This window comes from Mycobacterium sp. OAE908, from assembly GCF_017872775.1.
Taxonomy (GTDB): domain Bacteria; phylum Actinomycetota; class Actinomycetes; order Mycobacteriales; family Mycobacteriaceae; genus Mycobacterium.
In genome coordinates this window covers 397,310-510,023 of record NZ_JAGGJL010000001.1, presented here as the reverse complement: position 1 = coordinate 510,023, position 112,714 = coordinate 397,310, and the positions used below count along the sequence as shown (strand labels likewise).

Annotated in this window: 113 protein-coding genes and 2 tRNA genes (2 of these 115 cut by a window edge); 60 read left to right on the top strand and 55 right to left on the bottom strand. The window is 65.5% G+C overall.

Features of this window, described 5'->3' with window-relative positions:
* The 3 genes in view from J3E61_RS02475 to J3E61_RS02465 are tightly spaced (each overlapping or abutting the next) and all read left to right on the top strand, a layout consistent with a single transcriptional unit that may run on beyond the window.
* A protein-coding gene (locus tag J3E61_RS02475; protein ID WP_210085397.1) for an NAD(P)/FAD-dependent oxidoreductase crosses the window boundary here: on the top strand, window positions 1-1,107 show its 3' portion. 372 nt of this gene lie to the left of the window's left edge; 1,107 of the gene's 1,479 nt are visible here — the last part of the coding sequence; the start codon falls outside the window, past its left edge; it ends in the stop codon at window positions 1,105-1,107.
* Entirely contained in the window at window positions 1,080-1,520 is a 441-nt protein-coding gene (locus J3E61_RS02470; RefSeq protein WP_210082483.1) for a VOC family protein, read from the top strand. The genes J3E61_RS02475 and J3E61_RS02470 overlap by 28 nt, the downstream gene beginning before the upstream one ends.
* Window positions 1,517-2,242, top strand: coding sequence for an SDR family oxidoreductase (locus J3E61_RS02465; protein ID WP_210082482.1), 726 nt, complete (start codon window positions 1,517-1,519; stop codon window positions 2,240-2,242). The genes J3E61_RS02470 and J3E61_RS02465 overlap by 4 nt, the downstream gene beginning before the upstream one ends.
* Here J3E61_RS02465 and J3E61_RS02460 read toward each other — a convergent pair.
* The gene (locus tag J3E61_RS02460) at window positions 2,239-2,778 is read right to left on the bottom strand and encodes a hypothetical protein (RefSeq protein ID WP_210082481.1); all 540 of its coding nucleotides are present in this window, start codon (window positions 2,776-2,778) and stop codon (window positions 2,239-2,241) included. The two genes, J3E61_RS02465 and J3E61_RS02460, sit on opposite strands and share 4 nt — an antisense overlap.
* Before the next feature lie 91 nt (window positions 2,779-2,869).
* Between J3E61_RS02460 and J3E61_RS02455 the strand changes: the two genes are divergently transcribed.
* Window positions 2,870-3,904 carry a 4Fe-4S binding protein gene (locus J3E61_RS02455; RefSeq protein ID WP_210082480.1) on the top strand — a complete coding sequence of 345 codons (1,035 nt, stop codon included), beginning with the start codon at window positions 2,870-2,872 and terminating at the stop codon, window positions 3,902-3,904.
* 162 nt (window positions 3,905-4,066) lie between these two features.
* Here the strand turns inward: J3E61_RS02455 and J3E61_RS02450 are convergent, their stop codons facing one another.
* The 3 genes from J3E61_RS02450 to J3E61_RS02440 all read right to left on the bottom strand — a co-directional run bounded on the left by J3E61_RS02450 (window position 4,067) and on the right by J3E61_RS02440 (window position 6,328).
* Window positions 4,067-4,645, bottom strand: a complete 579-nt coding sequence (locus tag J3E61_RS02450; RefSeq protein ID WP_210082479.1) for an aminoacyl-tRNA hydrolase — start codon at window positions 4,643-4,645, stop codon at window positions 4,067-4,069.
* A 6-nt stretch (window positions 4,646-4,651) separates the two neighbouring features.
* The gene (locus J3E61_RS02445) at window positions 4,652-5,320 is read right to left on the bottom strand and encodes a 50S ribosomal protein L25/general stress protein Ctc (RefSeq protein WP_192726942.1); all 669 of its coding nucleotides are present in this window, start codon (window positions 5,318-5,320) and stop codon (window positions 4,652-4,654) included.
* A gap of 138 nt (window positions 5,321-5,458) precedes the next feature.
* Window positions 5,459-6,328 carry an SDR family NAD(P)-dependent oxidoreductase gene (locus J3E61_RS02440; protein WP_210082478.1) on the bottom strand — a complete coding sequence of 290 codons (870 nt, stop codon included), beginning with the start codon at window positions 6,326-6,328 and terminating at the stop codon, window positions 5,459-5,461.
* Between the two features lie 748 nt (window positions 6,329-7,076).
* Between J3E61_RS02440 and J3E61_RS02435 the strand changes: the two genes are divergently transcribed.
* Window positions 7,077-9,173, top strand: a complete 2,097-nt coding sequence (locus tag J3E61_RS02435) for a glycosyltransferase (RefSeq protein WP_210082477.1) — start codon at window positions 7,077-7,079, stop codon at window positions 9,171-9,173.
* Here J3E61_RS02435 and J3E61_RS02430 read toward each other — a convergent pair.
* The 5 genes from J3E61_RS02430 to J3E61_RS02410 all read right to left on the bottom strand — a co-directional run bounded on the left by J3E61_RS02430 (window position 9,154) and on the right by J3E61_RS02410 (window position 12,766).
* Window positions 9,154-9,810 carry an LpqN/LpqT family lipoprotein gene (locus tag J3E61_RS02430; RefSeq protein ID WP_210082476.1) on the bottom strand — a complete coding sequence of 219 codons (657 nt, stop codon included), beginning with the start codon at window positions 9,808-9,810 and terminating at the stop codon, window positions 9,154-9,156. The two genes, J3E61_RS02435 and J3E61_RS02430, sit on opposite strands and share 20 nt — an antisense overlap.
* Window positions 9,807-10,160: an arsenate reductase (glutaredoxin) gene (arsC, locus tag J3E61_RS02425; protein ID WP_210082475.1), complete on the bottom strand. Its 354-nt coding sequence runs from the start codon at window positions 10,158-10,160 to the stop codon at window positions 9,807-9,809. The genes J3E61_RS02430 and arsC overlap by 4 nt, the downstream gene beginning before the upstream one ends.
* Entirely contained in the window at window positions 10,160-11,140 is a 981-nt protein-coding gene (locus J3E61_RS02420) for a ribose-phosphate diphosphokinase (RefSeq protein WP_192726938.1), read from the bottom strand. Before J3E61_RS02420 ends, arsC begins: the two co-directional genes overlap by 1 nt.
* A gap of 74 nt (window positions 11,141-11,214) precedes the next feature.
* A complete protein-coding gene (gene glmU / locus J3E61_RS02415; protein ID WP_192726937.1) occupies window positions 11,215-12,690 on the bottom strand; it encodes a bifunctional UDP-N-acetylglucosamine diphosphorylase/glucosamine-1-phosphate N-acetyltransferase GlmU in 1,476 nt (491 codons plus the stop codon).
* A 4-nt stretch (window positions 12,691-12,694) separates the two neighbouring features.
* A tRNA-Gln gene (locus tag J3E61_RS02410) sits at window positions 12,695-12,766 on the bottom strand.
* Between the two features lie 85 nt (window positions 12,767-12,851).
* Between J3E61_RS02410 and J3E61_RS02405 the strand changes: the two genes are divergently transcribed.
* From J3E61_RS02405 to J3E61_RS02395, 3 genes are read left to right on the top strand one after another with little or no spacing between them, the layout of a single operon-like run.
* Window positions 12,852-13,454 (top strand): TetR family transcriptional regulator, encoded by a 603-nt coding sequence (locus J3E61_RS02405; RefSeq protein WP_192727027.1) that lies wholly within the window; start codon window positions 12,852-12,854, stop codon window positions 13,452-13,454.
* A gap of 54 nt (window positions 13,455-13,508) precedes the next feature.
* A complete protein-coding gene (mfd, locus tag J3E61_RS02400; protein ID WP_210082474.1) occupies window positions 13,509-17,165 on the top strand; it encodes a transcription-repair coupling factor in 3,657 nt (1,218 codons plus the stop codon).
* Window positions 17,162-18,283, top strand: a complete 1,122-nt coding sequence (locus J3E61_RS02395) for a nucleoside triphosphate pyrophosphohydrolase (RefSeq protein WP_210082473.1) — start codon at window positions 17,162-17,164, stop codon at window positions 18,281-18,283. The genes mfd and J3E61_RS02395 overlap by 4 nt, the downstream gene beginning before the upstream one ends.
* A 63-nt stretch (window positions 18,284-18,346) precedes the next feature.
* Here J3E61_RS02395 and efeB read toward each other — a convergent pair whose 3' ends face one another.
* Genes efeB through J3E61_RS02380 form a run of 3 tightly spaced genes read right to left on the bottom strand, consistent with a single transcriptional unit; the run spans window position 18,347 to window position 21,688 of the window.
* On the bottom strand, window positions 18,347-19,639 hold the full coding sequence (efeB, locus tag J3E61_RS02390) for a deferrochelatase/peroxidase EfeB (RefSeq protein WP_210082472.1): 1,293 nt from the start codon (window positions 19,637-19,639) through the stop codon (window positions 18,347-18,349).
* Window positions 19,620-20,777: a peptidase M75 family protein gene (locus J3E61_RS02385; protein WP_210082471.1), complete on the bottom strand. Its 1,158-nt coding sequence runs from the start codon at window positions 20,775-20,777 to the stop codon at window positions 19,620-19,622. The genes efeB and J3E61_RS02385 overlap by 20 nt, the downstream gene beginning before the upstream one ends.
* Window positions 20,774-21,688, bottom strand: a complete 915-nt coding sequence (locus J3E61_RS02380; protein WP_210082470.1) for an FTR1 family protein — start codon at window positions 21,686-21,688, stop codon at window positions 20,774-20,776. Before J3E61_RS02380 ends, J3E61_RS02385 begins: the two co-directional genes overlap by 4 nt.
* Window positions 21,689-21,860: 172 nt before the next feature.
* Between J3E61_RS02380 and J3E61_RS02375 the strand changes: the two genes are divergently transcribed.
* From J3E61_RS02375 to J3E61_RS02355, 5 genes are all read left to right on the top strand, one after another.
* Window positions 21,861-22,589 carry a lytic murein transglycosylase gene (locus J3E61_RS02375; RefSeq protein ID WP_210082469.1) on the top strand — a complete coding sequence of 243 codons (729 nt, stop codon included), beginning with the start codon at window positions 21,861-21,863 and terminating at the stop codon, window positions 22,587-22,589.
* Window positions 22,590-22,665: 76 nt separating this feature from the next.
* Window positions 22,666-23,955 carry a phosphopyruvate hydratase gene (gene eno, locus J3E61_RS02370; RefSeq protein WP_192726930.1) on the top strand — a complete coding sequence of 430 codons (1,290 nt, stop codon included), beginning with the start codon at window positions 22,666-22,668 and terminating at the stop codon, window positions 23,953-23,955.
* Between the two features lie 3 nt (window positions 23,956-23,958).
* Window positions 23,959-24,585, top strand: coding sequence for a septum formation initiator family protein (locus tag J3E61_RS02365; RefSeq protein WP_210082468.1), 627 nt, complete (start codon window positions 23,959-23,961; stop codon window positions 24,583-24,585).
* Window positions 24,578-25,069 (top strand): DUF501 domain-containing protein, encoded by a 492-nt coding sequence (locus tag J3E61_RS02360; RefSeq protein ID WP_210082467.1) that lies wholly within the window; start codon window positions 24,578-24,580, stop codon window positions 25,067-25,069. Before J3E61_RS02365 ends, J3E61_RS02360 begins: the two co-directional genes overlap by 8 nt.
* A complete protein-coding gene (locus J3E61_RS02355) occupies window positions 25,060-26,004 on the top strand; it encodes a Ppx/GppA family phosphatase (protein ID WP_210082466.1) in 945 nt (314 codons plus the stop codon). Before J3E61_RS02360 ends, J3E61_RS02355 begins: the two co-directional genes overlap by 10 nt.
* A gap of 28 nt (window positions 26,005-26,032) precedes the next feature.
* On the opposite strand, the gene J3E61_RS02350 is transcribed toward J3E61_RS02355, so the two are convergent.
* Entirely contained in the window at window positions 26,033-26,773 is a 741-nt protein-coding gene (locus tag J3E61_RS02350; RefSeq protein ID WP_210082465.1) for a DUF899 domain-containing protein, read from the bottom strand.
* 107 nt (window positions 26,774-26,880) lie between these two features.
* Window positions 26,881-27,297: a DUF4383 domain-containing protein gene (locus J3E61_RS02345; protein ID WP_192726925.1), complete on the bottom strand. Its 417-nt coding sequence runs from the start codon at window positions 27,295-27,297 to the stop codon at window positions 26,881-26,883.
* Between the two features lie 322 nt (window positions 27,298-27,619).
* Here J3E61_RS02345 and J3E61_RS02340 point away from each other — a divergent pair, with 322 nt between their 5' ends.
* The 3 genes from J3E61_RS02340 to J3E61_RS02330 all read left to right on the top strand — a co-directional run bounded on the left by J3E61_RS02340 (window position 27,620) and on the right by J3E61_RS02330 (window position 28,283).
* Window positions 27,620-27,805: a hypothetical protein gene (locus tag J3E61_RS02340; RefSeq protein ID WP_210082464.1), complete on the top strand. Its 186-nt coding sequence runs from the start codon at window positions 27,620-27,622 to the stop codon at window positions 27,803-27,805.
* Window positions 27,806-27,837: 32 nt separating this feature from the next.
* Complete coding sequence (locus J3E61_RS02335; protein WP_210082463.1) at window positions 27,838-28,002, top strand: hypothetical protein; 165 nt, start codon at window positions 27,838-27,840, stop codon at window positions 28,000-28,002.
* A gap of 71 nt (window positions 28,003-28,073) precedes the next feature.
* The gene (locus J3E61_RS02330; protein WP_210082462.1) at window positions 28,074-28,283 is read left to right on the top strand and encodes a hypothetical protein; all 210 of its coding nucleotides are present in this window, start codon (window positions 28,074-28,076) and stop codon (window positions 28,281-28,283) included.
* A gap of 13 nt (window positions 28,284-28,296) precedes the next feature.
* Here the strand turns inward: J3E61_RS02330 and J3E61_RS02325 are convergent, their stop codons facing one another.
* On the bottom strand, window positions 28,297-29,115 hold the full coding sequence (locus J3E61_RS02325; RefSeq protein ID WP_210082461.1) for an enoyl-CoA hydratase/isomerase family protein: 819 nt from the start codon (window positions 29,113-29,115) through the stop codon (window positions 28,297-28,299).
* Window positions 29,112-30,275, bottom strand: a complete 1,164-nt coding sequence (locus J3E61_RS02320; RefSeq protein WP_210082460.1) for a Rieske 2Fe-2S domain-containing protein — start codon at window positions 30,273-30,275, stop codon at window positions 29,112-29,114. Before J3E61_RS02320 ends, J3E61_RS02325 begins: the two co-directional genes overlap by 4 nt.
* Before the next feature lie 49 nt (window positions 30,276-30,324).
* Here J3E61_RS02320 and J3E61_RS02315 point away from each other — a divergent pair, with 49 nt between their 5' ends.
* A complete protein-coding gene (locus J3E61_RS02315) occupies window positions 30,325-31,113 on the top strand; it encodes a transcriptional regulator (RefSeq protein ID WP_210082459.1) in 789 nt (262 codons plus the stop codon).
* A 69-nt stretch (window positions 31,114-31,182) separates the two neighbouring features.
* Here J3E61_RS02315 and J3E61_RS02310 read toward each other — a convergent pair whose 3' ends face one another.
* Window positions 31,183-33,054 (bottom strand): propionyl-CoA synthetase, encoded by a 1,872-nt coding sequence (locus tag J3E61_RS02310; RefSeq protein WP_210082458.1) that lies wholly within the window; start codon window positions 33,052-33,054, stop codon window positions 31,183-31,185.
* Window positions 33,055-33,096: 42 nt separating this feature from the next.
* Here J3E61_RS02310 and J3E61_RS02305 point away from each other — a divergent pair, with 42 nt between their 5' ends.
* The 4 genes from J3E61_RS02305 to J3E61_RS02290 are packed head-to-tail and all read left to right on the top strand — an operon-like array spanning window position 33,097 to window position 36,850.
* Window positions 33,097-33,963, top strand: a complete 867-nt coding sequence (locus J3E61_RS02305) for an alpha/beta hydrolase (protein WP_210082457.1) — start codon at window positions 33,097-33,099, stop codon at window positions 33,961-33,963.
* Between the two features lie 48 nt (window positions 33,964-34,011).
* Window positions 34,012-34,794 carry an SDR family NAD(P)-dependent oxidoreductase gene (locus tag J3E61_RS02300; RefSeq protein ID WP_210085396.1) on the top strand — a complete coding sequence of 261 codons (783 nt, stop codon included), beginning with the start codon at window positions 34,012-34,014 and terminating at the stop codon, window positions 34,792-34,794.
* The gene (locus J3E61_RS02295; protein ID WP_192726918.1) at window positions 34,791-35,261 is read left to right on the top strand and encodes an SRPBCC family protein; all 471 of its coding nucleotides are present in this window, start codon (window positions 34,791-34,793) and stop codon (window positions 35,259-35,261) included. Before J3E61_RS02300 ends, J3E61_RS02295 begins: the two co-directional genes overlap by 4 nt.
* A complete protein-coding gene (locus J3E61_RS02290; protein WP_210082456.1) occupies window positions 35,258-36,850 on the top strand; it encodes an NAD(P)/FAD-dependent oxidoreductase in 1,593 nt (530 codons plus the stop codon). Before J3E61_RS02295 ends, J3E61_RS02290 begins: the two co-directional genes overlap by 4 nt.
* A gap of 3 nt (window positions 36,851-36,853) precedes the next feature.
* On the opposite strand, the gene J3E61_RS02285 is transcribed toward J3E61_RS02290, so the two are convergent.
* A complete protein-coding gene (locus J3E61_RS02285; RefSeq protein WP_210085395.1) occupies window positions 36,854-37,969 on the bottom strand; it encodes a 5'-methylthioadenosine/S-adenosylhomocysteine nucleosidase in 1,116 nt (371 codons plus the stop codon).
* 725 nt (window positions 37,970-38,694) lie between these two features.
* Here J3E61_RS02285 and J3E61_RS02280 point away from each other — a divergent pair.
* Window positions 38,695-38,976: a DUF732 domain-containing protein gene (locus J3E61_RS02280; RefSeq protein ID WP_210082455.1), complete on the top strand. Its 282-nt coding sequence runs from the start codon at window positions 38,695-38,697 to the stop codon at window positions 38,974-38,976.
* 9 nt (window positions 38,977-38,985) lie between these two features.
* Here the strand turns inward: J3E61_RS02280 and J3E61_RS02275 are convergent, their stop codons facing one another.
* From J3E61_RS02275 to kdpF, 6 genes are read right to left on the bottom strand one after another with little or no spacing between them, the layout of a single operon-like run.
* On the bottom strand, window positions 38,986-39,678 hold the full coding sequence (locus J3E61_RS02275) for a response regulator (protein WP_210082454.1): 693 nt from the start codon (window positions 39,676-39,678) through the stop codon (window positions 38,986-38,988).
* The gene (locus J3E61_RS02270; protein WP_210082453.1) at window positions 39,675-42,215 is read right to left on the bottom strand and encodes a sensor histidine kinase KdpD; all 2,541 of its coding nucleotides are present in this window, start codon (window positions 42,213-42,215) and stop codon (window positions 39,675-39,677) included. Before J3E61_RS02270 ends, J3E61_RS02275 begins: the two co-directional genes overlap by 4 nt.
* On the bottom strand, window positions 42,202-43,071 hold the full coding sequence (locus J3E61_RS02265) for a potassium-transporting ATPase subunit C (protein WP_210082452.1): 870 nt from the start codon (window positions 43,069-43,071) through the stop codon (window positions 42,202-42,204). The genes J3E61_RS02270 and J3E61_RS02265 overlap by 14 nt, the downstream gene beginning before the upstream one ends.
* Window positions 43,072-43,073: 2 nt before the next feature.
* On the bottom strand, window positions 43,074-45,224 hold the full coding sequence (kdpB, locus tag J3E61_RS02260; RefSeq protein ID WP_210082451.1) for a potassium-transporting ATPase subunit KdpB: 2,151 nt from the start codon (window positions 45,222-45,224) through the stop codon (window positions 43,074-43,076).
* A complete protein-coding gene (kdpA, locus tag J3E61_RS02255; protein ID WP_210085394.1) occupies window positions 45,224-46,894 on the bottom strand; it encodes a potassium-transporting ATPase subunit KdpA in 1,671 nt (556 codons plus the stop codon). Before kdpA ends, kdpB begins: the two co-directional genes overlap by 1 nt.
* Before the next feature lie 8 nt (window positions 46,895-46,902).
* Window positions 46,903-47,055 carry a K(+)-transporting ATPase subunit F gene (gene kdpF / locus J3E61_RS02250; protein ID WP_210085393.1) on the bottom strand — a complete coding sequence of 51 codons (153 nt, stop codon included), beginning with the start codon at window positions 47,053-47,055 and terminating at the stop codon, window positions 46,903-46,905.
* Window positions 47,056-47,809: 754 nt separating this feature from the next.
* Here kdpF and J3E61_RS02245 point away from each other — a divergent pair.
* Window positions 47,810-47,882, top strand: a tRNA-Leu gene (locus J3E61_RS02245).
* Window positions 47,883-48,067: 185 nt separating this feature from the next.
* Here J3E61_RS02245 and J3E61_RS02240 read toward each other — a convergent pair.
* Together J3E61_RS02240 and J3E61_RS02235 are read right to left on the bottom strand one after the other, a co-directional pair.
* Window positions 48,068-48,310, bottom strand: coding sequence for a DNA-binding protein (locus tag J3E61_RS02240; RefSeq protein WP_210082450.1), 243 nt, complete (start codon window positions 48,308-48,310; stop codon window positions 48,068-48,070).
* 67 nt (window positions 48,311-48,377) lie between these two features.
* Window positions 48,378-48,857 (bottom strand): hypothetical protein, encoded by a 480-nt coding sequence (locus J3E61_RS02235; RefSeq protein WP_210082449.1) that lies wholly within the window; start codon window positions 48,855-48,857, stop codon window positions 48,378-48,380.
* 274 nt (window positions 48,858-49,131) lie between these two features.
* Here J3E61_RS02235 and J3E61_RS02230 point away from each other — a divergent pair, with 274 nt between their 5' ends.
* The 3 genes from J3E61_RS02230 (at window position 49,132) to J3E61_RS02220 (ending at window position 52,249) form a co-directional block, all read left to right on the top strand.
* On the top strand, window positions 49,132-50,175 hold the full coding sequence (locus J3E61_RS02230; RefSeq protein ID WP_210082448.1) for a hypothetical protein: 1,044 nt from the start codon (window positions 49,132-49,134) through the stop codon (window positions 50,173-50,175).
* A gap of 192 nt (window positions 50,176-50,367) precedes the next feature.
* Window positions 50,368-51,621 (top strand): cytochrome P450, encoded by a 1,254-nt coding sequence (locus J3E61_RS02225; protein WP_210082447.1) that lies wholly within the window; start codon window positions 50,368-50,370, stop codon window positions 51,619-51,621.
* Entirely contained in the window at window positions 51,614-52,249 is a 636-nt protein-coding gene (locus J3E61_RS02220) for a TetR/AcrR family transcriptional regulator (RefSeq protein ID WP_210082446.1), read from the top strand. Before J3E61_RS02225 ends, J3E61_RS02220 begins: the two co-directional genes overlap by 8 nt.
* A gap of 2 nt (window positions 52,250-52,251) precedes the next feature.
* Here J3E61_RS02220 and J3E61_RS02215 read toward each other — a convergent pair whose 3' ends face one another.
* From J3E61_RS02215 to J3E61_RS02200, 4 genes are all read right to left on the bottom strand, one after another.
* Window positions 52,252-52,935: a hypothetical protein gene (locus tag J3E61_RS02215; RefSeq protein WP_210082445.1), complete on the bottom strand. Its 684-nt coding sequence runs from the start codon at window positions 52,933-52,935 to the stop codon at window positions 52,252-52,254.
* A gap of 99 nt (window positions 52,936-53,034) precedes the next feature.
* Window positions 53,035-53,850: a mycofactocin-coupled SDR family oxidoreductase gene (locus tag J3E61_RS02210; protein WP_192726905.1), complete on the bottom strand. Its 816-nt coding sequence runs from the start codon at window positions 53,848-53,850 to the stop codon at window positions 53,035-53,037.
* Between the two features lie 79 nt (window positions 53,851-53,929).
* Window positions 53,930-54,451, bottom strand: a complete 522-nt coding sequence (locus tag J3E61_RS02205; protein WP_192726904.1) for an HPP family protein — start codon at window positions 54,449-54,451, stop codon at window positions 53,930-53,932.
* A gap of 124 nt (window positions 54,452-54,575) precedes the next feature.
* Complete coding sequence (locus J3E61_RS02200) at window positions 54,576-54,929, bottom strand: hypothetical protein (RefSeq protein WP_210082444.1); 354 nt, start codon at window positions 54,927-54,929, stop codon at window positions 54,576-54,578.
* Window positions 54,930-55,124: 195 nt separating this feature from the next.
* Between J3E61_RS02200 and J3E61_RS02195 the strand changes: the two genes are divergently transcribed.
* Both J3E61_RS02195 and J3E61_RS02190 read left to right on the top strand, forming a co-directional pair.
* A complete protein-coding gene (locus J3E61_RS02195; RefSeq protein ID WP_210082443.1) occupies window positions 55,125-57,158 on the top strand; it encodes a DUF4185 domain-containing protein in 2,034 nt (677 codons plus the stop codon).
* Window positions 57,159-57,255: 97 nt separating this feature from the next.
* Window positions 57,256-58,209, top strand: a complete 954-nt coding sequence (locus tag J3E61_RS02190) for an esterase family protein (RefSeq protein ID WP_210085392.1) — start codon at window positions 57,256-57,258, stop codon at window positions 58,207-58,209.
* On the opposite strand, the gene J3E61_RS02185 is transcribed toward J3E61_RS02190, so the two are convergent.
* Window positions 58,206-58,946 (bottom strand): DUF427 domain-containing protein, encoded by a 741-nt coding sequence (locus tag J3E61_RS02185; protein WP_210085391.1) that lies wholly within the window; start codon window positions 58,944-58,946, stop codon window positions 58,206-58,208. The genes J3E61_RS02190 and J3E61_RS02185 overlap by 4 nt on opposite strands.
* Window positions 58,947-59,026: 80 nt before the next feature.
* Here J3E61_RS02185 and J3E61_RS02180 point away from each other — a divergent pair, with 80 nt between their 5' ends.
* The 6 genes from J3E61_RS02180 to J3E61_RS02155 all read left to right on the top strand — a co-directional run bounded on the left by J3E61_RS02180 (window position 59,027) and on the right by J3E61_RS02155 (window position 64,357).
* Window positions 59,027-59,215: a hypothetical protein gene (locus tag J3E61_RS02180; protein WP_192726901.1), complete on the top strand. Its 189-nt coding sequence runs from the start codon at window positions 59,027-59,029 to the stop codon at window positions 59,213-59,215.
* Between the two features lie 108 nt (window positions 59,216-59,323).
* Window positions 59,324-60,340 (top strand): peptidoglycan-binding protein, encoded by a 1,017-nt coding sequence (locus tag J3E61_RS02175; RefSeq protein ID WP_210082442.1) that lies wholly within the window; start codon window positions 59,324-59,326, stop codon window positions 60,338-60,340.
* 15 nt (window positions 60,341-60,355) lie between these two features.
* The gene (locus J3E61_RS02170; RefSeq protein ID WP_210082441.1) at window positions 60,356-60,769 is read left to right on the top strand and encodes a DUF1232 domain-containing protein; all 414 of its coding nucleotides are present in this window, start codon (window positions 60,356-60,358) and stop codon (window positions 60,767-60,769) included.
* A 444-nt stretch (window positions 60,770-61,213) separates the two neighbouring features.
* Window positions 61,214-62,269, top strand: a complete 1,056-nt coding sequence (locus J3E61_RS02165; RefSeq protein WP_210082440.1) for a hypothetical protein — start codon at window positions 61,214-61,216, stop codon at window positions 62,267-62,269.
* 107 nt (window positions 62,270-62,376) lie between these two features.
* The gene (locus J3E61_RS02160; protein ID WP_210082439.1) at window positions 62,377-63,426 is read left to right on the top strand and encodes an aminotransferase class I/II-fold pyridoxal phosphate-dependent enzyme; all 1,050 of its coding nucleotides are present in this window, start codon (window positions 62,377-62,379) and stop codon (window positions 63,424-63,426) included.
* Complete coding sequence (locus J3E61_RS02155; RefSeq protein WP_210082438.1) at window positions 63,407-64,357, top strand: DMT family transporter; 951 nt, start codon at window positions 63,407-63,409, stop codon at window positions 64,355-64,357. Before J3E61_RS02160 ends, J3E61_RS02155 begins: the two co-directional genes overlap by 20 nt.
* 20 nt (window positions 64,358-64,377) lie before the next feature.
* Here the strand turns inward: J3E61_RS02155 and J3E61_RS02150 are convergent, their stop codons facing one another.
* Complete coding sequence (locus J3E61_RS02150) at window positions 64,378-65,067, bottom strand: response regulator (RefSeq protein ID WP_210082437.1); 690 nt, start codon at window positions 65,065-65,067, stop codon at window positions 64,378-64,380.
* The gene (locus J3E61_RS02145) at window positions 65,064-66,617 is read right to left on the bottom strand and encodes a sensor histidine kinase (protein ID WP_210085390.1); all 1,554 of its coding nucleotides are present in this window, start codon (window positions 66,615-66,617) and stop codon (window positions 65,064-65,066) included. Before J3E61_RS02145 ends, J3E61_RS02150 begins: the two co-directional genes overlap by 4 nt.
* An 89-nt stretch (window positions 66,618-66,706) precedes the next feature.
* Here J3E61_RS02145 and J3E61_RS02140 point away from each other — a divergent pair, with 89 nt between their 5' ends.
* The 3 genes from J3E61_RS02140 to J3E61_RS02130 all read left to right on the top strand — a co-directional run bounded on the left by J3E61_RS02140 (window position 66,707) and on the right by J3E61_RS02130 (window position 69,284).
* The gene (locus J3E61_RS02140) at window positions 66,707-67,321 is read left to right on the top strand and encodes a DUF4352 domain-containing protein (RefSeq protein ID WP_210085389.1); all 615 of its coding nucleotides are present in this window, start codon (window positions 66,707-66,709) and stop codon (window positions 67,319-67,321) included.
* Between the two features lie 108 nt (window positions 67,322-67,429).
* Window positions 67,430-68,812, top strand: a complete 1,383-nt coding sequence (locus J3E61_RS02135; protein ID WP_192726894.1) for a cation:dicarboxylase symporter family transporter — start codon at window positions 67,430-67,432, stop codon at window positions 68,810-68,812.
* Between the two features lie 166 nt (window positions 68,813-68,978).
* Window positions 68,979-69,284 carry a hypothetical protein gene (locus J3E61_RS02130; protein WP_192726893.1) on the top strand — a complete coding sequence of 102 codons (306 nt, stop codon included), beginning with the start codon at window positions 68,979-68,981 and terminating at the stop codon, window positions 69,282-69,284.
* Window positions 69,285-69,341: 57 nt separating this feature from the next.
* On the opposite strand, the gene J3E61_RS02125 is transcribed toward J3E61_RS02130, so the two are convergent.
* The 4 genes from J3E61_RS02125 to J3E61_RS02110 form a co-directional block, all read right to left on the bottom strand.
* Window positions 69,342-69,638, bottom strand: coding sequence for a hypothetical protein (locus tag J3E61_RS02125; RefSeq protein WP_192727019.1), 297 nt, complete (start codon window positions 69,636-69,638; stop codon window positions 69,342-69,344).
* A gap of 108 nt (window positions 69,639-69,746) precedes the next feature.
* Window positions 69,747-70,937 (bottom strand): lipid-transfer protein, encoded by a 1,191-nt coding sequence (locus J3E61_RS02120; protein WP_210082436.1) that lies wholly within the window; start codon window positions 70,935-70,937, stop codon window positions 69,747-69,749.
* Between the two features lie 117 nt (window positions 70,938-71,054).
* On the bottom strand, window positions 71,055-71,396 hold the full coding sequence (locus J3E61_RS02115) for a DUF732 domain-containing protein (protein WP_192726891.1): 342 nt from the start codon (window positions 71,394-71,396) through the stop codon (window positions 71,055-71,057).
* A 101-nt stretch (window positions 71,397-71,497) separates the two neighbouring features.
* On the bottom strand, window positions 71,498-72,619 hold the full coding sequence (locus J3E61_RS02110) for an FHA domain-containing protein (protein WP_192726890.1): 1,122 nt from the start codon (window positions 72,617-72,619) through the stop codon (window positions 71,498-71,500).
* A gap of 89 nt (window positions 72,620-72,708) precedes the next feature.
* On the opposite strand from J3E61_RS02110, the gene J3E61_RS02105 reads away from it, so the two are divergent.
* Entirely contained in the window at window positions 72,709-73,761 is a 1,053-nt protein-coding gene (locus tag J3E61_RS02105; RefSeq protein WP_210082435.1) for a dihydrodipicolinate reductase, read from the top strand.
* An 82-nt stretch (window positions 73,762-73,843) separates the two neighbouring features.
* Here the strand turns inward: J3E61_RS02105 and J3E61_RS02100 are convergent, their stop codons facing one another.
* The 3 genes from J3E61_RS02100 to J3E61_RS02090 form a co-directional block, all read right to left on the bottom strand.
* On the bottom strand, window positions 73,844-74,890 hold the full coding sequence (locus J3E61_RS02100) for a cupin domain-containing protein (protein ID WP_210082434.1): 1,047 nt from the start codon (window positions 74,888-74,890) through the stop codon (window positions 73,844-73,846).
* Between the two features lie 91 nt (window positions 74,891-74,981).
* A complete protein-coding gene (locus tag J3E61_RS02095; protein ID WP_210082433.1) occupies window positions 74,982-75,725 on the bottom strand; it encodes an SDR family NAD(P)-dependent oxidoreductase in 744 nt (247 codons plus the stop codon).
* Window positions 75,722-76,765, bottom strand: a complete 1,044-nt coding sequence (locus J3E61_RS02090) for an alcohol dehydrogenase catalytic domain-containing protein (RefSeq protein ID WP_192726886.1) — start codon at window positions 76,763-76,765, stop codon at window positions 75,722-75,724. The genes J3E61_RS02095 and J3E61_RS02090 overlap by 4 nt, the downstream gene beginning before the upstream one ends.
* Before the next feature lie 22 nt (window positions 76,766-76,787).
* Between J3E61_RS02090 and J3E61_RS02085 the strand changes: the two genes are divergently transcribed.
* Entirely contained in the window at window positions 76,788-77,648 is an 861-nt protein-coding gene (locus tag J3E61_RS02085) for a class II glutamine amidotransferase (RefSeq protein ID WP_210082432.1), read from the top strand.
* Here J3E61_RS02085 and J3E61_RS02080 read toward each other — a convergent pair whose 3' ends face one another.
* Window positions 77,649-78,368, bottom strand: a complete 720-nt coding sequence (locus J3E61_RS02080) for an acid phosphatase (protein ID WP_210082431.1) — start codon at window positions 78,366-78,368, stop codon at window positions 77,649-77,651.
* A gap of 37 nt (window positions 78,369-78,405) precedes the next feature.
* Here J3E61_RS02080 and J3E61_RS02075 point away from each other — a divergent pair, with 37 nt between their 5' ends.
* Window positions 78,406-79,263 carry a patatin-like phospholipase family protein gene (locus J3E61_RS02075; RefSeq protein ID WP_210082430.1) on the top strand — a complete coding sequence of 286 codons (858 nt, stop codon included), beginning with the start codon at window positions 78,406-78,408 and terminating at the stop codon, window positions 79,261-79,263.
* Between the two features lies 1 nt (window position 79,264).
* Here the strand turns inward: J3E61_RS02075 and J3E61_RS02070 are convergent, their stop codons facing one another.
* The 3 genes from J3E61_RS02070 to J3E61_RS02060 form a co-directional block, all read right to left on the bottom strand.
* A complete protein-coding gene (locus J3E61_RS02070; RefSeq protein WP_210082429.1) occupies window positions 79,265-80,227 on the bottom strand; it encodes a patatin-like phospholipase family protein in 963 nt (320 codons plus the stop codon).
* 23 nt (window positions 80,228-80,250) lie between these two features.
* Window positions 80,251-80,685 (bottom strand): lipoprotein LpqV, encoded by a 435-nt coding sequence (locus J3E61_RS02065; RefSeq protein ID WP_210082428.1) that lies wholly within the window; start codon window positions 80,683-80,685, stop codon window positions 80,251-80,253.
* A gap of 63 nt (window positions 80,686-80,748) precedes the next feature.
* Window positions 80,749-82,593: a hypothetical protein gene (locus tag J3E61_RS02060; protein ID WP_210082427.1), complete on the bottom strand. Its 1,845-nt coding sequence runs from the start codon at window positions 82,591-82,593 to the stop codon at window positions 80,749-80,751.
* 951 nt (window positions 82,594-83,544) lie between these two features.
* Here J3E61_RS02060 and J3E61_RS02055 point away from each other — a divergent pair.
* Window positions 83,545-84,096: a cysteine dioxygenase family protein gene (locus J3E61_RS02055; protein WP_210082426.1), complete on the top strand. Its 552-nt coding sequence runs from the start codon at window positions 83,545-83,547 to the stop codon at window positions 84,094-84,096.
* On the top strand, window positions 84,096-84,467 hold the full coding sequence (locus J3E61_RS02050) for a sulfurtransferase (protein WP_210082425.1): 372 nt from the start codon (window positions 84,096-84,098) through the stop codon (window positions 84,465-84,467). Before J3E61_RS02055 ends, J3E61_RS02050 begins: the two co-directional genes overlap by 1 nt.
* Here the strand turns inward: J3E61_RS02050 and J3E61_RS02045 are convergent.
* From J3E61_RS02045 to J3E61_RS02035, 3 genes are read right to left on the bottom strand one after another with little or no spacing between them, the layout of a single operon-like run.
* Window positions 84,464-86,158: an alpha/beta-hydrolase family protein gene (locus J3E61_RS02045; protein ID WP_210082424.1), complete on the bottom strand. Its 1,695-nt coding sequence runs from the start codon at window positions 86,156-86,158 to the stop codon at window positions 84,464-84,466. The genes J3E61_RS02050 and J3E61_RS02045 overlap by 4 nt on opposite strands.
* Window positions 86,159-86,168: 10 nt before the next feature.
* Window positions 86,169-86,948: an enoyl-CoA hydratase gene (locus tag J3E61_RS02040; RefSeq protein WP_210082423.1), complete on the bottom strand. Its 780-nt coding sequence runs from the start codon at window positions 86,946-86,948 to the stop codon at window positions 86,169-86,171.
* Window positions 86,945-87,982, bottom strand: coding sequence for an enoyl-CoA hydratase/isomerase family protein (locus J3E61_RS02035; RefSeq protein WP_210082422.1), 1,038 nt, complete (start codon window positions 87,980-87,982; stop codon window positions 86,945-86,947). The genes J3E61_RS02040 and J3E61_RS02035 overlap by 4 nt, the downstream gene beginning before the upstream one ends.
* 159 nt (window positions 87,983-88,141) lie before the next feature.
* On the opposite strand from J3E61_RS02035, the gene J3E61_RS02030 reads away from it, so the two are divergent.
* The gene (locus J3E61_RS02030) at window positions 88,142-88,990 is read left to right on the top strand and encodes a Bax inhibitor-1/YccA family protein (protein WP_210082421.1); all 849 of its coding nucleotides are present in this window, start codon (window positions 88,142-88,144) and stop codon (window positions 88,988-88,990) included.
* 148 nt (window positions 88,991-89,138) lie between these two features.
* Here J3E61_RS02030 and J3E61_RS02025 read toward each other — a convergent pair whose 3' ends face one another.
* Window positions 89,139-90,356, bottom strand: a complete 1,218-nt coding sequence (locus J3E61_RS02025) for an acetyl-CoA C-acetyltransferase (protein ID WP_210082420.1) — start codon at window positions 90,354-90,356, stop codon at window positions 89,139-89,141.
* A 32-nt stretch (window positions 90,357-90,388) separates the two neighbouring features.
* Entirely contained in the window at window positions 90,389-91,354 is a 966-nt protein-coding gene (locus tag J3E61_RS02020) for an SGNH/GDSL hydrolase family protein (RefSeq protein ID WP_192726872.1), read from the bottom strand.
* Between the two features lie 197 nt (window positions 91,355-91,551).
* On the opposite strand from J3E61_RS02020, the gene J3E61_RS02015 reads away from it, so the two are divergent.
* The 5 genes from J3E61_RS02015 (at window position 91,552) to J3E61_RS01995 (ending at window position 96,531) form a co-directional block, all read left to right on the top strand.
* Window positions 91,552-92,613, top strand: coding sequence for an alpha/beta hydrolase (locus tag J3E61_RS02015; protein ID WP_210082419.1), 1,062 nt, complete (start codon window positions 91,552-91,554; stop codon window positions 92,611-92,613).
* 54 nt (window positions 92,614-92,667) lie between these two features.
* Entirely contained in the window at window positions 92,668-94,062 is a 1,395-nt protein-coding gene (locus J3E61_RS02010; protein ID WP_192726871.1) for a cystathionine beta-synthase, read from the top strand.
* Between the two features lie 120 nt (window positions 94,063-94,182).
* Complete coding sequence (locus tag J3E61_RS02005) at window positions 94,183-94,845, top strand: RDD family protein (protein ID WP_210082418.1); 663 nt, start codon at window positions 94,183-94,185, stop codon at window positions 94,843-94,845.
* A gap of 14 nt (window positions 94,846-94,859) precedes the next feature.
* The gene (locus J3E61_RS02000; RefSeq protein WP_210082417.1) at window positions 94,860-95,411 is read left to right on the top strand and encodes an RDD family protein; all 552 of its coding nucleotides are present in this window, start codon (window positions 94,860-94,862) and stop codon (window positions 95,409-95,411) included.
* 13 nt (window positions 95,412-95,424) lie between these two features.
* The gene (locus tag J3E61_RS01995) at window positions 95,425-96,531 is read left to right on the top strand and encodes a hypothetical protein (RefSeq protein WP_210082416.1); all 1,107 of its coding nucleotides are present in this window, start codon (window positions 95,425-95,427) and stop codon (window positions 96,529-96,531) included.
* A gap of 6 nt (window positions 96,532-96,537) precedes the next feature.
* Here J3E61_RS01995 and J3E61_RS01990 read toward each other — a convergent pair whose 3' ends face one another.
* On the bottom strand, window positions 96,538-97,704 hold the full coding sequence (locus tag J3E61_RS01990; RefSeq protein WP_192726867.1) for an acyl-CoA dehydrogenase family protein: 1,167 nt from the start codon (window positions 97,702-97,704) through the stop codon (window positions 96,538-96,540).
* Window positions 97,705-97,758: 54 nt separating this feature from the next.
* Between J3E61_RS01990 and J3E61_RS01985 the strand changes: the two genes are divergently transcribed.
* Window positions 97,759-98,913 carry a cystathionine gamma-synthase gene (locus J3E61_RS01985; protein ID WP_210082415.1) on the top strand — a complete coding sequence of 385 codons (1,155 nt, stop codon included), beginning with the start codon at window positions 97,759-97,761 and terminating at the stop codon, window positions 98,911-98,913.
* On the opposite strand, the gene J3E61_RS01980 is transcribed toward J3E61_RS01985, so the two are convergent.
* The 3 genes from J3E61_RS01980 to J3E61_RS01970 all read right to left on the bottom strand — a co-directional run bounded on the left by J3E61_RS01980 (window position 98,902) and on the right by J3E61_RS01970 (window position 100,764).
* Window positions 98,902-99,567 carry a GPP34 family phosphoprotein gene (locus J3E61_RS01980; RefSeq protein ID WP_210082414.1) on the bottom strand — a complete coding sequence of 222 codons (666 nt, stop codon included), beginning with the start codon at window positions 99,565-99,567 and terminating at the stop codon, window positions 98,902-98,904. The genes J3E61_RS01985 and J3E61_RS01980 overlap by 12 nt on opposite strands.
* Before the next feature lie 39 nt (window positions 99,568-99,606).
* The gene (gene greA, locus J3E61_RS01975; RefSeq protein ID WP_067800314.1) at window positions 99,607-100,101 is read right to left on the bottom strand and encodes a transcription elongation factor GreA; all 495 of its coding nucleotides are present in this window, start codon (window positions 100,099-100,101) and stop codon (window positions 99,607-99,609) included.
* A 240-nt stretch (window positions 100,102-100,341) separates the two neighbouring features.
* On the bottom strand, window positions 100,342-100,764 hold the full coding sequence (locus J3E61_RS01970) for a DUF4307 domain-containing protein (protein ID WP_192727017.1): 423 nt from the start codon (window positions 100,762-100,764) through the stop codon (window positions 100,342-100,344).
* A gap of 109 nt (window positions 100,765-100,873) precedes the next feature.
* Between J3E61_RS01970 and mca the strand changes: the two genes are divergently transcribed.
* The 4 genes from mca to J3E61_RS01950 are packed head-to-tail and all read left to right on the top strand — an operon-like array spanning window position 100,874 to window position 104,321.
* Window positions 100,874-101,746 carry a mycothiol conjugate amidase Mca gene (mca, locus tag J3E61_RS01965; protein ID WP_192727016.1) on the top strand — a complete coding sequence of 291 codons (873 nt, stop codon included), beginning with the start codon at window positions 100,874-100,876 and terminating at the stop codon, window positions 101,744-101,746.
* Window positions 101,743-101,970: a hypothetical protein gene (locus J3E61_RS01960; protein ID WP_210082413.1), complete on the top strand. Its 228-nt coding sequence runs from the start codon at window positions 101,743-101,745 to the stop codon at window positions 101,968-101,970. Before mca ends, J3E61_RS01960 begins: the two co-directional genes overlap by 4 nt.
* Window positions 101,954-103,939 carry a thioredoxin domain-containing protein gene (locus tag J3E61_RS01955; protein WP_210082412.1) on the top strand — a complete coding sequence of 662 codons (1,986 nt, stop codon included), beginning with the start codon at window positions 101,954-101,956 and terminating at the stop codon, window positions 103,937-103,939. The genes J3E61_RS01960 and J3E61_RS01955 overlap by 17 nt, the downstream gene beginning before the upstream one ends.
* A 10-nt stretch (window positions 103,940-103,949) precedes the next feature.
* Window positions 103,950-104,321: a nuclear transport factor 2 family protein gene (locus tag J3E61_RS01950; protein ID WP_192726862.1), complete on the top strand. Its 372-nt coding sequence runs from the start codon at window positions 103,950-103,952 to the stop codon at window positions 104,319-104,321.
* Window positions 104,322-104,373: 52 nt separating this feature from the next.
* Here the strand turns inward: J3E61_RS01950 and J3E61_RS01945 are convergent, their stop codons facing one another.
* Window positions 104,374-105,111, bottom strand: a complete 738-nt coding sequence (locus J3E61_RS01945) for a hemolysin III family protein (RefSeq protein ID WP_192726861.1) — start codon at window positions 105,109-105,111, stop codon at window positions 104,374-104,376.
* Window positions 105,112-105,166: 55 nt separating this feature from the next.
* Between J3E61_RS01945 and J3E61_RS01940 the strand changes: the two genes are divergently transcribed.
* From J3E61_RS01940 to J3E61_RS01925, 4 genes are all read left to right on the top strand, one after another.
* On the top strand, window positions 105,167-105,958 hold the full coding sequence (locus J3E61_RS01940; RefSeq protein WP_210082411.1) for an isoprenyl transferase: 792 nt from the start codon (window positions 105,167-105,169) through the stop codon (window positions 105,956-105,958).
* A gap of 15 nt (window positions 105,959-105,973) precedes the next feature.
* Window positions 105,974-107,326: a hypothetical protein gene (locus J3E61_RS01935; protein ID WP_210082410.1), complete on the top strand. Its 1,353-nt coding sequence runs from the start codon at window positions 105,974-105,976 to the stop codon at window positions 107,324-107,326.
* Between the two features lie 69 nt (window positions 107,327-107,395).
* Window positions 107,396-107,803 carry a hypothetical protein gene (locus tag J3E61_RS01930; RefSeq protein WP_210082409.1) on the top strand — a complete coding sequence of 136 codons (408 nt, stop codon included), beginning with the start codon at window positions 107,396-107,398 and terminating at the stop codon, window positions 107,801-107,803.
* A 90-nt stretch (window positions 107,804-107,893) separates the two neighbouring features.
* Window positions 107,894-108,292 (top strand): hypothetical protein, encoded by a 399-nt coding sequence (locus J3E61_RS01925; RefSeq protein ID WP_210082408.1) that lies wholly within the window; start codon window positions 107,894-107,896, stop codon window positions 108,290-108,292.
* A gap of 49 nt (window positions 108,293-108,341) precedes the next feature.
* Here J3E61_RS01925 and J3E61_RS01920 read toward each other — a convergent pair whose 3' ends face one another.
* Window positions 108,342-109,280, bottom strand: coding sequence for a type I pantothenate kinase (locus tag J3E61_RS01920; protein ID WP_210082407.1), 939 nt, complete (start codon window positions 109,278-109,280; stop codon window positions 108,342-108,344).
* Window positions 109,281-109,310: 30 nt separating this feature from the next.
* On the opposite strand from J3E61_RS01920, the gene J3E61_RS01915 reads away from it, so the two are divergent.
* The 3 genes in view from J3E61_RS01915 to J3E61_RS01905 are tightly spaced (at most 58 nt apart) and all read left to right on the top strand, a layout consistent with a single transcriptional unit that may run on beyond the window.
* Window positions 109,311-110,510, top strand: a complete 1,200-nt coding sequence (locus tag J3E61_RS01915) for a DUF885 domain-containing protein (protein ID WP_210082406.1) — start codon at window positions 109,311-109,313, stop codon at window positions 110,508-110,510.
* Window positions 110,511-110,515: 5 nt separating this feature from the next.
* Window positions 110,516-111,982, top strand: a complete 1,467-nt coding sequence (locus J3E61_RS01910) for a glycine hydroxymethyltransferase (protein WP_210082405.1) — start codon at window positions 110,516-110,518, stop codon at window positions 111,980-111,982.
* Between the two features lie 58 nt (window positions 111,983-112,040).
* On the top strand, window positions 112,041-112,714 hold the 5' portion of the coding sequence (locus J3E61_RS01905) for an acyl-ACP desaturase (protein ID WP_210082404.1). The gene runs 148 nt beyond the window's last position; 674 of the gene's 822 nt are visible here — the first part of the coding sequence; its start codon is at window positions 112,041-112,043; its stop codon lies beyond the right edge, outside the window.

Sequence of the window (112,714 nt, the reverse complement as noted above, 5' to 3'; positions counted from 1 at the left end):
CATCACTTCGACGCGGTCGTCACCGCCGTCGGCATGCTCGACCAGCCCAACATCCCGGATATCCGCGGCGCCAATCAGTTTCGCGGACGCGCCTTCCATTCGTCGAACTGGGATCACTCGAAATCGACGGCGGGGGAGCGGGTCGCGTCGATAGGCACCGGAGCCAGCGCGATCCAGTACGTTCCCGAGATTGCGCCGACGGCCGCGCATCTCACCGTCTTCCAGCGCACTCCCATCTGGGTGAGCCCCCGCTACGACGAACCGTTCACCCCGGAACAGCAGGAACTCTTCGAGCGCGATCCCGTCGAAGCCCTCAAGGTCCGCGACGCGGCGTTCGACGCCTACGAGTCCGCGAATTTCGGTGTCGACTCGGACATGACCAAGGAACTCACCGAGATGGCCCGTGCCTACCTGACACGCAAGGTTGCAGATCCTCAACTGCGGGCCAAGCTGCAGCCGACCTATCCGGTCGGCTGCAAACGGCCGTTGCAATCCCGCGCCTGGTTCCCGACCTTCGCATTACCCAACGTGCATCTCGAGACGTCGCCGATCGTCGAGTTCACCGACCGGGGCCTGCGCACCGCCGATGGCACAGAGCACGACGTCGACACCGTCATCTACGGCACCGGTTTTCACGCCGCCGACTACCTCCGCAGCCTCGACGTCTACGGCACTGACGGCCGCCGCCTGCACGACGACTGGCGCGATGGCCCGGAGGCGTATCTCGGCACCGTCGTCCCCGGCTATCCGAACCTGTTCACGCTGTACGGCCCCAACACCAACGGCGTGACCTCGATCATCTACATCCTCGAGGCCCAGGCGGAGTTCGTTCGCCGCACCCTCGACGACATGGTCCACCACCGCATACCCGCCATCGACATCAAACAAGACGTTCACGACGCCTACAACGCCGACATCCAGCAGGCGATGCAGGGCACCGTCTGGCTGGCCAACTGCAACAACTATTACCGTCATCCGAACGGCAAGGTCGTCACACAATTCCCTTACAGTGGAATGCAATTCGTGGCGATGCTCGGCCGGGTCGGACTTGATGCATTCAATCGGATGGAGGCGACCGCGTGCCGGGAATCCACCACACTGCGATAGTCACCGCCGACGTCGAACGCTCGAAACGGTTCTGGTGCGACGGGCTGGGCTTCACGGAACTGTTCGACCACACCTTCACCGGCGATTGGCCCACGCTGTTCAACGCCCGCACCGATCGGCTGCGGTCGGTCTTCCTCGGCGACCCCGCCACGCCCGACACCGGGATCGTCGAGCTGGTCCAATTCGACGACGCGCCAACCGGACCGGCGCCCCCAGACGAGCCGACGTTCGGCTTCTTTCTGCTCTCACTCCAGCGTGACGTGGAAGCCACCCTGGCCGGGCTAGCCGCACTCGGCTTCGAGGACGACGTGCGCCGCATCGATATGCCCGCCCCCGGCGGCACAATCGTTGCGATGGCGGTGATCACCGCGCCCGACGGCGTGCGCGTCGAACTGATCGGACCACCGAAGTGATCGCCGTCGTCACCGGGGGAGCGTCCGGCATCGGCAGCGCGGTCGCCGGCCGACTGCGATCCGCGAAAGCCGACGTGATCGTGTGGGACCTCGAGGGCGGCGATATCGATTGCGACATCAGCGATCCCGAGGCAGTGTCGGCTGCCGTCGACCAGACCGTCGCCGAGCACGGCACGCCCGACCGGCTCGTCGCCTGCGCCGGCATCGGGGCATCGGGACTGCTGCTCGACCAGAGTCCCGCCGACTGGCGGCGTGTCATCGACACCAATCTGACCGGCACGTGGTTGACAATGCGTGCGGTGGCCAAGGTCATGGCCGAGGCAGGCAGCGGAGGCTCGATCGTCGCTGTCTCCAGCATCAGCGGCACTCTCGCCGACCGCGACATGGGCGCCTATTGCGTGTCGAAGGCGGGCATCGACATGTTGGTGCGGGTTGCGGCGACGGAGTGGGGCGCGCACGGTATTCGCGTCAATGCCGTCGGCCCCGGCGTCACCCGCACGCCGATGCTTGCCAAGCCCGAACAACTGCCGGGCTGGGTGGAGGGCTTGACGGAGCGCACTGCGCTCAGCCGACTCGGCGAGGCCGATGACGTCGCCGAAGCCATCGTCGCTGTGCTCGAAATGTCCTGGGTGACAGGGCAGATCGTGTTCGCTGACGGCGGTCTTGCGTTGCACAGCCCAATCGACGCATACGGCCAGACACAACGGCTGAGGCGGGGCTAGGCCGCGACGATCGTCTGGCCCGTCTGGTCGTACACGCGCCACCACGTCATCTCGTGGGCCGCCGGCGAGATCTCGCCGCGCGCCAGTAGGTCGTCGGCCTCCAGTAGCGCACATGCGAGGGTGTCCAGCTTGTGCAGCAGCGCAGTCGACATCGGATCGTGGTGGCCCGCCATCACCGTCACGCCCATTTCCCTGACCTGTCTGCGCGCATCGCCCGCTTTGGCCGTGGCGAGCACGCCCGACCCGAGGTAGACCGCGGTCGACGCGACCAATGCGGTCATCGGCCCCGTCAGGTGGCTCAGCCAGATTTCGCACAAGATCCAAACCAGCGCGCCCCACACGGGCCAGCCCCGAGCCACCCGAACCCGCCTGCGATCGGACTCGCTGATCCCAGGCGGGAACACCACGAGCCGGTATCGGGTCACCCCGAAGCGGTCGGGGCGAACTTCGATTGACCCCCAAACACGGTCGCCGTCAAGCAACCGTGACCACCCCCGTCGTAGCAGGCCGCAGTGGCCCCTACGGATGCCGCTCATGTCTCCGGTGTACCCCCGTCGGAGCTCCGAATGTCCGATCCGGACATTTTCTTTACACCTGAGACCCTGAGTAGTGTGTACTATACCCAGCATGGCTCTCGAGAAGATCCCGGCCCGCCTCGCCGACCACCCGACGGTTCGCAAAGTGCGGGCCCGCACAGGGAAGAAGCCTGGGGTCATCGACGCGGACTGGCTGCGGCAGGTATGTCTCGACGCCGGCGTCGACGACGTCGCCTTCGCGAGCGTCGAGAACCCGGACCTCGCCGGTGAGCGCGAGCACGTCGATGCGGCACTGCCGGGCGTGCAGAGCTACATCTCGCTTGTGGTGAAGATGAACCGCGACAACATCCGGTCGACCGCGCGCAGTGTGGCCAATCAGGAGTTCCACCGCAGCGGCGAAATCATGAACGAGGCTGCGCACCGGATCACGCGGGCGCTTCAGGACGCCGGCTACCGCGCGATCAACCCGTCGATGTCGTTCCCGATGGAGATGGACAAATACCCCGGCCGCATCTGGGTGGTTGCACACAAGCCGGTCGCGGTCGCCTCAGGTCTGGGGGTGATGGGCATCCACCGCAATGTGATCCATCCGAAGTTCGGTAACTTCATCCTGCTCGGCACCATTCTGGTCGCCGCACCGGTCAGCAGTTACGGTGAGCCGCTTGACTATTCGCCGTGCCTGGAGTGCAAGCTGTGTGTGGCCGCCTGCCCCGTCGGTGCCATCAAGAAAAACGGCGACTTCGACTTCGTCGCGTGCTCGGTACACAACTATCGCGAGTTCATGGGTGGGTTCACCGACTGGGTGCAGACCGTCGCCGACAGTTCCGATGCCGACGATTTTCGTTCGCGCGTCAGCGATTCCGAGAATGCGTCGATGTGGCAGAGCCTGTCCTTCAAGGCCAACTACAAGGCGGCGTATTGCCTCGCAGTGTGTCCCGCGGGTGAGGACGTGATCGAGCCCTATCTCGACGACCGCAAGGGCTTCATGGATCTGGTGCTCAAGCCGCTGCAGGAGAAGAAGGAAACGCTCTACGTGCTGCCCAACTCGGCGGCCAAGGAGCACGCCGAACGCCGGTACCCGCACAAGCAGGTGAAGGTCGTCGACAGTGGAATCCGGGGCCGCTGAACCCTCTGACCGCCGGCGTTGTGCCCGCCTCTGAGCGACACCCCCGGACCTGTGGTTTTGCATGGTGTTGTCGCTCCGCGCCGCGCTAGCGCTAAGCCGTTGACCTGCGAAATCACCGTTGTCGCTCAGAGGCGGGCAACTCGGTTACCCGCCCGCTCGCCTCTACCCCCAGGCGTGGACGGTGTTCTGCGCCGGCTCAAGCCCTTGGGCCACAAGTAGTTCGGTGGCGTCGGCCGCCTGCTCACAGATCGTTGGAACCTCGCGCCATTCGGCGTTGGTGAAGTTTCCCAACACGAACGCCGCGCCTTCCATCCGTCCTGGCGGGCGGCCGATGCCTATGCGGACACGCTGAAAGTCGTTGGTGCCCAACGATGAGCCGACTGAGCGCAGGCCGTTGTGCCCGGCGACGCCGCCGCCGAACTTGAGCCGAATGCGACCGAAGTCGATGTCGAGCTCGTCGTGGATCACCACGATGTCGGCTGGCGGCACGGAGTAGAACTTGGCCAGCGGCCCGACCTGGCGCCCGGACTCGTTCATGTAGCACCGCGGCTTGGCCAGCACGACCGACCGGCCACCGAGGCGGCCCGTGGCCACCTCGGCCCCCGATTTCTTGTGCACCTTGAATCCCGAACCGACGCGGTCGGAAAGGATGTCGGCGACAAGAAAACCGATGTTGTGCCGGGTCGTTGCGTATTGCGGGCCCGGGTTGCCGAGGCCGACCACGAGAAGTGTGTCGGCCATGCCCAACTACTCCGACTCTTCGGCGGGCGCCTCTTCGGTCGCCTCGTCTTCGCCCTCGGCCGGTGCCTCGCCCGCGGCTTCGGCTGCCTCGCCGGCACCTTCGCCTTCCATCTCCTCAGCGGTCGGCGCGGCGACGACGTTCACGACGAGCGTCTCCGGATCCGAGATCAGGCTGACACCCGACGGCAGGGTGATGGCGCCCGCGGTGAACTGGGTGCCGAGCTCGGCGCCCTCGATCGACACGGTGAGGTGATCGGGGATCGACTGGACGTCTGCTTCGACCGTGATGGTGTTGGCGTCCTGGGTGACAAGCGCCCCGGAGACCGGCTCACCCTCGACAAGAACGTTGACCTCAACGGTCACCTTCTCGCCGCGGCGCACGACAAGCAGGTCGACGTGCTGGATGCTGCGACGGATCGGGTGGATCTCGAGCGCCTTGGTCAGCGCCAACTGCTCCTTGCCCTCGATATCGAGGGTGAGCACGGCGTTGGTGCCGGAGTGGCGCAGCACGGCCGAGAAGTCGTGAGCGTTGAGTTCAAGGTGCTGCGGGTCGCTGCCGTGGCCGTAGAGGACGGCGGGGACCTTGCCAAGGCGGCGGGCGCGACGTGACGCGCCCTTGCCGGTCTCGGTGCGCACGGCGGCGCTCAGCTTGTTCGCGGGGGACGTCTTAGCCATTTCGGTGTTGCTCCTGTGTCGTGTGCTCAGCACAGCAAGGGCGCACCGCTTGAAAGAGGCTCGCGTCGATAACGGTGGCCGGGCCACCCTCGCCGTGATTGCCAACGAGGTTAGCGCGGGAGGCGGCTCACACCCAAATCAGAATGGGAATTTGACGTCCGTGAGCTGCTCAGACAGTTCCCAAAGCGCGGTCGCCTTCTTGGCGTCGCGGGCCAGCGGGCTGCGCAGTGGTGTCGGCCCAGTGGCGCCCCAAAACGCCAAGCGGGGACCTATGTACGTGTTGCCGGGCAGATCCTGTGACGCCGCGTACAACGTCTGGCGGGCGCCGAACTCGGCGGTCGTGGCCATCAGCGAGTTGCCGGCCTGAAACACCCTGCCGAAAACACCCGTCGAGTGCGACTGAAGTTCGGTCGCCGAATATCCGGGGTGCGCAACGATGGCCTTCACCCGTGACCCCGCGGCATCGAGACGACGTTGCAGTTCCTTGGTGAACAGCAGGTTGGCCAGCTTCGACTGCCCGTAGGCCGGCCACGCCAAATAGGGTCGCGACTTCCAGTTCAGGTCGTTGAGGTTGATCCGGCCGATCAGGTGCATCATCGACGCGACCGTCACCACCCGGTCGCTGATCTTGGGCAGCAGCAGATTGGTCAGCGCGAAGTGGCCCAGATGGTTGGTGCCGATCTGGCTTTCGAAGCCGTCGACAGTCTGCGCGTATGGCACCGCCATAATGCCCGCGTTATTGACCAGAACGTCGAAATTGTCGACGCCGTCAGCAAATGTCCGCACCGACGACAGATCCTGCAGGTCGAGCTTGCGAACCTCGACATCACCGGTCATCGTGGCGGCGGCTTCGTCGCCCTTGGCGGTGTTGCGAACGGCCAGAATGGTCTTGGCACCGACGCGGGCGAGCTCTCGGGCGGTGACCAGGCCCAGGCCACTGTTGGCCCCCGTGACGATCACGGTGCGTCCGGAGAACGAAGGCAGATCCGCAGCGGTCCAGTCAGTCATGGCGCTCACCCTAATGCGGGTCATTGAATTTCCCGCAGTCGGTCATCGGAGGTCGAAAACGAACCTCGCCGGAAATGTCCATGGCAAATTTTGCTAACACAACCAAACGCTTGTGCCCACCGTCTAAAGTCCACCATTGGGGATCACCGTAAATGGGCGATATATGGGGGAACGTCTTGTCGACTATGGGCATTGCTGCGAGCCCAGTGTTTGTTGACGCGACCGGGCGCAGAGTCAAGACCGCCCGGGTTGCCGTCAGAGCATTGACTGCGCTGCTCCTGATTTTGGTCGCCGCGACCGTGCTGTCACTTGTCGGCGGCGTTCCGTTGCCGGGTCTGACGCGACCGGCGCCGCCGCCCGCCGGGGAAAGTCTGCGCCCGCAACGAGGGACGGCGGGCGAAGGCTTCACTACCGCACCGGTACCGCGTTCGGACGTTTCGCAACCCCCGCAAGCGGCCGTCGACCCCGGCAACCGATCACCGGTGACCGTCGGGCGCGACGCCGCGACCGCGGTCCCGTCCGCTGCGCCGAAACCAGCGACACCTCGGCCGGCTGAGCAAGCCCGAACCGAATCTTCGGGTCCGGCGACGCCCGCTACCGCTACGGTTTCGCCTACTCCTACTTCGACGCCGCACAAGCCCTCCGTCCGGCCCACGCCTGCGAACCGGCCAGTGCAACCTCCTGGCCAATCCGGCAATCACGGCACCAAGGACCAGCACGGGCCACCGGCGGGTCGTGGACCACAGCGGTGAGCCGACCCACACCAAAATCGCACTGGCTTCTGCTGACGGCGATTCTCATCGGCGTCGTGATGATGCTGGGAGTGGCTGCGGTAACCGGCGGTCATCGCGGGGAGCAGCCCAAGCACTACATGACCGATGGCACCGCTGACCACGTTCCCGACGCGGTGATCCAGGGCGGACCGATTCTCAACGGTGAGGCGATTGACCGGCGCGGCGTGCGACTGCCGCCCAAGACAATCGCGCTGACGTTCGACGACGGCCCGGACGCCGAAACCGGCCGGATACTCGGGGTGCTCGAGCGGTTCAGAGTCCCTGCAACATTCTTCGTGATCGGGTCGAGAATTCCGGGCCGTACCGATGTGCTTCAACGCATGGTGCGCGACGGCGACGAAATCGGTGTGCACACGTTCACGCATTCCGACCTCGGTGCCATCCCGCGCTGGCAGCGACGGCTCGAACTGGATCAAACGCAGTACGCCATCGCGGCGGCGACCGGGTATATGACCCATCTCATGCGGCCCCCGTTCTCCTCCGAGATCGCCGACATCAACTATCCGATTTGGCATTCGGTATCGGGTATCGGCCCTTACCTGGTCGTGCTGACCGATCGGGATACCAAGGACTGGGCGCGTCCCGGGGTGGACAAGATCGTGGCCTCAGCGACGCCGCAAGGCAACAACGGAGCCGTGCTGATGTTTCACGACGGCGGTGGTGACCGTTCGGAAACCGTTGCAGCGCTGGAGAAGCTGATTCCTGCGCTGCAGGCACGCGGTTTCCAATTCACCACGATAACTCGGGCAACGGGCGATCAATCGCCATGGATTCCGGCGACCGCGGGACAGCGCGTGCGCGGCACAGTCACACTCGCTGTCGTCCAGCTCTCGTTGTGGTTCGCATTCGTGCTGAAGCTGTTCTTCATAACTGCCGGGGTGTTGGCGCTTCTCCGCATCGCCATTCTCATCGTCTATGCCCGAGGGCACGCCAAGCGCACCAAAACCACCGTGCAACAGCTGGATTCATGGCCTGGCGTCACAATCGTGGTGCCGGCTTTCAATGAACGTCTCGGCATCGAAGCGTGCGTGCGATCGCTGACCAGCTTGGACTACCCAACTTACGAAGTGATCGTGGTAGACGACGGCTCGACCGACGACACGAGTGACATCGTGCGCTCGCTGAACCTGGACCGCGTCACGTTGATTCGCAAAGAAAACGGGGGCAAGCCCTCAGCACTCAACGCCGGCATCGCAGCGGCGCGATACGAAACGCTCGTCCTCGTTGACGGTGACACGGTGTTCGAGCCGGATACGCTGCGCGAGCTGGTAAAACCGTTTGCAGATCCCGAAGTCGGTGCGGTGTCGGGAAATACGAAGGTGGCCAACCGCGACGGCCTACTCGGGTCATGGCAGCACCTGGAATACGTGATGGGCTTCAACCTCGACCGCCGCATGTTCGATGTCCTGCAATGCATGCCGACCGTGCCGGGCGCTATCGGCGCGTTCCGCCGCTCCGCGATCGAAGCAGTCGGTGGAGTCAGCGACGAAACGCTGGCCGAGGACACCGATCTCACGATGGCGTTGTGCCGCGATGGCTGGCGCGTCGTGTATGCGCCCACTGCGGTGGCGTGGACCGAAGCCCCCGCCACCCTCACGCAACTTTGGCGACAGCGCTACCGCTGGTGCTACGGGACTCTGCAGTCGATGTGGAAGCACCGGCACGCCGTCGTCGAAGGAGGTCGGCCCGGCAAGCTCGGCCGCCGTGGGCTGCCCTATCTGCTGCTCTTTCAGGTCCTGCTGCCGCTTACCGCTCCCGTGGTGGACGTCGCCGCAGGCTTCTCGTTCTTCACCGAGGACGTCGTAATCATCTGGGCCACTTGGTTCGGCTTTCTTTTGGCCCAACTGGCATGTGCGGCATATGCATTCCGCTTGGATCGCGAATCGCTACGACCGCTGTGGACCATGCCGCTGCAACAGATCGTCTACCGGCAGATGATGTACCTCGTGGTGATCCAGTCCGTCGCATCGGCGTTCTACGGGGTGCGGCTGCGTTGGCACGCCATGCGCCGTCTCGGCACCCTGACCGCTCCTACTTCGGTGGCACCTTGACGTCGAAGCCCCCGATCACGGCCTCGATGTCCGGGGCCTCCTCGGCGGCCTTCTCCGCGTAACCGGTCACCGTGAACTGAACGAGGTAGCGCTGATTGGCAGGCGGTGCGGTCGTCGGGATCACGATGCGGTTGTAACTGTGCATCCGACGGTCGTTGAGGTCGTAGCTGCCCTCGATCATCGCCGACGGGAAGCCGTGCCAGTTCGCTGTAGATGCGTTGAGCTGCTTGAAGTTCTGCGACAGCTGCGCGTCGGCGTAGCCGTGCTTGATCGCCTCGTTGACGTCGAAGTCGCCAGTCAGCTTGAACACGATCAGCATCGCGGTGGGATAGGTGTCGCCCTTGGCGATCATCTGCGTGCCCGGTGCGAAGTTCGGATTGTTGTACTGCGTCCAACCTTTCGGCTGCGGCATGGTCACGATCAGATCAGTGAGCTTCTGCGGCGCGACCGGATCTCCTTTGACGCCGTTTTCCTCGAGGAACTGCGCGATGGGCACCGGCGCGGCAGCGGCGGTCGTCGAGGTCGTCGTGGTGGCCGATGTCGACCAGACTGATTGATAGTCAGGGGTTTTCGCGCCGCAACCCGTTGCGGTGAGGACGACAACCGCGACAGCAGTCGCGCAACGCGACAACCTCACAAAATCTCGCGAACCGCGTCGATCGGTCGGGCCAGTCGAGTGCCTTTTGCGGTGACGACGAAGGGCCGCTCGATCAGGATCGGATGCTCGGCCATCGCATCGAGCAATTCGTCATCCGACGCGTCGGCCAACCCGAGTTCGTCATACAGCGCTTCACGTTTGCGTACCGCGGTGCGCACGTCGATGCCGGCGTCGTTGATCATCTTGACCAGCTCGGCCCGCGACGGCGGCGTCTTCAGGTACTGGACGACTTCCGGCTCGATGCCGTTGTCCCGCAACAGTTCCAAGGTCTTACGCGATGTCGAGCACTTCGGGTTGTGGTAGATGACGTTTCGCGAGCTTTCCGCCACTACGCCGACCCGTCGAAAAGGCCTGTGACTGAACCGTTTTCGAACACCGCGCGGATAGTGCTGGCCAGCAGCGGTGCGATCGACAACACGGTCAGCTGCGGGAACTGCTTGTCTTCGCCGATCGGGAGCGTGTTGGTGACGATCACCTCGCGGGCGCCGCACTCGGCCAGGCGCTGGGCCGCCGGGTCGGACAGCACGCCGTGCGTCGCGGCGATGATGACGTCGCCCGCTCCGTCGTCCTTCAGCAGCTTGACCGCGCCTGCGATCGTGCCGCCGGTGTCGATCATGTCGTCGGTCAGGATGCAGGTCTTGCCCTTGACGTCGCCGACGACGCGGTTGGACTTCACCTGGTTGGGCACCAGCGGGTCACGCGTCTTGTGGATGAAGGCCAGCGGCACGCCGCCAAGCGCGTCGGCCCACTTCTCGGCGACCCGGACACGGCCGGAGTCGGGGGAGACGACGACCATGTCGTGGTCGGCGTAGTTCTCGGCGATGTGGCCGCACAGCAGGTTCTGCGCACGCATGTGGTCGACGGGCCCGTCGAAGAACCCCTGAATCTGGTCGGTGTGCAGATCGACGGTGAGGATCCGGTTGGCGCCGGCGGTCTTGAGCAGGTCGGCGACCAGGCGCGCCGAGATCGGTTCGCGTCCGCGGTGCTTCTTGTCCTGGCGGGCATACGGATAGAACGGCAGGATCGCGGTGATCCGCTTGGCGCTGCCGCGCTTGAGCGCATCGATCATGATCAGCTGTTCCATCAGCCACTGGTTCAGCGGCGCAGGATGGCTCTGCAGCACGAACGCGTCGCAGCCGCGAACAGACTCGTCGAAGCGGACGAAGATCTCGCCGTTGGCGAAGTCCCGCGCGGTCTGCGCGGTGACCGGGGTGTCAAGCTCCTTGGCCACCTGCTCGGCCAGCTCGGGGTGCGCGCGACCCGAGAAGAGCATCAGATTCTTGCGATTGTCGGTCCACTCGGTGCCCACGGTGCCCTCATTGCTTGGGGATCGTTACCGCCTAATCGTACGGGTAGCCAGATTGCGAACAATCGGCAACCGGCTCACGGCTTTGCGGCGTCGTCCTCGTCGGTTTGTTCGCCGGCAGCCCGTCGCGCGGCCTCCGCGGCTTTCGAGCCGGGCCGCTTCTTCGACACCCAGCCCTCGATATTGCGCTGCGGGCCCGCCGAGATGGCCAGCGCACCGGGCGGCACGTCCTCGCGCACCACCGTGCCCGCTCCGGTGTAGGCGCCGTCGCCGACATTCACCGGCGCGACGAACATCGTGTCCGAACCGGTCCGCACATGCGATCCGATCGTCGTGCGGCTCTTGTTCTCGCCGTCATAGTTGACGAACACGCTCGACGCACCGATATTGCTGTGCTCGCCGATGTCGGCGTCGCCGACATACGTCAGGTGCGGCACCTTGGTGCCGGTGCCGATGGTCGCGTTCTTGGTTTCGACGAACGCGCCGAGCTTGCCCTCGGCGCCCAGCACGGTGCCGGGCCGCAGATACGCGAAGGGTCCGACGGCCGCGCCGTCGCCGATCTGCGACTGACCGCCGTGGGTACGCATCACGACCGCCTTCTCACCGACAGTGACGTCGGTCAACGTGGTGTCGGGGCCGATCTGGCAGCGACCACCGATGCGCGTCGCGCCGAGCAACTGCGTGCCCGGATGGATCACCGTGTCGCGACCGATGGTCACGTCGACGTCGATCCACGTCGTTGCGGGATCAATGATCGTCACACCCGCCCGCTGGTGCGCGGCGACGATGCGCCGGTTGAGTTCGGCTCCGAGCTCCGCCAGCTGCACCCGGTCGTTGACGCCGGCGACCAGCGCGGAGTCGTCGACGTGTTTGGCCCGCACGACGAGCCCATCCGAGCGGACGATCGAGATGACGTCGGTCAGGTACAGCTCCTGTTGAGCGTTCAGCGGCTTGAGCCTGCCAAGAGCTGAGCGCAACGCGGCGGCGTCGAACGCGTAGACGCCGGCATTGATCTCCTGGATGGTCAGCTCCGACGGGCCTGCGTCTTTCTGCTCGACGATGGCGATCACTTCGCCGTCTGCGGTGCGAACCACACGCCCGTAACCGGTCGGATCCGCCACCGTCGTGGTCAGCACCGTCACGGCGGCGTTCTCGGCGGTATGGGCGGCGATCAGTCCGGCCAGCGTCTCGGCGTCCAGCAGCGGCACGTCGCCGTAGGTCACGACGACGACGCCGGCGAAGTCGTCGGGCAGCGCCGCCATCGCGCGTTGCGCGGCGTGCCCGGTGCCCAGCTGCTCTTCCTGAACGACTACCTGGATCGGCCTGCCCAGCTCGTCGGCCACCTCAGCCACGGCGGGCGCTATCCGGTCGCGGTCGTGGCCGAGTACGACCACGAGCTGCCCATGCGACGCCTTGGCCACCGAATGCAGCGCGTGCGCGAGCATGCTGCGGCCGCCCAGCGTGTGCAAGACCTTCGGGATGTCCGAGCGCATGCGGGTACCTGCCCCGGCCGCCAAAACCAGGACAGCGGCCTCACCGTGCACATTGGACATAAAGCTCCGTCGCCAGGACTCGAACCTGAACTATCTGAACCAAAATCAGAGGTGCTGCCGATTACACCACGACGGACTGATCAACTCGTGATGCTAGTCGAACGCACTAGCCTGAAGACGTGGCAGCGCCCGACAAGGAAGTGCGAGCACCCCGCGCCAGGATGACCGGCGCCGAGCGACGGCATCAGCTGATCGACGTCGCGCGAACGCTGTTCGCCGAGCGCGGGTATGAGGGCACCTCGATCGAGGAGATCGCACAGCGCGCCAACGTCTCCAAACCCGTCGTCTACGAACACTTCGGCGGAAAGGAGGGGCTCTACGCCGTCGTCGTCGACCGCGAGATGTCGGCACTGCTCGACGGCATCACGAATTCGTTGACCCGGATGACCAACAACCGCTCCCGGCTGCGGATCGAGCGGGTGGCTCTGGCGCTGCTGACGTACATCGAGGAGCGCACCGACGGCTTTCGCATCCTGATTCGCGACTCGCCTGCCGCCATCACGTCGGGCACCTATTCGACCCTGCTCAACGACGCCGTCAACCAGGTGTCGTCGATCCTGGCAGGCGACTTCTCCCGTCGCGGCCTGGATCCGGACATGGCGCCGCTGTACGCCCAGGCGCTGGTGGGTTCCGTTTCGATGACGGCCCAGTGGTGGCTGGACGTGCGCGAGCCGAAGAAAGAAGTCGTGGCCGCGCATCTGGTCAACCTGTGCTGGAACGGCCTGGCCCATCTCGAGGACGATCCGCTGCTGCTCGACGAGTAGCGGTTTTGCCCGCTCCGGCAAGCACTTCGGCGCTTGCCTAGGATGGACTTCATCATGACCGCATCGGGGCACAACCATGTCCAAACCCCGATCGCGGGGCTGATTGACCTGGCGCTGCGCGACCCTTCCCTACAGGATGTCGCCCGCCGCGCCGCCGACAGACCCAGCGATCTCACCCTCATCGGCCCGGCCAGCGCCCGGGTGTACGCGGCGTGCGCGCTTGCGCAATCCGGCCCGCTGCTCGTCGTCACCGCCACCGGCCGGGAAGCCGACGACCTGACCGCCGAACTGCGTGGCGTCTTCGGTGACGCCGTCGCGCTGTTTCCGTCCTGGGAGACGCTGCCCCACGAGCGGCTCTCACCAGGCGTCGACACCGTCGGCGCGCGGCTGATGCTGCTGCGCCGGTTGAGTCATCCCGACGACTCGCGGCTCGGGCCGCCCTTGCGTGTCGTAGTGACGACCACGCGGTCGCTGCTGCAGCCGATGGCCCCCGACATCGCCGACATCGAACCGGTGACGCTGACGCTGGGCGCGGAGGCCGACTTCGATGCGGTGATCGCGCGGCTGGTCGAGCTGGCCTACGAGCGCGTCGACATGGTCGGTAAGCGCGGTGAGTTCGCGGTGCGTGGTGGCATCCTCGACATCTTCCCGCCCACCGCAGAGCACCCGGTGCGCGTCGAGTTCTGGGGCGACGAGGTGTCCGAGATGCGGATGTTCTCCGTCGCCGACCAGCGCTCCATCCCCGAGATCGCGGTCGACTTCGTGGTCGCGGTGCCATGCCGCGAGCTGCTGCTCACCGACGATGTGCGCGACCGCGCCGCCAAGTTCTCGGCCGAGCACCCGCCGCAGGAGAACAGCGTGCCGGGCAGCGTGCCCGACATGCTGGCCAAGTTGGCCGAGGGCATCCCGGTCGACGGCATGGAGGCGCTGCTGCCGCTGCTGCGGCCGACGGAGTTGGCGACGCTGTCCGCGCACCTGCCCGAGGGCACGCCACTGTTGATCTGCGATCCCGAGAAGGTCCGCACCCGCGCGGCAGACCTGATCAAGACGGGCCGCGAGTTCCTCGAGGCATCGTGGTCGACGGCCGCGGTCGGCGGTGACGTGCCGATCGACATCGAGGCGCTCGGCGCGTCGGGCTTCGTCGAGTTGGACGACGCCCGCGCCGCCGCGCGCGAGGGCGGGCACCCATGGTGGACGCTGTCGCAGCTGTCCGACGAGGCGGCACTGGAACTCAACATCCGGCCCGCGCCATCGGCGCGCGGTCAGCAGCACAACATCGATGAGATCTTCGCGATGCTGCGTGCCCACGTCGCCACCGGTGGTTATGCCGCCGTCGTCACCCCCGGCACCGGCACCGCGCACCGCGTCATCGAGCAGCTGAGCGAATCCGATACTCCCGCAACCTTTTTGGAGGGCGGTGCCGCGCCGAAGGAAGGCGTCGTAGGAGTCCTCAAGGGCCCGCTGCACGACGGTGTGGTGATCGCGGGCGCCAACCTGGTGGTGATCACCGAGACCGACCTGACGGGCAACCGCGCGACCGCCACCGAGGGCAAGCGGCTGGCGGCCAAGCGGCGCAACGTCGTCGACCCGCTGGCGCTGACGGCGGGCGATCTCGTCGTGCACGACCAGCACGGCATCGGCCGGTTCGTCGAGATGACCGAGCGGGTGGTCGGCGGGGCGCGCCGCGAATACCTGGTGCTCGAATACGCGTCGGCCAAACGCGGCGGTGGCTCCGACCGGCTGTATGTGCCGATGGATTCTTTGGATCAGCTGTCGCGCTATGTCGGCGGCGAAGCGCCGACGCTGTCTCGGCTCGGCGGCAGCGACTGGGCCAACACCAAGACCAAGGCGCGACGGGCGGTGCGCGAGATCGCCGCCGAACTGGTGTCGCTGTACGCCAAGCGGCAGGCGTCACCGGGCCACGCGTTCGCCCCGGACACGCCGTGGCAGGCGGAGATGGAGGACGCGTTCGGTTTCACCGAGACCGTCGACCAGTTGACCGCGATCACCGAGGTCAAGAGCGATATGGAGAAGCCCGTTCCGATGGACCGGGTGATCTGCGGCGACGTCGGCTACGGCAAGACCGAGATCGCGGTGCGGGCGGCGTTCAAGGCGGTGCAGGACGGCAAGCAGGTGGCCGTGCTGGTGCCGACGACGCTGCTGGCCGATCAGCATCTGCAGACGTTCTCCGAGCGGATGGCCGGCTTCCCGGTCACCGTGAAGGGGCTGTCGCGGTTCACCTCGCCTGCCGACTCGAAAGCGGTGCTCGAAGGCATGAAGGACGGGTCGGTCGACATCGTGATCGGCACGCATCGGCTGATTCAGACCGGCGTCACGTGGAAGGACCTGGGACTGGTCGTGGTCGACGAGGAGCAGCGGTTCGGCGTCGAGCACAAGGAGCACATCAAGTCGATGCGCACCCACGTCGACGTGCTGACCATGAGCGCAACGCCGATTCCGCGGACGCTGGAGATGAGCCTGGCGGGCATCCGCGAGATGTCGACGATTCTCACCCCGCCCGAGGAGCGCTACCCGGTGCTGACCTACGTCGGACCGCATGACGACAAACAGATCGCCGCGGCGCTGCGGCGCGAGATGTTGCGCGACGGGCAGGCGTTCTACATCCACAACCGGGTGCGATCGATCGACCAGGCGGCCGCGCGGGTGCGGGCCCTGGTGCCGGAAGCCCGCGTCGCGGTCGCGCACGGGCAGATGCCCGAGGAGCAGTTGGAGCGCACCGTAGAAGGGTTCTGGAATCGCGAGTTCGACATTCTGGTGTGCACGACGATTGTCGAGACGGGCCTTGACATTTCGAACGCCAACACATTGATCGTGGACCGCGCGGACACGTTCGGGCTCTCGCAATTGCATCAGCTGCGGGGCAGGGTCGGCCGCAGCCGTGAGCGCGGCTACGCGTACTTCCTGTATCCGCCCGAGGTGCCGCTGACCGAGACCGCATACGACCGCCTCGCGACGATCGCGCAGAACAACGAGCTCGGCGCGGGCATGGCCGTCGCGATGAAGGACCTCGAAATCCGCGGCGCGGGAAACGTTCTCGGCGTCGAGCAGTCGGGACACGTCGCCGGTGTCGGCTTCGACCTCTATGTGCGACTGGTCGGGGAGGCGGTCGAGGCGTACCGCGCGGCCGCCGACGGGAAAACCGTTCTGGCGCCTGAGGAACCGAAGGATGTCCGGATCGATCTTCCGGTCGATGCGCACCTGCCGCCGGACTACATCGGCAGCGATCGATTGCGGTTGGAGGCCTATCGTCGGCTGGCGGCGGCCGCCGATGACGCAGGGGTGGACGCCGTGATCGACGAGTTGGTCGACCGGTACGGGCCGCTGCCTGAGGCGGCGCAGAGATTGGTTGCTGTGGCGCGGCTGCGGTTGCTGTTCCGTGAATACGGGATCACCGAACTCAGCGCGATATCCGAGTCGACGCTTCGGCTGTCGCCCCTTCAGCTGGCCGACTCGCAGCAACTGCGACTCAAGCGGCTGTACCCGGGCGCGAACTACCGGGCGACGACGTCGACCGTGCAGGTGCCGATCCCACGCGCGGGTTCCGGTGTTGGGGCACCGCGGATTCGTGATCTTGAACTGGTTGCCATGGTGGCCGGTTTGGTGTTGGCCCTCGATGGAAAAGCCCAGGAAGGTGTTGATATAACGAAGTTCGGAGGTACGGCGATGAGTGACAAGCGACAGGCGACATGACCGTCGTCCTGGTCGACCCTCGTCGTCCTTCGCTAGTCCCGGTCGAGGCAATTGACCTGCTGAGCGGTGACGTCCAGTACACCGAAGAGATGCCCGTCAAGGTGCCGTGGTCGCTACCCGCGGCGCGGCCGGCGTACGACGGCGAAGATGCGCCGGTGTTGCTGTCGTCGGATCCGGAGCACCCGGCAGTGGTGGCGCGCCTGGCCGCCGGGGACAAGTTGATCGCGGCGCCGGAAGCTGCGCCGGGGGAGCGGCTGGTCGACGCGGTGGCCATGATGGACAAGCTGCGCACCTCCGGGCCGTGGGAGAGCGAGCAAACACATGACTCGCTGCGTCGGTATCTGCTCGAGGAGACCTACGAGGTGTTCGACGCGGTGCGCGGCGGCAATGCCGACGAGCTGCGTGAGGAGCTCGGGGACGTGTTGCTCCAGGTGCTCTTCCATGCGCGCATCGCGGAGGATGCCCCGCAGCACCCGTTCACCATCGATGACGTAGCGGATTCGCTGGTGCGAAAGCTCGGCAATCGGGTGCCTGCGGTGCTCGCCGGTGAGTCGATTTCGCTGGATGAACAGCTTGCGCAATGGGAAGAGCGCAAGAAGCTGGAGAAGACTCGCAACTCGTCGATGGATGACGTGCCGACCGGGCAGCCCGCATTGGCGTTGGCGCAGAAGGTACTCGAGCGAGTGGCGGCAGCGGGACTGCCCGCTGATCTGATTCCGGACACCATCACGTCGGTGACGGTGTCGGTGGATTCGGACGCTGAGAATGTTTTGCGCTCAGAGGTTTTGGAGTTCATGGACACCGTGCGCCGCGTCGAGCACGCGATCGCCGCCGACCGCCGTGGTGAGGATGTGCCGGAGGAACTCGACGTCTCGACGCTCGGGGACATCTCCGAGGAGGAGTGGCGGGATTACTGGCCCGTCGTTGCCGACGACACCGAGCCGGCGCCGGATCGCATTCCGGAGCCGACGCCCGCCGATGTACCCGAGCCTGCCCCGGTCGAAGTGCCCGAGCCTGCGCCGGTAGATGTGCCGGAGCCTGCGCCCCAAGACGTCCCGGAGGATGTCGAGGATGTCGAGGACGTCGAGGACGTCGAGGCGGCGAAGTTCACCGCCTGAGCACCGCAACATACTTCACTTTCTGCCCAGCTCTGAGCGACAGTGTCGCTGGCGGCGACCCGCTCAGCTGAACAGCGTCGAACCCCAGTACGCCGACGTGTCACCCTCCCGCAACCCCGGCGGACACGCGAAAACCGCTGTCCCGGTGTGGAAGATGTACTCGTTCAGCGCATCATTCGACATCTGGGACAGCACCGGAATGAAGTGCGTCGCGGGGCTCCGCACGAACGCGATGAAGAACAAGCCTGCATCGAGGTGACCGAACCCATCGGAGCCGTCAGTGAAGTTGTAGCCCCGGCGCAGCATCTTGATCCCGCCGACATGCTCGGGGGCCACCAGCCGGATATGCGCATCGACATCGACGAGCGGATTCCCTTCGGCGTCCTTGATGTTGAAGTCCACCGGCGCGAACTCGTCGCTGTATCCGTTGGGCGCCCCGGTGCCCTTCTGTCTGCCGATCACCCGCTCCTGCTCCTTGAGCGAGGTGCGGTCCCATGCCTCGATCCGATTGCGGATGCGCCGCGTCACCAGATACGTGCCGCCCGCCAGCCAATCCGGACCGTCGCCCTTAGCCACCCAGACGTGGTTGTCCAGTACTTCGTGGTCCTCGGCCTTGATGTTGTTGGTTCCGTCCTTGAACCCCAGCATGTTTCGCGGCGTAACCTGTTCGCGCGTCGTCGACGACGTCCTGCCGAACCCAAGCTGCGAGTACTTCACCGCGACGGTGCCGAACCCCACCCGCGCCAGGTTGCGCACAGCATGCACCGCAACCTGCGGGTCATGCGCACACGCCTGGATGCAGATGTCGCCGCCGCACTTGGCGGGATCCAGGATCTCGTTGGTGAACTTCGGCAAGTCGGCCAATGCCGCCGGCCGCTGTGCGGCGATCCCGAACCTGTCCTTGCCGTCCTTCTCGAAGAACGACGGGCCGAACCCGATCGTCAGCGTCAGCCCGGATGCGGGCAGGCCCAGCGCTTCACCCGTATCGTCCGGCGGCGCATAAGGATTGCCGCCAACAGCGCCGTCGTGCACCGCGTCCTCGCCGCGCGTCATCCGCTCGGCCATCTCGGTCCACTGCTTCAGCAGCGCGATGACATCGTCGCGACTGTCCGTCGTCACATCGAACGCGCAGAAGTGCATCCGGTCCTGCTGCGGCGTGACGATGCCGGCCTGGCGCTCACCGCGGAACGGGATCGGCTTCTCGAGTCCGCCGAATTCCGCGCTGGCGGCCGACGCCCGGCCCGCGAGCGCACCCGCTCCCGCCGCACCCATCACCGCGGCTGTCACCCCTGCGGCGCCGAACAACTTTCGTCGGGATAGTCCCGAACGCTCCGGGCTATCGGGGAGCGATGACACCCTGCACCTGGCTTACTTCCTTGGACAACGCGTCGATGGCCCGCGAGAGCTCCTGGCGCTGCGGCTCGGTCACCTTGTCGTAGAACACGAAACCGTCACCCTGGCGGTACTTTTCGAGAAGGCCTTCGACTTCGGCGAACCGCTGGTCGACCTTCTTGCCGAGTTCGGCGTCCCGCTCGTCGAGGATCGGCCGCACCGACGCCACCGCGGTCTGCGAACCCTCGACATTGGCCTTGAAGTCCCACAGGTCGGTGTGGCTGAAGATGTCCTCCTCGCCGGTGATCTTGCTGGCGGAGATCTCGTCGAGCAGACCCTGTGCGCCACCGGCGATCTGGGTCGAGTCGACCTTGTACTCCGGCGCCTTCACTCCGGCATCGAGCTCCTTGACGTCGGCGATCAGCTGGTCGGCCATCGCCTTGCTGTCGGGCTGCAGGCCCGTCACCCACAGGTCCTTCTCCAACCGGTGAAAGCCCGTCCACTTCTGACCGGGCTCCAAGTCCGCCTCGCGAAGGTCGATGCGCGGGTCGAGATCGTTGGGGAACGACTCGGCCACCGGCTCGATACGCTCGTAATAGGTTCGGGCGACCGGATATTGGGCCTTGGCCGCGTTGACGTCACCCTTCTTGACCGCATCGACGAACACCTGGGTCGCCGCGATCAGCGCGTCGGTCTGGCTGTTCACGTAGCGCTTGTAGCTTTCAGACGCCTCTTTGAACTTGCCCGCTTCGTCGACCGTGACCTTGTCGCCGGTGACCTTGAAGTCACCGCGGATCCCGTCGCCGACCATGCCCGGCTTGCATGCGGTCTGGTAAGTGCCGGGCTCGCCTAGTTGCACGATCAGCTTGCGCTGCAACCCCGGGGAGATGTTCTCCACCTCGCCCATCACCCGCTCGCCCTCGCCGTAGACGTAGAACTCGGTGACCTTGTTGCCGTTGTTGGTGATGACGAACGTGTTGGCACCGGTCGCGCCCTCATTGCCCGACAGTTCGCACGCGGTGTCCGACGCGTTGACCGTGATCTCCGCAGGCGCACTCTTACCGGGCTCGGCAGGAGCCGCCTGCTCCTTGGCCTGGCAGCTGGTCAGCGCCAGACCCGCCAGCGCAGCCGCGGCAACGGCAAGGGTCGTATGAAGCTTCACGTGGTGGACCTTTCGGGTTCGGGTAGAGGTTGATCAGACGGATCGGGTTTGGCCGGCGCCTTCGTCGGGCGCAGGAAGATCGACAGCACGATGGCGAGGTAGGCCAGCCACGCGACGAGCTGCAAAACCGTCGGCGTTGGCGTGACGTTGAAGACGCCCTGGATGATTTCGCCGTACCAGGACGACCAGTTGAACCAGGCGGTGACGTCAAATGCCTTGTCCGCCAGGCCGGGAAGCCAGCCGACCGTCTGCAGGGCGCCGATGCCGTACGACAGGATTCCCGCGGCGACGAGAATCAGGAACACGCCCGTGTAGGAGAAAAACTTGGCGAGGTTGATGCGCACAGCGCCGGCATACATCCCGTACGCGATCGCGGCGGCCACCACGACGCCGATCACGAGGCCGATCAGCGGCCACGACGTCTGCGCCTCGGCGTAGCCGACCATGAACAGCGCGGTCTCGACGCCTTCTCGGCCGACCGCAAAAAACGCCAACGCCAGCACGGCCAGCGGCCCGGTCTCGAGCGCGCGCTCCATGTCGCTGCGCAGCTCCCCGGAGATCGATGCCGCCGCCCGCTTCATCCACAACACCATCGTCGTGACGATGGCGACGGCCACCAGCGAGGCGATTCCGGCGATCGCCTCGGCCGCCAACCCGGAGATGGTGTTCTCGCCGAACTGGATCACCAGGAACACTGCGACGGTCATCGCGATAGCTGCACCGACGCCCAGCCAGACCCACTTGAGCGCGTCGCGGCGGTCGGACTTGACCAGAAACGCGACAAGAATGCTGACGACGATCGCGGCTTCCAGACCCTCGCGCAGGCCGATCAAACCGCTGCCGAACAGCTGAGATGTGATGTTGGGCGCGGCGGCCTGAATACTGACATGGAAGTCCGTACCAGCAGTCATCGACTCGTCCTCGCTACGCCATTTCCACTACTTTGCTTTGGCTGTCCAAAGCAAGGTGTGGCTCACCTTATCAGGGTGCGACTTGGCAGAGTACAGGTCCGATGACGGTTGTCGATCTGCTCCGAACGCGTGGGACGATGGGCAACGACCACAGTGGGTTTGAGGGAGTCCGGTGTCGCCAGTGCGTTGGCTGCGGGCTGTCGCGGTGATAGGCGCGACAGCGCTGCTGATGGCTTCCAGCTGCTCGTGGCAGATGGGCACCCCGATACCCGACGGCGTGCCGCCACCTCCCGGTGATCCCGTGCCCAAGATCGACACGCACGCTAAGGGCCGGCCCGCCGACCAGCTGCACGATTGGGCGCTCCAGCGAGCACCCGCACTCGGCATACCGGTCACCGCGCTCGAGGCCTACGCGTATGCCGCCCGCGTCGCCGAGGTGGAAAACCCCGACTGTCATATCGCGTGGACGACGCTGGCAGGCATCGGGCAGGTGGAGAGCCATCACGGCACCTACCGCGGGGCCGTCATCGCGCCCGACGGCGACGTCACCCCGCCGATCCGCGGCGTGCGCCTGGACGGCACCAACGGCAACCTGGAGATCATCGACAACGACGGCGGCGACGACGGCGACCCGGAATTCGCCCGCGCGATGGGGCCGATGCAGTTCATCCCCGAGACGTGGAAGCTCTACGGCGTAGACGCCAACAACGACGGCATCATCAGCCCGGACAACATCGACGACGCCGCGCTGTCGGCGGCCGGCTATCTGTGCTGGCGTGGCAAAGACCTGGCCAAGCCCCGCGGCTGGATGGACGCCCTGCACGCCTACAACCATTCCGACCAGTACGCCCGTACCGTGCGGGACTGGGCGACGGCCTACGCAAACGGACACCCCCTCTAACCACGCCATCGCGCAGCGCACGCTCTAGGCTCAATGCCGAGTCCAGGCAGTGTCAGTTCAGAACAAGGAGACGCAAGTGCCCATCATCGAGCAGGTCGGAGCCCGCGAGATTCTCGACTCCCGCGGCAACCCGACGGTCGAGGTCGAAGTGGCCCTGCTGGACGGCACGTTCGCCCGTGCCGCGGTGCCCTCGGGCGCGTCGACTGGCGAGCACGAGGCGGTGGAACTGCGCGACGGCGGCAGCCGCTACGGCGGAAAGGGCGTCGAGAAGGCGGTCAACGCCGTGCTCGACGAGATCGCGCCCGCGGTGATCGGGCTGAGCGCCGATGATCAGCGACTGGTCGACCAGGCGCTCGTCGACCTCGACGGCACGCCGGACAAGTCGCGACTCGGCGCCAACGCGATGCTCGGGGTGTCGCTGGCGGTGTCCAAGGCCGCCGCGGAGTCTGCCGGGCTGCCGCTGTTCCGCTACATCGGCGGGCCCAACGCGCACATCCTTCCGGTGCCGATGCTGAACATCCTCAACGGCGGCGCCCACGCAGACACCGGCGTCGACGTCCAGGAGTTCATGGTCGCGCCGATCGGTGCGGCCAGCTTCAAGGAGTCGCTGCGCTGGGGCGCCGAGGTGTACCACTCGCTGAAGTCGGTGCTGAAGAAGCAAGGGCTGGCCACCGGTCTCGGCGACGAGGGCGGTTTCGCGCCAGACGTCGCAGGCACGAAGGCCGCGCTGGACCTGATCCTCAGCGCCATCGAGGCGACAGGCCTCAAGCCCGGTTCGGAGGTTGCGTTGGCGCTAGACGTCGCCGCCACCGAATTCTTCACCGCCGGAACGGGTTACAGCTTCGAGAAGGAGACCCGCACCGCCGAGCAGATGTCGGACTTCTACGCCGGGCTGATCGACTCCTATCCGCTGGTGTCGATCGAGGACCCGCTGTCCGAGGACGACTGGGACGGCTGGGTGGCGCTGACGACCGCCATCGGCGACCGCGTCCAGCTCGTCGGCGACGACCTGTTCGTCACCAACCCGGAGCGTCTCGAGGACGGCATCGAAAGGGGCGCCGCCAACGCGCTTTTGGTGAAGGTCAACCAGATCGGCACGCTCACCGAGACGCTGGACGCGGTGGCGCTGGCGCACTCCAGCGGCTACCGCACGATGATGAGCCACCGCAGCGGCGAGACGGAAGACACCACGATCGCCGATCTGGCTGTCGCGGTCGGCAGCGGTCAGATCAAGACCGGTGCCCCGGCCCGCAGCGAGCGCGTCGCCAAGTACAACCAGCTGCTGCGCATCGAGGAAACCCTCGGCGACGCGGCCCGCTATGCGGGCGACCTCGCGTTCCCGCGCTTCTCGGTGGAGGCCAAATAACCCGTGCCCGAGGCGAAACGGCCCGACCCCAAGCGACGGTCCCCTGCGGGCCGTCCGAAGGGGACGGCGCCTGCCCGCCGAAAGCCGCGTGTTTCGGAAGCGCGGTCGACCGAGCCGAAGTCGACACCAGAGGCCGAACCCAAGGTCGCGGAGACCATCCGCGAATCGATCGTTGCCTCGGCGGAGCAGCAGTCCGAGCAGCGGTTCGGCTCGGCGGCCCGTCGTGCCGCGATTCTCGCCGCGGTCGTCTGCGTGCTGACGCTGACCATTGCGGGTCCGGTGCGCACCTACTTCGCGCAGCGCACAGAGATGAAGCAGCTGAAGGCGACCGAAGCCCAATTGCGCTCGCAGATCGCCGATCTCGAGGAGCAGAAGGTCAAGCTTGCCGATCCGGTGTTCATCGCGGCGCAGGCACGCGAGCGGCTCGGGTTCGTGATGCCCGGTGACATTCCCTACCAGGTGCAGTTGCCGGCGAACGCCGCCGCGCCGGGCACACCCGGCAACGAGCCCGAGGCGAAGCACAGCGATCAGCCCTGGTACACCGCGCTGTGGCATACCATCGCCGATGCGCCGCACGGCGTTTCACCTGCGCCGGCACCTGTTCCCGATGCACCGCCTCCCGGTGGTTGACGCAGCGGATCTCGAGGCCGTCGCGCGGCAACTGGGCCGCGAGCCCCGCGGTGTGCTCGAGATCGCCTACCGCTGTCCGAACGGCGAACCCGGTGTCGTCAAGACCGCACCGAGACTGCCTGACGGAACGCCGTTTCCGACGCTGTACTACCTGACGCATCCGGTGTTGACGGCCGCGGCCAGCCGGCTGGAGTCCGAGGGTCTGATGCGCGAGATGACCGAACGGCTGCAACAGGATCCGGAACTGGCCGCCGCGTACCGCAGGGCGCACGAGTCGTATCTGGCTGAGCGTGATGCGATCGAGCCGCTTGGCACCACGTTCTCCGGCGGTGGCATGCCGGAGCGGGTTAAGTGCTTGCATGTGGTGATCGCGCATTCGCTTGCCAAGGGCCCGGGTGTGAATCCGTTTGGCGACCAAGCGCTTGCGGTGTTGGCCGAAGAGCCTGCGATGGCGGGGATTTTGGAGAAGGGTCGGTGGACGTGAGCCGAGTAGCGGCCGTCGATTGCGGTACCAATTCGATCCGGCTGTTGATCGCCGACCAGGTCGACGGCCGGTTGCGCGACGTGCATCGCGAGATGCGAATCGTCCGGTTGGGCCAAGGCGTCGACGCCACAGGGCAATTCGCGCCCGAGGCGCTTGCGCGAACCAAAGTGGCGCTTGGCGACTACGCCGAGTTGATGCGCGGTTTCGAGGTGGGCAAGGTGCGGATGGTGGCGACGTCGGCCGCCCGTGATGTCGCCAACCGGGACGAGTTCTTCGCGATGACAGCCGAGATTCTCGGCGCGGTGGTGCCAGGCGCGGTCGCCGAGGTGATCACCGGCACCGAGGAGGCAGCGCTGTCGTTCCACGGTGCTGTCGACGAATTGGACTCTGCTTCAGCACCTTTCGTGGTCGTCGACCTCGGTGGTGGGTCCACGGAGGTGGTGCTGGGCTCACGAGACGTCGATGCGAGTTTCTCCGCCGACATCGGGTGTGTGCGCCTGACCGAGCGGTGCCTGCACTCCGATCCCCCGACGGCAACGGAGATCGCCGCCGCGCGGGAAGTGGTCCGCGAGGGGCTGGGCCAGGCGCTGCGGGTGGTTCCCGTCGAGGGTGCCCGCACCTGGGTCGGGGTGGCCGGCACCATGACGACGCTGTCGGCGCTGGCGCAGAAGATGACGACGTACGACTCCGACGCGATCCATCTGTCCAGGGTGGGTTTCGCTGACCTTTTGCCGGTGTGCGAGGAGTTGATCGCGATGACCCGTGCCCAACGCGCCGCGTTGGGGCCGATGCACGAGGGCCGCGTCGACGTGATCGGCGGCGGCGCAATCATTGTCGAGGAACTCGCCGACGCGTTGGGCAGTCGCGCTGGCATCGACGAGCTCGTGGTCAGCGAGCACGACATCCTCGACGGCATCGCGCTCTCGATCACCTAGCGCCAGCGCCTCGGACCCTGAAACAGGGTCATGCGTTGCGTGGTCGTGGATCGGCCGGGTCCCGGTCGTCGTCGTCCGGGTCGTTCCACCACTGGGACTGCGGGGTTTCGCTGTATTCGTCGTGCCAGTTCCACCACGCGTAGGGCGCGGACTGCGGGTAACCCTCGGGCGAATCCTCCCAATTCTCCTGGCGGCCAAGCGCAGTCATGTCCAGGTAGCTCCACGTCGTGCCCAATGCCTCGTCACCGCGGTTGTTGATGAAATACGTGCGGTACACGTGCTCGCCGTCGCGGATGAATGCATTGGTGCCGTGCCACTGGTCCACGCCGAAGTCGACATCGAAGTCGTCGGAGAACGTGTACCACGGCATGTGCCAGCCCATCCGCGCCTTGACGCGATCAATGTCCGCCTGCGGGGCGCGCGAGGCAAACACCAGGGTGGTGTCACGTGCGTTGAGGTGACCGACATGGCCAACGTTGTCGGCGATCAACGAGCAGCCGCGGCAGGCATGGTCAGGCCAGCCGTCCACGCCGGGCTCGAAGAACGCACGGTAAACAATCAGTTGGCGACGGCCCTGGAACAAGTCGAGAAGGCTGGCCTTGCCCTTTGGCCCCTCGAATTGGTAGTCCTTTTCCACTGCGACCCATGGCATGCGCCGACGCGCGGCGGCCAACGCGTCGCGGGCCCGAGTGACCTCTTTCTCTTGCGCTAGCAGCTGCTGGCGGGCGGCCTGCCACTCCTGCAGAGATACGACCGGTGGTGTCTTCATTGCGATGCTCCTTGCGATGTTCGTTGTCCCCAGTACGTCAGATGCGTTGCGGGGCCGTAATTCATCGCGGCGGAGAGCAGAATTCCGCCAGGGATATCGGAGCTGTTCTAACCCTTTCGCTGACCTCGGCCCCGACGCTTCGTGGGATCGCGCTGGCCGGCGAGGGTCAGGCCGAGGAGCATCATCACGAAACCGAGGCCGAAGTGCAGCCAGTTGTCGGCGCCGTTGATCGGAAGTAGGCGGCTGCCCATGAGCCATCCGTGCAGCCAGAGCGCCAGGTAGACCAGACCTCCGCCGAGGAAGTACGCGCGCGACGCGGCATACGTGCGGGCCAGCGCGAAACCGACGAAACCCGACACCAAATGCAGGACGTTGTGCAAGCCGGAGATCGCGAACACCCCGAAGAGTTTGCCGTCTGGCGTGACCCCGGGGATGAAACCGAGCACGCCGATGACGACGAACCCTGCCGCGACGAGCAGCGCCGCACCCTGCACCGCCATGTACTTGGGGGTCGTCGTGGTCATCGCTGCCTCTCCTGCGTTTATTTACGCAGCAGAAATACCCCGGGCGATGCCGGATTAACCCGGAATTCGGGGTTAGCTACCGCCTGATGTTGCAGTTCGGCGGATTACCACAGTGGTGGCCGCCTTCGCATGCGTTGCAATGACAGTTGCAACCCGAGCCCGCTTTGGCCTCTGATGCTCGCATCGTCGATCAACTCCTCTGTTGCTCTGACCAACCTGAGAGGGTGGGAGCAGAGTTCGTCACCACGTACGCATATCAACATATGCCGCGATCACAATGGTTCGCATCGCTTTGAAAAGAACAGGAAGCCGAGCCGACGCCGTGCCTCCCGATGCGCCGGTCGAGCGGACCACCTACATCGCCGTCGACGACGCAGACGCGGCCGCGGACGCCGGCCCGGCCGGCGGGCTCTGTTCCCGGGTGTTCGGCTGGGAATTCGATGACGTCGGATTCGTGACGATGATCCGGCGTCCCGCCCCGGCTCCGCCGACGCCATCGGCTGGGTGATCTCGCCGTCGCGTGGTGATGATCACTGGCAGGTGACTTTCACGGTCGCATCACGTGACGACTCCGCGGCAGTGGCGGAAAAGCTTGGTGCTGTAGTCCTTTCGTCCGACGAAACGGAGTGGACAAAGACCGCGCTGATCTGCGATCCGCAGGGCGCCGAGCTGACGTTGAGCCAATTCACGCCGCCAGAAAACTAGTGCCGCCCTCTGCCAGTTTGGCACCGGCTGCCCTAGTTGACGGTCCGGTTAATGGACGTCAAACTTCGGGTGTGATCGAGTTGAGTGAACAGACGATCATCGACCAGATTGTCGTGCGCCTTAAGAGTCGCTATCCCGCGATCCCTCAGTCAACCGTGGAACGCGTTGTCCGCGACGTGCACGCCAGATTCGATGACAAACCGTTGCGCGACTATGTCCCGTTGTTGGTCGAGCGCCATGCGAGGAATGAACTGGACCGCATGCACGCCACCGTAGGTTAGTGGGCAATGCGCCCTAGCCCGAGCGGGCAAGCCCCGGGGTGACCGGGGTGCTCCCCGTCCGACGGTCCGGGTGGTCGCGTTCGTTGAATTGCCGTAGCCCTTCGAATGTTTCGGACGCGGAGATCGACCGGCCGAAGCATTCCGCTTCGATGCGCAGTCCGTCGTCGAGTGGTCGTCCCAGGCCGGTCCGCGCCGCTTCCAGGTCGGTGCGCAGTGCGGGCTGGGGGAGCGTCGCGATCCTCTGCGCCAACTCGATCGCCCGCTGCAGGCACGTCCCCTTCGGGACGACTTCGTTGACGAGGCCGATGCGTTCGGCTTCGCGGGCGTCGATCACCCGCCCGGTCACGATCAGTTCGATCGCGCGCCGGTATCCGAGGATGCGGGTAAGTCGTTGTGTGCCACCGTCGGCCAGCCCGATGTTCCAGCGTCGGCACGTGACCCCGAAGGTGGCGTGCTCGTCGGCGATCGCCATGTCGGTCCAGCACGCCCACTCGAGGCCGCCGGCATAGGCGACGCCGTTGACGGCCGCGATGGTGGGCTTGTAGATGTCGGTCCATCGCGAGGGGCCGAGCACGCCGTCGTCGGGAGCATGGTCGATGTCCAGTTCCCCGCCGAAAGCCGCCTTCAGGTCGCCGCCCGCGCAGAACGCCTTGTCGCCCGCGCCGGTGAGGACGCCGACTAGCGCGGCGTCGTCGTCGCGGAACCGGGCCCAGGCCTCGACTAGCTCCGAATGTGTCTGCGGCCCAATGGCGTTCATGCGCTCGGGTCGGTTGATGGTGATGACCGTGACCGGCCCGCGCTGCTGGTAGGTCAGGTGCTCGTAGTCGGTCATCGAATGGATGCCAGTCGTTCGTCGAGGTTGCAGTGGAAGCGCCCGATGGCGCTCTCGTGCGTACCGAACTCGACGAAGTCGTTGGCGCCTGCGTACAGGCCCTTCTGCACGCCCTCCGACATCTCGTTGTCCTCGATCCCGCCTTCGTTCAGCAGATCGCGGGCGCCTGCGGCGGCATCGGGGTCGGTGGACAGGCGTTCGGTGACCTCGGGTGTGACCATGGCGTAGATCGTGACGTTGGTGTGGTCGATGTCGATCGGGTCGATGGTTATCACCAGCACTTGGTTGGGAAACGTCGCGACCATGACGTTCGGGAACAGGTGGTACACGTACGTCACTCGGTGTCCGACGTTCCACGTGGCTTCGGGGCGATCGCGCAGCCGCTCAATGTTCTGATATGGGAACGTGATTCGGGTGTTTGGCCCGAACGCCTCGATGACGTTGAGGTCGTCGTATTGGATCGGGTAGAAGGTGTTCTTGTGGGTCGTGCGGATGTGGTAGCCCTCGAGGAACTGCTCGACGAGAACTTTCCAGTTCATCTGGCGTAACGCCGGCCGCACGGTGAAAAGCCGTTCCGCGGGCAGCAGCTTGTCGCGCCACGGACTGCCATTGATCAGCGCCGCCATCGCAGCGTCGGCCCCCGGCGCAGGTGACTCGAGCGGTCCGATCACGATCAGGCCGTCCACCTCACTGCTGTCGACCTCGACCAGTCCGCGGACGGACATGTCGAGATCGGGGAACGCGTCGGAATGCGGGACGTGCGAGAGCGAACCGTCGAGCTTGTACGTCCAGCCGTGATAGCGGCACACCAACGCGTGCGCGCAGCCCGGACTCTCGACCAGGGCCATACCGCGGTGCCGGCACGAATTGCGGAACACCCGTGCCTTGCCGTCGCGGCCGCGCACCGCGAACAGCGGAATACCGAACGTGGTCCGTTCGGCGTGGTCGCCGGGATTGCGAATCGCCGCCGACGGCAGGAACACGCTCGGATACGAGCGCATGGTCTTCAGCTCGTCGGCGAATCTTTCTGGACTCAAATAGTTTTCGACCGGCTCCCGCCAGGCGTCGCCTTCATCGGTCGTACCGGCGTCGATGTGCGCCAGGATGCGGTGAACGATCTCCACATCGTCGGCGACCGACGTCGTTGTCGGAGTGCTCATAGTGTGGAAGTATCACACTATGAACGTCACGCGTCAACAATATCGTGAGATGAGCGCGCGCCGCCAGGTCGCCGACCTGATCGGGGACCAGTCACTCAGCGCACGATCAGTCCTTGCGACGGCGCTGCTCGGCGCCCCGCAGCCCCACCTCACGGTCGGCGAACTGGTCGCGATGGCGTCGCTCTTCGGTATCAGCGACGGCGCCGCCCGCACGTGCTTGTGGCGCATGGTCTCCAACGGCGAACTCACCAGCGATGACGGCACCTACGCGCTCGCGGGCGGTCTGCTCGAGCGGCGTCAACGTGTAGACGAAGCGTCGCGCGCCGCGACAACTCCGCCGTGGGACGGCACCTGGGAGCTGGCGGTCGTGTCTTTGGAGCGACGGTCGGCCGCCGATCGCCTGGCGTTGCGCAAGGCGGCAACGGCTCTGCACCTCGCCGAGCTACGGGAGGGCGTCTGGATTCGGCCCGACAACCTCGACCCGGACCGGCTGCCAACGCTGCGCACTGTGCTCGACCGCCAATGTGTGCATTTCCACAACGCCGCGACGGACATCCCCGCCGAGACGGTGAGATCTCTGTTCAGTCTTGATGATTGGGCTGCAGACGCTGACAGGTTCACCGTCGCTCTGCAGGACGAACTCGACATCGATGCGGTCGGCGCCGAGGATTTTGCGTATTGGTTCGCACTGTCGGTCGCCGTCGTCCGCCATCTTCAACTCGACCCGCTGCTGCCCGCCGAAGTCATCGGAAACGACTGGCCGGGACACGAGTTGCGCCAGGCCTACCGTCGTTTCAACGAGGTGTTCCAGAAGCGGCTGAACACGGCTTTCCACTGACACCATTTGTCCCCGTGCTGTCATCAATTGATGACAGCGTTCAGACGGACATAGCCCCTGGGAACCGGGTCAGCGCTGCAGAATCGGTTTCAGCGCGTCGAGCACCGCAGGGTCTTCGATGGTCGACGGCAGGGGCTCATCCTTGCCATGGGCAATGCCACGCATCGTCTTGCGCAGGATCTTGCCCGATCGCGTCTTGGGCAGCGCAGCCACGACGTCAACGAGTTTGAAGCACGCCACCGCGCCGATCTCGTCGCGCACCAACTGAACCAACTCGGCTGCCAGGCCCTTGTCCGACGCACCGGCCTTGAGAACGACGAAACCACGCGGCACCTGCCCCTTGATCTGGTCGTGAACGCCGATCACCGCGCATTCCGCAACCGCGGGGTGGCCGGCCAGCACGGCCTCGATGGATCCCGTCGAAAGCCGGTGTCCTGCAACGTTGATCACGTCATCAATGCGTCCCATGACGAAGAGATAGCCGTCCTCGTCGAGGTATCCGCCATCCCCGGTCAGGTAGAAGCCCGGATGTTCGCACAGATACGACGCTTCGTAGCGGTCGTCGTCGCCCCACAGTGTTGGCAGCGTGCCCGGCGGCAGGGGCAACCTGACGCAGATCGCGCCCTCTTCACCGGGGTCGCATTCCGAGCCGTCGATCCGCAGGATCCGCACGTCGTATCCGGGCATCGGTACGGTTGGCGAACCCGGCTTGATGGGCATCGGTTCGACACCCATCGGGTTTGCCGCGATGGCCCAACCTGTTTCGGTCTGCCACCAGTGATCGACGACGGGAATGCCGAGGATGTCCGACGCCCAACCGTAGGTGGCAGGGTCGAGTCGTTCACCCGCCTGGAACAAATACTTCAGCGACGACAGGTCGTACTTGTTCAGGTGCAAGCCTTCGGGGTCTTCTTTCTTGATCGCGCGGATCGCTGTCGGCGCGGTGAACAATGCCTTGACACCGTGCTCGGCGGCGACTCGCCAGAACGCACCCGCATCCGGTGTACCGACCGGCTTGCCCTCGTACAGCACGGTCGTCGCCCCGAGCAGCAATGGCGCGTACACGATGTAGGAGTGGCCGACCACCCAGCCGACATCGCTTGCCGCCCAATAGACGTCGCCGGGATGCGTGTCATAGATGTTGCGCATGCTCCACAGCAGCGCCACGGCATGGCCGCCGTTGTCGCGGACGATACCCTTCGGCTTCCCTGTGGTGCCCGAGGTGTACAGCACGTACAGCGGGTCGGTGGCCGCGACCGGCACCGCGTCGACGGGTTGCGCGTCGCTCATCAGCTCGCGCCAGTCGTGATCACGGCCCGTCACAGGCTCGCATGGTCGCTGTTCGCGCTGTAGGACCACGCACGCGGGTGGGGCATGCTCGGCCATCTCGAGCGCGGCGTCGAGCATCGGCTTGTAGTCGACGGTCCGCGTCGGCTCGACTCCGCACGACGCGGTCACGATGACGGCCGGTTTCGCGTCGTCGATGCGGGTCGCGAGTTCGTGCGCGGCGAACCCGCCGAACACCACCGAATGCACCGCGCCCAGCCGCGCGCACGCGAGCATCGCGATCGCCGCCTCGGGCACCATCGGCATGTAGATGACGACGCGGTCGCCTTTGTTCACGCCCAATCCGCGTAGCGCCCCCGCGAAGCGGGCGGTCTCGTCGAGCAGCTCGCGGTAGGTGTAAGTGCGCTGCGACCCGGTCACCGGGGAGTCGTAGATGAGCGCCGGCTGATCGGCGCGGCCGCCGTCGACGTGACGGTCCAGCGCGTTGGCGCAGGTGTTCATCTCGCCATCGGGGAACCAGCGGTAGAACGGCGGGTTCGAGTCGTCGAGAACGCGCGTCGGCTCGCGCGTCCACGTCACCGCCCGCGCGGCGTCGGCCCAGAAGGCCTCGGGGTCGGCGATGCTGGCGTTGAACAGGTCTCGATAGCCACCCATACCGCGACCGTAGCGCGGGCAGGGGTACGTAGAGTGCGATTCATGCCTTCAGCGGAACCGCCACCGATCCCGGGCGTGCGCCGGTCATACGTCGAGGCCCGTGGTGTGCGCTTTCACGTGACCGAATCGGGTCCCGAGGACGGCCGCCCGGTCATCGCGTTGCACGGCTGGCCTCAGCATCACTGGGCCTACCACCCGCTGCTCGCCGACCCGCCGCCCGGCCTGCGGATCATCGCGCCTGACCTACCCGGCTTCGGGTGGTCCGGGCCCGCGCCGCACAAGTGGGCCAAGGAGGACGTCGCCAGCGATGTGCTGGCCCTGCTCGACGCGCTCGGGCTGGACAAGGTGCTGCTCGTGGGGCACGACTGGGGCGCGTACGTCGGCTATCTGATGGTCCTGCGCGATCCCGATCGCTTTGCCGGCTACCTCGCCGTGAACATGGGCTTTCCGTGGGTGACAGCGCGGCATTTCCTGCCGAACGTTTTGCCGCTGCTGCAGTACCAACCACTGATGGCCGCCTTCGGCGTGCCTTTGCAGCGCTACACAAATTTCCTCTACCTGGTCTTCAGGCTGTCGTCTGCGCTCGATCGTGAGACCGCGCGTGTGTACGTGGACCGTTTCCGCGATCCGGTGGTGGCGCGGGCAGGCCGAGACGCGTACCGGACGTTCCTGCTGCGCGAGGTGCCCAGGGGCGCAAGGCATCCCGAAAAGCGACGGGCTACGGTTCCGATTCGCGCGCTCCACGGGACGAAGGACTTCGTCATCGCCGAATCGTGGACGTCGCCGAAAAACGCCATCGCCGACGACTTCACGTTGGAGAAGATCGACGGGCCACACTTCATGCTCGAAAAGCAGGGCGACCTGGTGCGGGCGAGGCTGATCGCGCTGGCCGACGAAACGAAGGCCTGAGCGTTTGGCTTTGCCGGTGCCGGGTAGCCCGCGGGTATGGCAAACGCAATGGGCATCGCGTTGGTCACCGGTGCGTCGAGCGGTATCGGCTTCGAACTCGCGAAGCTGTTCGCCGACGACGGGTATGACCTCGTCATCGCCGCGGAGGACGACGCTATTCACGCCTGCGCCGACAAGCTCGCGACAGCGCAGATCGACGTCATTCCGGTCCAGGTCGATCTGCGCAAAGCCGACGACGTAGAACGCCTCTACCGCACCGCCACAGCGGACGGTCGGCGACTTGCCGCGGCGGCGCTCAACGCAGGTGTCGGCCGGGCCGGGCCGTTCGTCAAGGGCGATCTCGACACCGACCTGAGCATCATCGACCTCAACGTCCGCTCGACGGTCCATCTGGCCAAACGCGTGCTGTCGGACATGACCAAATCCGGAACGGGCAAGGTTTTGTTCACGTCGTCGATCGCATCGACTATGCCGGGCTCGCTGCAGACGGTCTACAACGCGTCCAAGTCGTTCATCCAGTCTTTCGCCGAGGCGCTGCAGGATGAACTCCGCGACACCGGCGTGACCGTCACCTCGCTGATGCCCGGCCCCACCGAGACGAACTTCTTCCGACGGGCGAACATGCTCGACACGCTCGTAGGGCGCATGCCGAAGGACGACTCCGCCAAAGTCGCCAAGCAAGGCTACGACGCGCTGATGAAGGGCGACCGCAAGGTGGTCGCCGAGTCGGCGCTGTCAAAGTCGATGGGCGTAGCCAACACGGTGCTTCCGGACTCGGTGAAAGCCGTTGCCAGCCGGATCATCTCGACACGGATAGGACATAACAAATGACAGGGCCCGCCGCAATCGACAGCTCGTTGACGGTCAAGCGCGACACCACCGCGACACGGCAGCAGGTGTGGGACATAGTCGCCGACGGTTGGACCTATTCACAGTGGGTGGTGGGTAACACCAGGATGCGAGCCGTCGAACCTCACTGGCCTGCACCGGGCAGCAAGATTCACCACACCATCGGGATCTGGCCCGTGGTTCTCAACGACGAGACGGAGGTCGAGTCCGCGACACCGCCGGAGGAACTGATCCTGCGTGCCAAGAGCCGGCCGTTCGGCGGTGCTCGAATAGTGTTGCGACTCTTCGACATCCCGACCGGCTGCCGCATCGAGATGGCCGAGGTGCCGGTCGGTGGACCGCTGAACCTGCTGCCGCGGCGACTGGGACTGGCCGCGGCGTACCCGAGAAATCGGGAGTGCCTGGCTCGGTTGGCCGCGTTGGCGGAACGGCGAAAAGAACCGGAGTGAATGCGCAGAGCGCCGACGCGGTGGTGATCGGGGCCGGCCACAACGGCCTGGTCGCCGCGGCGCTCCTGGCCGACGCCGGCTGGGACGTGCTGGTGCTGGAGGCTCAGCAAGAGCCCGGCGGTGCGGTGAAGAGCGCTGAGCTGTTCCCCGGCTACGTGAGCGATCTGTACAGCGCCTTTTATCCGCTGTCCGTGGCATCTCCGGCGCTCAGCGCGCTGAACCTCGAAGATCACGGCCTGCGATGGACTCATGCGCCCGCAGTCGTCGGACACGCCCGCTCGGCAGATGATGACGACGCGCCGGTGATCTACCGCGAGATCGACCGTACCGCTGACGATTTGGAGCGACGCTGCAGCGGCGACGGCGAACGGTGGCAGGCGCTGTTCGACCAGTGGCTCCGCATCAAGGACCCCATCCTGTCCACTCTGTTCTCACCGTTCCCGCCTGTGCGTGGGCCGTTGTCCCTGTTGCGGAAGCTCGGGACCGCCGATGCGCTGCGGCTGGCGCACCTGCTGCTGTTGCCGGCAGGCGTCATGGCCGAGCAGCTGTTCGAGGGTGAATCAGCACGACTCCTGTTGTTGGGCAACGCAATGCACGCCGACGTGCCAATCGATGCAGTAGGCAGCGGAGTGATGGGTTACCTGTTGATCATGATGGCGCAGGATGGCGGGTGGCCGGTACCCGTCGGCGGGGCGGGGGAGTTGGCCGCGGCACTGGTCCGCCGAGCCCAGTCGGCGGGCGCGCGCATCGAGTGTGGATGTGAGGTCGACGCGATCGACGTTCGCGGTGGACGGGCCGTCGCGGTGCATTCGAAAGATGGTGCCACGGTGCGCGTTCGGCGTGCTGTCATCGCCGACACATCGGCACCCCGGCTGTACGGCCAATTGCTTCCGGCGCACGCGGTGCCGGATGCGGTGGAGCGCAGCATGAAGCATTTCGTCTGGGATACCCCGGTTTTGAAGGTGAATTACGCGCTCGACAATGCGATACCTTGGCGGTCGAAGAGCCTGAACGACACGGGCACTGTACATCTCGGTGCGGACCACGACGGCCTGATCCGGTGGATGGCCGACCTGAACACCGCGACGCTGCCCGAGCGGCCGTTCATGTTGTTCGGCCAAATGACGACGGCGGACCCCAGTCGTTCGCCTGCCGGCACCGAAAGCGCATGGGCATATACGCATCTGCCGCGCGGCGTCGCCGACGACGAGTCGGCTCAGAGATTGGCGCTGGCTGTTGATCGCGTACTCGAGGAGCACGCCCCTGGCTTCCTCGATCGTGTCGTTGGCAAGAGCGTTCAGCGTCCATCGGATTTGCAGGCCAGCGACGCGAACCTGCACACCGGCGCGGTGAACGGCGGCACGTCGCAGCTGTTTCAGCAGTTGATCTTCCGGCCCGCTCCCGGTTTCGGTCGCGCCGAAACAACCGTCGAGAACGTCTACTTGGGCAGCGCGGGCGCCAGTCCGGGCGGCGGTGTGCACGGTGTCTGCGGACGCAACGCCGCGCGCGCTGCGCTGGCAGGCAGTGGTGTGCGCGGCTGGCCGCGTCGTCGGCTCACCCGTGCAGTGCTGTCGTTGGCGACGCGGTGATACTCACGCGCCGTCCCAGTTCTGCAGGAACGCTTCGGCGACGATCGCGGCGTTGTCTGCGGCGATCTGCTTGTAGACGGCGAACGTGAACGGGTAGCCCGGCAGGTTGAGCGGATCGCCCGGCCCGTCGGACATGCCGCGGATGCCGAGGAACGGGATGCCGTGCGCGTCGGCGACCTGTTGCGCCGCAGCGGTCTCCTGGTCGACGGCGTCCACGGCAGGCGTCGCGGGGCTCAGCAGTCCGGTCAGGTTGCTGACGAGCCCGAAGGCCAGGAACGGCACGATGGCCTGGAAGAAGTTGCCGGTGAACAGAAGTGAGAAGTCCGGCGCGGCGCAGGGCTGTGCACCGAAGATGTCGCCGACGAACGGAATCGACGGGAGAGCAGGGAACGCCGTCCCGTTGTTGTTGTCGTCGCTGGAGCCGTCACCGCCGACGACCAGATCCGGTTCGCGCTTGAGGTCGATCTGCGGGCCTGCGAACAGCCCGCAATAACAGTTCGGGTCGCCGATGCTGTCTCGACTCAGCAGGTCGACGTCCAACGCGTTGGCGGTGGCGAGCATGCCCGGATCGACAGCGTGCCAGGTTTGGCCGTCGTCGGAGGTCCATCGGGCCGGCACCGCCACGTCCCCGATCTCGGTGCGCCCCGAACCACCGGCGACGCCCGAGAAGACCACTGCGCCAATCGATATGCCGGATTCACCAGTAAAGTGGTCGAGCGCGATCTCGGTCGTCTGCGTGGCGTTGACCATGCCGATGCCGGTCATCGCGACGATCACCTTTTTGCCACCCAGCGTGCCGAGGTAGAAGTGATGCCCGTCGACGACCACCGAGGGGTTCGGATCGAGGGTGGTGCGGGCGAGAATAGCGTCGGTTTCCGCGGGAAAGGCCGAAAGAATCAGTGTGCGCTGTTCGGTCGTCTGACTCGTGTGCTGCGTGTCCACGGGCTTGTCGCTCAGCGACGGTGTGGTGAATGCCCGTTCGAACTCGCGGCGCGCGAACGCCAGCAGAGACCAGATCGACGGACCTTCGGCGGGCGCTCCTGGTGTGCTTTCTGCGGCGAACGGGCTCAGGATCGCGTTGACGACTCCGGACACCACAGCGGTCACTGCGCGGACCATGTTGGGCTGCACCGGTTTCGGTGTTGCCGACGTGCTGATCGTGGCGCGGCTTGATGCGACGGGCGACTGCGTCGGATCAGAGGGTCCGCTGGGGACGGCGGTGGTGTCCTCCTGCTTCGCGACGGCGGGCGCCGCATGCTTCACGTCCGAGGCCGCCGACACGGCCGTCGTCGGCTTCGGCTTCGGCTTGGCCGCCGGCGCGGCAGACCGTTTCTTTCGCAGTGGCTTCGTGGGCGGCGTCTCGTCGGTGTCCTTGTTTGGCGGATCGGCGGCTTCGGTCGCCTTGTCGCTGTGGTCGGCCTTCGTGTCGGTCGTGCTGGACGACGTGGATCCGACGGCGCCGTCAGTTTCGTCGGCCCACGCGAGGCCGCTCTGCCACCCGGTCATGACGGCAGCGCCGATGCCCAGGGCGACGGTCAAGCCGCCGACCCTACGCAGCCATGCCCCCACAGGCATGCGGAATGTATATCGCTTGGGTGCGGTCGGCGCGCCAGATTTGCGATAGCTGCTGAGATCGTTTGGTCGCGGTGTTAGCAGCAATTTCTACTTCAGGGTCGTGGTGTGCACCCGTTATGCGGAATTGCACAGCCATGGCGTCGAAATCGCGCCTAGCGTGCCGAAGCTCACTCTGCTCGAGCTCATCAGCTCAGAACATGCCCCGATCCGCGCTGATTAGCGGTAACGTTGGCACCTCCAACAGCAACAATGGGAAAGTTCACTCTGACATGTGGTCCATCCGGCTTGGAGCCCTGGCCGCCGGTGCGGCGATCTCACTGGCAGTTGCCTCACCCGCCGCGGCGGACGCGGGAAGCTTCCTCAAAGAGGTCCAGCCGTTCTATCAGAACTTCAGCGCCGAGCAGTTGCTGTCCGAGGGGTTCAGGGTCTGCTCCGCGCAGGACAGCGGCATGAACTCCCCGAAGGCCGTCCAGATGGTCCAGGACGACATCGGAGCATCGGTGACCGCGGCGGGCGACATCGTCGCGGCTGCGGTCGTCCATCTCTGCTGAGGCGGGCCGTTACTGCTGGAATCGGTAACCCATCCCCGCCTCGGTCAGCAGGTGCACGGGGTGTGACGGATCGTCTTCGAGTTTGCGTCGCAGCTGCGCCAAATACACCCGTAGATAGTGGGTTTCCTTGGCGTAAGCCGGACCCCAGACTTCCTTGAGTAGCTCCTCGCGGCCGACAAGCTTGCCGCGGTTGCGCACCAGCATCTCGAGCATGCCCCACTCGGTGGGAGTCAAATGGACTTCCGTGCCGTTCTTGGTCACCTTCTTCGCAGCGAGGTCGACGGTGAACGACGACGTTTCGATCACCGGCTCGTCGGTTTCCGACGCGGCAGTGCCCCGGCGCACCGCTGCCCGCAACCGCGCCAGAAATTCGTCCATCCCAAAGGGTTTGGTGACATAGTCGTCCGCGCCTGCGTCAAGCGCTTCGACCTTGTCCGACGAATCGGTGCGTGCCGACAGCACGATCACCGGTGCGGTGAGCCAGCCGCGTAGCCCGCCGAGCACCTCGATACCCGACATGTCGGGCAGCCCGAGATCCAGCACGATGACGTCGGGCCGGTGATCGGCCGCCGTGCTGAGAGCCTCGGCGCCGCTCGCGGCGGTGAACACCTCGTAGCCGCGCACCGAGAGGTTGATCCGCAACGCGCGCAGTATCTGCGGCTCGTCGTCGATGACCAGCACCCTGGTTTTCTGCGGGGTCATGGCTCGTCCTTCGGTGCGGCGAGGTCGATTTCGGCGGTGAGCCCGCCACCGGGCGTGTCCGTCGCCGAAATGGTGCCGCCCATTGCCTCGACGAAACCCCGGGCAACCGACAGGCCCAGGCCGACACCGATGCTGGTGTCGTGGTCGCCGAGCCGCTGGAACGGCGCGAACAACTGCTCCTCGCTGCCGCGCGGAATGCCAGGCCCCTCGTCGATGACAGCGATGAGCACGCGGTCGCCGACCTGCCCCGCCGTGACGCGGATCGGGCTGTCCGGGGCGTAGCGCAATGCGTTGTCGATCAGGTTGGCCAGCACGCGTTCGAGCAGACCGCTGTCGGCCATCACCACCGCGTCGTCGACGTCGACCTTGACGCGGTCCAGGCCTTGCCTGCGAAAACCGGTGACGCCCTTGCTGATTGCCAGCAGTGCGCGCTGCACGGTTTCTTCCAGGTACACCCGTTGCAGCTCTGGCCGCAGCACACCGGCGGCCAGGCGCGACGAGTCGAGCAGGTTGCCCACCAACGCGGTGAGCTGGTCGACGGACTCCTCGATGGTGGCGAGCAGTTCGGCGGTGTCCTCCGCTGAGAAGTCGATGTCGTCGCTGCGCAGGCTGGATACCGCGGCCTTGGCGGCGGCCAACGGTGTGCGCAGGTCGTGGCTGACGGCCGAGAGCAGTGAGCGGCGCAGTTCGTCGGCTTGCGCGATGGCCTCGGCCTTGCCTGCTTCTTCGGTCAACTCCCGCTGCTTGACCAGTCCCGCCGCCTGCTTGGCGACCGCGCTGAGCACCCGGCGATCGCGCGCGGCCAGCTTGCGGCCTGCCATCAACAACCAGAACTCGTCGTCGCCGACTTCGATGGCGCTGTCGGCGGTGTCGACGTCGACGCAGGGATCCTTGCCCACGCAGCCGACAATGCCTGTGCCTTCCCGCAGCAGGCTGACGGCGCGCTGGGAATAGGTTTCGCGGACCCGCTCGAGCAAGGTGTCGAGGTCTGCGCCGCGCAGCACCGAGCCGGCGAACAGTGCGAGTAGTTCGGCTTCCTGCGACGCATGTCGGGCTTCGCGCGACCGACTGGCCGCCCCGTCGACCAAGGCCGAGACGGCGATCGCGACGAGCAACAACACGACGATGGTCACTGCGCTGTCGGGTTCGGCGATCGTGAACGTGTAGCGAGGCTCGACCAGGAAGTAATTCAGCAGCAATCCAGAGAGCACCGCCGACAGCACAGCGGGTGCGACGCCGCCGAGCAGCGCGACCGTCAGCACGCCGATGAAGAAGATCGCGCTCTCGCCGCCGATCCCCAGGTACGGATCGAGCCCGTAGACGATCAATGCGCAGATCGCCGACGGAACCACGACGGCGGCAAGCCAGGACATCGCATGGTGTTGTCGCGGCGTCAGCCGTGCCAACACCGAGCTTCGGCCCGCATGTTCGTGCGTGACCATGTGCACGTCGATCTTGCCGGACTGCTGTACCACCGACGCGGCGATGCCCTCGTCGAAGATGCGGGCCCACCGTGAGCGCCGGGACGTACCGATCACCAACTGGGTGGCGTTCTCGTCGCGGGCGAAATCCAGTAGGGCGCTTGGCACGTCGTCACCGACAACGGTGTGCAGAGTCGCGCCCAGGCTCATCGCCAGCTCACGCACCTTGCCCATCTGCGGTGCCGAGACGCCGGAGAGTCCGTCGCCGCGGACGACGTGCACTACCAGCAGTTCTGCGCTGGATTTCGACGCGATACGGGATGCCCTACGCACCAAGGTTTCCGATTCCGGTCCACCCGTTACGGCGACAACGACCCGTTCGCGCGCCTCCCAGGTGTCAGTGATCTGGTTTTCTGCGCGATACTTCTCAAGTGCCGCGTCGACCTGGTCAGCGAGCCACAGCAGCGCCAATTCGCGTAGCGCCGTGAGGTTCCCGCGCCGAAAGTAATTCGAAAGCGCGGCATCGACGCGTTCGGGCGCATAGACATTGCCGTGGGCGAGCCTGCGCCGCAACGCTTCCGGGGTGATATCGACCAACTCGATCTGGTCGGCCGCGCGCACGACTTCGTCGGGCACCTTCTCCTGTTGTTCGATGCCGGTGATCTGGGTGACGACGTCGTTGAGGCTTTCCAGGTGCTGGACGTTGACCGTTGAGATGACGGTGATGCCGGCGTCGAGCAGCTCCTCGACGTCCTGCCAGCGCTTGGGGTTCTTGCTGCCGGGAGTGTTGGTGTGCGCGAGTTCGTCGACCAGTACCACTTGCGGTTGGCGTTTGAGCACCGCCTCGATATCGAGTTCACCGAAGCGCTTGCCCCGGTATTCGATGGATTTGGGCGGCACCATGTCGATGCCGTCGAGCAACTCGGCGGTCTTCTTGCGGCCGTGTGTCTCGACGATGGCGGCCACCAGATCGGTGCCGCGTTCCAGGCGGCGATGCGCCTCGCCGAGCATCGCGTACGTCTTGCCGACGCCGGGCGCTGCGCCGAGGTAGATGCGCAGCTCCCCGCGTTTGGTGGCGCACTGCGGGTTGCTCACATCAACATCATCCACCTGCATACTTCTGATCGAGTTCGATATTCAATGCCAGGACGTTGACGGTGGGTTCACCCATGAAGCCGAGCCAGCGGCCGTCGGTGTTGTCCGCAACGGCTTGCTTGACCTGGTCAGCGCTCAGGCCTCGGACGCGGGCCACCCGGTCGACCTGCAGGTCGGCGTAGGCGATCGAGATGTGCGGGTCGAGGCCGCTGCCGCTGGCGGTGACGGCGTCTGCAGGCACTCGCGGATCTGCGGAGGCTGCGCCGCGGATCGGCACGATCTGGCCGATGCTGTAGTCCTCACCGACCTTGGCGCATTCGACACGGACACCTTCATAGGTGTTGAGGAACGGTGTCTTCGTCGTGTCGCATGGCTCGTTGACACTCACCACCCTTGTCGGGTGCACGACATTGCCGACCGCGTCGCGGGGGCCGATCACCGACAGCACCGCGCCGACACCCTCGCCGGTGCAGAACGGGCGCGCACCGTCCACGCCTTCGCGCTCTCCGACGGCCTTGCTGCGCGTGCAGACCTGCGTGAGCAGGCTCGGCTTGTCCTTGTCGACGATGCTCTCCGGGCCGAGGTTGCTAGCGCCGGTGGCCAGCGGGTCGTACCCGCCGCCTGCGGCCGACGGGCGACTCTGGAAGTACTGCGGCAGCGCGTTGCCGTCCTTGTCGGTGAACGACTGCCCAATCAGGCTGCTGCCCAACGGTTTTCCATTGGGCTCGACGATCGACCCGTCGGCCTTGTCGTGCAGGCCGGGGATCTGCGCGACCAGCCAGATGAACACCGGGTAGGCGAGACCGACGATGACCGTGAGCACGAGTAGGGCGCGCAATGCGGCCCAGTGTTGACGAGCCAGATTCGAGAGCTTCATTTTCACATCCCTGGGAGGAATTGGATGACGAGGTCGATCAGCTTGATGCCGATGAACGGCGCGATGATGCCGCCGAGCCCATAGACATAGAGATTGCGGCTCAACAGCTTGGACGCGCTGCTGGGGGTGTAGCGAACACCCCTTAGCGACAACGGAATAAGCGCGACGATGACGAGCGCGTTGAAGATCACCGCTGACAGGATCGCGGACTGCGGGCTGTGCAGCCGCATGATGTTCAGCAGATCCAGGCCGGGGAACAGAGCGACGAACATCGCAGGAATGATCGCGAAGTACTTGGCGATGTCGTTGGCGATCGAGAACGTGGTCAATGCGCCGCGGGTGATGAGCAGTTGCTTGCCGATCTCGACGATCTCGATCAGCTTGGTCGGGTCGGAGTCGAGGTCGACCATGTTGCCGGCCTCTTTGGCCGCCGACGTGCCGGTGTTCATCGCGACGCCGACGTCGGCTTGTGCCAGCGCGGGTGCGTCGTTGGTGCCGTCGCCGGTCATCGCGACCAGCTTTCCGCCCGCTTGCTCCTGCTTGATCAGGGCCATCTTGTCCTCGGGCGTGGCCTCGGCGAGGAAGTCGTCGACACCGGCCTCGTCGGCAATGGCCTTGGCGGTCAACGGGTTATCGCCGGTGATCATCACGGTGCGGATGCCCATGCGGCGCATCTCGTCGAAGCGTTCGCGCATGCCCTGCTTGACGACGTCCTTGAGGTGGATGACGCCCAAAATTGAGGACGTGCCGACTCCGTCTTCTTGAATGACCTGCCCGACGACCAGGGGAGTACCGCCCGCGGCGGAGATGCCGTCGACGATGTCGCCGAGTTCTGTTGTCACGACGCCGCCTTGGCTACGGACCCATTCGGCGACCGCGGCCGCCGCACCCTTGCGCAGCGAGTGGCCGGGCTCGAGGTCGACGCCGGACATCCGGGTCTGCGCGCTGAACTCGACCCAATGCGCCTTGTCGAGTTCGCCTGGCGTGCGGGCACGCAGCCCGTATTCCTGTTTGGCGAACACGACGATCGAGCGGCCTTCGGGCGTTTCGTCGGCGAGGCTGGACAGTTGCGCGGCGTCGGCGAGCGATTCCGGTGACACACCCGTGACCGGGACGAAGGCGGAGGCCTGGCGGTTGCCAAGCGTGATGGTGCCGGTCTTGTCGAGCAGCAGCGTGTTGACGTCGCCTGCAGCCTCGACGGCGCGACCCGACATCGCCAGCACGTTGCGCTGCACCAGGCGGTCCATGCCCGCGATGCCGATGGCCGACAGCAGCGCGCCGATGGTGGTCGGTATCAGGCAGACCAGCAGTGAGACCATCACGATGCCGCTGACGCCGTTGCCGTTGAGCGACAACGAATCCGGGACGCCGGGGTTGTTGGCTTTGGCGAAGATCGCCAGCGGTTGCAGGGTGGCTACGGCGAACACGAAGATGATCGTCAACGACGAGAGCAGAATGTTCAGCGCGATCTCGTTGGGCGTCTTCTGCCGGTTGGCGCCTTCGACGAGCGCGATCATCCGGTCGATGAAGCTCTCGCCAGGCTTCTGCGTGATCTTGACGACGATGCGGTCGGACAGCACGGTGGTGCCGCCGGTGACAGCCGAACGGTCACCGCCCGACTCGCGGATGACGGGCGCCGATTCACCGGTGATGGCCGATTCGTCCACCGAGGCAATGCCTTCCACGACGTCGCCGTCACCGGGAATGGTCTGGCCGGCTTCGACGACGACGACATCGCCCTGCTGTAGCAGGGGAGCGCCTACCTCTTCCTCCCGGCCCGGCGCACCGGGTGACCAACCGACGAGGCGGCGGGCCACAGTCGCGGTCTTGGTCTTGCGCAGCGTCTCAGCTTGGGCTTTGCCGCGGCCCTCGGCGACGGCCTCGGCGAGGTTGGCGAAAACGACGGTCAGCCACAGCCATATCACGGTCAGCCAGGCGAACCAGGACGGATCAATGACCGCGAGGATCGTGCTCCAGACGGCGCCGATCTCGACGATGAACATGACGGGATTACGCCACAGCGTGCGCGGGTCGAGCTTGCGCAGCGCGTCGGGCAGCGACTTCCACAGCATCTTCGGGTCCAGCAGACCACCCTGGATTCGCTTGGGGCTGACGGTTTTCGGCTCAGCAGATTCGAGTGTGGCGACGGACATCAGTGAATTCCTTCGGCGAGGGGGCCGAGCGCAAGCATCGGCAGGAAGGTGAGGGCGACCACGATCAGCGTCACACCGGCGACCATGCCGACGAACTGCGGACGGTGCGTCGGCAGCGTCCCGATGGACTCAGGCGCCTTGCCCTGCTTGGCCAGCGAGCTGGCCAATGCGAGCACGAAGATCATCGGCAGGAAGCGGCCGAACACCATCGCCAGGCCGAGTGCCGTGTTGTACCACTCGGTGTTGACGGTGATGCCTGCGAACGCCGAACCGTTGTTGTTAGCAGCAGAGGTGAACGCGTAGAGCACCTCTGCGAGGCCGTGTGGTCCTGAGTTGAGCATGCCGGCTCGTTGGCCGGGCATGGCCATCACGATGGCGGTGCCGGTCAGCACGATCAGCGGGGTGATCAGGAAATACGTTGCGGCGAGCTTGATCTCACGCGGAGTGATCTTCTTGCCGAGGTATTCCGGGGTGCGGCCGACCATAAGCCCGGCGACGAACACGGTGATGATGGCCAGGATCAGCATGCCGTAGAGGCCGGAGCCGACACCGCCGGGCGCGACCTCGCCTAGTTGCATGTTGAACAAGGTGACCATGCCCCCCAGGCTGGTGTAGGAGTCGTGGAACGAGTTGACCGCGCCGGTGGACGTCAGCGTCGTCGCATCGGCGAAGACGGCCGAATCGGCAACGCCGAAGCGCTGTTCCACGCCTTCCATCGCCGAGCCGATTGCGGTGGGGACGGTGCCGTGGTGTTGCAGCTGGAACAGCATCATGAAGCTGACGCTGAGCGTGGCGATGACGGCCATGACCGCTGCGATCGCGTAACCCTGTTTCTTGCTTTCGACCATCCGGCCGAAGGTGCGGGGGAGCGAGAAGCTGATGACGAGCAGCAGGAAGATCTCGACCCAGTTGGTCCAGGCGTTGGGGTTCTCGAACGGATGCGCGGAATTGGCGTTGTAGAAGCCGCCGCCGTTGGTGCCGAGTTCCTTGATGGCTTCCTGGCTGGCAACCGGTCCACCGGGGATGGTCTGCTGGGCGCCGCTGAGTGTGGTGACGACTTGGTCGTGCAGGTGGAAGTTCTGGATGGCGCCACCGGCGATCAGGATGATCGCGGCAATCATGGAGAGCGGCAACAGGATTCGGATGGTGCCCCGGACCAGGTCGACCCAGAAGTTGCCGAGCTCACCAGTCATGCGGCGAGCCAGGCCGCGGATGAACGCGATGGCGACGGCCATGCCGACGGCGGCCGAGACGAAGTTCTGTACGGCGAGGCCGGCCATCTGAACGAGGTGCCCTTGGGTGGATTCACCCGAGTACGCCTGCCAGTTGGTATTCGTCACAAAGCTGACGGCGGTGTTCCACGCCAGCGCCGGAGTCATCTGCGTGGCGGGATCGTTGAGGTGCAGCGGCAGCTTGCCCTGAACGAGTTGGAAGATGAACAGGAACAGGACGCTGACGGCGGAGAAGGCCAGCACGCTGCGGGCGTAGGCGCCCCACGTTTGTTCGGCGTTGGAGTCGGCGCCGATGAGCCGATAGATGAGGCGTTCGGGCCGGGAGTCCTTCGTCGGCGTGTAGACCCGGTACATGTAGTCGCCGAGTGGGACGTGCACGGCCGCCAGCGCGACGATCAGCGATACGAGGAACAGGATCCCCGCTGTCTCCGAGGACATGGTGCTCACTAGAACCTCTCGGGGAAGAGCAGCGCGGCGAAGAGGAAGAGGGCCAGGAGGACCGCGAGGACAAGGCCCACGAGGTTTTGACTCACAGGTTCTCGACCAATTTCTGAACCAGGCCGAGCACGGCGAAGATCGCCAGCGTCAGGGCGATGAATATGACCACGGACATGCCCGTCTCCAACGTTTACGGGGCGTCGGATTTCGACGTCCTAACCGAGGATCGGCCCAGCTCACGGGGTTGATGGCGGCGTTAACGGTTTCTTGACGGGCCGGAGGTGTTCCTTTACGGAATCACGTCATCGCCTCGGGGCGCGGATAAAAAATTGCCCGCGTACCGAGCGACAACGAGGATCGGTAGCCGTCGCGTCGCACCGTGGGGCTGGTCTCTACCATCAGGCGAGGCCCCCATAGCCCAGTTGGCAGAGGCAGCGGACTTAAAATCCGCCAGCGGTGTCATAGGCGTGTGGAACACTGGCAGCAGTACGAGATGCCGACCCACTATTTTCCGCTAGGTATAAGAGCCGCAATAGCTTTGGAGAACTAATGCCGTACGTCAACCCGGAAGATGAACGAGCGTATCAGCGCCTCCATTATGAACAACATAAGGAGTTGTACAAGACAAGGGCCGTCGCGTCTCGCGCAAAACAGCGCATTGAACAGCGCTTGTTGATTAGGCAATATTTGGAGGCTCATCCATGCGTGGATTGCGGCATCGCAGATATACGCGTCTTACAATTTGATCACGTTGAGCGCGGACCCGACATTCGCAGGATTTCCAGGTTGATAGGGACCCGCAATAAGCTGCTTGCTGAGCTTGACAAGTGTGAGGTCAGGTGCGCCAACTGCCATATGATTAGGACTGGCGTCCAGCTTGACTGGAAGACGAGGACGTAGACTCTTCTCGGTCGAGCCCCAGTAGCCCAACGGCAGAGGCGAAGGACTTAAAATCCTTGAGTTGCGAGTTCGACTCTCGCCTGGGGCACGTCGAGTTACCGCGAGTTGCATCGTAATTGGGCTACGCGGGCGTGTCGTTGTGCAGCGCAGTCCGAAGTCTCTGCGCCGCTATTTCGCGCGACCACGCTCTCGGTCAAGGAGTAGAGGACACTCGCTTCGTGCACTTAGCTCGGCGACGGCCAAACCCCTAGTGCCCTAGTGCCTACTTCTAATTCAGCTCTCCGTGCCGGACGATCGGATTCCGACGGCGCAAATACGTCGCCATCGCAGCATCCCGCCACGAGCGGTCTTGGCCTTCTGCGCCGCTATCCATGCCGCCACATCAGCATCGTCGTAGAACACGGTGCGCCCCAACCTGGATGAGCGCCTTCCCTCGCCGCGGTACCGCCACCAGCGCCATGTGCCCTCGGATATGCCGTACTGCTCTACGAGTTCGGCTGTCTTCTTGTGTGCCATCGTCTGGGTTCGAGTCCCAGTGGGGGCACTGCAAATGGCGGCTCCTCATGGCCCGAGGAGACCGGAGTTATTGCGGAAAGCCCAGGCTCCAGCCTCGGTAGGTCCAGCCAGACCCCACATGGGGGGTGGGCAGAATCTGGATGTTGTGCCCGTCGCCGTAGCCTCGCTTGAGCCCTTGGACGCCGCCGGAGATATACGTTCCGTCACCGCGGGCAATGTCGATGTGGGCGCCATACGGGCTTTTGCTGAAGACAAGTGCCCCCCGCGGGGCATTCATATCGGTGTGTATTTGGCCCTGTCGAAGAAGGGTTTGGTACATGGTTTCGGCGGCGCCGTCCCACCCGTACTGGCCCTGCGGCACGCCGTAGGCCCAGGCCACAAAAGCCTCGCATCCGTATGGGCCGAACTGGTCTGAGCCGAGCGCGGCTTCGGCCTTCGAGATCGCGGCTTCCGCTCCGGGAATCGTGTCAGCTGAGGCGCTAGGTGCAAATAAGAATGAGGCGGCAAGTAGGGCGGCCGAAAGTGCCAGACAGATTCGGACGTTCAACTCGTGACTCCATTCCCTGCGTACATCATGGCCTCGTCGATGGGACGTCACTCGAATCTGCTCAAGCGAGTTTCAATGGCGTTCAGGCGCTCTTCAGGTGACGCTCAGATACCCATCGTGCGGTAGTTAAAACTGCTAGGCAACTTGGGACCGCCGATGATCGCGGTCGGCCTTTGGGCGACTGGCGGAAGCACCTGCGTCCCGCTAAGCCGTATTGCGCGACGATGCACACCTCCTGCGCCAAGGACGTCGAGCGCCGACATACTCTTCGACGGTGAGTCGGAGACATCGCTGCCCGAAGCGCTCCTCGTGGCCGTGGCGGGGCATCGGCTACCTCATGATCGTGCTAACACTGACAGTGACCGGTTGCCAGCAGTCGCCGCCCGACCGCCGCACGCAGGCCGACCAGCTCACTGAGCAGGTCCGGGCGCTGCCCGGAGTGGCTGCGGCCAACCTCGATTACGCCGACGCCTTCCTAGCGGGCAACGTGCATGCCTGGTTGACGGTCGACGTCACCGACGCCGCCACCGCCGACCAGATCGCCGCCGTGGCCGCCCGATACCTCGAGGGGTTGCGGGCCGTCGACTACGGCGGCTACGACACCGAGCTCGACATCCGGCATGGCTGGAACCTGTTCGCTGTCGACAGCGGGCAGCACGCGGTCACCAACACCGATCAGATCATCGGGCAGGCCCGTGATTGGGCGGCGCTGCGCCACGAATTCTCCCGCGCCACAGTCACTTTGCGCGCCACCGTCACCCATCCGCCGCAGGGTTCGGCACGCCCCGACCTTGGCCATCCCAGCATCGGCACGATCGACATGCCCGATGCCGACTACGCCTCAGTCACCTCGGCGATCACCACGTTGGGTGCCCGATTCCCCCAATTGTCCGCTGGCACATGGACGGTCAGTGCAACCAATCACGCGCGCACTGCGCAGATCAGCACCTCCCAGCGGCTGCCGACGGGCCAGGAACTCGCGGTGTGGGGCACGCTCAACGCCGACCAGACCACGCCACACTCCGACGCAATGGCGATCAACCCACCGCAGGCCCCGCCGGTCTGGATATCGGAGGAAGTGACCTCCCACGATCCGGCGGTCGCGCTCGCGCTCGCCGAGCGACATCTACCAATCGCGGCGACGCTGCCCCCACCGCTGCTGTACACCGCCACCGATGAGCTGCAGGGACGTCGCGACTTCAACGCTCGCACCACCGGCCCCGTCGCCATCACGATCGGGGGCTGCACTGTGCGCACCTACCCGCCAGACCCAACCGAGCAGCGCTTCATCCATACCTACGAAACATGCAGGGCCTGAGGGTCTAGCATCGATCGCCTGCCTTTGACGGCTACTCCCGTTGGACGTTATCTCCTGAAACGTATGATCGTAGAGCGGACAGGCGCCGGATGATCAGCGAATTACGATTTCACATTGACCTTCGAAGCGCACTGGTCATACACTTTTGATATATATGTCCAAAGGAACGCTCCACCGGAGGTTGAGGCATCGATGAATGCGCGCAGTACCGTTCCGAACGTCTTCGAGGCCGACCTCCCCAGGTTCAACTACGACCTCACCGCCACTCCGCATGACATCCTCGAAGACGTCAGGCTGGCGCAATCGCGTGCGCCCATCGCCATCGGCCCCCTCGGTCCGGAGATACTGTCCTACGAGTTGGCTCGGGAAATATTGCGCGACAACAGATTCCGCCTGCCGCCCGGCATCACCTTAGCGGCGCAGGGCATCACGTCGGGTCCGTTGTTCGACAAGATGGCGACCAGCCTGCTGGGGCTGGACGGTGCACCTCATGTTCGGTTGCGCAAACTGGTTTCCAAGGCGTTCACGCCCCGCGCGACGTCACGTCTCCAAGACACGATCCACGAGGTGGTCAACGGACTGATCGATCAGGTGATGGACGCCGGACGGTGCGACGTCGTGACCGACATCGCGCGTCCGTACCCCACCCCAATCATGTGCGCGTTGCTCGGTGCGCCTCGAGAGGATTGGCAGCTGTTCGCGGACTGGACTGAGGAGGTCTTCAAAGCCCTCAACTTTCAGCCCGATGCCAATTTCGACGAGTCCGCGATCATGCGCGCATGGCGTGAACTCGACGCGTACGTCGACGACATGGTCGCCGCTCGCCGAGGCAATCTGACCGATGATCTGCTGTCTGAGCTCATACGCGCTGAAAGCGACGGCGACCGGCTCAATCTCGACGAACTGCGCATGCTGGTGGCCGGCTTCTTGATGGCGGGAACGGATACGACGCGAAACCAACTGGCGGCGTCGGTTCAAGTGCTTTGCGAGCATCCGGACCAGTGGACGAAGCTGCGCGACCATCCAGAACTTGCGATGCAGGCGGTCGAGGAGAGCATGCGCCACTCACCTGCCGCCTGCATCGTGCCGCGAGCGGCCGTTGACGATGTCGAGTTCGGTGGCTATATGTTCCCGGCGGGCACCTTCGTACTCGCGAATACCTTTGCGGCCAACAGAGATCCAGCGATCTACGACGATGCTGACCGCTTCGACATCACACGCAAAGACGTTCCGGCGATCCTGACCTTCGGCGGTGGCGCGCACTACTGCCTGGGGGCCAATCTCGCACGTCGGGAACTGGCGGAAGCACTCACAGTTCTCACTCAACGCCTGCCCGCACCCCACCGAACCGGTCCGGCCCCGTGGAAATCCCTGCTCGGAATGACAGGCCCGACGACACTTCTCATCGAGTTCGAAGCGAAAGCGCTCGTGACAGCGAATGCGTAGTCGCGGCTGGGCGGGATCAACGCCCGCCTCGGACGAGGAGGCGATCGCCCGCATTCTGGACGCGGTAGACGAAGAGGTCGCCGAGCACGGACCGGCGATACGCCTTGCCGACGTCGCCCGCAGGCTAGGCATCACCCGCCAGACGGTGTACCGCTACTTTCCCAATGCTGACGCGCTGCTCATCGCCAGCTCGATGCGTGCGGTCAACGGGTTCATCGACCAGGTCGTCGAACACGCCAGCGGACTCAACGACCCCGTCGTCGCAGTCGTCGAATGTGTTTCGTTCGGAGTCGAGAACCTCTCCGGTGATCCGCAGCTGGAGAACCTATTGAGCCGTCGACATGAAGGCGAAGCCATCACTTCGTTGACCTCCGACACGGCGATCTCATTCTGCTTGACGGTTTTCCACCGCCTTGACGTCGACTGGAAGCTTCACGGCTTCGACACCACCGCGCTCGGTGAGCTTGCCGAAATGACCTTGCGCACAGTGCAGTCCCTGCTGACTGATCCTGGGCAGGTGTCGCGCAGGGACCTCCCGCTACGCCGGTTCGTTGCGCGATGGCTCGGTCCAGCGATCCTCCATCCACGAGTGACGTCGCTGGCTAGAGCTGCCGCGCCGACTGGCTAAGCTCAGCTGGCTTCGTGTGACCGTGACCGGCCCATCCGCCACTTGGTCTTCTTCGGCGTTTGGTAGTAGTCCTCGGTCCAGGCGTCCATCATCGTGTCGGCGTCGCTGTGCACGGGGCTATTCGTCACCTGCCATCCGCGACCTTCAATCTCCTTCGTGCACCACCGTATCAACGACCCCTCGGCGCCGATCTCCTCTGCAAGAAGAACCCGCTCCTCTGACGTCAACTTGTCGCTGAACGCATCCATGCAGTTCTTCAAGCGAAAGTAGGGAATGGCTTCATCGAATCGCCGACACAGGTCGACGAGTTCCTTTCGCGCCTGGTCCAGCAAGGGGGTCGGCTCGCCGTGTTCGGCCGCCGGGACCGCCGGCTCTTCGTCTGCGCTCGGCTGCGCCGTGCCTTGCGCGTCGTCGGCGGTCTGCGTCAGCTCGCGAAACCTGACGCGCAGCTCCTCGAGCTCAGCGGTCGCCGCTTCGGCTTTCTCCCGCCACCATCTGACGTGGTACTCGACCAGCCTCGCCTCACAGTCAGGGCAGACAGCCGCTGGACGGAATGTCGGGTCCAGCGGGGCCGCATTCGCGAGCACCAGCCCGCAGAGCGCTTGGTCGTTGCGGTGGTTTAGGTAGTTCTGGTGGTGCACCACAGAGGAAGATGTCTCGTACACGTAGTTGTGGGGTGGTTCCACACTGCGAACGTAGTCGAGGAGTGCCGTCGCGTTCGGCGGTTCTGGGAATCGATCGTCGGCACAATGCAACTCGGTCGGTTCGACCCGTGCCTGTGAAGTTCAGACCTTGGTGGCACCCATGTCGACTGTCAGCTGCGTTGCCGTGACGGCGCGCGAGAGATCCGAGGCCAGATATATGACCGCATCGGAGATGTCGTCGACTGCGGCGGGAAACGGAGTGGACAGCACACAGCCGAAGGACATCAGGTAGTTCGTGTGGGCGCTGAGCAACTCCGCGACTTTTGGGTCTTCACTGAGCACCGTGGCGACGCCCCAGGGGTGGATGGAGTTGACCCTGATGTTGTACTCCCCGAGCTCAATGGCCGCAGATTTCGTCAGCCCCACGACACCGTGCTTGGCTGCCGAATAGTGACTCTGGCCCGGCAATGCCTTCAGTCCCGCGACCGAGCTGATATTCACGATGGATCCACCGTTGCCCGCCGAAAGCATGTGGGGGACCGCGGCTTTCATCGTGCGCCACACCCCGGTCAGGTTCACGTCGATCATCGTCTGCCACTGGTCATCCGGCATCTCCCAGAAGCGCCCCCAGTCGCTGATGCCCGCGTTGGCGACGACGACGTCCAGGCGTCCTCCGAAGCGCTCGACGCCGTCAGCCAGCACCGTGTCCATCGCGCCGGAGTCCCGCACATCAGCGATCTCCATCAGGCATGGCCGGCCCTCGGCCTCCACCAGTCGAACCGTTTCCTTGAGTTCGGCCTCGGTGGCGCCGGGGCATCCGCAATACGGTGACACGTCGGCGGCGATGTCGATGCCGATGATCGACGCCCCTTCGCGCGCGAGGCGCACCGCGTGATTGCGGCCCATGCCGCGCGCCGCGCCGGTGACGAAGGCGACCTTGTTCTCCAGCAGACCCATGACAATCCCCCGACTCGCTGAACTCCGCTATGTATTACATAGCTGTCCGCTAGCGAAGTCCGCAGTGAATTCGCGAAGGTCACCACCAGTAGTGGGGATATTTCGCGCGGTTGATCTTGTTGCCCACCAGGCCGACGGCAACAAGAATGGCTGCCGCAGAGCCGATTAGGACAACGAACTCCCAGCGCGGGATGGCGGGTGCGACGGCGATCATCGCGGTAGCGGCCGCCGGTGAATGCGACATCCGCATCAGCTTCATGCCGCCAAGAGCCAGCGCCCCGGCAACCGCTCCGCCCCATAAGGCGTCCATGCCGATGGTGCCGACAAGAACCCCGACCATCGCCGACATGATGTGTCCGCCGATGACATTGCGCGGTTGCGAGAGCGGGAAGTGCGCACCGCCGATGACCAACGCCATGCTGGCCGCCAACGGCGGAATCAGCCACGGTTCCCGGGTCAGCGCCGTCAGCGCGGCCACGATGCCGAGCGCTACGAGGCTCACGATCGTTTCGACCACGATGACCTGGAGTCTCTGCCTTGGCGGCGCTGAACTTGCATACCAGCGCGACCTGGTCGGGGCGGGTGCCTCGGCCTGCGTCACTGAACCTCCCGAATGGTCAAGCCATCCCGGAGAAAGCTAGGTCGTCGGTTTACCTGAAAGCAACAATTGCGTGATTCACGCTAATTATCAAGCGGGACAAGGAATGTCGATACGAGCGCTACCGCTAGCCGGATACGGTTTGCCGACTGTCGCCGGCCCCCGATTCATATGCGTTATCGCTGCCCGTCATGAGGGGCATCCCGCGATCATGGGCGCCGGCCTCGTTGATAGCCCACTCGGCGAGCAACTCTTCGAGTTCCTCGTCGATCGACTTCGGGCCAGGCTCGCGAACACGCGCGGCTTCGGTGACCAGTGCGAGGACGACAAACTGGGCCGCCCCGAGCAGCAGCAGCGGCCAGGCTGCTCCGGCCACCACGGCGACGGACGCCGGACGCGACACACGCCGACCCATCAGCGCCAGGCCGATCGCGGTGACGACCCAGCCGGTCAGATAGGTGTACAGAACTGCGTTGATCATGATGCACAGTGTCCGCAGCGCCGCTTGGGGGATTCTTGGCGACCGCGTCAAGATCAGTTGCTGGGCAGCGTTTTCGCAAATGGGATAGGCGTCACGTAAGCCGGATTTTCTTTTTGCCGTTTCACACATGAGTTCGGGTCAAGGGTGAGAGGGTTGTCCCAAGTCGGGGATGCATCAACATGCTGGGGGAAGTAAATGGGTGCATCGGCATATATCGGTCGTGTAGGCGGTCTGGCGGTGGCGCTCGGGGTGGGAGCGGCGATAGCTACTGGCCAGGGCGTTGCCTGGGCCAGTCCAACCGACACGGATTCGTCGAAATCGTCGGCATCGGCACCCGCTGATACCGATTCGAATGCGGCATCCGACGCATCGACCACCAAGTCGTCCCTGGCCGACTCGTCGTCCGAGACTTCGGCGTCCAAGCCTGAGACCGTAGCGCCGGCCGACGAGGCTGAGGCGGCCGACGGTGCCGAAGCCGGGTCCGCCGATACGGACACCGAAGTAGCTGCCCCGTCGGCGCACCGGCCGAAGAAGCGGTCGGCTACCAACACGGTCCGTGTCGAGAAAAAGGCGTCCGCCCGGCCCGCCGCCAAGGTGGCCGATGCGTCGACCAGTCGCTTGTCAGCCACCACGTCGACAGCCGACGTCGCTGACAAGGTCACCATCGAGAAGCCCGCTGCCACCCTGCAAGCCGGCCCTGTCACTGTCGTGCCCGCCACCGTTGCCTCGCCGACCGCATTCACGCTGGCCGCACCACGCACCATGGTGGTGACTTCTCAGCCAACGGCCGCGCGGCTGACGCTCCCGCGGCTGGTGACAAATCTGTTGTCGGCCTTCGGGCTTGGGTCGCTTGCCGCCAATATCCCAGGCGTGCCCAGTTGGTCGCCGCTCGGGCTGGCGCTGCTCGCATTGGGAGCGCGCCGAGAAACCGAGCAGACGGTCTCCACGGCCGGCGCGCCCGTCGCCGCGTTGGCGCTGACACCGACAGCCGCGGCGCTGACATCGTCGGAACCGGGAACGACAAGGACCCCGGTATCGGTGAGCACCAACACGCAATTCATCGAATATGTGACCGGGCCGGGCGGTTTGAACGACACGCAGAGGCGCTTCGGCATCGGCGGCACCGACCTCGGAATCATGTGGGACAACGGAATTGCCGACGATCCGACCACCGCGGTCAACGAACACCAGGTGTTGATCGCGTTCGGCGACACATTCAGCAACAGCTTCCCCGTCCGGTCCGGCATATGGCGGATGAACACGCTGTTCCGCAGTTCGGACGCGAACCTGTCGAACGGGTTGTATGTGCCTGCCGGCATTCAGAACGACCCCGGCAAGTACAGCGGCTCGCCGATGACCGATCCCAACTTCTCGAGAGAGATCCTCGGCCATCCCTCGTACGGCATCGGACAGCCGGAAGTGACGATCATCCCGACCGCGGCGATCTCGGTTCCCGGTGCCGGACCGAACGGCGGGACGCGGCAATACATGAACTTCATGGCCGTCAGGTCATGGGATACACCAGGCCGCTGGACCACGAACTACTCGGGCATCGCGTATTCCGATGACAACGGCCAGAATTGGCGGGCCGAACTGGTGCCGGCGTCATCGATCCGCACTGCAGCGCCGGGTCGGTCCACGGTGCCGTACATCTCTGGCAACCAGAACTTCCAGCAGGGCGCGTTCGTCAAGCCGCCGCCGGGCTCGGCAGATGCCGCCGCGGGCTGGGTCTATTCGTACGGCACTCCGTCGGGCCGCGGCGGCACGGTGTACCTGTCACGGGTCAACCAGTACCAAATACTCGACCAGACGAAGTACCAGTACTGGAACGGGACGAAGTGGGTGGCCAACAACCCGGCCGCCGCCAAGCCGATCCTGCCGGGAAAGCAGACCACCGGCTTCTTTGGCTTCGGCGCGACCACGGTCTATCCCAGCGTTGGAGAAATGTCCGTCCAGTACAACCCGTATCTCAAGAAGTACGTCATGCTCTACGCCGACGGTGGCAACAACGTCGTCATGAGGACATCGGATACGCCACAGGGAACATGGTCGGCGCCAAAGACTTTGGTGACATCGGCAAAGATGCCCGGTCTCTACGCACCTATGATCCACCCCTGGTCCGGCACCACGAATGTGCCCGACTCCGACCAGAAGTACCTGTTCTGGAACCTGTCGACCTGGGGCAACTACGAGGTACGTCTGATGCGTACCGACTTGACGAAGGTATAGCGGCCGCGATCCGCAAGATTTGGTAACAAGCTGGTCAACGGTGCGCGCCGTGCGAAGATTGCCGCCGTCGCGCTGCTAGGTTGCCCGCGTGAGGCTGATGATCGGCAGAATCTGCGTGGTGTTGCTGGCGGTGCTCACCGCGATCGCGGTTGAATCGCCGACGGCGGCAGCGTATTCACGCAACGGTCTGCCCGTGGAGACCCTCGAGGTGCCGTCGCCGTCGATGGGGCGCGACATCAAGGTGCAGTTTCAGGGCGGCGGTCCGCACTCTGTGCTTCTGCTCGACGGACTTCGCGCCCAGGACGACGCCAACGGCTGGGACATCAACACCGCGGCGTTCGAGTGGTTCTACCAGTCGGGCATCTCGGTCATCATGCCCGTCGGCGGACAATCCAGTTTCTACACCGACTGGTACCAGCCTGCGACGGGCAGTTCAGGAACCCTGACGTACAAATGGGAGACCTTCCTGACGCAAGAGCTACCCGCGTGGCTCGCCGCGAACAAGGCGCAGGCGCCGACGGGCAATGCCGTTGTCGGACTGTCTATGTCGGGCAGTGCGGCGTTGACTCTGGCCATCTGGCATCCGACGCAGTTCATCTTCGCCAGCTCATTGTCCGGATACCTCAATCCGTCAATGGGCTTGTGGCCCACGCTGATCGGCGTCTCGATGAAGGATGCGGGCGGATACAGCGCCACGAACATGTGGGGGCCGACGTCTGACATCGCTTGGCGCCGTAACGACCCGATGGTCAACATCAGCACGTTGGCGGCCAATAACACCGCGCTATGGATCTACTGCGGCAACGGCGTCACCGGCGAGCTCGACGACGGCGCGAACCTCGGCAACCAATACAGCGCCCAGGTGCTGGAGAACATCACGCTGTCGACGAACAAGGAGTTCCAGCAGAAGTACGTCGCGGCCGGCGGTCACAACGCGGTGTTCAACTTCCCCGCCGACGGCACGCACAGCTGGGGCTACTGGGGATCGCAGCTACAGGCGATGAAGCCTGATCTGGTGCGGATCATCGGCACCCAACCACCGCCTGGCTAACCGAACTGCGTCTGCGGGCGAGCGAGCTTCACACCGTCGACCGTGAGGTCGAGCTTCTCGTTGTAGAACGCGACCATTCCTGTGATCGGGGCGACCGCCGGTAGGGGATAGTGGTACGTCCACGCCAGGTCGGGATGGACGGCGTCGCCCACCCGCACCGACCAGTAACCGGACGTGACGCCCTTGTACGGGCACAGCGTCTGCGTATCAGACGGCTCCAAATGCTCGAATGCCACGTCGGTCCTGTCGATGTAATACCTTGTCGGCAAACCGGTTTCGAACAACAGTACCGGGCTGTGCGTGTCGGCCAGCACCACGCCGTCCAGCTCCACGATGACGTGACGGTGCGAGCGCAGCGCGTCAACCCGGGCATACGGATTGCGGGGATGACCCCAGATAGGCTCGTCCTCCTCGAACCACGCCAGCCGATCCCATTCGAAACGCACCAGGCCGGCGACGGGACCCTCGCCCTCATCGAAGACCCGCGCGGCCGAGTCGTACGTCTGGCCGCCGCCGACCAATGCGAAGGTCCGCGACGGACCCATCTGCACCTTCTGCGGATGGTTCTCGTCTTTCAGAAACTCGCGACGAACGTCGGCGAGCGGGATGTAGTACTGCGGGTAGTACGGCACTTCCCAGACGTAGCGCGCCGAGGTCGTGTCAAAGACCAAGTGGTCGCCGAGGAAGCCACGGACTCGGCGTGGGGCCGGCTCAATTCGGCCGCGGACCGCGGCCATCTGGGGATAGTCGGTTGTCGGCTGCTGAGATGTAGTGCTCACCTCTCCATCATGGCCAAAGTCGCGCCTACAGTGAATGGATGCGCATCGCCATCGCGGTTGTTGGAGTGGTCGTTTTCTTGTTCGGCCTGCTGTGGGCCCTGCAGGGCTTCGGCGTCGTCGGCGGAAGCCCGATGAGCAACACGACGACCTGGTCCATCATCGGTCCGATTGTCGCGGTGATCGGCATCGTGGTCGCAGTCGGCGCGCTTCGCCGCCCCAAGTCGTAATACCCAAACTCCGACGGTAACGCCATTGCATGACGGCGCGTGACGTTGCTCGGTCGGCGAGCCGCCAATTCCGTTACGGCTGAATGGAATTCGGCGTAGCGTCGAGGCATGGCAGTTGTATTGCGACCAGGTGACAGTAACGATCTTGTCCGGCTGTTGCAGGCTCGGCTGAACCGCGACTACCCGCTGTACTCCAACCTCGTCGTCGACGGAATCTACGGGCCGCGCACCACGGCAGTGGTCCGCGAATTCCAGCGCCGGGCGGGCCTGGTGGTCGACGGCATCGCCGGACCGCAGACGCTGGGACGCCTTGGGCTGAACTTCGATCAGCCTCCGCCACTGCCCACCAATCTGCCGTTCTTCTACTGCGCCTCCGGCACCTGGGCCACGCCGTTTCAGGGGCCCCCGTTCGACGTGGGCTGGCGCCTGGAGCAGATGGGCCGGGTCCGCAACCAGCCAGTTGGCTACCCCGCGGCGGGTTTCCTGTATCCGAATCCGTTCTTGAGCTACAACGAATCCGTGGCGGAGGGCGTCGCGGAGTTGATGCGGCTGATCCTGATGAATGCCGGACAGTTCTACCTCTGCGGGTACAGCCAGGGCGCCGAGGTGGTGGTGCGAACGCTGCGACTGATGCTGCCCGGCCAACCCCTGGCGCACCGCGCCGGTGATCTGCTGAAGGTGATCACGTTCGGCAGCCCATGCCGTCCGCCCGGGCCAACGCTGCTCGGCAACAACCCGCCGGGGGCCGGCATCTCCGGCATCTACACACCTGACCAGTTCCGCTCGCGCACATACGATTTCGTCCTGAACGGCGACATGTACGCCACGACCACCGGCGACACGCTGCTGCATCTCGGCTACGAGGCCCTGACGCCGCTGGAACTCGAGTTGCCGTTCGCTCTGAAGATCTTCACCTTGATCCAGAGCAACGAATTCCTTGCCCTGCTCAACCTCGCGAATACCCCGGAGACCATCGCGAAACTGATCAGAACTTCGATCGTCGTCGGCGACTTCCTGATCCGAAATCCTCACATCCACTACGGCGACTGGCCCGATTTCAACGGGGTCAACGGCGTCGACCGCGCCGTGCAGATCATTGCGACGGGTTCGACGGGCGGCCCTTAGGCCGATCATTGAGTCGTGTCGCACGACTGGTGGACGATCCCGCTCGGCATCGCCTGTGGCCTCGTGCTGCTGTGGGCCGCCCTTGCGACGGTGCTGTGGCTGACCAAACCCGGCGATCATGACCTCAAGGAAACGCTGCGCCTGCTGCCCGACGTGATTCGTCTGATCAAGCGGTTGGCCGCGGACCCGGCAACGCCGCGTGGCGTCCGGATCAGGCTGTTGCTGCTGCTCGGCTACCTCGCGCTGCCATTCGACCTCATTCCGGACTTCGTTCCGGTGCTCGGTTACGCCGACGACGCGATCATCGTCGCGCTGGTGTTGCGCTCGACGACGCGCAGCGCGGGGCCCGACGCGTTGGCCAAGCACTGGCCGGGCACGCCGCAGGGACTCGCGGCGCTCAACAGGCTGTGTCGGCTGAACGGCAAATGAACTTCTGTGATCCAGCTAACACGGCAAGGTCTGTCTTTTGTTTCCCGACGCACCCACGCATCAGGCGTCCCGCCAACGTGCCCGGCAGGTGACAGGTGTCGAGAAGTTTGCTGTCGTGTCGGGTGTGATCTGCCGCTCATTTTCGCTCAGAAACATAAGAAGTCGTTATCTGTAAGCCGCAAACTTTCGATAATCCAAAGGTTGCCAGGAGGTCGTATGACCAGCTAAACCCGGCAAATCGGATTGCCAGCTGAATATAACAACTGCATAACGAAGAGTTTCTTAAGCGGCGCCTGAGAGCTTCCGCGCAATTTCGGCCGATTGGCCATGTCACCCGCTCGTAACACGCTATTTCGTCGCTAGACTCGACGCAGATCGCGCCGAACAGGCGCAGATGACCTGCAATCTAGGGCCGGTGCACGCCCATACCGGCGGAGGTACCGATTGAATATGGCTAACTTTTTGTTGCCTGAGAGCACTACTGATTCGCATGTGAATAACGAGGCGCACGTTGATCCGGACGTCGCCATCGTGGGCAGCGTCGCGGTGCGGCGGGGGCCGATCGGCGACATCGCTGCGGGCGACGTCGTCGTCGCCGCCAATCACGGCCACGACAGCATCTCGTTCATCAATCCCGATGGACTCGTCCTCGAGCAGACCATCGGCGTCCCCGGCGAGCCGGTCGCGGTCGTCATCTCGGGTGACCGCGCCTATGTGAGCACCACGTCGGCGACCTATGACTCTGTAGCGGTGGTCGACACCACCACCAGGACAGTCATCGCGAACTACCCGCTGGCCTTCGGTGTCACCGCGCTGGCCATCAGCCCGGACGGCAAGCGCGTCTATGCGGGCCGCACCGGTGACAGCCACGTCGACGTCGCGGTCATCGACACCACCGCTGACCGCGTCGGCACCATCGACATCGCGTCCGGCGCCGGCATCGGCATCGACGCCATCACCGTCGACCCGACCGGCAAGCGTCTGTATGTCGCGACCACCGATGTCCGCGGCAGCCAACTCGTAGTCGTCGACGCCGAGACCACCCGCGTGGATCGCAAAGTGTGGGTCGGCTCGCCGATCCGCGACGTCGCTTTCGCCGACGGCACCGCATACGTGCTGACGTCGGACCGTGAGCGCGGGGGAGCCGTCAGCGTCATCGACATGGCGGCCAATCGGATCACGGACACCATCGAGCTCGGTATCGGCGCCCCGACGCAGATGGCGCTCAGCCCCGACAAGACCCGCGCGTACATCGTCGACTACGACCATGTCGCGGTGGTGTGCACGCTGACCCACCGAGTGGTTACCAAGATCTCCATCGATGCCCGGCCTTCTTGTGTCGCAATGACTTCCGACGGTGGCCGGCTCGTCGTCGCCGACTACGACGGCTACGTCGGTGTCTTCACCGTCGCGTCGACTTTGCCGATGTTCTATTCGCAGCTGGTGGCCACTGAGCCGATCGGCGTGCCTGCGCGCGAACTGGAGCCCGTCACCGCCTGAGTGGTTGCGCGTGGGAAAACGCGTAGTGAACTACGCGTAGCCGGCATGGCAGACCTTCCTACGGTTCAAAGCACGGTTTTTACACGTGCTCAGACCAGGAGGACACCATGCCCGGGCCCGCAATTGACTTTGGTGCGCAGGGCGGCGATCCAAGCCGCGGGGTCGATATGGACCTCAGCACCTGCGTAAACCGTTACGGGCCTGCGCCCGCTGCAATCGCCGCGCTGCGTGGTTTCGAGCCGGCCGACATCGTGATGCATCCGTACGAGGCGGCGCCGCAGCTGATCGACTTGTACCGCGAATCAACCGGGGTGTTGCACGGCGAGATGATTGCGGGCCGCGGTGCCAGCGAGTTCATCTGGGCGATGAGCCGCGAGCTCGACCACGCCTCGGTGCAGGTGCCGATGCCGGCATATACCGATTACCTGAAGGCGTTTCCCGGCCGCGGATTCAATCCTTTTGCGACGCAGATCCCGTCGCTGGAATTGATCGATGAGGCGCTGAACGCCGCTGGCGCCGTGATCATTTCGAATCCCCACAACCCAACCGGCACGCATCTCGATTCCGAAGGGCTCATCGCCGTCGCTGCCGCGCATCCCGCCGCAGTGCTGGTGGTCGACGAGTCCTACATCGACTTCACACCGGATCCCGCAGGCTGGTCGGTGCTCGGTTGCGAGGTGCCCAACGTCGTGGTGCTGCGCTCAACGACAAAGTTTTACGGCATCGCCGCCACGCGTACGGGGATCGCGTGGTGCGCTGAATCCGCCCCCCTGGCAAGTCTTTTCGGGCAGCAGGAGAACTGGGGATTATCCGGTGTCGACGTCCGCGTCGCCTGTGCGGCGGTGCGGGATCTCGACTGGTCGGATCGCAGCAGAGCGCAGATGCACACCGACAACGCGTGGCTCGCCGAGACCTTGTGCGGTGTCAGCGGCCTCGAGCTGTGTGCCAACAAAAACGTGCACTTCCAATACGCATTCTGCGAACGCTCCGCAGAGGTGGCTGAGATATTTAGCAGACACGGGATCGGTGTGCGCGTGCTGGGCGCCGCCCATGGGGTTCGGCCCGACGCGTTGCGCGTCGTCGCACCCCGTCATGACGAGCGAGAGCGGTTCGCTGCTGCCCTCGCGGACGTGATCGATGAGCGCGCCGCGGCCTGACCACATCGGCGTGGTGGGAGTTGGCCTGGCCGCGGTCGGAGCGGTGGCCTACGGCATCGCCACGGTCATCGGTCGGTCGTTGGCGGGTGCCGGCGTTGACTCGGCGACCGCGCTGGGCATTCGGTTTTCGATCGCTGCGGTCATTCTGGCGGCGTTGATGCGGCTGCGTCATGTGTCGATGCGGCCGGCCGCGGGCGAGTGGCTACCGATTGTGCTGCTCGGCGCGATCGGCTACACGCTGGAGTCGACGCTGTTCTACCTGTCACTCGGCCATGGCACCGCTTCCGCCTGCATCCTGTTGTTCTACGCGTATCCCGCGATCGTCACGGTGATCGAATTCGCCCGGGGCAGAGAACAACTCACCAAGACAACAGCGATGGCATTGGGGTTGTCCGTCGCCGGTACAGCGAGCGTGGTCGCGGTCGGCCGCGACGTGTCGATCTCGCCGGCGGGCATCGTCCTCGCGCTCGTGGCGGCGACTGCCTACGGGTTGTATCTGGTTGTCGGGCGCGATGTCCGACGGCAGACCGACGCGATGACCGCGGCATGCTGGGTCGCGACAGGTGCGGCGGCGGCGTCGCTGACGCGGGGTGCCGTCGGTGGCACGTTGCGGGTGCCGACGGGTCATCTGTTACAGATCGTCGGCTATGGCGCGGTGACGGCGGCCGCGTTCGCGTTGACGTTCGCGGCGCTGGCCCGGATCGGCGCAAGCCACACGGCCGTCGTCTCGACGCTGGAGGCGGCGTCGACGGTAATGCTCGCGGGGATAGCTCTGGGCGAGGGTATTACGCCAGCGCAGGCGTTCGGTGGCGCGGCGATTCTGGCCGCGGCGGCGCTCATTGCACGCTCGCACCGGGGCGAGCGTGCGCGAAATGCCCGCATCGTCCGGCGTGTCGGCGTGCAGACACGCACGCTCGCGGTAGAGGGGTAAAGGGGTAGAGGGGTGACGGGCTAGCGCCAGGTGTAGCGGGTCTTAGGCCGGCCTGCCTTGCCGTAGTCGGTCTGCCGCGTGACCGTGCCCTCGTCGGCGAGACGCTCGAGATACCGCCAGGCCGTCACGCGTGACACACCGATCTGCTTGGCGACCTCGTCGGCGGTGATGCCGTCGACGGAATCCCGGACCGCACGCGCGATCTCGTCGTTGGTACCGGGTGCTGCGCCCTTGGGTGCGGCGGATCTGTCTGAGCCGACCCGCAATTCGGCAAGCGCGCGATCGACCTCGGCCTGGCTGGCCGCATCGGTGCCTGCGGGCAGTGCCTCGCGGTAGCGCTGGTAGCGCTCAAGGCGGTCGCGAAACGCCGCGAACGTGAACGGCTTGAGCAGATACGCCAGCGCGCCGTGGCCGACCGCGGCGCGGACCATCTCCAGGTCACGCTCAGACGTGATCGTGATGATGTCGGGTGCTGGGCGCAGGCCCGACAGACCGGACGCCAGCGCGATGCCGTTGGCATCGGGCAGTCCAATGTCGAGCAATACCAAATCGATTGGCGTTTCAGCGGCAAGCGCCTCCGACGCGGCGCGCATCGCGTCGCGGGCGGTGTGCGCGACGGCGGCCACCGAGAAACCCTGCAGGCGACCCAGATATGTGCGATGGGCCTCGGCGATCAGCGGCTCGTCCTCGACGATCAACACGCGGATCACGACTTCACCGTCACTGTCACGACCGAACCGTAGGTCACATCGGCGGTCAGCGTACCGTGGTGTCGCTTCACGACCTGCGCAACCAAGGCCAGGCCAAGGCCGTGTTGTTCGGCGTCGGAACCCGCTTTCGTCGAATAGCCGCGCTGCATGGCTTTTTCGAATGTCGCGGCGTCCATGCCGGGGCCGCTGTCGGCCACTCGGATCAGCAGCGTGCCGTTGTCCTGGGCGACGGTCACCTCGATCCACGGGTCGTCGCGGTCGCAGGCGTCCATCGCGTTGTCGATCAGGTTGCCGAGCACCGTGACCATCTCCTGACCGGACAGCGCGAGATCGTCGGCGTTGGAAGGCAGGTGCGTTTCCTCGGTGACGGTCAACTCGATGCCGCGTTCGTCGGCCTGGGCGGTCTTGCCGAGCAACAACGCGACCAGTGCGGGTTCTCCGACGGCGCTGGAGAGCCGGTCGACGAGTTGCTGGGACAGCTCCAACTCGTTGGTGGCGAATCTGACGGCCTCGTCGGCGCGGCCCATCTCGACCATCGTGACGATGGTGTGCAGCTTGTTGGCCGCCTCATGCGCTTGCGAGCGCAGGGAGTCGGTGAGCACCTTCAGGGAGCTGAGTTCGCCTAGCGCGCCTTGTAATTCGGTGCGGTCGCGGATGGTGACGACTTCAGCATCGCGCGGCCCGTCTTCGACGGGGGAGCGGTTGACGACCAGCACCCGGTCGTCGGTGACGTGTACCTCGTCGCGCGCTCCGGGGTTATAGGTGCGCAGGAACAGCGGAAGATCCGTCCCGTCCACGGGTCCGGGTGGCAGTGCGAGCAGCCTGCGCGCCTCGTCGTTGGCCAACGCGACGCCGTTGCGATCCAACACGATCAGCCCCTCGGACACCGAATGCAGGATCGCGTCGTGGTGTTCGTACATCACGCGTAGCTCGTCGGGCCGCAGGCCGTGCGTCTGCCGGAACAGCCGGCGCCGGATCGCCCACACCCCGACCAGGGCGATGGCGAGCGCGCCGACGCTGACGGCGACGATCGTCGGCACCTGCGAACGCCAACGGTCGGCCAGGCTCTGCTGCAGGATGCCCGCCGACACCAGTCCGACGATGTGTCCGCTGCCGTCGCGTACTGGGGCCACGGCGCGGATCGACGGCCCAAGCGTGCCGGTGTAGACCTCGGTGAACGTTTCTCCGCGCAGCGCAGGCTCGATGGTGCCGATGTACTTCCCGCCGATCTGTGTGGGATCGGTGTGGGTGAAGCGCGTCCGGTCGGGCGCCATGATCGTGATGAACGCGATGTCGGTGTTCTTGCGGACGGCCTCGGTGACCGGCTGCAAAGTCTCTGTGGCCCTTCCGGATTGGATTGCGGCCGCCGTCGACGGCGAATCGGCCAGTGCCGTCGCGATGCCGAGCACCTGCTGCCGCGCTGCGTCGTCACCGTCGCGGGCTGCGTCGAACAATGCCAGGGCGCTGCCGGCCAGGACCACCACCGCGATCACGAGGATCTGAAGTGCGATCGCCTGAGTCGCCAGAGACCACGGCCGCGAGCGGCCAATGGAGCGGTTCACGGGTTCATCTTGTCTGTTGACGCCCCTGACATCGGCCGATCGCGAGGAATCGGCCGGCCTGGTTACCATCGGCGCCTATGTGGCCACCTCCGCCGGCGCCAGGCTGGTACCCGGACCCGCGCGGCGTTTCCGGCCAGGCGTACTGGGATGGTCAGCAATGGCTGCTCCCGCCGCAGCGCAAGTCGTCGCGGCGAAAGACTCTTGTCATCGTCGCCGGCGCCGTCTTCGTCGCGGTCGCCTTGATGCTGGCTTCACCACTCGGTCAGAAGGTGATTCATAAGTCGAAGTCGACGCAGAGTTCGGCCCCATCGGGTCCAGCGCCGGCGGCGCCTCAACACCCGTCGCAGGTCAAGCTCAACCAGGAGGGCCGGGACGGCAATCTGACGTTCCTGGTCACTTCCGTCGATTCAGCGGGAACCTCTGTCAACGTCCACCTGAACGTCAAGAACGCAGGCAACCGCCCAGTGGTTTTCTGGACCGACAACCAGCGGCTGTGGGTTGGCGAACAGTGGTTCATGCCGGACAAGGCGGCTGCGGCCAAGGCCGGCACCACGAGCGTCAAGCTCGAGCCGGGGAAGTCCGCGACGGTCGTCGTGCCGTTCACCGTTCCCGCCGGAAACACCGACTTCGACCATATCGAACTGCATGACGCAGCGGTGTCAACGGGCCTATCCGTCGTGCCGCGGCCGTAGCCTGCGCAGCGGATGCAGTTGAACGTAATGAACTAAAACGTGACCTGGCTCACCTTCTAGCCGAGAGTCCAATGCACACCACTTTGGATTTCGACCTGGAGGGACGCCATGACCACGAGTTTGGAAAGGCAGCCGGTGGCCGAGCCACCGCGCCGACGCGATCGCACCCATTGGCTCTACATCGCCGTCATCGGCGCCGTGCTGGCGGGCATCGTCGTCGGTCTGGTGGCGCCTGAGGTTGGCAAGAGCGTCGGCGTGCTCGGCACGATGTTCGTCAGCCTGATCAAGATGATGATCGTGCCGGTCATCTTCTGCACGATCGTGCTCGGCATCGGCTCGGTGCGCAAAGCCGCGACTGTCGGCAAGGTCGGCGGTCTTGCGTTCGTCTACTTCATGGTGATGTCGACGTTCGCGTTGGCGATCGGCCTGGTGGTCGGCAACCTGATCCATCCCGGCAGCGGCATGCACATCACCGAGAAGACCGCGAGCAAGGGCGCCGAGCTGGCCGAGAAGGCTCACGAGTCCGGCGGCCTCATGGACTTCGTCCAGCACATCATTCCCGACACGCTGTTCTCCGCGCTGACGGCAGGCAACGTGCTGCAGGCGCTGTTCGTCGCGCTGCTCGTCGGCTTCGCGCTGCAGGCGATGGGTCGTCAGGGCGAGCCGATCCTGCGCGGCATCGAGCATCTGCAAAAGCTCGTCTTCAAGGTTCTCGTGATGATCCTGTGGCTGGCTCCGATCGGTGCGTTCGGCGCGATCGCCAACGTCGTCGGCCAGACCGGCTGGTCCGCGGTGACCCAGCTGCTGACGCTGATGCTCGGCTTCTACATCACGTGCGTGCTGTTCGTGTTCGGCGTCCTGGGCGTCATCCTGCGCGTCGTGTCGGGCGTCTCGATCTTCAAGCTGGTGCGCTACCTGGCCCGCGAGTACCTGCTGATCTTCTCGACCTCGTCGTCGGAGTCGGCACTGCCGCGGCTGATCGCCAAGATGGAGCACCTCGGTGTCGACCGCAGCACCGTCGGCGTCGTTGTGCCGACCGGCTACTCGTTCAACCTGGACGGCACCGCGATATACCTGACCATGGCGTCGCTGTTCATCGCAGACGCGATGGGCGCCCCGATGTCCGTCGGTCAGCAGATCGGTCTGCTGGTCTTCATGATCGTCGCGTCCAAGGGCGCTGCCGGTGTGACCGGCGCAGGCCTGGCGACCCTGGCCGGCGGCCTGCAGGCCCACCGCCCCGACCTGCTCGACGGCGTCGGCTTGATCGTCGGCATCGACCGGTTCATGTCCGAAGCCCGGGCCGTGACGAACTTCTCCGGTAATGCCGTCGCAACTGTCCTCGTCGGCTCGTGGACCAAGACGATCGACCGCGACAAGGTGAACGCCGTCCTGGGTGGAGAGGACCCGTTCGACGAGCTCACCATGGTTGATGACGATCGCGCCCCGCACGCCGAAGAGCCGCCACAGGAGCGAATCCCTGTGCCGGTGTAGGGCGCGCGAAGGAAAGGCCCGGCCGAGCCCCTCCGGCCGGGCCTTTCTATTGCCTCGAGACCCCTTGAGACGTTCGGAAAGTTTTTGAAATCCCTTTGAACCCCCTGCGGCCTCCGCCCGTTGAACCGGCTGACATCCACCAACGGAAAAGATACGGAGGCTCGCCATGCGTGCCATCTTGTTCACACTGATCGGGTTGGCCGCTGCGGCTTGCGGTTTGATCCTTGCCCCTTCGGCGTTCGCGGCCGAGTCCGCAATCGTCACCATCGGCTCGTTGCAGGCCCAGGGCTTCGACGTCAAGATTGACCGCGTCGGGAGCGCGCCGCTCTCCGACTGCGTGGTCACCAGCGTCCGAAACCCAAGGAACAGAACGGAATTCGTCCCTGTACTCGGCGATCATGAGCGCGGCGGCGTCGTCCCCGTGATCGTCGACCGTACCGTCACGGTGTCGCTGGACTGCTCAGGGCGCTGACAATGAAAGACCCGGCCGGAGCAACCGGTCGGGTCTTTCGTTGTGAATCGTGTCAGCTCAGCGCGAGCAATTCAGGGTCACCGAAATCGTCTGACTCGTAACCACTTGCACAAGCACGCGGTCGCCGTCCTTGCCCGGACCGGTGTACGGCACCCACTGCGTGACTCGCTGAGGGTTCCTGACACTCGTCACCACGCACTGGTCAAGCGGGCCGGTGCCGACGCGGTCGATGTTGACGGTGTAGCCCTCGCTCTGCAGCCGACTGATCGTCTCCTGGGCCGTCTCCTCGGCCGATGCGAGGCCCGCGGGGGCCGCGACCGCTGCACACACACCCGCAACCACGGCGGCGAGCATCAACTTTGTCGGCACAATCCAATACTCCTCCCATTGCCGAGCAGACGCAAAACTGCCCTTTTTCGGCAACATTTCGGCAGTTTTGCGTCTGCCCGCGAGAAGGGGTGCCTACCGCTCGGCGCGCTGGTAGGCCGTCACCACCGCGGCACCGCCGAGGCCGATGTTGTGCTGCAGCGCGGCGGTGACGTTGTCGACCTGCCGCTTGTCGGCCGTGCCCCGCAGCTGCCACGTCAACTCGGCGCACTGCGCAAGTCCCGTCGCACCAAGCGGGTGGCCCTTGGAGATCAGCCCGCCGGACGGATTGACGACCCAACGACCGCCATAGGTGGTGTCGTTGTTGTCGATCAGTTTCGGGGCCTCGCCCTCACCGCACAGGCCCAGCGCCTCGTACAGCAAGAGCTCGTTGGCAGAGAAGCAGTCGTGCAGTTCGATCACCTGGAAGTCGGACGGGCCGAGGCCGGACTGCTGGTAAACCTTCTGTGCGGCTTGAACATTCATGTCGTAGCCGATCAGGTTCTTGGCGCTGCCGTCGAAGGTGGAATCGAAGTCGGTGGTCATCGCCTGCCCGACGATCTCCACCGCCTGGCCTGCCAGCCCGTGCTTGTCGACGAACGCTTCGCTGGCCACGATCGCCGCGCCCGAACCGTCGGAGGTCGGTGAGCACTGCAGTTTGGTCAACGGATCGGAGATCATCTTCGCCGCGAGGATATCGTCGAGCGAGTACTCCTCCTGGAACTGTGCATACGGATTGTTCACCGAATGCTTGTGGTTCTTGTACCCGATCTTCGCGAAATGCTCTGCAGTCGTGCCGTATTGGCGCATGTGCTCGCGTCCGGCGGCGCCGAACATCCACGGTGCCACCGGGAAGGCGAACTCGTCGATCTCAGCCATTGCTTTCACGTGCTTGCCCATCGGAGATTCGCGGTCCTCTGCACCGCCCTGAAGCGGGCCCGGCTGCATCTTCTCGAATCCCAAAGCGATTGCGCAATCGGCCAACCCGCCCCGGATCGTCTGGGCGGCAAGGAACAACGCCGTCGAACCGGTCGAACAGTTGTTGTTGACGTTGGCGATCGGGATGCCGGTCATGCCGAGTTCGTAGAGCGCCCGGTTACCCGACGTCGAGTCGCCCGCGACGTAACCGACGAAGCCCTGCTCGACTTCGGAGAAGTCGATGCCCGCGTCCTTGAGTGCGTTGGTGCCGGATTCGCGCGCCATGTCGGGGTAGTCCCACCCCTCGCGGCGGCCCGGCTTTTCGAACTTCGTCATCCCTACGCCGACCACGAAAACTTTGTTAGCCATGCGATCGACAGAAACACATAGAGGGGCGAACTGTCTAGATGCGCTATCGAGGAGGCCGCCGCAAAAAAGGGTGCGGGGGCCTCGCCGCCGCAGCGAGGCCCCCGCATGGGGGAGGGCTTATTTGAAGTAGCCGGTGTACTCGGGGCAGTAGGCGTTCACCGCGATGACCACGAAGGCGGCCGCTTGATGGGTGGTCAGGTCCGTGTTGTCCAGGATCTCCTGGCCGAGGTCCACCGGCTTGGCACCGTCCTCGAGCGCGCTGCAAACGTAGTGGGCGTTCTGGATCGCGGCCTTGGGCGTGTCGTAGGAAATGTCCTCGCTGCTGATCTCGGTCAGGAACGTGTTATCCGTCGAGCTGACCGCACCGGCGGTGCCGGCCGTGGCGACGGCGGCAAGTCCAAGAACAGTGGCGACGAGTGCCGTGCCGGCGAACTTGGCGACGCGGTTCGGGGCGAACATTGGGCTCCTTGGCGATGTCGTCTCGGTCCGGGTGTTTCCGGGCTGACATCAGAGTCCGACGAAGGCCTTGGCGGATTCTTGGAGGATTCTTGGCGTCGCGACTATGCCTGCTGCGGCGCGATCTCGAATGTGAACTCGTGGTCGCAGATGCGGATCCGGTCGCCGTCGGCCAGGGTCGCGGTGCCGCGAATACGCTGTCCGCCCACGTCGACCCCGTTGGCCGAGCGCAGGTCGGTGATCACAAAGCTCGTGCCGGTGTCGATGATCACGGCGTGATGGCGGCTGACCTTCGTATCGTCGAGCACGATGTCGTTGTCGTCCAGTCGCCCGATGCGGGTGGCAGCGGCCCGCAGCGGAAAGGCGTGTCCAGCCGCCGATCGCAGACTTGCCTGCGTATGCGTGGCGTCGACAGAGGTGCGTAGTCCGAAGTTGTGGACCGTGTGCACAGCGGTGGTCTTGGCCGCCTTCTTCACGTCGAGTGGTTCCTGGCGCAGGATCCGCTCGTGCAGCGCGCGCAGCGTCGGGCCCGGATCGATCCCGAGGTCGTCGGCGAGCGTGGTCTTCAGCCGCTGGAAGGCGTCGAGTGCCTCCGACTGCCGGTCGGACAGGTAGTACGCGGTGATCAGCTGCGCCCACAGCGGTTCGCGGTAAGGATGCTCGACTGTCAACGACTCGAGCTCGCCGATGACGGCATAGCCACGCCCACAAGCGATTTCGGCTTCCGCACGCGCGGTGTGCGCCACGACTTTGTCCTCGGTCAATGCGGTCGCAAACGCTCCGACGAACTGGAAGTCACGCAGATCCTCCAGCACGGGTCCGCGCCATTCGGCCAACGCTGTCGTCAGGTGGCGGCTGGCTTGCTCGAATTGCCCTGCCGCGGCGGCCTGCACGCCCGCGGTCTTCTCGAGAATGAATCGGCCGATATCGCAGGCGGTGTCGTCAACCGTGAGGCGATACCCCGGCGGGGCGTTCTCCAGCATCGACCGCGAGTCGCCGAGCAGCCTGCGCAAATTGGAGATGTAGGAGTGCAGGCTGGCCCGCGCCTCCGACGGCGGCCACTGTTCCCACGCCGCCGTGATCAGCGAGTCGATCCCGACCGGACGATTGCGGTTCATCACCAGCATGGCCAGCACCGCACGCTGTTTCGGGGTGCCCAGCGGCACAGACCGGCCGTCGACCGTCGCCTGCAACGGTCCCAGCACGCCGAACCCGATCTTGGTCATCGAGCCAATTGTCACCCGCCGGCGCCATTTTGTGGTGTAGACCGGAGTAGAACGTGTTCTAGTTTTCCAACCGCTGTCAAGGAGGCGAGATGGGCCTGCGGGTCGTGCAGTGGGCAACCGGAGGGGTCGGGGTCGCCGCGATCAAGGGCGTGCTCGAGCACCCTGACCTGGAATTAGCCGGCTGCTGGGTGCACTCGGAGGACAAGGCGGGCAAGGACGTCGGCTCGCTGATTGGTAGTGAACCTCTCGGTGTCACCGCGACCAACAGCGTCGAGGAGATTCTGGCCCTGGATGCCGACGCCGTGATCTACGCACCGTTTCTGCCCAATCCCGACGAGGTGGCGGCGCTGCTGCGGTCGGGCAAGAACGTGGTGACGCCGGTGGGGTGGGTCTATCCCAGCGAGCGCCACGGTGCGTCACTGCGGGAGGCGGCGCTGGCAGGCAACGCGACATTGCACGGCACAGGGATGGCGCCAGGCGGCATCAGCGAGAAGTTTCCGTTGATGTTTTCGATCATGTCGACCGGCATCACATTCGTTCGTGCCGAGGAGTTCTCCGATCTGCGCTCGTATGAGGCGCCGGATGTGGTCCGTCACATCATGGGTTTCGGTGAGGTTCCGGAAAAGGCGCTTTCCGGGCCGATGCAGAAGCTGCTCGACGGCGGCTTCATCCAGTCGGTCCAGATGTGTGTGGACAAGCTGGGTTTCAACGCGGAGCCAAAGGTGCGGTCCACCCAGGAGATCGCGGTGGCGACCGCGCCGATTGACTCGCCGATCGGTGTCATCCAACCGGGCCAGGTCGCGGCGCGGAAGTTCCACTGGGAGGCGCTCGTCGACGGCGAGCCCGTCGTCCGAGTGACGGTGAACTGGCTGATGGGTGAGGAAAACCTCGACCCCGCATGGTCATTCGGCCCGGAGGGGCAGCGCTACGAAATGGAAGTCCGTGGCAACCCGGATATCAGGGTGAGCGTGAAGGGCTTTCAGTCCGAGATCGGTGGCGAAGGCCCCGAATACGGTGTGGTCGGCACGGCCGCGCATTGCGTGAACTCGATACCCGCGGTGTGCGCGGCCACGCCCGGCATCGCGACGTATCTGGACTTGCCGTTGATGAGCGGCAAGGCCGCACCGGGCTTGGGAGTGTAGAGATAGATGCCCAAAGTGCCCGGCTCTGCGCGACTTTGTCGCTGCCGCCGACTTTGTCGCCTAGAGCCGGGCAATTCAGGAGTCAGCGGTCCAACGGGTTGTGCCGGTTGACGATCAACGGGTCTGACGAAGTGAACGGGAAGTTCGGCAGGTCGTCGATGTGGGTGTTGAACGTCGCGGCCAGCACTTCCCGCGAGTACGCGCTGATGGACGTGCGGTAGCCGATGTCGGCGGGGAACGGCTGGTCGAAGAAGATCAGGAAGTGCCACTCCGGGGCGTCGAAAACCTCGATGTGATGCGGATAGGCGCGCGGTATGAAGTACACGTCGCCCTGGTCGAGGTACCAGGTGTCCAGTGTGCCGTCGGGATCCATCACTGTCATGCGCGCAGAACCGCTTTGCACATAACCCATTTCAGCCGTGACCGGATGCCAGTGCGGCTCGCGCATGCCGTCTTCGCGGATGCGCAGCGAGTACATCGACAGATCCTTGAGCGCGGGCCAGAACTGGACGCGGGCGGTGCGGGCGGATCCGACGGCGGCCTGGACCGGTGGCGTCATCGCCTCGACAGCGAACTTGTGGGGGTCGTTGAAATGCGCGGTCGACGGCACCACTGCGTCGCCAATGCGGCCGACGATCGAGCGGTCGACCAGGTTGCGACGGATCGCTCTGAAGTCCGACGCGTCGAGGTCATAGGTGTTGCCGAGCACCGCGTCGGTCATTGCGCCGAATGCACCGGCGAGGCCGAAGTCCTCGGGACGTTCGTGGCGGAACGTGATGATGAACTCGGCGGGGTCGGTGCCGATGTTCTCGATGTGATGTAGTGAGCCGGAGTCGATGTGGAACATTTCGCCGGCGCTGATCGTGAAGCTCGCGAACTGGCTGCCGGTGTCGAGCACGGTGACCAGTGCGGTGCCTGAGATGCAGTAGGTCAGCTCGTTGGCGTTGGCGTGCCAATGCGGGGTGCGCATCGCGCCGGGGTTGATCACCAACCGCTTGATCGATAGACCATTGAGGATCGGGAAGTTGTCGGCGGTGAGGCGCTGAATGAAGCCGAGGTCTGACTCTTCGACGACCTCGCCGTGTAGTAGTGATGCGGCGTGTGTGCTGCGGTCAATGGATAGCGTCATGCAGGGTACTTTCGCGCACCAAAGGCGCGCTGGTCATCGCCGCTGGCCACCAATATGTGCTACCGGCTAGCCGGTAGCGCGCACCGCCGCACTAGCGCGGCAGGATCCCGCCGTCCAGCGTGACCACCTTGTTGGTCAGATACCCGTTGCGCAGCATGGCAATTGCCATCTCCGCCACCTCGGCGGGGCGGCCCGCGCGCCCGACCGGAATGGGCATCGGCGTGCTGGCCGCGCTATCCGGGTCGACGGGAAACATTCCGGTGTCGCCGATCAATGCGGGCGCCAACGCGTTGACGGTCACACCGTCGGCTGCCACGCGCGGCGCCAGATGATGCATCAGCCCGTGCAGTCCGGCCTTGCTCGCGGCGTAATGGGCGCCGACGACACCACCGTTGAGCCCAGCCACCGACGAGACGAACAGCACGCGTCCGAACCGCTTCTCGACCATCGCGGGCAGCACCTGCTGCGCCAGCAGAAACGGTGCCGTCAGATTGATGGCCAGCGTCTTGTTCCACGACTCGAGATCGATGTTCTGCCAACCCTTTACATCCGCGGTGCCGGCGTTGGCGACCAGGACGTCGACGCCGCCCAGCTCGCTGTTGGCCTGCGCGACCAAGCGGGCAGGAGCGGTCGGGTCGGCCAGGTCCGCCGATGCGACGACGGCGCGTCTGCCGAGGGCGCGGGCGTGGCCCGCAACTTCCTCGGCGTCATCGGCGTGGCGGCCGTAGGTCAGGAACAGATCGACTCCCTCGTCGGCCAGTGCACGCGCGATGCCCTTGCCGATGCCGCCTGACGCACCGGTCACCAGGGCCACCCGGCCGTTCAGTTCCGTCACGGCTTGACCAGAATCCGAATCGGGTTGCCCTCCTGGCGTTCCAGCTTTTCGATGCCGACTCCGACGTCTTCCAAGGAGACGACATCGCTGATGGAGCGGGACAGATCGAGCCGCCCCAGCGAAACCAGCGTGGCGAGCGTTTCGATGTCGACGTTCTGGTAGCCGAGGTGGCCGAGCACGTGCTTCTGCGTCAGGCCGAACATACTGGTTGGACCAACGCTCGGCGCCTCAGCACTCATCCCCACGCCGACGAGACGCCCGCCAACGGTGATGCAGTCGAGCGCCTGCTCGAACGTCGACTTCAGGCCTACGGCATCGAAGGCCACATCCAACATCCGGCCACCGGTGATCTCGGCGATCTTGTCGCGCAGCGCGGGATCGCTCGCATCCAGGGCGTGGTCGGCGCCCAATTCGAGCGCCCGGTCCAGCACTGCGGGCTTGATGTCGATCGCGAGCACCGGCGCGGCACCGACCAGACGGGCCAGTTGCACGATGTGCGTGCCGACGCCACCGACACCCCACACGCCGACCGACTCCCCGATACCCACCTTCCCGGTGCGCACCACGGCGCCGAACGGCGTCGACACCGCGTCGGCGAGGATCGCGGCCTGCTCGAGCGAAACGTTGTCTGGCACCCGGGTCAGACCGACGGCCTGCGCGACCGTGTACTCGGCCCACCCGCCGTCGTAGGCGAAGGCCATCAACTGAAGCCGCTGGCAGTTGGAGATGTCGCCGCGCCTGCATTTCGGGCACTTCGTGCAGGGCCTGCCTGCAGCGACGATCACCCGGTCGCCCTCCGACCAGCCGGTGACGCCGGGGCCCAGCTTGGCGATCGTGCCCGACGCCTCATGGCCCTGCGTCACCACCGGCAGCTGCGCGGGGAAGGTACCGTTGATCAGGCTGAGATCCGAATGGCAGATGCCGCAGAACGCGACCTTGACGAGCACCTCGCCGGGCCCCGGTTCGGGAATCGGAATATCCTCCACCGCAATGGTTTTGGAGTCGGCGTAGAAACGCTCGGCACGCATGGTGTCAACCATTCCGTCACGCTACCATCGGGCCATGTGCCGGCTGTTCGGCCTTCATGCCGACAAACGCGAGGTGACCGCGACGTTCTGGTTGCTCGACGCGCCCGACAATCTCGTCGAGCAGAGCAAGCGCAACCCGGACGGCACTGGGCTCGGAGTCTTCGGGCCCGACGGTAAGCCAGGGATTTACAAGCAGCCCATCGCGGCGTGGCAGGACCAGGCGTTCGCGACCGAGGCGCACGAGCTGACCGGGACGACGTTCATCGCGCATGTCCGGTATTCGTCGAGCGCAGCGCTCGAGCCCCGCAACACCCACCCGTTCCTGCAGGACGACCGGATCTTCGCGCACAACGGCGTCGTCGAGGGGCTCGACGTGATCGACGCGCGGCTGAACGACCTCGGCGTCGCCGATCTGGTGGTCGGCGAGACGGACTCGGAACGGGTCTTCGCGTTGATCACAGGTTGCATCAGGCGTGGCGACGATGTCGGCACGGGGATCGTCGACGCGGTGGGTTGGTTGGCCGGCAACGTGCCCATTTTCGCGGTCAACATCCTGCTCAGCACTGCAACCGACATGTGGGCGCTGCGTTATCCGGAGACCCACGAGCTGTATCTGCTCGACCGCCGCGGCGTCGACAACCGGCGGCTGCGGATGCAGAGCTCGCGCATCACCGCCCACAGCGACGAGTTGACGTCGGACGCCTCGGTCGTATTCGCCAGCGAGCCGATGGATGACGACGACTGGCAGCCGCTCGCGCCTGGGGAATTGGTGCATGTCGACGCCGACCTGGGAATCGAGCGTCGCATCGCATTCCCCGACCCGCCCAAACATCAACTGCGCCATGACGATTTGACGGCGCAAGCCGCTGCGTCCCAGCACGCCTCGGTGGCGTGATCAGGGAATGCGATAGAACGGGTTCGGCAGCAGATAGGTCTGCTCGGAGAAGCCGCCTTCGAGGTCGGACGGCTGATCGCCGAGATTGGCGATGATCGTGTAGCCCTGCTGCTCGATCTTCTCCCGCTGCGGTGCCTTGAAGTCGGCGGCCGAAACATAATGGGCGCCAGCCGGTTCCATGATCAACTGCTGGTAGCCGGTGTAGCCGACAGCCTGCAGGTTACGCTCGGTGGCCGCGCGCTGGGTCTCATCCCGGCCGGTGATGAAGAAGATCGTCGCGCCGCGGTCGCGCGCGGTGGTGAACACGTCCATCGTCGGCTGAATCACCGTCGACTGCGCCCGCTGATCCCACGCGATCAAGCCGCACGGTCCTTGCGGCAACCGGTCGCAAGGCCCATTGAGGATGCGGCCAAAGTCGTTGGCTTTGAGCCCTTCCCAGTTGGACAGCGCCGTCTCGTCGATATCGAACACGACCGCCGGCCGGTCCACCCGCGGCGCCTCGTCGTTGATCCACGCGATGGCAGGCGCGGTCGCGAGCTGCAGATCTGTCAGGTAGGCACCGCTGTTGTAATAGTCGACCGCGGTGAACTTCAGATCGCCGATGTTTGCGGGCTGCACCGGCGGCGGGATGATCGGCGCCGGCGGCGCGGGCGGCTCGGCAATCGCGGTCGGTGCGAAAGCGACCAGCCAGCCGACGACCAGGGTCACGACAATGCGCATGTCTGGACCCTAACGGCGGCCTGGCACACTCGCTGCCGTGGCAACGAAACGCGCCCTGGTGCTGGCCGGTGGAGGACTGGCAGGCATCGCATGGGAGACCGGAGTACTGCGCGGCATCGCTGACGAGTCGCCGGAGACTGCGAAGGCCCTGTTGGACGTCGACGTGCTGGTGGGCACGTCGGCAGGCTCGACGGTCGCCGCGCAACTGAGCAGCGGCCTTGGGCTCGATGCGTTGTTCGACCGGCAGATCAGCGCGTCGTCGACGGAGCTCACCCCGAACGTCGGCATCGAGGAGATCACCGACCTGTTCGTCGCCGCGATGCTGACGCCGAACACGACCCAGACGCAGAAGCTGCAGAAGATCGGCGCAGTTGCGCTGTCCACGGCCACCGTCAGCGAGGCGGTGCGCCGTGAGGTGATTGCGCACCGGCTGCCGTCGCATGACTGGCCCGAGCGGGCGTTGCGGGTTTCCGCGATCGACACCGCCACCGGTGAGCTGGTCACGTTTGACAACGACTCGGGTGTCGGCCTTGTCGATGCGGTCGCGGCCAGCTGCGCGGTGCCGGGTGTCTGGCCGCCGGTCACGATCGGTGACCGGCGCTACATGGACGGCGGGGTCGGAAGCAGTGTCAACATCGCGCTCGCGGGCGATTGCGATGTCGTGGTGGTGCTGGTGCCGTCGGGCCGTTCGACGCCATCGCCGTTCGGTGACGGCGCTGCCGAAGAGGTCGACACGTTCGCCGCGGCGACATTCGGAGTGTTCGCCGACGACGAGTCGCTCGCCGCATTCGGTCCCAATCCACTGGACCCGGCGTGCCGCACGCCGTCGGCGTTGGCGGGCCGTGAGCAGGGTCGTCGCGTCGCCGCGGCGGTCGCCGACTTCCTCGCGACCTGAATCAGTGCGCCTGCGTTGACTTTTCGAGCTCGTCGAGAACGGCGACGGCCAGCTCGCGGCCGATGTCGATGACCTCGGCTGCGCGATAGAACTCCAGGCTGCGGCACGCCGTGCGCGGCACTTCGATCAGCACATCGGGTGGATACGCCGCCAGCGTGTGGCGTGCCAGCGCCGCCTGGGCGATGTCGATGGTGCGGTTCATCACCTCGAAGCTGCCCAGCCTCGGCACCGGCTCGACCGCATCTACCGCCTCTGCGGGGTCGTTCTTGGATACGTCGACCAGTTCGTCGGCGGCCTCGTCGGGCGCGGCACCCGTGCGTTCGAACAGTGCGGTCGTACTTCGCCACATCCGGCTCAACCATTCTGTCGACGCCCGCGCTTCGGTGTCGGTCGGCTCGTAGCGGCCGCCGGCTTCGCTGCCCGCCAGGCTGACCGCGATGGTGAGATCGGCGTTGACGGCCGCGATCGGCGCCATCGGCAGCGGGTCGAGAATGCCGCCGTCGGCGAGCAGGCGTCCGTCGAACACATGCGGTGTGATCACGCCGGGGATCGCGATCGACGCCCGAATCGCGGCGTCGACCGAACCACGTTGCAGCCAAACGGATTTCCCCGACAGCAGGTCGGTCGACACTGCGGTATACGGAATCGACAGCTCCTCGATCGTCACCTCACCGAGAATGTCGCGGACCGCGTCGAGGATCTTCTCCGCCCGCAGCGCCCCCGCGGCGCTGATTGACGGGTCGAGTAGCCGCAACACCGCCCGCTGCGTCAATGACTTGGCCCAGTCGGCGAATTCGTCGAGCTTGCCTGCGGCCTGCAACCCGCCGACGAGCGCACCCATCGACGAGCCCGCGATCCCGACGATGTCGTAACCGCGGTCGCGCAGTTCGTCGATGACGCCGATGTGGGCGTATCCGCGCGCGCCGCCGCTCCCCAGAGCCAGGGCGACGCGCTTGGAAGCCATACCGCTATTCTGCGCTGCTGCTGCTACTCGCACTCGCCGTTGCCCGCGGCGGTGATCGCCACGATGACGCCCGCCTGTTGCGCCGGCGTCAGGTTGGCCCAGGGCGTGTTGAAGTTCCCCGGGCCGGTGAAGTCGGGCGCCTGGATCAGCTTCAGGTAGGGCTCGACGAGGGTCTTGGGGTCGGCAGCGTGCTGCTCGTCCATCCAGACCTTGGCGGCGTGGCAAGCCTGCCCGTACTGCGATTCCGTCGCGTCGGCCGGAACGTCGACCTTGGTGGTGACGCCGCCGGGGGAGACGCCGATCGCGCCCGGCTCAGCAGGTGCTGCGGGCAGCGGCGGCGGCTCGGTGGTCGACGGGTTGGCAGTCGTCGACGGCTTCTGCTCACTCGACGAACATCCGGCGATCGCGAACGCCAGCAGTGCAGTGCACAGCACGACGCATTGGGGGTACCTGCGCATGCCGCCCAATCTATGCAACGCGTTCGAGCCCGTTCGGGCGCCTGGCCCCTACGGACTCGCCGGTTACCCGTTCGAGCCGGTCCCGCCGTTCGTGCCGCCTGCCGACCCGGTGCCGGTGCCGCCTGCGCCGCCCTGGCCGTCTGCCGCGCCGAGGCCGTCGTGTCCGCCGGTGCCACCACTACCGCCGGTGCCGGTGCCGGTGGTCGCGGTGCCATTGCCGCCCGTGCCGCCGGTGCCGCCGTGGTAGCCGTTCGCCCAGCTGGTGCCACCGCCGGTGCCGCCAGAGCCGCCGGTGCCGCTGCCGGTGGTCGCGGTGCCGGTGCCGCCGTTGCCGCCGTCGCCACCGTTTTGCATCAGGCCGCTGCCGCCGCCCGATCCGCCGGATCCGCCTGTGGCCGAACCGGTTCCGACGGTTGCGTCGCCGCCGGATCCACCGTTGGCGCCCTGCCCGTCGATGCCGCCGGTTCCCGCATTGCCGCCGGTTCCGCCGGTGGCGGTGCCGGTGGTCGCCGCTGCAGTGCCGCCTGTTCCGCCGTTGCCTGCGGTGCCGTTGAAGATGTTGCTTCCGCCGTTGCCGCCCGAACCGCCGGTCGCAGTACCGGTCCCGGTCGTGGCCCCGCCGCCTGCGCCGCCGTCGCCGCTGTCACCTTCGGTGCCGAGACCGCCGCCGTTGCCGCCGGTGCCGCCGGTCGCGTCGCCAGTGTTGCTTGTCGCCGTTCCGCCCGCACCGCCGCCGCCTGCCCAGCCGAACAGGCTGCCCGTGTGGCCGCCGTCGCCGCCGGTGCCACCCGTGGCGTTGCCTGAGTCGCTGGTGGCGCCACCGCCCGCGCCGCCGATGCCGCCGGAACCGGTCCATGTGTTGCTGCCACCGGAACCGCCCTGCCCGCCGATGGCGTCGCCGTTCGCACTGGTGGCCGTGCCGCCTGCACCGCCGTCACCGGCATTGCCGAACGCCAACCCGGAATTGCCACCGTTGCCGCCGTTGCCTGCGACTGTGTTGCCTTCGGCGGTCGTCGTGCTGGCCCCGGCACCGCCTGATCCGCCGTTGCCCCAGAATCCGGCGGAACCGCCGTCACCGCCATTGCCGTTGTTGACGCCTTCGACGCCGTTGCCGCCGTTACCGCCGCGGCCGAAGAACAGGCCCGCGCGGCCGCCGTTTTGACCGTCGGCCCCGTCAGCGCCGTTGCCGAAGAGCAGTCCGCCGTTCTCACCGGGCTCGTCGCCGTTGTTGACGAAGATCCCGGCGACCTTGACGCTGTTGAACGTCATCTGGCCGATGGCCTCTGCGAACGGATTCCGTGCTGGGCCAGTAGTGGTCGGAGTCGAGGGTGGGTCGTCAGTGGCAGCCGGCTTGGCGGTCGGTGCACTGCCGCCGCCACCGAGGAACGCCGAGATGCCGCTCATCGGCAGGCCGGCGAACGCATTCGCCACGTTGGCGGTCTGCAAGCCCAGGTTCTGCGGGCTGAACGCCGCGATTTGAGTGTCGAACGTGGTCATGGGTGCGAACGCCTGCGTGACGCAGTTCTGGCCGATGATCGGTGTGCCACCGCACAGCCCCGGCGCCGGATCGGAGCTCGCCGTCACGGGCTCTGCGGCGGGAGGTGCCGCAGGGTCGACGCCGGCAGGGGCCGCACCGCCACCGACCGCCAGCCCGCCGTCGGGGTCCGGGGCCACGATGGGCTGGGCCGCCGCCAGCAGCGGGTTGGGGGTCGGGTTGGGCAGGATGGCCGCAGCCAAGCTGGGGGTGTGCATCACCGGCGCGGGGACAGGGGACCCGTCCGGTCCATTGAACACATCGAAGGCGCCCGCCCCGGCAGCAGCGAGCACGCCGCCCGTCACAGCGGCGGTGACCAGCGTTTTCTTGCCCGGCCGTCCATGCTTTGCGCCCTTGGGGTACTTGGCCGTCATCGATGCCATCCCTTCACCGGTGAGTGAGCCTGCGCTCTATTTCGTGGCTAATCAGCAACTCGCTGCGAGCAACAATAATAATTAGCACAGTCCGAATGACTTTTCACAGCAACTGGCAGATAAATATCGCGAGATTGCGATTGCCAAGCCCGCAAGTGCCACTTGCTGGGCCATGCATCTGGTGCCTGTCAGCAACCATGCTCGGGTTCTCTTCGGCATGGCGTCATGGCGAGCGGGAGTCCGGGCAGAGCGACGGGTGTCGCCGACTGTCGGTGGCAAGGCGTTCGGGCAGCTGCCGAACTGCCTCTGCTCATTCGACCCGCGGCGCAGCAGCCTGGTCCGATCCGGGGCCGGCAAGTCGGGGAAAGACCTGTGCCGCATGCGACCTCGGGCTTGCGACCAGCGCCGTGAAGGGTGGTTGACCCAACGCGAGTGGGGCCGTCGTACTGGTCGCCGCGGGGTCGGGAGGTGGGGGCATCCGCGTCACAGCTCGCAAAGATGGCAAATTTGTCATCGGATGCGTCTAATCGACGCAGCCGCAGAAACGTCGGCCGACTGTTTCGCAAATTGTACAAACCAAATGGCGATATGCCTGCTCGACGCTCGGCGTATGGATCGGACGCTCAGCCGTTAGGGCCGCAATCCGAACCCAGTAGGCCAATTTAGGACCCAAATTGACGCTTCTGGCAAATAATTCCCTGCAGTTTTAGCAACAAGATCGAAGCACTAGTCCCATATTTGGGACAGATACTTAAGCTCACCGTGAATCTAGCGGTATTCGCGCGTCTGAGCAGGCCAGTTCCAGAGGGGCCCGAATGCGATGCGGCAACGTGCTGCCGGGCGACCGTTTGGCGATGCCACACTGTACGGCGTGAGGACCGGACTGCTCGAGTGTTGCGGGGCGTAAGCGCCCGCCCCCGATCCGTCCTCGCCCATTTTCTGGAGTTCTTCATGGTTTCCGCGCAGCCTGCTGTGTTGCCCTCTGCAGTTCCGGCCGTATCCTCGCCGACCCGCCTGCGACTGCCCGACCTGCTGCAAGCCACCGATCGCTACGCCGACGACGTGTTGTCGGGCCGTTTCGACCAGCTGCTGCCGGTTGACGGACCGCCGCCCGACGAGCGTTGGTTCACGCGCCTGCACGGCGACGACGAACTCGATGTCTGGCTGATCAGCTGGGTGCCGGATCGCTCGACCGAGTTGCACGATCACGGTGGGTCGCTTGGCGCGCTGACGGTGGTTTCCGGCGCACTGCGGGAGACGCGCTGGGACGGGGAGGCCTTGCGGCGCCGTCGCCTTCGGGCGGGTGATCAGGCCGCCTTCCCGCTCGGCTGGGTGCATGACGTGGTCTGGACGCCTGAACGCGACCTGTCGGCGCCGGTGAATCCCACGCTCAGTGTGCACGCGTACTCGCCGCCGCTGACGGCGATGTCCTACTACGAGGTGACCGAGCGGAAGACGTTGCGTCGCAAGCGAACCGAACTCACCGACGCACCGGAGGGATGATGAGTCGAATCGATCGCGTGCTGGAACAGGCCCGCTCCCGGCTGCACAGGCTTTCTGCGCGTGAGGTGCCCGCAGCACTGGAGCGCGGTGCGCTGCTAATCGACATCCGCCCGCAGGCTCAGCGCGAGCGCGAGGGCGACGTGCCCGCCGCGCTGGTGATCGAGCGCAATGTGCTCGAGTGGCGCTGCGACCCGACCAGCGACGCCCGGTTACCGCAGGCCGTCGGAGACGACGTCGAATGGGTGGTGCTGTGTTCGGAGGGGTACACCTCGAGCCTGGCCGCCGCCGCGCTGGTCGACCTCGGACTGCACCGCGCGACCGACGTCGTCGGCGGCTATCACGCGCTGAAGGCCGAAGGGGTTGTCGTCTAAGCGTTTTCGTCGTTCGACAGCAGCGGGCGCAGCTTGTCGGTCTTTGCCGGCGTCCACCCCGGCGGCTGCAGAATGGCCGCCCAGGCGTTGGCGACGTCCTTGACGTAGACGTGGCCGTGCCCGTCGGGCACATCGACCGCGACCGCCATATCGGCGGACACCTGAAGGAACGTCACGATCGGGATCCAATCCATCCGCGGCGACAGGTCATAACCGCGCGGTTCCTTCAGCCAATCCGGTTGGGTGAACAGCAGATCCACGTTCCACCACGCGATCGGATCGGACGCGTGCTGAAGGTACACCACCCGCGGATGGCCCCACGGATCTGCCGGCCTGCCGAGATTCTCGGAACGCGCCGCGAAGCGGACGTTGTCGCCCTTGTCGTAAATCGGCAACCACATCGGGGAGCCCTCGTCGCGGTTGCGGGTCAGGTCGTCCCAGATCGTGTTGTTGAACGTCGGCCCGGAAAACAACGCGCCGTCGGTGCGGGCGACGAGATTGTTGAGGGCCAGGAACGGTGCCTCGCCGCCGAATGACCCAAGGCTTTCCCCGAATACGACGAGCTTCGGGCGCTTGCCCTCGGGTAGATCCTTGACCAACGCGTCGACGGCTTCAAACAATGCCTGGCCGGCCTGGCGCGCGTTCTCCTTGTCGACCAAGAACGACAGCCAACTCGGCAGGAACGAGTACTGCATCGAAACAATCGCGGTGTTGCCGTTGTACATGTACTCCAGCGCGGAGGCCTCCGCCTCGTTGATCCAGCCGGTGCCGGTGGTGGTTGCGACGGCGACGACCGCGCGATTCAGCCCACCTTCTCGGCGCAACTCCTCCGCGGCCAGCTTGGCCGTGGCCTTGATGCCGTCGGCGGAATGCAGTCCCGCGTAGGCCCGGATCGGTTCGATCGCCGGTGCGCCGTTGAACTTGGTGAGCTTGTCGATCGTCGGGCCCGCAGAAACGAATACCCGGCCCTGATGGCCCAGCGACTCCCAGCTTGCCAACGACTCCGGCCCGCCGGACCGCAGCTTCGACGTCGGCGCCGGGAAATCGGGGTCGGTTTCGTCGTTCACCGCCGAGAACGTCTTGTTGATGGTGCTCATCGCGACACGAGCCACCACGCCGTTGAGTAGCGCGATGGTCAACGCCAGCAGCAGCCCGACCACGATGACGGCCGAAATGCGCGGCGGCACAAAGCGATCGCCCTTGCGAACCAGGAACCGCACCAATCTGCCTATCAGCTGGCCGATTTCGACGAACACGAACAGCACGACGATCGACAGCACGGCGGTCAGCGGGTGGTCCCAGAATCCAAGGCGCGGCACACCGTTGAGGTCGCGCACATCGTCCTGCCACACGTGGAAATAGATGATCATCAGGACCTGGCCGATGACGCCGATGACCAGGAGCCCAACCCATGCCTGCTGTGGTGCAGGCGGGCTGGTGTCCTTCGAGCGCATGTAGCGCACCAACCAGACGATGAACACGCCGATGCCGTAGCCGATGGCGCCGGCCGCGCCGCTGACGATGGCCTGGAACAACGGACCGCGCGGCAGCAGCGACGGCGTCAGCGACAGCCAGATGAACACCAAGCCGACAGCTGTGCCGGTGAAGGTGTAATGCCTCTCCCACCACGGCTTCTTGGCGGGCTCCTGCTGCGGAGGGGTTTCCTCGGTGGCTTCCGCCGTGTCCGTCACGGACGAAAATTTACCGGTGCGTGAAGTTCGGTGGGCGTTTCTCGGTGAACGCGTTCATGCCTTCGGTCTGGTCGTCGGTGGCGAATGCAGAGTGGAACAGCCTGCGCTCGAACAGCAGTCCTTCGGCCAACGTGCTTTCGAAGGCACGGTTGACGGCCTCCTTGGCCATTCGCGACGCCGACAGCGACATGCCGGCGATGGTCTTGGCGACAGCGTTGGCCTCGTCGAGCAGTTTGTCGGCGGGCACGACGCGCGACACCAGGCCGGCGCGTTCCGCCTCTTCGGCATCCATGTTGCGACCGGTGAGGATCAGGTCCATCGCCTTGGCCTTACCGATCGCACGGGTGAGCCGTTGCGAGCCGCCCATGCCGGGCAGCACGCCGAGCTTGATCTCGGGTTGCCCGAATTTCGCAGTGTCAGCGGCGATCAGCAGATCGCACATCATCGCGAGCTCGCACCCGCCGCCGAGCGCGTAGCCGGCGACCGCGGCGATGGTCGGGGTGCGGGTGGCGGCGAACTTGCCCCACGCGGCGAAGAAGTCAGCGGCGAACACGTCGGCGAATGACAGCTCGGCCATCTCCTTGATGTCGGCGCCCGCCGCGAACGCCTTCTCGCCGGAGCCGGTGATGATGATCGCACCGATGCCGGGGTCGTTGTCGAATTGCGCTGCGGCGGAGACGACTTCGTTCATCACCTGGCTGTTGAGCGCGTTGAGCGCCTTGGGCCGATTCAGGGTGATGGTGCCGACGCGGTCGTCTTGCGTGACCAGAATGGTCTCGTAGTCGGTCATGAGAACTCCAGTTCGCGATCGGCCGGCGCGAAGTATGCCTCGACGTCGGCGGTGGTAACGGCCGCCAGCGACGCGGGCGACCACTTCGGGTTGCGGTCTTTGTCGATGACCTGGGCGCGGATGCCCTCCACTAGATCATGCGAACGTGACGATCCGCACGACGTCCGATACTCCTGGCGCAGCACGTCTTCGAGCGTGTCGAGCTTGGCGGCCCGGCGGATGGCCTGCAGTGCCACGGACACGCAGATGGGGGAGCGTTTCTCGATCAGCCCGGCGGCGTCATTGGCGGGACCTGCGTCACGGCCGCGCAGCGCCGCGATGATGTCCTCGGCGGTGTCGCCTGCGTAGCACTGGTCGATCCAATCTCGTTGCGCTAGTAGGTGACTCGGCGGCGGCTCCGTGGCGTATGCGGCCAGCGCCGCGTCGATACCGTCGGCCACGACCGCTTCCTTGAATGCGGGCAGTTTGTCGTGGGGCACGAAATGGTCGGCGAAGCCGAGGGCGATCGCGTCGGCACCGTCGAAGTTCGCACCCGTCAGCGCGGCGTGCAGGCCGAGCAGACCCGGTGCCCGCGACAAAATGAACGTGCCGCCGACGTCGGGGATCAGGCCGATACCGACTTCGGGCATCGCCATTTTCGTGGTATCGGTGACGACGCGGACACTGCCGTGAGCGCTGATGCCGACTCCGCCGCCCATCACGATGCCGTCCATCAGCGCGACGTACGGCTTGCGGTAGCGACCGATCTGCGCGTTGAGGAGATACTCGTCGTACCAGAACTGCCGCGCCTCGGAGCCGTCGGCCCGCGCACTGTGGTAGATCACGACGATGTCGCCGCCTGCGCAGAGGCCACGCTCGCCTGCGCCGTCAACGACGACAGCGTGGACACCGTCGTCGCTCTCCCAGTCGGTCAGCACCGTCGACATCGCGGTGACCATCGGATGGGTCAGCGAGTTGATCGCCTTGGGGCGGTTGAGAGTGATCAGGCCGACGCCGTTCTCGACAGTTACTAGGACATCCTCGTTTTCCGCCACGCTTATGCAATCTAGATCGTCGTCCGGAAAACAGCAGCGCCGGGTAGGGTTTCCTGTGAACTAGCTGGGAGGTCCCCTCGGGAACCGATGCCAGGTAGTCGTACGTTGAGAGTGTGTTCGTCGACTTGTCGAACCACAGCACATGGAGAGGATCCGACGGTGCGGGAGACCAGCAACCCGGTATTTCGATCCCTGCCTAAGACGCAGGGCGGTTATGCGCAGTTCGGTACCGGAGCCGCCGGCTACGGTGCGCAGACGGTAAATGCCGACCCATACGCAGGCGCGTACCCAGAGCAGCGGCAGGCGGGCGTTTCGCGGCCGCTGACCATCGACGACGTCGTCACCAAGACCGGCATCACGCTCGGCGTGCTGGCGGCGGTCGCGGTCGCGGCGTACTTCGTGGTCGCGCAGAACATCGCGCTTGCCATGCCGTTGATGATGGTGGGCCTGGTCGGCGGGATGGTGTTGATCCTGGTCGCGATCTTCGGTCGCAAGCAGGACAACCCGGGCATCGTGCTGAGCTACGCGGTGTGTGAGGGGTTGGTCGTCGGCACGTTCTCCTTCGTCGTCGCCAACTTCATGGTGTCGGGCATCAGCGCCGGCGCGCTGATCAGCCAGGCCGTCGTTGGCACGCTCGGCGTGTTCTTCGGCATGCTCGTGGTGTACAAGACCGGCGCCATCCGCGTGACGCCGAAGTTCACCCGCTTCCTGGTGGCGGCCGGTTTCGGTGCCGTTGTGTTGATGATCGTGAACCTGGTGGTCGGGCTCTTCACCCACAGCGCCGGACCGCTGCGCGACGGCGGCCCGCTGGCGATTCTGTTCTCGCTCTTGATGATCTGCCTCGCGGCGTTCTTCTTCCTGTCGGACTTCGACCAGGCCGACCAGGCGATCCGCGCAGGCGCGCCGGAGAAGGCGGCATGGGGCATCGCGCTCGGCCTGACCGTGACGCTGGTCTGGCTGTACCTGGAGATCCTGCGGCTGCTGTCCTACTTGAACAGCAGTAACTAGCTACCCGACGAGAAGGCCCGGCACGAAATGTGCCGGGCCTTTGTCGTTGAGTCTGCACCTAGGGCGTTGCGCCGAGTGTGGGCTTAACGCACGCGAATTCACGTTCGGCGTGTATTACGCCCACACTCGCGCCAAGAGTCAACGCAAATCAGCTGAGGCGCTCGATGATCATGGCCATACCCTGGCCGCCGCCGACGCACATCGTCTCCAGACCGAACTGCTTGTCGTGGGTCTGCAGATTGTTCAGCAGCGTCGCGGTGATGCGGGCACCGGTCATTCCGAACGGGTGACCCAACGCAATCGCACCGCCGGACACGTTCAGCCTGTCGAGGTCCATTCCCAACTCGCGGGCCGAGCCCAGCACCTGCACCGCGAACGCCTCATTGATCTCGTACAGATCGATGTCGTCGATCGTCATGCCCGCATTCGCCAACGCCTTACGCGTTGCCTCGATCGGGCCAAGGCCCATGATCTCCGGCGACAGCCCGGACACACCGGTCGCGACGATGCGCGCCAACGGCTTGAGCCCCAGCTCCTTGGCCTTCGCGTCCGACACCACCACAACTGCGGCCGCGCCGTCGTTCAAGGGGCAGGCATTGCCGGCGGTGATGGTGCCGTTCGGCCGGAACACCGGCTTCAGCTGGCTGACCGCCTCGTAGGTGGTGCCTGCGCGCGGCCCGTCGTCCTTGCTCACCGTCGAGCCGTCGGGCAGCGTCACCGGGACGATCTCGCGATCGAAGAAGCCGCTCTTGATGGCCTCTTCGGCGCGGTTCTGGCTGCGCACACCCCAGTGGTCCTGGTCCTCGCGGCTGATACCGGTGTGCAGTGCAACGTTCTCGGCGGTCTGGCCCATCGCGATGTAGACGTCCGGCAGCAGCCCGTCCGCACGCGGGTCGTGCCACTCGTCGGCGCCGGCTGATGCCTGCACTGACCGCTGCTCAGCGTCGGCGAACAATGGGTTGTGCGAGTCAGGCCAGCCGTCGGACGTACCCTTCGGGAACCGCGAAACCGTTTCCACCCCAGCGGAAATGAATGCGCTGCCCTCGCCCGCCTTGATCGCGTGGAACGCCATCCGGGTGGTCTGAAGCGACGACGAACAGTAGCGGTTCACTGTGGTGCCGGGCAGGAAGTCGTAGCCCAACTCGACGGCCACTGCGCGGCCGATGTTGAAGCCGGCCTCACCGCCGGGCTGCCCGCAGCCCATCATCAGGTCGTCGATGTCGCGGGGGTCGAGCCCCGGCACCTTGTCCAGCGCAGCGCGCACCATCTGGGCTGCCAGGTCGTCGGGCCGCATATCGACCAGCGAACCCTTGCCTGCGCGGCCAATCGGCGAACGCGCGGTCGAAACGATGACGGCTTCAGTCATGACGGCTCCTCGTGTCCCGTGATACGAGAAACCTAGCTGGCGGGCACCACGACGGGTGCGGGGACCCCGGTCGAGCGACGCCACAGCCTGCTGATGTTGCCGACCCGGGACAGTAACGAGCTGTGCTCGCCCGATCGCGATTCCAGCGCGTCATCGGCCACCGGGTGACCGATGAACTCTCCCAACGCATTACCGAGCGCAGGCAATAACTGGCTGGCCGCCAACGCATATCCCGCCGCCGAGGGATGAAACATGTCGTGGCTGAAGAGCACTTCCGGCATCTTGCGAAACTCTGGTGCCAGCAGATCGGAGAACGGAACGGGCACACCGCCTGCCGAGCGGATCTCCGCGGCCTGTGCGCGGGCCAGCCGCAAGCCGCGGCTGCGTGCCACCCAGCGCAACGGCTGCGGGATCGCGGTGATCACACCGAAGTCCGGGCAGGTGCCGACGACCACGACCGCGCCGCTGGCCCGCAGTCGTCGCACCGCGCGGCCCACTCTGCGCGCCGACGGCCCGATGCCGTTCGGCTTGGTGATGTCGTTCGCGCCGATCATGATCACGGCCGCGTCCGGCGGCGGACCGGCCACGAACATCGCGTCGATCTGGCCCGACAGGCCCTTGGACGTCGCGCCGACGATCGCCTTGGTGCTCAGCCGCACCCGTTTGCCGGATTCTTCGGCAAGCCCCCGCGCGATCAGCACACCGGGCAGCTCGTCGCCCACCGTGCAGCCGTAGCCGGCAGCTGTTGAGTCCCCGAAGACCATCAGGTGCAGGTCGAAGGGGATGCCGCGATGCCACTTCTCGACCGGACCGCCGCCCGGGGAATACACGCCGTCGGCGCGCGGGGGGATGTCCCAGGACTTGGGTATGACCTGTCGTGCCTGGTCAGCCTGCTCGCTCAGCAGGTTGCGGGCCCCGACGTAAACGGTGCCCGTCGAGGCCAGCCCGGCTGCCGCCGCCAGGGCGATGGTCGACCGACGCCCCACACGAATGCGCACGGGACAAGTTTAAGTGGGAAATCGGGGGCTATCCGCGTGGCAAGACGTGGTCGGCGGTCACATTGCGGTATCAAGTCCGGTATCGATTTTGACAAGTCGATTGTTGAACGGCTTATAGGGTGTCAAGCTAACCTAGACCGGTTAGCCCAGTTAAGTCTGGCGCACCCCGGCACTACACAGGCGTAGGAGTGGTGGCAATGACGGCACCAAGTAAGGCATCGAGAGCGTCTCATGCCGGCGTAAGCCCAGCTAGAGCGCACAAGCCGCGCAAATTCCCGGTCAGCGACGGCGCGCCCGTAGAAGTTGTCGAAGACGGTCCCAGTATCGCGGGACGGGTGACTGCGCTCGCGGCTCTGCTAACTATCAGGCCGACCCTAGCAATCGGTAGTTATGCGCCGCGCCTGCCCTGGCCATGGGGTTTGGTCGACTTTGTCTCACGCGTCATGCGTCCGGCCCCCGGCACCGTGCGAGCCACCATTTCTTTGCCGAATTGCACCGCACAGTTGGTCCGCGCTTCAGGTGTGCTTCCCGCCGACGGCAAGCGCAGCGTCATTCTCTACATGCACGGCGGCGCGTTTTTGACCTGTGGCGTGAACTCCCACGGCCGACTGGTCACGGCTTTGTCGAAGTACGCAGACAGCCCGGTGCTCGTCGTCAACTACCGGATGATCCCGAAGCACTCGGTCGGGATGGCGCTCGACGACTGCTACGAGGCGTACAAGTGGCTGAGGATCAAGGGCTACGAACCTGATCAGATCGTCCTCGCCGGTGACTCCGCGGGCGGCTACCTGGCACTCGCGCTGGCCGAGAAGCTGCAGCAGGAAGGCCTGGCAAGCGAGACGCCGGCCGCCATCGTGACCATGTCACCGCTGTTCGAAATCGACAACGAAACCCGGGCCAATCACCCCAACGTGCGGACCGATGTGATGTTCCCGCCCAAGGCATTCCACGCACTCGTGGAGCTCATCGAAGAGGCAGCAGAACGAAACGTCGTCGACGGAAAGCCCGAAGCTGTCTACGAGCCGCTCGATCACATCGAACCGGGACTTCCGCGCACGCTGATTCACGTGTCGGGATCCGAGGTTCTGGTCAGCGACGCCCGCAAGGCCGCACACATGTTGGCCGCCGCCGGGGTGCCCGTCGAGGTGCGGGTCTGGCCGGGCCAGATGCACGTCTTCCAGCTGGCTGCCCCGATGGTGACCGAGGCGAGTCGATCGCTCAAACAGATCGGCGACTACATCAAAGAGGCCACCTGGTAGCAAGCGGCAGGAGGCCGCCTTTCTACTCCATCTCGGGCCTGAGACGATGGACGTATGCGCATCGCCCGGCACGTCAGTGAGCTCATCGGCAATACGCCTCTGGTACAGCTGAACTCAGTTGTACCCGACGGCGCCGGCACCGTCGCCGCGAAGATCGAATACCTCAACCCCGGCGGCAGCAGCAAGGACCGCATCGCGGTCAAGATGATCGACGCCGCCGAGGCAAGCGGCGAACTCAAGCCGGGCGGCACCATCGTCGAACCGACCTCAGGCAACACCGGCGTCGGGTTAGCTCTGGTGGCCCAGCAGCGCGGCTACAAATGCATCTTCGTCTGCCCGGACAAGGTCAGCGAGGACAAGCAGAACGTGTTGCGCGCCTACGGCGCCGACGTCGTGGTGTGCCCGACGGCCGTGCCGCCCGATCATCCCGACAGCTACTACAGCGTCTCCAACCGGCTGGTGGAAGAGATCGACGGGGCATGGAAGCCCGACCAGTACTCCAACCCGATGGGGCCCGCCAGCCACTACGAGACGACGGGCCCGGAAGTCTGGGCGGATACCGACGGCAAGGTCACCCACTTCGTCGCGGGTGTCGGCACCGGCGGCACCATCACCGGCGCAGGCCGCTACCTCAAGGAAGTCTCTGGCGGGAAGGTCAAAATCGTCGGCGTCGACCCCGAGGGCTCGGTGTACTCCGGCGGGACCGGGCGGCCCTATCTGGTCGAGGGCGTCGGTGAGGACTTCTGGCCGTCGGCGTATGACCCGACAGTCGCCGACGAAATCATCGCGGTGTCCGACGCCGACTCGTTCGAGATGACGCGGCGCCTCGCGCGCGAGGAAGCGCTGTTGGTCGGTGGGTCGTGTGGCATGGCTGTAGTCGCCGCGGCCAAGGTCGCAGAGCAGGCGGGGCCTGACGCACTGGTGGTCGTCCTGCTGCCTGATGGCGGAAGAGGTTATCTGTCAAAGGTTTTCAACGATGCGTGGATGTCGTCTTACGGCTTCCTGCGCACTCGGTTGGACGGTTCGGTCGAGGAGTCGACCGTCGGCGACGTATTGCGCGGCAAGTCGGGTGCGCTGCCCGACCTGGTCCACACGCATCCGCAGGAAACCGTGCGCGACGCGATCGGCATCCTGCGCGAGTACGGCGTGTCGCAGATGCCGGTCGTCGGGGCGGAACCGCCGGTGATGGCGGGGGAGGTCGCAGGCAGCGTGTCGGAGCGGGAACTGCTGTCCGCGGTGTTCGAAGGCAGGGCGAAGCTCGCCGACGCGGTTTCGGTGCACATGAGCCCGCCGCTGCCGTTGATCGGCGCCGGGGAACTGGTCAGCAACGCCGCCAAGGCGTTGCGCGAATGCGATGCGGTGATGGTGGTCGAGGAAGGCAAGCCGGTCGGTGTGCTGACCCGTCACGACCTGCTCGGCTTTCTGTCCGACGGCATAATCCGCCGATAGTGATATGCCCGGGGGCGGGCGTTCATGATCGACTTCCGAGTGGAAAGCCCTGCTATGAGGGACCTCTCAGGTTAGTGTAAGCACGCTCGTTGCCAGCTAATTTCACACTGGAAGGCGTCCATGACCGATCAACCGCCACCGCCCCCTGGTAACTATCCGCCTCCGCCGCCTCCACCCGGTGGCTATCCGCCGCCTCCGCCGCCGCAGGCTGGTGGTTACGCGCCTCCTCCGCCTGCGGGTGGTGGTTACCAGCCGCCGTCGCAGGCCGCAACGAGCTACCCGCCTGCTCCGGCAGGTGGACCGGCGCTCCCGCGAGAGGCGTACACGCCATGGGTTACGCGCGTGCTGGCGTGGTTGATCGACTCGATCCCGATATTGATCATCGAGGGCATCGGGTGGGGATTGCTCCTCGGAACCCAGGAGACGGCATGTATCACCGACACGTCCGAGTACAACCTGGGTGAGTTCTGCGCCACCGGAGCGTCGACCATTGGACAGGTATCCCTTGGCCTTGCGGGGCTCATCGTTCTCGCCTACGCGATCTGGAACTTCGGCTACCGTCAGGGCACCACTGGGTCGAGCATCGGCAAGTCGATCATGAAGTTCAAGGTTGTCAGTGAAAAGACCGGGCAGCCAATCGGTTTCGGCCTATCAATCCTGCGACAGCTGGCCCACATCATCGACGGCGCGATCTGCTATATCGGCTACCTGTTCCCGCTGTGGGACGCGAAGCGGCAGACTATCGCCGACAAGATCATGTCCACAATCTGCCTGCCGATCTAATTCTGGAAGATTCAGTGACCGATCCGTCACCGCCGCCACCGCCGGCGGCCGCGTTGCCGAAAGAGGCTTACACGCCTTGGTTTACGCGTGTGGTCGGATACGTCATCGACTTCGTCCCCGCCGCCGTGGTGATAGGTATCGGAGCGGGTATCGCCTTCGGCACGGCCGACAACCAGTGCGTCAGCGGCCAATACGACTACGGTGTCTACTGCACGTCGTCGATGACCGCCTTCGGGTTGATCGTCTACGTCCTGGCGTATCTCATCGCGCTGGCCTATTGGATCTGGAACTGGGGGTACCGGCAGGGCACCACCGGCCAGAGCATCGGTAAGTCGGTGATGAAGTTCAAAGTGATCAGCGAGAAGACCGGCCAGCCAATTGGTTTCGGCTTGTCGATCTTCCGTCAGATCGCCCACGTCGTCGACGCGATCTTCTGCTATATCGGCTTTCTTTTCCCCCTGTGGGACGCCAAGCGGCAGACCATTGCCGACAAGATCATGTCGACGATATGTGTGCCGATAGAGCAGTCGGCACACAATCCACAACCGCTGCGGCCGCAGCAGTAATCAGGAAGGGCCAATGACCGATCAACCGCCCCCTCCGTCGGGGAACAATCCGCCACCGCCACCGGGTGGTTACCCACCGCCGGGTGGCTACCCACCACCGCCGCCACCGGGTGGTTACCCACCGCCGCCGGGCAGCGGCTACCCGCCACCCCAGTCTCCCGGCGGGGGCTATCCACCGCCGACTCCGCCGGGCAGCTATCCGCCACCGACACCGCCGGGTAGCTATCCGCCACCTCCACAGAGTGGGTATCCGCCGCCACCGCCGCCCTCGTCGGGTGGTTACCCGCCACCAGGGGGTTACCCGCCGCCGGGTGGGTATGCGCCTGCGCCGCAACAAGCCCAGGTCGACATCGGCCAGGCCTTCTCGTGGGCGTGGGGCAAGTTCAGAGAGAACGCCTCGGCGCTCGTCGTCGCGACGCTGGTGTACGCGTTGATCGCAGGTGTGCTCTACGGGGTCATCTACGGCCTCGCATTCGCGTTGGCTCCGAGCCCGGTGACCACCTACGACTCGTATGGCAGCGGCTTCGAGTACTCGGCGAGTAGCTCTTTCGGTGTCGCCAGCATCGCGGTGTTGGCGCTCGGCGGACTCGTGATGCTGGTCGCAGTGGCCGCGATGCAGTCGGCGTATTACGGCGGCGTGTTGGACATCGCGAACGGGCAGCCGGTGTCGATCGGGTCGTTCTTCAAGCCCCGCATGGTCGGCAGCGTCGTTCTTGCGACGGTGCTCGTCGGCATCGCGTCCGCAATCGGTTCGCTCTGCTTCATTTTGGGTATCGTGGTTGCGATCTTCACCGTGTTCACCACCGTCGCCATCGTCGACCGCAGCCTGTCGCCGATCGACGGCATCAAGGCCAGCATCGAGATCGCCAGGGCGAATTTCGTTCAGGCGCTTCTGACCTGGCTGCTGGCAGCGGTGATCTTTGTTGTCGGCCTGGTGGTTTGCGGTGTCGGGGTGCTGGTCTCCGCACCAGTCGCTGCGCTCTATCTGGTGTACGCCTACCGGCAGCTCACCGGCGGACAGACCGCCGCGCTGAACCCGCAGCCGCTGCCGCCAGGGGGACCGCCGCAGCAGTTCGGCGGCCCACCGCCACAGCAGTACGGCCCACCGCCACAGCAGTAACGAGGCTCATCGGAAGGCGCTGACACCCGTCAGCGCCTCTCCGATGACCAACTGGTGCACCTCGGAGGTGCCCTCATAGGTCAGCACGGACTCGAGGTTGTTGGCGTGCCGGATGACCGGATACTCCAGCGTGATTCCGTTGGCGCCCAATAGTGTTCGACATTGCCGGGCGATCTTGATCGCCTCGCGCACATTGTTCAGTTTGCCGACGCTCACCTGCTCCGGCCGGATCCTGCCGTCGTCCTTGAGCCGACCCAGGTGCAGCGCGAGCAGTTGCGCCTTGCCGAGTTCTACCGCCATGTCGGCGATCTTGGCTTGCGTCAGTTGATATCCGGCAAGCGGTTTTTCGAATACCTCGCGGGTGCCGACGTAGTCGAGTGCGGTCTCCAGACAGTCGCGTGCCGCGCCGACGCTGCCGAACACGATGCCGAACCTCGCCTCCGACAAGCAGCTCAGCGGTCCCGAAAGGCCTGAGGCGTCGGGCAATTGGGCATCGGCGGGCAATCGCACGTCGTCGAGATGCAGCTCTGAGGTGACCGACGCGCGCAGCGACAGCTTGTGGGTCATGTCGCGCGCCGAAAAGCCCTTGGTGCCTGCGGGCACGACAAAGCCGACGATGCCTTCCTTGGAGCGCGCCCACACAATCGCGACGTCGGCCACCGAGCCGTTGGTGATCCACATCTTCGAACCGTTGAGGATCCAGTCGGATCCGTCACGGCGCGCGGTGGTGCGCATGCCGCCGGGGTTGGAACCGAAGTCCGGCTCGGTCAGCCCGAAGCAGCCGATGACGTCGCCGGTGGCCATCGCGGGCAGCCACTGGTTGCGCTGCTCCTCGCTGCCCCAGCGGTAGATCGCGAACATCGCCAGCGACCCCTGCACCGAGACCAGGCTGCGCAACCCGGAGTCGACGGCTTCAAGCTCCTGGCACACCAGCCCGTAGGCCGTCGCAGTCGAGCCGCCGCAGCCGTAGCCCTTCAAGTGCATGCCCAGCACGCCGAGTTTGCCGAGGTCGGCGGCCAACTCGCGGACCGGGACCTCACCGGCCTCGAACCAGTCGGCGATGTGTGGACGCAGCCGCTGTTCACCGAACCGGCGCACGGTCTGGCGCAGCTCGATGTCTTCTGGCGTCAGCAGTGTGTCGAGGTCGAGCAGGTCTTCGATCCGGGTAGGCATGGTCCATTCCTACACCGGTGAAGCAGTGACGCGGGCCTCGATACGCTGAGCGGGATGACTGAGCACAAATACCAGGGCCTGGCCACCAAGGCCATCCACGCGGGATTCAGGCCCGACCCCGGCACCGGTGCCGTCAACGCACCGATCTACGCGAGTTCCACGTTCGCCCAGGACGGTGTCGGCGGGCTGCGCGGCGGGTTCGAATACGCCCGCACCGGCAACCCGACACGCGCGGCGCTCGAGGCGTCGCTTGCCGCAGTGGAGGAGGCGACGTTCGGGCGGGCGTTTTCCTCGGGTATGGCGGCCACCGACTGTGCGCTGCGCGCGGTGCTGCGGCCAGGCGATCACATCGTCATGCCCGACGATGCTTACGGCGGGACCTTCCGGCTGATCGACAAGGTGTTCACGCAGTGGGGCATCGACTACACCGCGGTGCCGCTGTCGGATCTGGACGCGGTGCGTGCGGCGATCACCCCGAAGACGCGGTTGATCTGGGTGGAGACGCCGACCAACCCGCTGCTTTCGATCGCCGACATCGCCGCGATCGCGCAACTGGCGGCCCCGTCGAGCACAAAGGTGTTGGTGGACAACACCTTTGCCTCGCCGGCGCTGCAGCAGCCGCTCACGCTCGGTGCAGATATCGTGCTGCATTCGACCACCAAGTACATCGGCGGACACTCCGATGTGGTGGGCGGCGCGCTGCTGACCAACGACGAAGAACTCGACACCGCCTTCGCCTTTCTGCAGAACGGTGCGGGTGGGGTGCCGGGCCCATTCGACGCCTACCTGACCATGCGCGGGCTCAAGACGCTGGTGCTGCGGATGCAGCGGCACAGCGAGAATGCCACCGCAGTCGCCGAATTCCTCGACAGCCACCCCGCCGTCGAAACTGTGCTCTACCCAGGGCTGTCCAGCCATCCCGGCCACGAAGTGGCCAAGCGGCAGATGAGCGCGTTCGGCGGCATGGTGTCGGTGAGGATGCGCGGCGGCCCGCAGGCAGCACACGACTTCTGCTCTCGGACAGAGATTTTCATCCTTGCCGAGTCCCTTGGCGGAGTGGAGTCGTTGATCGAGTACCCCGGCGCGATGACGCACGCGTCGACGGCAGGCTCTCAACTGGAGGTGCCCGACGACCTGGTGCGGCTGTCGGTCGGGATCGAGGATGCCGCCGACCTGCTCGCCGACGTGGAGCAGGCGCTAAGAAGTTAACGCCCCCCGGACCGCCGAAGCGGTGATCGCCAGATTCACCTCGGGCAGTGCGGTCGGATATTCGTCGACCCAACTGCCCATTGCGATTTCGCCCGCCCGGGCGTGCACCCACCGCCAGCCGCGGTCATTGAGGCTCAGCAGCGCCCCGAGCCCGTCGACGGCGTGCAGCAGCGAGATGATCGCCGCTGTCGCCGGGGCAGGCGGTCTGCGATCGAACAACGATGCCAGCAGCGCGGAGCGTGCGTGCGCAACCCGGTCCCTGTTGGTCAGGGGCCAGGCGTAGGGCTGACCAAACCGGATGGAGTTCAACCGAATACGGCGGATCTGGCCCATGTACTCCAGATAGTTGGCGAGGTTCTCCTCGGTGTGCTTGGACAGCCGCTTGACCGCGGTCGCCGGACGCAGCGGCCGTCGCTGCAGCAGCTCGAACGCGGGCGCGACGACGGGATCCATTGGGCCGGGCACCGATAACGCCACCAGCCGGCCCGTCTCGACCGGCTCACCGGCCATCGCGGGCCGGATACGGCAGGCGTGCGCAAGATCGAGCAGCACCGCGCCGGTGAGTACCCGCTCGCGGCGCACGCGGTCGAGACCCGGCTGTGCGGACGCGTTGTCCACCAGTAGCAGAAAGAGGTCCTCGGCGATCTGCGCCATAGGCGGACTGTAAACCAGCGGCCGAGCCGCGGTCGCGGCCTAGGAGTGGTACGGCTCGGCGCTGACCAGCGTGACCTTGACGGTGTTGCCGTTGGGCACCTGATAGCTGCGGGTCTCGCCGACCTTCGCGTCGATCAACGCGCCGCCAAGCGGCGAGTTCGGGGAGTACACCTCGAGCTTGCCGTCCGAAACACCCTCCTGGCGGGTGGCGATCAGGAACGTCTCGGTGTCGCTCTTGTCGTCGTCGTAGTAGACCTTGACCACCGAGCCGGGCAGCGCCACGCCGGACTGCTTGGGAGCCTCGCCCACCTTGGCGTTGTTCAGCAGCTCCTGCAGCTGACGAATGCGGGCCTCCTGCTGGCCCTGCTCCTCGCGGGCGGCGTGATAGCCGCCGTTCTCGCGCAGGTCGCCCTCTTCGCGACGGTCGTTGATCTCGGCTGCGATGATCGGTCGATTGGCGATCAGCTGATCGAGCTCGGCCTTCAGCCGGTCGTACGCCTCCTGCGTCAGCCAGGTGACCTGGGTGTCGGTCATGTCGTCGCGCTCCCCTCGTCGTTGCTCTCGCGCTTGTTCGCGTAAGAAGTCTCGTGTCTACGGCGCCGGGAGCTTCTTGCGTGTATTGCCGCTATGGTCAACGCCTAATCCGCGCACTAAAAGCAGCAATACACGGCTCCCAGCAGGAACCGTGTATCTGACTAGTCTAACACCGCCGGGACAGCGGATTTTCACGTTTCGGCTGCTCGCCGTTTGTCGCACCGACTTCTGCGTGCTGTTTTAGGAGGTCACCAGGTAGGACGGCACGTCGGTGCCGCAACCGTAGACGTCGCCCACCACCGGGGGTTTGCTGGTCTTGACCACCGTCGTCACCTGCACGGTCTTCTGCGTCGACGGACCGACCAGCAACTCACGGCGGCCGGTTTCGCTGCCGTCGATCGAGCGGGCCCGCACGATGCACACCGCCGGTCGGGACGGGTCGTCACGGGTCACGGTGACCGTCACCTGCACCGTTTGGTCGTCGAGCAGCTGATAGCCGCCCAACTCACCCTTGACCTCGCCGGTGCCGAGCCGCTGCGAAGCGATCATGGCGATCGCAATGCCGGCTCCGAGGACCAGCAGGCCCAGGCCGATGGCGATCCAGCGGCGGTTGGCTCGCGACAGCCGCTGCCGCCCGTAGCGGGCCGTGGGACGCTCGATCATCTCGTTTTGCAAACCCATCGGTCGGATAGATGTACTAGTGCTGGAACTATAGGGGCACCCGTGATGGTTGAACCGTCTCGGAATGTCTGCACAGGTGAAAGAGAACAGGTTGAGCGAGCTGCGGTTGATGGCGGTGCACGCCCACCCGGACGACGAGTCCAGCAAGGGTGCCGCGACGATGGCGCGGTACGCCGACGAGGGCGTGCGCGTGATGGTGGTGACGCTGACCGGCGGCGAGCGCGGCGACATCCTCAACCCCGCGATGGACCTGCCGGACGTGCACGGCCGGATGGCCGAGATCCGCCGCGACGAGATGGCCAAGGCCGCCGAGATCCTCGGCGTCGAGCACCACTGGCTGGGTTTCATCGACTCCGGCCTGCCGGAGGGTGACCCGCCGCCCCCGCTGCCCGACGGCTGCCTTGGCGTCGTTCCGCTCGAGGAGCCCGTCGAGGAACTGGTGCGCGTGATCCGTAAGTTCAAGCCGCATGTGATGACGACGTACGACGAGAACGGCGGCTATCCGCATCCCGATCACATTCGCACCCATCAGGTTTCGGTGGCCGCCTACGAGGCCGCGGCTGATTATCTGCGCTACCCCGACGCGGGCGAGCCGTGGGACGTGCTCAAGCTGTACTACAACCACGGTTTTCTGCGTAAACGCATGCAGCTGCTGCAGGACGAGTTCGCCAAACACGGCCAGGAGGGCCCGTTCGCCAAGTGGCTCGAGCAGTGGGACGCCGACCACGACATCTTCGACAAGCGGGTGACGACCCGCATCGAGTGTGCGAAGTACTTCCCGCAGCGCGACGACGCACTTCGCGCCCACGCCACCCAGATCGATCCCAACAGCTTCTTCTTCGCCACTCCGATGGAGTGGCAGCAAAGGCTTTGGCCCACTGAGGAATTCGAGCTCGCACGCTCGCGAGTGCCGGTTTCGTTGCCGGAAACCGACCTGTTCGCGGGCATCGAGGATGCCAAGTGAACTATCTACTCGTCACGTTTCTCGCCGACGACGCTCCTCGCAACACCGGCCCGGACTTCGGTAAGGCCAGCCCGTTCGGGCTCGTCATCATCGTGCTGTTGTTGATCGGCACGTTCGCGTTGGTGTGGTCGATGAACCGGCATCTGCGCAAGCTGCCGAAGTCGTTCGACTCCGAGCCGGACCAGTCGCTCGACGAGGATCACAAGAGTGAGCCCGGCGGGTAACACCCTTTCGGAGGCGACCAGCCCCTATCTGCGCCAGCACGCCGACAACCCGGTGCACTGGCGGCAATGGACTCCCGAGGCACTGGCCGAGGCGGCCGAGCGCGACGTGCCGATCCTGCTGTCGATCGGATATGCCGCCTGCCACTGGTGTCACGTGATGGCACACGAGTCGTTCGAGGATGACCAGGTGGCCGCGGTGATGAACGAGGGCTTCGTCAACATCAAGGTCGATCGCGAGGAGCGGCCCGACCTCGACGCCGTGTACATGAATGCGACGGTCGCGCTGACCGGGCAGGGCGGCTGGCCGATGACGTGCTTCCTGACGCCGGATGGCAGGCCGTTCTTCTGCGGGACCTATTACCCGAAGCCGAATTTCCTGCAGCTGTTGGCTGCCGTCACCGACACGTGGCGCAGCAGGCGTTCTGAGGTCGAGGAAGCCTCCGACCGGATCGCGGGCGAACTGCGGTCGATGGCCTCCGGCTTGCCGGGCGGAGGTCCGCCGGTGCAGCCGGCGCTGTGCGATCACGCGGTCGCCGCGGCGCTGCAGGACGAGGATGTCGAGCGCGGCGGATTTGGTGGCGCGCCGAAGTTTCCGCCGTCGGCTCTGCTGGAAGCGCTGCTGCGCAACCACGAACGCACCGGCGACATTTTGCCGTTGGACACCGTCGAGCGGACCTGCACCGCGATGGCGCGCGGCGGCATCTATGACCAGCTGGCCGGCGGTTTCGCCCGTTACAGCGTCGACGCGTCGTGGGTGGTGCCGCACTTCGAGAAGATGCTGTACGACAATGCGCTGCTGCTTCGGGTGTATGCGCACTGGGCCAGGCGCAGCGGAAACTCGTTGGCGCGCAGGGTTGCCCAGCAGACCGCCCGCTTCATCATCGACGAGCTGAGTGTTGGCGGCATGTTCGTCTCGTCGTTGGACGCCGACGCCGACGGTGAAGAGGGCCTGACCTACGTCTGGAATCCAGCACAGCTTCGCGACGTGCTCGGTGATGACGACGGACTTTGGGCTGCAGCGCTTTTCAACGTCACAGCGGAAGGGACCTTCGAGCACGGCAGCTCGGTGTTGCAGTTGCCGGTCGATCCGGACGACCCAGTCAGATTCGAGCGGGTGCGCGGCAAGCTACTGACCGCACGGCTGACCCGGGCGCAGCCCGGCCGCGACGACAAGGTCGTCACCGCATGGAACGGCTTGGCGATCACCGCCCTCGCCGAGGCGAGTGTGGCGTTGGGTCGGCACGGATTCCTCGGTGCGGCAACGCAATGCGCGCGCTCGATCCTCGACCTGCACCTTGTCGACGGCCGGTTGCGGCGCGCCAGCCTCGGCGGCCGTGTCGGCGACAGTGCCGCGATCCTCGAAGACCACGCGACGCTGGCGACCGCACTGTTGACGCTGTATCAGCTGACGGGCGAAGAGTCCTGGCTGGAGTCGGCCACCGGGCTGCTCGACATCGCGCTCGATCATTTCGTCGACCCCGACACCGACGGCCGTTGGTTCGACACCGCCGACGACGCCGAGCAGCTGATGGTCCGGCCCGCCGACCCGCTGGACGGGGCCACACCGTCGGGAGCCTCGTCGATCGCCGAGGCGCTACAGCTGGCCGCTCACCTGGCACCGCATCCCGAGCGCTACGCCGCGGCGGCAGAGGCCACGTTGGCCGGCGCGACGCCGATTCTCGCCCGGTTGGCCCGCTCGGGTGGACACTGGCTGGCGGTCGCCGAAGCCGCGGTGCGCGGGCCGATCCAGATCGCGGTGGCTTGCGATCCGCCGCATTCGCAATTGCTCTCTGCTGCACGCGAATTGGCGCCTGGGGGAGCAGTTGTCGTCGGCGGACCGGTCAACTCCTCGCCGCTCCTGCTGGACCGCGACAGGGTTGACGGCGCCGACGCCGCGTACGTGTGCCGCGGCCGGGTGTGCGATCTGCCCGTCACAACTATTGCCGAATTGACGGCGGCGCTGAGGTAGCGTCTCGGCCATGCCGAGCGCCGAGGACATCACCCAGACCGTCACCCGCTACCTGGACTTCGTCTCGAAGGGACAGCCCGATGAGGTCGCGTCGCTCTACGCCGACGACGCCACCGTCGAGGATCCCGTCGGCGGCGAGGTGCACATCGGCCGCCAGGCTATCCGCGGCTTCTACGGCGCGATCGAGAACGTCAAGGCTCAGACCGACGTCCTGACGCTGCGCGCGCTCGGCAACGAGGCGGCGTTTCACTGGACGCTGTCGCTCGACTTCGGCGGCAACGGGATGCGTATCGACATCATCAGCACCATGACCTTCGACGACGACGCCAAGATCGCGTCGATGAAGGCCTACTGGAGCCAGGACAACGTCACAACGTTCTAGTGATTTCGGCGCGCTTACCGTCGCTGAGCGTGGATAACCGCGCCGAAACCACTCAGAAGACGGCGAACCACATCGCGATGTAGTGGCAGATCGCCGCGACCGCGGTGCAGGCGTGAAAGAACTCGTGGTGGCCGAATGTCGTCGGCCAGGGGTTGGGCCACTTGAGGGCGTAGAGCACGCCGCCGATGCTGTAGAGCGCGCCGCCGACGATCAACAACACCAGAGCCGCGACGCCCGCGCCGTCCATGATCGGCCCGACGAACCAGGCGGCCACCCAGCCGAGCAACAGATACAGCGGCACGCCCACCCAGCGGGGCGCCGACGGCCAGAACATCTTGAGCAGCACCCCGGCGATCGCGCCGCCCCAGACGATCCAGAACAGCACCCAGCCGCTGCGCTCCGGCAGCGCCAGCAAGGCGAACGGCGTGTAGCTGCCCGCGATGAACACGAAGATCATGGAGTGGTCGGCGCGCTTCATCCACTTGCGCGCCGTCGCCGACTCCCAGGTCACCCGGTGATAAGTACCGCTGACGGCGAACATCGCCACGATCGTGAATGTGTAGAGCAGCGTGGCCAGCCCGGCGCGCGTCGATTCCACCGCCCACGACACCGACACCAGCGCGGCGCCTGCGATGAACGCGACAACGGCTGCGTAGACGTGGATCCACCCACGCAATCGCGGCCTGCCGAGGAACTTCTCGACACCGTCGACGACGGCTTCGGGAAAGTCTTCTGCGTATACGCGGGCCGGTTGTTGCTGGGCCTCGTCGGCCGTATCGATCTGGGCCATGTCACCTCCCTCAATGCCATGGGGGTCTTCGACCGAAACAGTAGTCTGGATCCTCGTGGACATCATTCCTCCTCGTCTCAAGGAACCGATGTACCGCCTCTACGAGATGCGGCTGCGTCAGGGACTGGCGTCCTCGAAAACTGAACTGCCCCGCCACATCGCGGTGCTGTGTGACGGTAACCGACGATGGGCACGTGATGCCGGTCACGACGACGTCAGCTACGGCTACCGGATGGGCGCCCGCAAGATCGCCGAGATGCTGCGCTGGTGCCAGGAGGCCGGCATCGAGATGGCCACGGTTTACCTGCTTTCCACCGAAAACCTGCAGCGTGACGCGGGTGAGCTGGCTGCGCTGATCGAGATCATCACCGACGTCACCGAGGAGATCTGCGCACCGGCCAACCGGTGGAGCGTGCGCACGGTCGGCGACCTCGAGCTGATCGGCGAGGAACCCGCGCGGCGGCTGCGCGAGGCCGTGGAGTCCACGAACGGCAACGGCAGCGGCTTTCATGTCAACCTCGCCGTCGGCTACGGCGGCCGCCAGGAGATCGTCGATGCCGTGCGCCAGTTGCTCAGCAAGGAGTTGGCCAACGGCGCCACCGGCGACCAGCTGATCGAGGCGATCAACGTCGACGCCATCTCCGAGAACCTCTACACCTCAGGACAGCCCGACCCCGACCTGGTGATCCGGACGTCGGGGGAGCAGCGGCTGTCCGGCTTTCTGCTGTGGCAGAGCGCCTACTCGGAGATGTGGTTCACCGAGGCGTACTGGCCGGAGTTCCGGAGGGTGGACTTCCTGCGGGCGTTGCGCGATTACACCGCGCGCCATCGCCGGTACGGCATGTAGTGCCACACTTGAGCCATGGCTGCGCTGTCAGCGATGGTCTTCTCGCTCAGCTGGTGGTTGGGCCTCTATCTGCTGGCCCGCGATCCGCGCAAGCCGGTGCTGGTTCTCGCCGCGATCGGCCTGACCAGTTTCGCGGTAGTGGTCGCCCTCGACGCGGTGCGGGTGACCAGCGGTCTGGACGCACTGAGCCGCGTCGAGATCTATCTGGTCGCAGTGCCCGGCATCGCATGGTTCGCCGTCCTGCTTGAACTGTGCCGGCCATCCGATAGTTGGCGCAGCCGGGCAGGCGAGATCACGCTCGTGGCCGGCGTCGGCGCCGTCGCACTGTTCGGCGCCGTGATGGCGGGCAACGTCGACGGACCGGTGCGGCTCGGTCACTGGGTGATGTTCGCGGCGATCTCGTTGTCCACGCTGGGCGCGATGATCGTGGCGGTGCTGCAGCGCACGCCTGGGCGCGTCACGGGCTTCGTCGTCATCGGCACGCTGTTCTTCGCGCTGGCCAATGCGATCGTCGTCATCCCGCTGGGTCTGGTCCCGAGCTGGATTGCGTTGGCGTCCACGGGGTTCGACGTCGGAGTGCTCGGCTTGGCGGTCGCGATGTGGGACGCGTTCGACGAGGGCCAGGCGCTGCGGGCCGACATGCTGCGGTCGTTCGCGGCGACGGCCGTGGTGGCGCTGCTGTTCGGCGGTCAGCTGTTGATCGGTCTTGCCGTGTCCGGGCAACAGACAGCGCTGACGGTCCTGCTGTTCACCAGCCTCGGCATCGCGATCGCGATCAACGTGCTCGCCGATCCGCTGGCCGGGTTGCTCGACCGCGTCGCGTTCTCCCGCTCGCCTGATCTGCGGGCCGACCGTGCGGCTCTGCGCGATACCGAGGCCGCACTGGCCAGACGGGCGGCCAACCCGCTCGACGGCGTCGATGACGACACCTTCGTCCGCCTCACCCGTCGCGCGCTCGGGCACTACGGCGACCTGTCCAAGCTCGTCGCCAGCCCGCTGACCGCACTGCCGATCATCGACGAGCGGCTGGCCGCCCGCGGCGCGCCCGACGCACCGCTCGAGCGGGCCAACGAACTCAAGGCGCTGCTGGCCGACCACATCGCACGGCTCAAGCCGCGCGACGGCGGCGACTTCGGCACCACCGAGCAGTGGCGCCACTACAACTCGCTGTACTTCCCGTATGTCGTCGGGGTGCGCGCCTACGCGCAGAATGCCACCGCCTCAGGGCTGGACCCCGTCGCGAGGCAGGCCTGGCAGTGGTTCGTCACCGAGGTGCCGCAGCGGTCGCTGCACAACTGGCAGAACGCCGCCGCCCGGCTGATCGCCGCGGATCTGCGCGGCAATCTGGTCGCGGCGCGAGACGTCTGACCTGCTGTTGGCAGTAGCTGGCAGCGTCCGGCGTCGATCTGGCAGTGCATTCTGAGCAATCTCAGAACCATGACGGCAATCAACACCCGCCCGGTCCGGGAAAGCACCGACTCGTTACTGCGTTTCGCCCTTCGCGCCGACGCCACCCTGTGCGGCGGTCTCGGGCTGCTCGTCGCGATGGCGGCCGATCCGCTGTCACGACTGTCCGGTCTGTCGTCGACGTCGGAGTTCATCGGCGGCACCGCGTTGGTGTGCTACGGCGCCGCGCTCTACCTCGCGGCCGGCCTGTCCGATGTCCGCCGCGTCGGCGTCAGCGTGCTGGCCGGAAACATCGCGTTCGCGGTGCTCGTCACCGTGGTGCTGATCGCCGGGTGGCTGCCGCTGACCGAACTCGGCGTGGTAGCGACGGTCGCCTTCACGGTCGCCACTCTCGCCTTCGCCTACGCCCAGTACCTCGGAGTGCGCCGTCTTGCGTGACTCCCTCATGACTGGTCCGGAGCCGCCGTCGTAAGAGGTTGCGGCGTCGGCTCCGGAACGGTCGCTCACCCCACCCAGAAAGGAAATTTCATGTCCGCCATCACAATTGATCGCACCGGTACCCGCGATGGATTTCTGCGCCTCGCCATGCGCGCCGACGCGGTGATCACCGGCCTGGCCGGTCTGGTCGGCCTGCCGGTCGCAGGCTGGCTCGCCAAGGTATCGGGCACCACGCCCGCCTTCGAGTACTCGATGAGCGCGTTCTTCGTCGCCTACGGCGTCGTCGTCTTCGGGCTGGCCGCGCTGCCTTCGGTGCGCCGCGCGGGGATGGCGGTCGTCATCGCCAACCTGCTCTATACGGTGGCCGCCATCGTCACTGTATTCGTGATGCCGTTGACCACCACCGGCGTGGTGTTGACACTCGCGTCCGGCGTCTACACGTTGTTGTTCGCCGAGTTGCAGTACCAGGGTTGGCGCCGCGCCAAGTAATCCGTTGCCGCTCAGGCCCGTTCGGTACGCCGAGCGGGCCTGGCCCTTCTCAGAGCTTGCGCAGCCGCAGCCGGTTGATCGCGTGGTCGGCGTCCTTGCGCAACACCAGCGTCGCGCGGGGGCGCGTCGGCAGGATGTTCTCGATCAGGTTGGGCCGGTTGATCGAATGCCAGATGTCGCGGGCGGCGAACACCGCGGCCTCATCGGTCAGCGTGGCGTAGTGGTGGAAGTGCGACGCAGGATCGGCGAACGCCGTCGAGCGCAGCCCGAGAAATCGGTTGATGTACCAGTGCTCGATGTCCTCGATGCGGGCGTCCACGTACACCGAGAAGTCGAACAGGTCCGAAACCATCAGCGCCGGACCGGTCTGTAATACGTTGAGACCCTCGAGAATCAGGATGTCGGGATGTTTGATGATCTGCTTTTCGCCGAGCACGATGTCGTAGAGCAGATGCGAGTAAACCGGCGCGCACACCTTGTCGGCACCGGACTTCACCGCCGTCACGAACCGCATCAGCGCGCGGCGGTCGTAGCTCTCAGGAAAACCCTTGCGGTGCATCAGGTTTCGACGGGTCAGCTCGGCGTTGGGGTACAGGAACCCATCGGTGGTGACCAGGTCGACCTGGGAGTGGTGCTCGAATCGGGCCAGAAGTGCTTGCAGCACACGGGCGGTGGTGGACTTGCCGACGGCCACGCTGCCCGCCACGCCGATGACGAACGGCACCGGGCGATCCGGGTTCTGCTGCGGCTCACCGAGGAACTCCGCGGTCGCGGCGAACAGCCGCTGGCGTGCTGCGACCTGAAGGTGGATCAACCGGGCCAGCGGCAGGTAGACCTCTTCGACCTCGAGTAGGTCCAGCTTCTCGCCGAGGCCCCGCAGCTGCAGCACTTCGTCTTCGGTCAATTTCATCGGCGTCGACATGCGCAGCGCGCGCCATTGACTCCGGTCGAACTCCACATAGGGGCTCGGCTCGCTCAGCCGCGGCATGGGGTCAGTCTTGCAGTTAGCGTGGTCGCCATGGAGTCCGGCACCCTCATTCGCGAATATCTGCTGCTCGGTTTGCGCTTCGACCGGATCGAGGACGGCTACGTCGACTCCTTCACCGGAGACCCCGCCCTGCGTCATCAGGTGCAGAACGAGCCCGCCCCCGATCCCGCTGACCTGGCCGTCCAGGCAGCTCGCCTGGCCGCCGAGATCCCCGACGAGCTCGAACCGGACCGTGCGGAGTACGTCGCGGCGCATCTGCGGGCGCTGGCGTGCGCGGGGAAGAAATTCGCGGGTCAAGACGTCGGGTTCGTCGACGAAGTCGAGGCCTACTTCGACGTGCACGTCACCAAGGGCGATCCCGCGCGCTACGAGCAGGCCCACCGCAAGCTCGACGAAGCGCTGCCCGGCAGTGGATCACTCGCCGAGCGCATGCAGAACTATCGCGCGGCAGAGGAGATCCCGCCCGACCGGCTCGAGGAAGCCATCCACGCGTTCTCCAGCGCGCTGCGCGACCGGGTGCGCGCCGAATATCCGTTGCCCGACACCGAAACCATCACCTACGAGGTGGTCACCGACAAGCCGTGGTCGGGGTTCAACTACTACCTCGGTGACTACCGCTCCACCGTCGCGGTCAACGCCGACCTCAAGCAGCAGATGTCCAACCTGCCGCGGTTGGTCGCGCACGAGTCCTATCCCGGCCACCACACCGAGCACTGCCGCAAGGAGGCAGGCCTTGTCGAGGGCAAGGGGCAGACGGAGCAGACGATCTTCCTGGTGAACACGCCGCAGTGTCTGATGGCCGAGGGGCTGGCGGACCTGGCGCTGTACGCCGCGATCGGGCCGGATTGGGGTGGCTGGGCTCGCGACATCTACGCCGATCTCGGACTGCGGTTCGACGGCGAACGTGCCGAGGCGGTCTCAGAAGCCTCCGCTGCGCTGGCCGACGTGCGCCAGGACGCCGCGCTGATGCTGCACGACGAACATCGAGACGTGGACGACGTCGTGGCCTTCCTCAAACGCTGGCTGCTGGTCAACGACGACCGCGCCCGGCAGATGCTGCGGTTCCTGTCCTCGCCGTTGTGGCGCGCCTACACCAGCACCTATGTCGAGGGCTATCGGTTGTTGCGCGGCTGGCTGGAGGACAGGCCCGAGGGCGTCAGCCTCACGCAACGCTTCGGCCGACTGCTGGACGAGCCGCTGATTCCTTCGGCGCTGCGGAAAGTAGGCTGAACCGCATGACCGCAGACTCGACCGCGACCACCACCACCGCTGCTCCCGGCGCTGAGTACGCCGACACCGCAAGCGCCGCCTACCGCTCGATTCTGCAGATCATCGAGTCTGTCGAGCCGCGCATCGCGGCGGCCACGCGCAAAGAGCTTGCCGATCAACGTGATTCGCTGAAGCTGATCGCCTCCGAGAACTACGCGTCGCCGGCGGCGTTGCTGACCATGGGCAGTTGGCTGTCCGACAAGTACGCAGAAGGCACCATCGGGCACCGGTTCTACGCCGGCTGCCAGAACGTCGACACCGTCGAAACAGTGGCCGCCGAGCACGCGCGCGAGCTGTTCGGCTCGCCGTATGCCTATGTTCAGCCGCACTCGGGCATCGACGCCAACCTCGTTGCGTACTGGGCGATCCTGGCCACCCGTGTAGAAGGTCCTGGGCTGGCCGAGGTCGGCGTCAAGAACGTCAACGACCTCACCGAAGCGCAATGGGAGGAGCTGCGCGCCAAGCTGGGCAACCAGCGGCTGCTCGGCATGTCGCTGGACGCGGGTGGGCACCTCACCCACGGCTTCCGGCCCAACATCTCGGGCAAGATGTTTCACCAGCGCAGCTATGGCACCGACCCGAACACCGAGCTGCTCGACTACGACGCGCTCGCGAAGGCCGCCCGCGAATTCAAGCCGCTGATCCTGGTTGGCGGGTACTCGGCCTACCCGCGACGGGTCAACTTCGCCAAGCTCCGCGAGATCGCCGACGAGGTGGGCGCCACCCTGATGGTCGACATGGCGCACTTCGCAGGGCTCGTCGCCGGAAAGGTGTTCACCGGCGACGAGAATCCCGTGCCGCACGCCCATGTCACCACCACCACGACGCACAAGTCGCTGCGCGGACCGCGCGGCGGCCTGGTGCTGGCGACCGCTGAGTATTCCGACGCCGTCGACAAGGGCTGTCCAATGGTGTTGGGCGGACCGCTTTCTCACGTGATGGCGGCCAAGGCCGTCGCGCTGGCCGAGGCGCGCCAGCCTTCGTTCCAGGCCTACGCGCAGCGGGTCGCCGACAACGCCAAGGCGCTCGCCGACGGGTTTCTCAAGCGTGGCGCGCGCCTCGTCACCGGCGGCACCGACAACCACATCGTGCTGCTCGACGTGACGTCGTTCGGGCTGACCGGCCGCCAGGCCGAATCGGCGCTGCTGGACTCCGGCGTCGTCACCAACCGCAACTCGATCCCCGCCGACCCCAACGGCGCCTGGTACACCAGCGGCATCCGGCTGGGCACGCCGGCGCTGACCACTCGCGGCTTCGGCCCCGACGACTTCGACCGCGTCGCCGAGCTGATGGTCGAGGTGCTGTCCAACACGCAGCCGGAGGGAACGTCGAAGGCCAAGTACAAGCTGGCCGACGGCACCGCCGAGCGGGTGCACGCCGCGGCTGCAGAACTGCTGGCCGCCAACCCGCTGTACCCCGGCCTGACGCTGTAGCCGCGCCACGCCGTTGGGGAATTTTACGATTCCCACAGAATTGGGTTACTGTAACCGCATGGCACAGAAACCTGTACCTAATGCCTTCATTCTCGAGCTCGAGCCGGTCGTGCAGAACGAACTGCGACGCCACATCGACACCGAGGATCTCTGGTACGCCCACGACTACGTGCCGTTCGAGCAGGGCGAGAACTTCGCCTTCCTCGGCGGCCGCGATTGGGACCCGTCGCAGGTCACGCTGCCCAAGACTGTCACCGATGCCCTCGAGATCCTGCTGATCACCAAGGACAACCTCGCCGGCTATCACCGCGAGTTCGTGTTCAGCTTCATCCTCGAGGAGAAGTGGGGCCGCTGGATCGGCCGCTGGACCGCCGAGGAGCACCTGCACGCGATCGCGCTGCGCAACTACCTCGTCGTCACGCGCGAAATCGACCCCGCCGCCAATGAGGACGTGCGCGTCGAGCACGTGATGAAGGGCTACCGCGCCGACACCTACAGCCAGATCGAGCGTCTGGTGCACATGGCGTTCTTCGAGCGTGAGCATGCCGTGTTCTGCCGCAATCTCGAAGCCCAGATCACCGAGCCGGTGCTGAAGGGTCTTGTTGGCCGCATCGCCCGCGACGAGGAACGCCACGAGGAGTTCTTCGGGAACCTCGTCGCGCACTGCCTCGGCTACCGCCGCGACGAGACCATCGAGGCGATCGCACGCCGCGCAGCCGAACTCGATGTGGT

Coding starts and splice junctions, on each gene's coding strand:
- J3E61_RS02025 (WP_210082420.1), bottom strand. CDS start 90,356: ATGACTGAAGCCGTCATCGTTTCGACCGCGCGTTCGCCGATTGGCCGC.
- J3E61_RS01935 (WP_210082410.1), top strand. CDS start 105,974: ATGGCTGCGCTGTCAGCGATGGTCTTCTCGCTCAGCTGGTGGTTGGGC.
- J3E61_RS02105 (WP_210082435.1), top strand. CDS start 72,709: ATGGGCCTGCGGGTCGTGCAGTGGGCAACCGGAGGGGTCGGGGTCGCC.
- glmU (WP_192726937.1), bottom strand. CDS start 12,690: ATGTCCAATGTGCACGGTGAGGCCGCTGTCCTGGTTTTGGCGGCCGGG.
- J3E61_RS02055 (WP_210082426.1), top strand. CDS start 83,545: ATGGTTTCCGCGCAGCCTGCTGTGTTGCCCTCTGCAGTTCCGGCCGTA.
- J3E61_RS02195 (WP_210082443.1), top strand. CDS start 55,125: ATGGGTGCATCGGCATATATCGGTCGTGTAGGCGGTCTGGCGGTGGCG.
- J3E61_RS02440 (WP_210082478.1), bottom strand. CDS start 6,328: ATGACTGACTGGACCGCTGCGGATCTGCCTTCGTTCTCCGGACGCACC.
- kdpB (WP_210082451.1), bottom strand. CDS start 45,224: ATGTCCGTCGCCACACTCGAATCTGCTGAGCCGAAAACCGTCAGCCCC.
- J3E61_RS02320 (WP_210082460.1), bottom strand. CDS start 30,275: ATGAGCACTCCGACAACGACGTCGGTCGCCGACGATGTGGAGATCGTT.
- J3E61_RS02155 (WP_210082438.1), top strand. CDS start 63,407: ATGAGCGCGCCGCGGCCTGACCACATCGGCGTGGTGGGAGTTGGCCTG.
- J3E61_RS02200 (WP_210082444.1), bottom strand. CDS start 54,929: ATGATCAACGCAGTTCTGTACACCTATCTGACCGGCTGGGTCGTCACC.
- J3E61_RS02065 (WP_210082428.1), bottom strand. CDS start 80,685: ATGCGCAGGTACCCCCAATGCGTCGTGCTGTGCACTGCACTGCTGGCG.
- J3E61_RS02120 (WP_210082436.1), bottom strand. CDS start 70,937: ATGGCTAACAAAGTTTTCGTGGTCGGCGTAGGGATGACGAAGTTCGAA.
- J3E61_RS02070 (WP_210082429.1), bottom strand. CDS start 80,227: ATGGCTTCCAAGCGCGTCGCCCTGGCTCTGGGGAGCGGCGGCGCGCGC.
- J3E61_RS02050 (WP_210082425.1), top strand. CDS start 84,096: ATGAGTCGAATCGATCGCGTGCTGGAACAGGCCCGCTCCCGGCTGCAC.
- J3E61_RS01970 (WP_192727017.1), bottom strand. CDS start 100,764: ATGATCGAGCGTCCCACGGCCCGCTACGGGCGGCAGCGGCTGTCGCGA.
- J3E61_RS02080 (WP_210082431.1), bottom strand. CDS start 78,368: ATGCGCATTGTCGTGACCCTGGTCGTCGGCTGGCTGGTCGCTTTCGCA.
- J3E61_RS02125 (WP_192727019.1), bottom strand. CDS start 69,638: ATGCTCGCCGCCGTGGTTGCGGGTGTGTGTGCAGCGGTCGCGGCCCCC.
- greA (WP_067800314.1), bottom strand. CDS start 100,101: ATGACCGACACCCAGGTCACCTGGCTGACGCAGGAGGCGTACGACCGG.
- J3E61_RS02310 (WP_210082458.1), bottom strand. CDS start 33,054: ATGGGTGGCTATCGAGACCTGTTCAACGCCAGCATCGCCGACCCCGAG.
- J3E61_RS02085 (WP_210082432.1), top strand. CDS start 76,788: ATGTGCCGGCTGTTCGGCCTTCATGCCGACAAACGCGAGGTGACCGCG.
- J3E61_RS02060 (WP_210082427.1), bottom strand. CDS start 82,593: ATGACGGCCAAGTACCCCAAGGGCGCAAAGCATGGACGGCCGGGCAAG.
- J3E61_RS02460 (WP_210082481.1), bottom strand. CDS start 2,778: ATGAGCGGCATCCGTAGGGGCCACTGCGGCCTGCTACGACGGGGGTGG.
- J3E61_RS01995 (WP_210082416.1), top strand. CDS start 95,425: ATGACCGATCAACCGCCCCCTCCGTCGGGGAACAATCCGCCACCGCCA.
- J3E61_RS01915 (WP_210082406.1), top strand. CDS start 109,311: ATGGAGTCCGGCACCCTCATTCGCGAATATCTGCTGCTCGGTTTGCGC.
- J3E61_RS02300 (WP_210085396.1), top strand. CDS start 34,012: ATGGGCATCGCGTTGGTCACCGGTGCGTCGAGCGGTATCGGCTTCGAA.
- J3E61_RS02395 (WP_210082473.1), top strand. CDS start 17,162: ATGACCGTCGTCCTGGTCGACCCTCGTCGTCCTTCGCTAGTCCCGGTC.
- J3E61_RS01990 (WP_192726867.1), bottom strand. CDS start 97,704: ATGCCTACCCGGATCGAAGACCTGCTCGACCTCGACACACTGCTGACG.
- J3E61_RS02210 (WP_192726905.1), bottom strand. CDS start 53,850: ATGGGTCTGCTGGAGAACAAGGTCGCCTTCGTCACCGGCGCGGCGCGC.
- J3E61_RS02275 (WP_210082454.1), bottom strand. CDS start 39,678: ATGACCCCGCAGAAAACCAGGGTGCTGGTCATCGACGACGAGCCGCAG.
- J3E61_RS02280 (WP_210082455.1), top strand. CDS start 38,695: ATGTGGTCCATCCGGCTTGGAGCCCTGGCCGCCGGTGCGGCGATCTCA.
- J3E61_RS02295 (WP_192726918.1), top strand. CDS start 34,791: ATGACAGGGCCCGCCGCAATCGACAGCTCGTTGACGGTCAAGCGCGAC.
- J3E61_RS02450 (WP_210082479.1), bottom strand. CDS start 4,645: ATGGCCGACACACTTCTCGTGGTCGGCCTCGGCAACCCGGGCCCGCAA.
- J3E61_RS02010 (WP_192726871.1), top strand. CDS start 92,668: ATGCGCATCGCCCGGCACGTCAGTGAGCTCATCGGCAATACGCCTCTG.
- J3E61_RS02380 (WP_210082470.1), bottom strand. CDS start 21,688: ATGACTGCTGGTACGGACTTCCATGTCAGTATTCAGGCCGCCGCGCCC.
- J3E61_RS02445 (WP_192726942.1), bottom strand. CDS start 5,320: ATGGCTAAGACGTCCCCCGCGAACAAGCTGAGCGCCGCCGTGCGCACC.
- J3E61_RS02240 (WP_210082450.1), bottom strand. CDS start 48,310: ATGGCACACAAGAAGACAGCCGAACTCGTAGAGCAGTACGGCATATCC.
- J3E61_RS02090 (WP_192726886.1), bottom strand. CDS start 76,765: ATGGTTGACACCATGCGTGCCGAGCGTTTCTACGCCGACTCCAAAACC.
- J3E61_RS02345 (WP_192726925.1), bottom strand. CDS start 27,297: ATGACCACGACGACCCCCAAGTACATGGCGGTGCAGGGTGCGGCGCTG.
- J3E61_RS02185 (WP_210085391.1), bottom strand. CDS start 58,946: ATGGCCGCGGTCCGCGGCCGAATTGAGCCGGCCCCACGCCGAGTCCGT.
- J3E61_RS02135 (WP_192726894.1), top strand. CDS start 67,430: ATGACCACGAGTTTGGAAAGGCAGCCGGTGGCCGAGCCACCGCGCCGA.
- J3E61_RS01910 (WP_210082405.1), top strand. CDS start 110,516: ATGACCGCAGACTCGACCGCGACCACCACCACCGCTGCTCCCGGCGCT.
- J3E61_RS02305 (WP_210082457.1), top strand. CDS start 33,097: ATGCCTTCAGCGGAACCGCCACCGATCCCGGGCGTGCGCCGGTCATAC.
- J3E61_RS01925 (WP_210082408.1), top strand. CDS start 107,894: ATGTCCGCCATCACAATTGATCGCACCGGTACCCGCGATGGATTTCTG.
- J3E61_RS02315 (WP_210082459.1), top strand. CDS start 30,325: ATGAGCGCGCGCCGCCAGGTCGCCGACCTGATCGGGGACCAGTCACTC.
- J3E61_RS02270 (WP_210082453.1), bottom strand. CDS start 42,215: ATGCAGGTGGATGATGTTGATGTGAGCAACCCGCAGTGCGCCACCAAA.
- J3E61_RS02325 (WP_210082461.1), bottom strand. CDS start 29,115: ATGACCGACTACGAGCACCTGACCTACCAGCAGCGCGGGCCGGTCACG.
- J3E61_RS02015 (WP_210082419.1), top strand. CDS start 91,552: ATGACGGCACCAAGTAAGGCATCGAGAGCGTCTCATGCCGGCGTAAGC.
- J3E61_RS01945 (WP_192726861.1), bottom strand. CDS start 105,111: ATGGCCCAGATCGATACGGCCGACGAGGCCCAGCAACAACCGGCCCGC.
- J3E61_RS01950 (WP_192726862.1), top strand. CDS start 103,950: ATGCCGAGCGCCGAGGACATCACCCAGACCGTCACCCGCTACCTGGAC.
- J3E61_RS02285 (WP_210085395.1), bottom strand. CDS start 37,969: ATGGTCCGCGCAGTGACCGCTGTGGTGTCCGGAGTCGTCAACGCGATC.
- J3E61_RS01980 (WP_210082414.1), bottom strand. CDS start 99,567: ATGGCGCAGATCGCCGAGGACCTCTTTCTGCTACTGGTGGACAACGCG.
- J3E61_RS02265 (WP_210082452.1), bottom strand. CDS start 43,071: ATGAAGCTCTCGAATCTGGCTCGTCAACACTGGGCCGCATTGCGCGCC.
- J3E61_RS02350 (WP_210082465.1), bottom strand. CDS start 26,773: ATGAAGACACCACCGGTCGTATCTCTGCAGGAGTGGCAGGCCGCCCGC.
- kdpA (WP_210085394.1), bottom strand. CDS start 46,894: ATGTCCTCGGAGACAGCGGGGATCCTGTTCCTCGTATCGCTGATCGTC.
- J3E61_RS02405 (WP_192727027.1), top strand. CDS start 12,852: ATGACCGGCGCCGAGCGACGGCATCAGCTGATCGACGTCGCGCGAACG.
- J3E61_RS02130 (WP_192726893.1), top strand. CDS start 68,979: ATGCGTGCCATCTTGTTCACACTGATCGGGTTGGCCGCTGCGGCTTGC.
- J3E61_RS02100 (WP_210082434.1), bottom strand. CDS start 74,890: ATGACGCTATCCATTGACCGCAGCACACACGCCGCATCACTACTACAC.
- J3E61_RS02110 (WP_192726890.1), bottom strand. CDS start 72,619: ATGACCAAGATCGGGTTCGGCGTGCTGGGACCGTTGCAGGCGACGGTC.
- J3E61_RS02040 (WP_210082423.1), bottom strand. CDS start 86,948: ATGACCGACTACGAGACCATTCTGGTCACGCAAGACGACCGCGTCGGC.
- J3E61_RS02190 (WP_210085392.1), top strand. CDS start 57,256: ATGATCGGCAGAATCTGCGTGGTGTTGCTGGCGGTGCTCACCGCGATC.
- J3E61_RS01985 (WP_210082415.1), top strand. CDS start 97,759: ATGACTGAGCACAAATACCAGGGCCTGGCCACCAAGGCCATCCACGCG.
- J3E61_RS01930 (WP_210082409.1), top strand. CDS start 107,396: ATGACGGCAATCAACACCCGCCCGGTCCGGGAAAGCACCGACTCGTTA.
- J3E61_RS02160 (WP_210082439.1), top strand. CDS start 62,377: ATGCCCGGGCCCGCAATTGACTTTGGTGCGCAGGGCGGCGATCCAAGC.
- J3E61_RS02175 (WP_210082442.1), top strand. CDS start 59,324: ATGGCAGTTGTATTGCGACCAGGTGACAGTAACGATCTTGTCCGGCTG.
- J3E61_RS02180 (WP_192726901.1), top strand. CDS start 59,027: ATGCGCATCGCCATCGCGGTTGTTGGAGTGGTCGTTTTCTTGTTCGGC.
- J3E61_RS01920 (WP_210082407.1), bottom strand. CDS start 109,280: ATGCCGCGGCTGAGCGAGCCGAGCCCCTATGTGGAGTTCGACCGGAGT.
- mfd (WP_210082474.1), top strand. CDS start 13,509: ATGACCGCATCGGGGCACAACCATGTCCAAACCCCGATCGCGGGGCTG.
- J3E61_RS02140 (WP_210085389.1), top strand. CDS start 66,707: ATGTGGCCACCTCCGCCGGCGCCAGGCTGGTACCCGGACCCGCGCGGC.
- J3E61_RS02455 (WP_210082480.1), top strand. CDS start 2,870: ATGGCTCTCGAGAAGATCCCGGCCCGCCTCGCCGACCACCCGACGGTT.
- J3E61_RS02225 (WP_210082447.1), top strand. CDS start 50,368: ATGAATGCGCGCAGTACCGTTCCGAACGTCTTCGAGGCCGACCTCCCC.
- J3E61_RS02005 (WP_210082418.1), top strand. CDS start 94,183: ATGACCGATCAACCGCCACCGCCCCCTGGTAACTATCCGCCTCCGCCG.
- J3E61_RS02220 (WP_210082446.1), top strand. CDS start 51,614: ATGCGTAGTCGCGGCTGGGCGGGATCAACGCCCGCCTCGGACGAGGAG.
- J3E61_RS02115 (WP_192726891.1), bottom strand. CDS start 71,396: ATGTTCGCCCCGAACCGCGTCGCCAAGTTCGCCGGCACGGCACTCGTC.